Raw genomic sequence first — 115343 nt, forward strand, 5'->3', positions numbered from 1 at the left:
GCCTGCTCCATGCTGCTGAACAAAAGCCGTTCGACAGGCTGAACGCCAATAAAATTGAAGACTTCAGTATCGGTTGTCATGTGATGAGAGGAGCTGAAGACTTTATTGGAATCAAGAAAAGTCCTCGGTGCATCATGCGTGTTGATAATGACACCTTTTTTGTGTCGAAGCAGATTTTCAATCTCTCCATCCTCACTGATCTGATAAGCAAAACCTTCAGAAAACACGCGCTCTACATATCCTTTTAGCATGGCCGGCAAGCCTGTCCACCATATTGGAAAAATAAACGTCAGCACATCCGCTTGCTGAATCAGCGTCTGCTCTCTTTGAATAGCGATTGGGACATCACCGCATTTGATGGCAGCCTTTTCTGCAAGGGTGAGCTCTGGCGAAAAACCAAGGGCATAGACATCACGAACAGTCACTTTATGACCATTGTTCAATAGAGTGCTCACAACAAGATCTAATAAAGTTTGATTTAAGCTTTGCTGGGGATGAGCAAATATGATTACATGGTTCATCTCATAGCCTCCTATGTGGTCATCTGTCTCATTATGTCACGCGGCTTTATCCTATTCAATCCTATATTGGTAATAACAAGTTGGGAAAATGGAAAATAATTGATTTCTAATAAAAAAAAACAGTCTGTGGTGCAAGAAAAAGCGATCGTTTCCGAGAAAACGATCGCTCAATACAGCTTTTATTTCTTTCTAAAAGCAAGTCCAAGTGCAATCAGTGCCACGACTAGAGCAGCAATGGACAGACCAAGGACAAGTGGTGAGGAAGAAGCAGGGGCTGTTTCAGAGGCCTTCTCTTCTTTTGGTTTTTCCTGGCCATGTGAATCCGTTACAGTATTAGATGCCACAATGTTTGTGATGGAATGAGGTTTATCAGCATCTTTATCGCCAGTCCATTCAACGACCGTTCCATCCTTATAATATTGATATGCATCCCATGCAGCTTCACCAGCTTTTTCAGGGTTTTTCGCTACAAAAACGAATTGCTGGAATTGTCCAGCAAGCACACCTTTACCTGTTGCTTCCCAAGTCACTCTTGTTACCTTGCCATCTTTCTCTTCAGTTGACGTTTTCCAGCCAGGTACTGGCTCATATTGCTGGAATTCTACGCCTTTAGGTATTGACAAGACAACCTTTGTCGTCGGGCTGTCACTCTCAGAAGGAACCTTTAATGTATAGGTCTCCCAAGCATTTGTCGCAGACGTATCAGGTTTGACTGTTACGTGTGCACTCACAGGAATCGCCAATAAAAATGAAGCGAGAAGCATTGGTAATAAAGCTTTAACGTATTTTTTCATATGTGATAACTCCTTTTAGTTTCTTCTAATAAATGTGGTATCGATATTCTTGAAAGAACCAGTTAACGCATGGATTTCAATTTTCCATGTGCCTTTTTCATTTAATAAGAGATTTTCAGCAGAGAAATGACCATTTTTTAATCGTTTCAGCTGGAATTCACTCGGTGTCTCATCACCGAATAAAGCCACCTTATGGATCTTGGCTGTTACAGATTGAATATCAGTGATCGTTTCGCCATTCTTCTTTGTAAATGCCACTTCGAATGAGTTTTTCCCCGGGGCATTCGGGGTAATGCTCAAGGACACAATATCACGATGCTCGACCTGATTTGCACCAAAGAAGGGCTCAGGTGCAGGCGGAGGAGGGCTCGGAATATTGGTAAAGACAGCTGTTAATAACAAAATGGCGATCCCGATCATCCATTCGGCTCGTAAGGAAATGCTGCGTTTCTGCTTCTTTTCCCATCTCAGCATTAAGTAATGCATAAGCCCAAGAAGGCCCATGATGATAAATAAACCAAGCTTGATTAAAAAGGTGCGTCCGTATGCTGATTGGAAAAGAGCGTCAAACGATTGCAAAATAAAGATGGCATTCACAAATCCTGAAAACACAATGAGTCCAACAGAGAGCAGTGCCCAAGGATGAAATGCTTTTAGCGTACTCCGAAAGAGCGGCTGATCTTCATTTGGCAGTTTCTTCATCAATAGAAGGACAATGGCTGTTAAACCACCGACCCAAATCGAAGCAGAGACGAGATGGATGAAATCAAGTGATGTTGTGAGTATTTTATTGTCTGTTGCGGCTGGATGTCCGATTTGTGCCTTCAGCCAAAGAAGCACTATGAAGAGAAGCAGTGGAAACAGCCAAACCCGAAAAGAAGAGAAATCCCCTTTTCTCACCGCCACAATCGTCCAGATGGTGAGAAGAACAAATGACGCCATAAGCATCATCCACAGACTACCGCCAGAAGTGGACGCAATCGTTTCTTGTAAAAGCGAAGGCTGAAATGCCCCCCAAAAGGACACATCTGCCGCTGATTTTGTCTGAATCGGCAGCTGGAACACAAGTGCTCCGCCCATCATCATCAATGACACGGTCAAAAGCCGCTTCATTCGTTTCGCCAATACAGGTGAAATCGCAGTCTTAAACCAAAGCAGTCCAAACAAAATGGTCCCAAGGAATAAGCTGAATGACGTATAAAGAAAGGCTTTATCAATAGTTGAGGCCACATCAATGGATTCATTCGTTTGACCTTGCTCTAATTGGTCAAAACCGCCATCCGCTTTTCCAATACTAAACGGAATCATGCCAGAGACAGAGTGTCCGTCCGCTGATACCGCATTCCACTGGATGGTGTAAATACCTTTTGGTAAATTCTTTTTTAAAGCCGCTTCCATGATCTTTTGATCTTTAATGACCGTATCTCCTTTATCCACACGATCACCTTTTGCATTTAGCACCTTAATGGCATGAAATCCGCTTTCAATCCCTTCACTAAATGTGATCGAGACTGAAGGAGGCTGCTGATCCAGCTCTTCATTTGCAGCCGGATTTGAGCTCACGACGTATGCGTGAGCAAATGCTTCCTTTGGAATGAAAAAAGCGAACATGACCATAAGAAGCAGAAGCCACTTACTATTTTTAAACAAGGTGAATAACCGCCTTTCTACCTATGAAAATGTCTCATGTATCAGAAAGAAAGCGGCAGTAAACTGTGAGTCACAGAAAAAACCGCTCTTCCTATTGTACCGCCCTCTCTAAAAGGTAAACGAAACAAACAGCAAGATGGTTCACTTTTTCTGTGTCATGTCTGCGCAGACATTTCTTAATTGAATAGGTTTGATCAATTATAAGCCTATTCGATTTAAGAAGAGGAAACAAGAAGAGACCATTTGAAAGTTGTGAAATTCCCATGAATTTTGCTTCAAAACAACGGCAGATCAACCTTTTCTCCCCTTTTGTATTGGGATCTGAAGGTGATGTCACATCATTTTTCAATTTTGTCACACACTATGTGACAAAGTGACATTTAGTTTCAATTGAAGAGAAAGTGAAAGCGTTTTACGATAGGCATAAGGGCTTCACTGAATCTTGTTCTTATATCTTTTGACCTATAAAGCCCTAGATAAAGGGAGAGAAGAAAGGAGTTTTCATAAATGCAGGAAAAAAGCGGATTTCGCGTAAAAGTACAGCGCTTTGGAAGCTATTTAAGCGGTATGATCATGCCGAATATTGGAGCGTTTATCGCTTGGGGACTCATCACCGCATTGTTCATTCCAAGTGGTTATTTTCCAAATGAACAATTAAATACACTTGTTGGACCAATGATCAACTACTTGCTGCCGCTCTTAATCGGTTACACAGGCGGGAAGCTCGTATATGACCATCGAGGCGGGGTACTCGGTGCAACCGCTACGATTGGGGTTATTGTCGGTTCGGATATCCCAATGTTTCTAGGCGCAATGATCATGGGGCCGCTTGGCGGTTATCTCATTAAGAAAATCGACCAGCTGTTTAAAGACCGAATTAGATCAGGCTTTGAAATGCTGATTAATAACTTTAGTGCAGGTATTCTAGGTGCCATTTTAGTCGCCATTGCTTTCTACGCCATCGGTCCAGTGGTACTAGGTTTGAATAAAGCCCTTGCGGCAGGTGTAGATATCATTGTCAATGCACATTTACTTCCGCTGGCAAGTATCTTCATTGAACCAGCGAAAGTATTGTTCTTAAACAATGCCATTAACCAAGGGATTTTAGGTCCATTAGGAGTAGAGCAAGCGGCGAAGACAGGCCAGTCCGTTCTGTTCTTGCTTGAAACAAACCCAGGGCCAGGTCTCGGTGTTCTTCTAGCTTACATGTTCTTTGGAAGAGGGACGGCAAAGCAGTCTGCACCGGGTGCGATTGTCATTCAATTCTTAGGGGGAATTCATGAGATTTACTTCCCATACATCTTAATGAAGCCAAAGCTCATTTTAGCGGTTATTGCTGGGGGAGCAAGCGGCGTTCTGACCTTTACACTGTTAAATGCAGGCTTAAAGGCTGTGCCGTCACCAGGAAGTATTATCGCTCTTATGCTCATGTCACCAAAAGGCGGTCACCTTGCCGTTCTAGCAGGTGTTGTCGTGGCAGCGGTCGTATCGTTCCTTGTCGCTTCTGTCATTTTAAAAGCGTCTAAAGAAGTGGATGAAGACTTAACAGCAGCAACAGAAAAAATGCAAGACATGAAAGGCAAGAAAAGTGCAGCAGCAGCTGCTCTTACAGCACAAAAAGAAGGTGCTGAAGCAAGCGAGCAAGCAGCATCTCCAGATGAAATCAATCCAGATAACGTGAACAAAATAATTTTTGCCTGTGATGCAGGAATGGGCTCAAGTGCGATGGGCGCATCCGTCTTAAAGAATAAAGTCAAAAAGGCAGAGCTTGATATTGATGTGACAAATACATCCATCAGCAACATCCCAGATGATGCCGATGTGGTCTTTACTCATAAAGATTTAACAGATAGAGCCAAGGCAAAACTGCCAGGAGCTGTCCATATCTCAGTTGATAATTTCTTAAACAGCCCGAAATACGATGAGCTGATTGAGAAATTGAAAAAATAACATGACGAAACGGGTTGAGTCCAATTTTTCCTAATTGAACTCCCCGTTTTGGTTGTTTTCTGATTTTCTATTCTAAAAAAGGTGTGTGATCTTTCATGAAACAAGTACTTTCAAAAAACAATATTTTTCTAAACGAACAAGCGGGCTCTAAAGAAGAAGCCATTAAAAAAGCAGGCGAAGTCTTAGTGGCAAACGGTTATGTCACAAGTGATTATGTGGACAAAATGTTTGAAAGAGAAAACATTTCTTCTACATTTATGGGCAACGGAATTGCCATTCCTCATGGAACAGAGGATGCGAAAGCGGCTGTCCTTCATTCAGGAATTTCCATTATCCAAATTCCAGATGGCGTTGAATATGGCGAGGGGAATATTGCTAAAGTTGTTTTTGGTATCGCTGGTAAAAACAATGAACATCTCGATATTCTTTCTCAAATTGCGATTGTCTGTTCAGAGGAAGAAAATGTAGAGCGTATCATTCATGCAAAGGATCAGGATGAACTGATTGCCATCTTTAACGAGGTGAACTAACATGAAGGCACTTCATTTTGGAGCAGGAAATATTGGCAGAGGGTTTATCGGATCTTTGTTAAAAGCATCAGGCTTTGAGCTCGTTTTTACCGATGTAAATGAAGCGGTGATCAACGAGCTGAATGAAAAAGGAGAATACACGGTTGAACTCGCAGCACCAGGGCAGCAGCAAGAAGTGGTTGGTCCTGTGTCAGCCATCAATTCCGCAAAAGATCAAGCCGCATTAACAGAGGCAGTTGCAACAGCTGATCTCATTACAACAGCTGTTGGACCAGCTGTTTTGAACATCATTGCTTCATCGATTGCTGAAGGTTTAAAACAGAAAAAACCTGATCATATCATCAACATTGTGGCATGTGAAAATATGATTGGTGGCAGCTCTCATTTAAAGAAAGCCGTTTTCTCTCATTTAACAGCTGATGAACAAGAAGCGCTGTCACACACAGTTGGTTTTCCAAACGCTGCGGTTGACCGCATTGTCCCCATTCAGCACCATGAGGACATTTTGAAAGTATCAGTCGAGCCATTTTTCGAGTGGGTCATTGATGAGACAGGCTTTATTGGAGACGTTCCTCAGATCGATGGTGCGACCTTTGTACAAGATTTGACGCCTTATATTGAGCGTAAGCTCTTTACTGTCAACACAGGACATGCACTAGCTGCTTATGTCGGGTACGAGAAAGGCGTGCAAACGATTAAAGAAGCTGTCGATACACAAGAGATTCGTCAAGTGGTCGAAGGTGCACTTCACGAAACGGGCAGTTATTTAATCGACACATATGGTTTTCAAAAAGAAGAACATGATGCGTATATCCAAAAAATCATCAAACGATTTGAAAATGCCTTTATCTCTGATGAAGTCACGCGCGTCGCACGTTCCCCGCTTAGAAAGCTTGGAGCAAATGACCGTTTAATCGGTCCAGCGAAAAAAATCAGACAGCCACAGTATTTAATTAAAGGCATTGTGGCAGCTTTGGCTTACGACTTTACTGAAGACGAAGAAGCTGTTCGTCTTCAGGCATTACGAAAAGAAAAAGGCATTGAAAGTGTGCTGGAAGAGGTATGTGGACTCTCGCCAGCAGACGATCTTTATCAAGCCATTCTTAAAGAAGCAGCTCATTAATCAGAAAATCCCTTTCCAACGTGCGAAAGGGATTTTTTCTATGACTTTTTTAATACTTTTCCCTGCTTGACGATATATAAAGTAAGGGGGAATTTGTACATGAAAAAGAAAGCGTTTGCGTCAAGAAGTGTCTTTTTTCAATTAATGTCTGCCATTATCGTGATCACGATTTTAACGGGCGGACTAGTTGGAACAACGGGATATTTGTTAGCGAAACATGTATTAATTGATGCAGGGAAAGCAGATTTAAAGCACATCGTCAGCGGAGCAATGGCCACACTTGAACAGTTGAATGACCGTGTGGAGAAAAAAGAACTGACGCTTGAGCAGGCGCAAGAACAAGCCCGGCTTTACTTGAGCGGACCCAAAAATGACAACGGGAAGGGATACCAATCTCAAAAATCAGATTTTATCTATAAAAATAAAGGCTATCTGATCGCATATGGCACTGACTATTCAACCCAGGTCCATCCGGTCAACGACATCGGCGTCATTCCAGATAACACGACCAATCGTCAAAAAATGGTCGCTGGTGCCAATGCAAAAGGCGAGGATGCACACTATGTGACCTATATGGATAAGGACGATGCAACCGGCGAAGAAAAAGAAAAGCTCGCCTATATGAGCCAGTTTACACCGTGGAATTGGAGTGTAGGTATCGCTGTCTTCCAGGACGAATTTTATAAAGAATTAGAGCAGATGAAGCTCTATATTATTCTCATTACAGCAGGTGTCGCCCTTCTGAGTCTAGGCGTCTTTTATTTAGCTGCTCGAGGAAAAGTCAGACTGCTGAAGCAAGTCACTGCTGCTTCAAAGGAAATTGCAGCGGGGAATATTGAACGCACGAACTTAAAGGAAACAACGGATGAAATCGGCCAGCTGGCAAAAGGCTTTAACCATATGTCAGGAGAGCTCAGAACACTGGTGAGCGGTTTACAGGAAACGAGCAGTCAGCTTGTTGAATCAGCGACAGATTTATCGGCGATATCTGAAGAAACCTCAGCCAGCAGTGAAGAAATTGGACGAGCCATCGGAGACATTTCGACTGGAACGCTTCATCAAGCATCTGATCTTGAAGTCGCCAATCAACAAATGACCCAGTTTAATCAATCTATTGAGAATGTCAAAGAACAGAGTGATCAAATTAAACGGATTTCCGACCAATCAAGTCAATCATCACAGCAGGGCCAGCAAATCGTACAGCAATTAAAACAATCGAATGAACAATCGATTCAGGCGTCTCAAGGCATTAGAGCAGGAATCGAGCAGTTAAGTACAAAAGTACAGGATATCTCTCAAATCACAGATACGATTGAAAGCATTTCAAATGAGACGAATTTACTGGCGCTGAATGCAAGTATTGAGGCAGCACGTGCAGGAGAGCATGGCAAAGGCTTCTCAGTTGTGGCGAGTGAAGTGCGGAATTTAGCTGAGCAGACAAAACAATCAGCCGTTCAAATTCAGCAAATGATCCAAGGCATTAAAGAAGAAACGACAACAACAGCTGGTATCATGTCTAACACAATGGATCGTTTTGCCGAGCTGGATGAAGCGGTGCATGCAACAGAACATGAATTCAATGCCATCTCTACATTGATTTCACAAACCATCGTTGAAACAAACGCGATGGCAAAAGAGCTGAATACATTGCTGGAGCAAAACGACCTCATCACAAAAGCCATGCACGGCGCAGCACATGTTTCTCAAGAAAATGCTGCGGCGATCGAAGAAATCACTGCATCCACAGACGAACAAGTGACAGCCATCTCTAATGTGGCTAAAGCAGCAGAAAGGCTCAATGAACTAAGCATGCGATTGAATCAGGACATTGCGCGTTATCGTCTATAAATCATTTTGACGATGTATCACTTGTCAGGTACGGTGAAGTTAATCAAAACCTTGCTCACGCAAACAAAAGGAGTGTTCCGGTCATGAAAAAGAAGATATTGATGTTGTTACCTTGTGGCTATGGATACTCAACTGCTGTTTTCTTTTAGGATAGATAGAAATTGGTGAAGTCTGTCTACAAAACGAAGAAACTAGCAGAAAAATAAACGTGAGTGAGGGACATAACATGGAAAAAATCACGAGAAAAAACCCAGAAAGTATGCCGAAACCTGTTGGTCACTACAGTCATATCACAAGGGTGCCAAAGGGCGCGGGATTATTTGTTACATCGGGTCAGGTAGGGACAGATATAGATGGGCAAATCCCATCAAGCTTAAAAGACCAAGTAACGAATACGTTTGAAAACATCAAAAAAATCCTTGATTCAGAAGGATTAAATGAAGAACATGTGATCAAGGTCAATATATGGGCAACAGAAGAAATCGACTGGGACCATCTATATCCTCAGTGGGATACGATCTTCAAAACAGCTTACCCATCAATGACGGTTGCTTATGTATCAGCTTTAGGATGGCCGGAGCTGAAAATTGAAATTGAACTATGGTGTGCGGATATTTGATCTAAAAAAAGAACAGCGATGCTGTTCTTTCAAATTGTTGACAAAGGGCTAAAATGATTTTTATTTTAGCCCTTTGTCTTCTTTTTTTCAGCGTGATAGAAAACCTTTGAAGTCTAGGAAGGACGAGTACCGGAGCGGAGCGAATTTGACATTCGTGAGCACCGGAGCGCAGACCTGACACCGAATGCGAGGGTTTGTCTACACGCTGAGTCGCTTTGTAATCCATCCAGCAAAGAATGTAAAGACGGTATAGACAATAACCCAAATGAGAAAGGATTTATTCCCGCCAATAGAGGTGAACATGAAGATCATGCTCGCTAACAGCACAATCAAAGTAGGCATCCAAACATTCTTCAAAAGGAGTGTGCCAAAAATGCCAATCAGCACAGAGATAATAGGAAAGCCAAATACAATGAATAGAATAAAAACAGCCATATGACTAACTCCTTTTAACAAGTGTTTACTTCAAAACATATAAAACCGAAGCTGCCAGCTGTTCAAATTCAGCAAATGATCCAAGGCATTAAAGAAGAAATGGCTGCAACAGCCGGTATCATGTCGAGCACAATGGCTCGTTTTGCCGAGTTAGATGAAGCGGTGCATGCAACAGAAAATGAGATCAATGCTATCTCTACATTGATTTCACAAACCATCGTTGAAACAAACGCTATGGCAAAAGAGCTGAATACATTGATGGAGCAAAACGACTTCATTACTAAAGCCATGCTCGCCGCAGCACATATTTCTCAAGAAAATGCCGCAGCTATCGAAGAGATCACTGCATCCACAGACGAACAAGTGACAGCTATCTCCAATGTGGCGAAAGCAGAAAGACACAATGAACTAAGCATGCGATTGAATCAGGACATTGCGCGTTATCGTCTATAAATCATTTTGACAGTGTGTCACTGGTCAGGTACGATGGAGTTAATTAAAACCTGCTCATGCAACCAAAAGGAGCGTTTCGGTCGTGAAAAAGAAGATATTGCTGTTCTTACCTTGTGGCTCTGGATACTTCACTACTGTTTTCTTTTAGATAGATAGAAATTGGTGAAGTCTCTCTACAAAACGAAGAAACTAGCAGAGAAATAAACGGGTGTGAGGGATATACTAGGAACGGACTCAGTTGCATTATTTCTTAACAGATAAAAAGCAGTATAATTATACGATTGCTAGCAATTGAGGTACATTGTAGGCGAAAAGGCGAAGGTTACTTATTTATAGAATGAAAGGTTTCAATGTTTTTCGAAGTAGCGAATATTTTGAAATTCTGTGGATATGATAAAATGCTTTTGCATGTTTATTGTCTTGTTCGATGAGGTTTTTCAAATGTCTTACTGCCTAGTTCCTTTGAATTCATAAATTAGTACGGGTGCTGTATATGTTGTGAAGGCGGTTGGTAGTTCTGCTTACCTAAATGTGCCGGTATTTATCTATCTAATTAATGTATGAAGATAAAATAATCATTTTACTTGTATTGGATTAAATTACAGTTTATTATCAATAAACTACCTTTTTATTATTTGAAGTGTTGGATAAATTTCTTTAAATTAACCTGTTTTATTGTTAAAAACAATTTTTTAAAAACATGCGTAAATTAAGGAGAAAAGAAAATGTTTTATCAACTAAATTTGAAAGAGTATTTTAATAGTACAGGCATTACTACTTTAGATGAGGCATCAAAGGGATCTCTGGATATATTTGCAAATTTGTCATTTCCAAAAGAGTACTTTCAAGAAAATATGTATTTCAATAATATTCCTTTTAAAATAGAACTGGATAGTATATTAGATAATATTTCAATAGACGATGAATTAAAGGTCTCTTTTGAAAGAAATAACTTTACTGATGTTTATATTTTAGGAGCTTGTAATAATGGGAACTTCTCTAATAATATTCATTTTTACAGTGAGGAAAATTTGATTTTTAGCGAGAAAATACACATTACAGATTTAATGGAAGAAATTCCTTATAAGAGGAATGAAAAGTTTGTAACATCTGATTATGTATATACTCCAAACGGGAAGTTAGATACTACTATTTCTTTATGGGTAGAGAGAATTCAATTCAGTAAGGAGTTTTTATTAGACTCCTTGACACTGGAAGAAAATCCATTTATACACATATTCGCTATTACGTTAGGAGGGGAAGGATAAATGAGTTCAAAAAAAAATATTATTTATAATAAAAATCATAATTGCTTCGGATTAAGTGCCAATGCTATTTTATCTCGACAAATCCCTGAAAAAATCGAATTTATATGGAATCAAGCTGGTATAGCTACTTTAAAGAATAATGACATCATTAGATTAACACCCTATTATGAGTCATTAGAGGATCATTTAAAAAGGGTTGCAAACATAGATATGTATAGATTTCATTTTGATAATTTCGATGCCCTTCATCGACAATGTGTAGATATTATTAAAGAGGCAACTTCATTTATAATTTGTTTAGATGTTTATGAATTACCATACAATATATATTACAAAGAAAGACATAGTTTACATTACATAGAGGTGGTAGGGATTAAAGATGATTACTATTTCATATGTGACCACTTTTATAAATATAAGGGGAAAATAAATAAAGAAACAATATCTAATGCAATTATTTCCTTAATTAATCAAAAAATGTTGAATAAATTTGAAATGTATACATTTAACCTTGGGAATATCGATTTATCTAATTCATTAGATATTAAAAATATTTTAAAGATTAACGCAATGATAAATATCGGGGAAATGCTCCCTGGTATTAATATTCTTAAACATGAAGAAAAAAGTTATGCGATAGGCCTTAATCATTTCTTGGATTTCAAAGAATACGTTTCCAACGAGGTATTAATAAACAAAAAGAATATTTCAATAGCTTATCGGAATCTGTATGTATTCGGCAGTTCTAGAAATAACTATGCAAATTATTTAAAAGGGTTTTTAAATAATTATTCTGTACTAGAGAACATTATTGAAACATACGAAGATATAGCTCAAGAATTTAAAATTGTAGCAAATCACATATTGAAATTATATTTTACAGACTTAAAAAAAGATACTCAAAAAAACCTAACAAATAGACTTCAGAAGGTATATTTACTAGAAAAAGAAGCAACAGATTCAATATTTAAATTTTTGAATAAATTGTAACTCCTATACATAACGTTTTTCAATGTTATATTTGACATTTGATAGTTCTTAGATTTGTTTTTAACATTTTGCAGAAAATTGATTAGTTACTGCGATGTAATTTAAATCATTTATATTAGAAAATATAAATTATTTAAGAAATCTTGTGGGGAAGGATTACATAATGAAATTTAAAAAAAAAGGAACTTTTTTATTCTCTGATTCATTTCGGACATATAAATGGTTACTTTCTTTTTTAACACCATATAAATTAGAGTTATTTATTTTAATTTTATGTGGATTGTTAATATCTGTTACTAACCTCTTGGTACCAAAAGTAATTCAGTATTCCATAGATAATTTATTAACAGAAGAAGATATATCAAAATTTTATTTATTATTGATGACATTGATTATCTTGATATTATTGGTGATTTTAATAGCTATACCTAAAAAAAATATTAGCCAAAGGAAGCTACAAGAATATTGTTCTCGAGATTTACAGTTACATGTAGTACGACACTTGAGGAGGTTAGACATTCAGTACTATGAAAAAAATTCTTCTGGAAAAATTTTATCTTTATTGAGTACGGAGGTAAGAAATGTTCAACAGTTATACAACTGGTTATTACCTTTATTTATTCAAGAGTTAATATTTTCAGTGCTTTCATTTATCATTTTGCTAACGATTAGTATCGAACTTACTTTAATTACGGTTCCTACATTATTAATCTATTACTTATTTGGACCTCATATTGAAAAAAAAGCATCTTTAAGTGGGAAAAATATGTCTGATACTCGGATTAAACTAAATCAAAAAATAAATGAAAGCATAGATTCAATTACTGAAATGAAAGTTAATGGCTCTCCTAATTGGAGTATGGAAGTAATTTTATCAGAACAACAAAAATTCAATAAGTCAATGGTTCTAACATATTTTTATGCCTTTTTAAGGGGCTCTATTAGAAGGGTATCCTATTATGCGGGGGGGATTGTTTTAATTTTAACTGGATTTTATCTAATTAAAAATAATTCAATATCTTTAGGCGCTTTTGTAGCTTTTTTCTTATACTATTTTAATGCTATGCATAAAATCACTTCAGTAATAACATTCATTACTGAACAGAAAGTATTGATGTATCAAGCCAAAAATTTGTTTGAATTTTGTCATGAGAAAACAAGATTTAAAGAAGATGACCAAGCTATTGAAAATGGCCTTAAATCGTTTAATAAAATAGAATTTAAAAATGTGAATTTTAGCTATATTTCAGATCAACCGGTACTATGTGACTTTAATTTAAGCATTAAAAAAGGAGATCGCATAGCTATAGTTGGTAAAAGTGGGATTGGAAAAACCACCATTTTTAAACTTCTTTTAAGGGCTTATGACCCTGATTCTGGATTAATCAATATTGATGGTAAACCCATAAATGAATTCTCAGTATCAAGCTTAAGAGAATTTATTGGATACGTCCCCCAAGAAACATATTTATTTGGTTCATCTGTATTTGAGAACATTCGATTTGGTAATTCCTCAATTACAGAAGAACAAATAATTGAGGCCTCTAAAAAAGTAGAAGCTCATGAATTTATTAGTAAATTACCGTATGGATATAACACACTTATTGGAGAAAGAGGAATAAAGTTATCAGGAGGGCAAAAACAGCGCATTTCTTTAGCTAGAATGTTAGTAAAAGAACCTAAAATAATGCTAATGGATGAAGCTACTGCTTCTTTAGATAGTACAACTGAAACTGACATATATTCTTCTCTAGAGAATTTATGGATTGGAAAGACTGTTATAACTATTGCGCATCGCATTTCTTCTATTAAAAAATTCGATAAGATTATTGTCTTAGACGAAGGGAAAATAGTCGAATGCGGAAATTTTGATGAGCTTGTACGTAAACAGGGCACTTTCACCAAAATAATAAAGCAGCAACAAAATCACTATTCGGAGGTTTAAATGAGTACTTTATTTTGGATTTGGAGAATAGTGATTAAAAATAAATTTACATATATATTCACTATTTCACTGCTATTACTAGAAACTTTGACTTATATATCTTCAACTGTATTACAAAAAAAGCTTATAGATGATGTTTTTATAAAAGGACAATATGAAAAAATTACATATGTGGTAGTATTAATTGCTATTGCTTACATTGGTTATTCACTATTTTTCACTATATGTTCTTATATGTTATATAAAAACATCGCTTCCTATTTGTTGAATTTATCAAGAAGGTCATTAAATCATCTTTATACGTTACCAACAGTAACATTTCAAAAAAAACGTAAAGGAGAATACGTTCACCATTTTTCTGTTGATATAGAAAATACTGCTGGCTTAGCTGGTTGGGATATTCCTAGAATAATACAACAAATATTTACAATATTAATACTATCCATTGTCATAGGAACTAATAGCATATATGTTATTAGTTCAACAATATTACTCAATATTATATTTTATATATTAAGTAAATATTATGTTGATAAGTTGAGGAAGATAGCAAAAATAATTAATAAAAAGCAATCTAAGATATTAGTACGTTTAGAAGAATGTATATCGTCGACTAAAGAAATTCTAATTTTTAACCGAATTGAATGGGAACAACAGGTACTTAGAAAACTATTTAATCGTTACCATTCTTATACCTTAAAAGAGGAAGAAATTCGAAGTAAGCAAATAATTGGAAGTGAATTATTAAAATGGGGAACAAGCATAGTTGTTTTGGGGATAGGCGGATATAATGTTTACCTTGGAGCAATGTCAATCGGATCATTAGTAGTAATTTATCAACTCGCTTTACAGTTAACCGACTCTATAAAATACACATATGATTTAGTTATAAAGGCAATCAGGCGTACATCTTCTGTTGAGAATATTAAACAAGAATATAATAGAAATATTATTAAAAAGAACACAAACTTTACAATTAAATCACCTTTAGATTTAAAAATTTCTAATCTTTATTATAAATATGAAAATAATGATAATTATACATTAAATAAATTATCATTAGATTTGCCATCTGGGAAAAAGATAGCCTTTGTAGGTCGTAGTGGATCTGGAAAGACTACATTACTAAACTTGTTATTAAAATTTGATGTTCCTAAACAGGGATCCATAAAGGTGAATAATAGGTCACTAACTAATTTTTACAGTGATGAATGGTTTAAACATATCGGTATAGTATTTCAAGAACCCTACATATTCGCAGATACTGTAAGAAACAACATAACTCTAGGTGTTTTAGTTTCTGATGATAAATTAAAGGAAATTTGTAAACTAGTTTGCTTGGAAGATGACATTAACAATTTGCCTGATAATTATAATACAATTTTAGGTGAAAGAGGATTTACAATTTCAGGGGGACAAAGACAACGCCTTGCTTTAGCAAGAGCTTTAGTTAGAAACCCAGATATCCTTATTTTAGATGAAGCAACTTCAGCTCTAGATATTGCAACTGAATCAAAAGTAATGAGGAACATTGATGCATTTAGAATTAATAAAACAACAATTATTGTTGCCCATAGACTCTCTACTATCCAAGATGCAGACATTATATATGTTTTTGAAAAAGGAGCGATAGTTGAATATGGAAAACATAATCAATTATTAGAAATTGATTCGATATATAGTCGACTTGTGAAAAGTGTTTGATGAAGTGATGGAATGTTCTTAAATTCTGAAGTATGTAACTGTTCATTTAGTTAAATAATTACATTATGATACATCTATTTCTGTAATTTTAGGAATATTTAGATAGTTCTTTTTGCTTATGGACATATTTTTAATTTTAATGAATTATTATAAAGGTTTGATTCCCCGGAGCGTGATTATACTTTCTTCTGTATCAGCAGATAAGGATCGTCATAGGTTTTATTTCTAACACGGCTTCCTAAGAAGGCATCGGATCTGAGACATATAGGGATAATCAAGTTATTCAAACTATATTCAAAAAACTTATTATCTTTCTATGTCTCGAAGTGAGATATGTGATATGCTACGACGCTAAAATTTAATTATACTAGGCATACTTATCGTTTAATGAAAGAGGCCCCCTTTATACAGAAAAAGTTCCTACAAAACTAGATTGGACAAAATTTTTTTCGACTATATGATTCTTTTCTATGAAGAAGAAAGAGATATTTGATTATCAAGCACTATATGCTTCTTGGTTTCTTCTAGGAAAGCAAAAACAGATTCATAAGATGGCCCGTCATGCCAGGCCATTATTATTTACATTTTTGGTGTTGTTAACATACAAAATGGCAGATTGCATTGCACGGAGGCCTCGTATTGAAATATAATCTGTTTTAAGAACTTCTTACAATATTTTTTACTTGGAAATCCTAATAAACATATTTTGATGATATTAAATAATGTCCGTATACATCATGCAAAATTATTAAAACCTTTTCTAAAAAAGAATAGCTGCCATGTTACTTAAATCGTTTTCAAGATTTCCAGAAAAGAAACAAAAACATCAGTCCTTTCTTTTCTAGAAAATCTTTCTCAAATATTTTTTAAGAATCGTATTGAATATTGGTATTATAAGGTTATAATAAGTAAATATGTTATTCATAATAAACGATATCAGAGGGAGATAGACATTAATGAATACTTATAATATTACTTATCTCTATTGGGAAGTCCTCTTTCAAACTAAATATCCCACATTAGTTGATTGGATTGAGGATTATTTTTCAAATGAAAAAATAATAAGGGATGTAGAGCAAGTAAAATTAAAAAATAAATGGATAATTACTTATGATGATAATCAAACTATATATGATTATTTAACTGAAAATATTAAAGAGTACCATAAAGTAACAGTAGAAAATCAAGTGTTTTACGTATCTATAAGAAAAAGACAAAAGGTTATAAACATAGTTTCAAGTGATTATCTTTCTCATAATATAAATAATACTATTGATTATTTTGTTATGAGAATTATCAGGACACTAATACAAATTTTTGCTAAAAATGATGGATATACATTCTTTCATGCAGCTTTTGCTGAAATTAATGGTAAAGGTATCGCAGTTACTGGCGATAAGTTTGCTGGAAAATCGACTACGTTAATTAACTTACTTCAAATGTTTACAGGTATTTTCGTATCTAATGACAAACTAGCGATTAAAGGAAATGCAGATGGTAGAATGAATGTTATTAGCTTTCCTATAGCAGCGGGGTTTCGTGTGGGAACAATATTAAAAAAATTTAATAGTGTTAGATTAACTAATAATAGAACAGATAATCAAGAATTCTTTTCTAAGTTTGATCCTCTTTCCCAGAAGGAAAAAGCAATGGACGAGGAAATTGATAAGTGTGATATTAAATTGTATTTAAGTATTAAAGAAATATCACAACTCTTAAATGTTAACTTTAAATTTGAGTCAAAAGTTGATGTGATTATAAATCCATGTTATAATAGAAAATTAAAAAAAATATCGATCAATGAGCTAAAAGGAAAACAAAGAGATCAATTCCTTAATTCTCAAATTCTTGATACTATTTGTAGCGAATATTTATTTTTGGAAAAAAAGCTACTATTAGGAACAAATAGTAATAATTTGAAAGTTCAAGAAAGTGTACCAATATACATGTTAGGTTATAACGAATCATTAGAGAGTGAATTTCGGGATTTTATAGAAGGGAAATTATTAAACCATGATTGTTGACAAGCAATTAAATATAGGAGAACCCTCACCAGGATCAATATATGGAAACGAAGAAAAAGAAGCTGTTTTGGAGGAGTTAGAAAAATTTTATTCATGGAATCTGCATGATTACAAAGATAAAATTTCAGAATTTGAAAGCGCTTTTTCAAAATATATAGGGTGTAATTATGCAATTGCCATAAATGGAGGTGGTACAGGCTTAGACTTGATATTAAAAGCTTTGAATTGTAAATCCACTGACGAAATAATTTCACCAGCAATCAATTTTCATGGAACACATTCTGCAATAATCAATACGGGAGCAAGATTAATTCTATGCGACTCAACTATTAATTTAAATATCTGCATAGATAGTTTAAAAAGAAGATTATCACCGAGAACTAAAGCTGTTGTTATAACTCATATGAATGGGCTAGGTTGTGATGAGAATGAGATACTGAAAGTATTAAATGATTATTCTTTGAAAACAGGTAAACAAATAAAATTAATTAGTGATTCTGCGCGATCTTGTGGAAGTGCAGTAAATGGTATAAAAACAGGGAATTTATCGTGGGCTACGTTCTTTAGTTTTCAAAGAAAAAAACAAATGAATACCCTTGGGGAGGGAGGAATGGTTACAACTAACGATTTAATTTTAGCAGAAAAAATTAAATCGTACAGAAGTTTTGGTATGGGGAAAATATGGGGGAGTAATTATAAAATGACCAATATTCAAGCTGCTATTGGAATAGAACAGTTGAAAAAGCTTGATTTTAATAATTGTTTAAGAAGAAATTTAGCTATAAAAAGAACTGAAATTTTATCAAAAGAATTTCCCGACTGGACTTTGCCTTTAAATAATAGTAAATATTTTAATACGTACTATTTGTATTCTATAATACTCCCAAATTACATGAGTAAAGATGATAGGGATAATATTATGAACGTACTATTTAAAAAATATGGAGTAGGAAGTTGCATAGCTAATAATGTTACATATAAAACAAATAATTTTATTAAACAAAATGCAAGCTTTGATGGTTTGGAAAATTCCGAAGGGATAGCAGATAGACTTTTTTGCGTGATTATACATCCTAATCTTACAGAAGAGCAGGAAATTTATATTACAGATTCTCTTATAAAGGTGGGTAAGTTGTATGTATAGGCAGCCCAAACAGGTTCTTGTTATTCCTTTTATCATAGATCAAGGGAGTTTTAAGTTTTGTATACTAAAAAGGGAGGATATGAATTGTTGGCAATTTGTATCCGGAGGAGCCGAGTATGGAGAAAGCTTAGCTGAAAGTGCACTCAGAGAAGTTCAGGAGGAAACAGGGATCAATCTTTTGGACAATAAATTAATGCATTTAGATACTTGCTGCAGTGTCCCTAAAAAATATTTTAAGGATAATGATAAATGGAATGGTTTATATGTTGTACCTGAATATACATTTGCAGTAAAATTATTGAATGAAGAAATTAGATTAAGTGATGAACACAGTGAATTTAAGTGGGTAGCCTATGATGAAGCTATTAAGTTATTAAATTTTGATAGTAATAAAACTGCATTATGGGAGTTAAAAATGAGATTGGAGGAATTATATAATGACTAAATTAAAACAAATGATTAGAAATGATATTCCCCATGAATTTAATGAGATGAAAATATTAATGGAGCATCGTAAAAGGTTAGAATTAATACTTCAAGGAGAAGTTTTACCACCTTATGAAGTGTTAATTCATCCTACAGCAACGTGTAATTTATCTTGCAAATGGTGCATAGGACAAAATGTTGATAATGAAGAAACAACAAACGTACAAAATGCCTTAACTGTACCAGAGAACTTAATGAATTTAGCAAAGTCTATTGTTAATTATAAAAAAGAATATGTTATTGATGGAAAGAAAGAAACATTTGGCGTTGAAAAAGTAAGCTTTTCTGGAATAACAGGAGAACCCATGATGGCTGCAAAAGCTTTAATCCCAACAATTGAATATTTAGCTACAAACGATATAAAAGTAGGTATGTTTTCCAATGGTCTTTTAATTAATAAAAATAATATGGAAACTATACTTAAGATGAATTATATACTAGTTAGTTTAGACGCAGGTAATGGCTCTACATATGATTTCTTAAAAACTGAGGATAAAAAAACTAAGAATTTTGAAACAATACTAAACAATTTAAAAATGTTAATAGATAACAGAGAGAAATATAATTCCAACCTAGATGTTAATATAGGGTTCATTGTTAATGCATACAACTACAAAGAAATGTATGATTTAGCGGGAATATTAAAGTCAATTGGAGTACACAATTTTAGAATTAAGACAGATATTGCTTCAAGATTAAATGTAGACGATGAAATGATTAAAGAAATTAAGAGAGATTTTGAACGTATTCGAGAAGATTTTGAAGATGGCTACTTTAAATTAGTAACAATACATAAATTAGAAGAGAATGATAAAATTAGAACTTTTAATAAATGTACAATAAATAAACTAGTTTCAAACGTAAGTTCTGATGGCAATGTCTACGCATGTAATTATCACCCACCTATAGATGGTGTTAGATATGACAATGTCTTAAAATATGATTTTGAAACAATTTGGGAAAATGCTAATAAAGATTTTGACATAAAAGAATTATGTCCTAGGATGTGTGATCCTTTCAAAACTAGAGCTAATAACCTTTTAGATGTAATAACAGAAAGTGACGATATCTCGAAAAGTATTAATGAAGCATTAGATGTTTATGAATACGAAACAAAATGAATCAGGGTTATTCAGGTAATTCATTGGAGAAAAAAGGTAATAAAGTAATTAAAACTTATAAAAAGAGCACTGTTGAAACAGTACAAAAAATACTGGATTTTACTAATTATTGTGCTGAAAAAGGATTTTGTAACTTTGCTACCTTAAACTATAATAATGAAGGTACATGTCAAATAATATATAAGTTTATAGAGGGAAATATAAAAGAAATATCTATGCTTAATACAAAGGAGTATATTACTTTAGGTGATTTTTTAGGTGATTTTCATAGAAAAGTTAAAAATTATTCAAAAGATAGATTGATTAATAAAATCAAAAACATTGATTTTCCTATGGCTGTTAAAGGTTTAAATAACCTCAAAGAGAACTTTTATACTAATGAGTATAAAAAAATATTCATGTTAAATAAAGAAAAAATTGTCGCTGTTCAAAATATATTATTTACAGAGGGTGTTATTCATGGTGACATGCATCTCAATAATATAATCCAAAATGAAAATAAATTATTTATTATTGATTATGACCAAGCTTCCTCTTTCCCAAGAATATATGAAGTGCTGCGCTTTTTTTTCGAATCAATCAATATTGGGCAAGATACTAAAGAGAATATTTTTCAAAACTTATTAATATATTTAAGATCATATAACAAACGCCAGCAATTTTCTATTAAAGAGAAAAGGTGGATGATTTCTTTTTATTTCTCAGTATTGTTAAAAGACTATTCTGTTTATGAAACAGACAATGTCCCATTTCAGACAAAAAGGTTAATAAGAATGAAATTTATTTCTACGCATTTTGACACTTTAAATAAAATAGTTTCCCTAATTTAAAAATTTCTTTAATTATTTTTAGATGTTTTCTCATTAAAGAGCCCACTTAATATTGCCCTTTTTGACTTAAATGAGCCGGTTTTTCTACTCCAAGAAAATTCGGCTTCTATTTTCGTTTTTTAAAGACTCAAGAATATTTAATAAAGGATGAAAAAGAAATGCTTCAAGAGTTTTTAAAACGTTGTGGCTACTAAGACAATTAAGTAATTAATGGTGAAGAGACGGATTAATTACAAAGAGGATATTATTTCAATGATTTAGCAATGAGATTTTCTAAAGAAATTGTATGTTTGTTATGGTGGTATGTTACATACCTAGTGTAAATCAACTCAATATTTTTTTAAACATAGAAAATTACCTTCATATGCATATGAATTAATTGGAATGCTTTCTAAAGAAATTCATACAAGTGATTTAAAATCTAAACTAACTATAGATGAAGCAATCCAATTAACTACTACGATACCGGTTATTATAGCTAATTTGTATAGAACTTAGATTTTGTAGTGCCAATCCAATCACTATAAACAGGAGATATTTAGAATTAAATATGAATAATTATTATAACCAATTAAGAGAAAAAATAAAAAATCGCAATGCTAGAGTAGGGGTTATTGGGTTAGGTTATGTTGGACTACCATTAGCTGTGGAGTTATCAAAATCTGATTACATTGTATATGGGATTGACCTAGATAATAAAAAGATTGATCAACTTTTAAATGGTGATTCTTATATAATGGACATTAGTAATGAAGAAATTAAATATATTACCAAATATTTCAAATTTACTCCTACTAGTAATTTTGAAATCATTAAAGATTTAGACGCAGTGAGCATTTGTGTACCTACTCCTTTAACTAAGTCTCAAGATCCTGATATAAGTTATATTATTGCTGTTATGAATGAACTTAAGAAGTATATGCATAAAGGTTTACTAATTACATTAGAAAGCACTACATATCCTGGAACTACTGAAGAACTAATTGAACAAGAATTAAATAATCAAGGCTATATAGTGGGAGAAGATTATTTCCTATGCTTTTCTCCTGAACGTATAGACCCGGGAAATACATGCTATAATACAAGGAATACACCTAAAGTATTAGGTGGAACTACTAGAAAATGTACAAAATTAGGAGTGGAGTTATACAGTAGTTTTATTGATACTATAGTTCCTGTTTCTTCCCCAAAAGTTGCGGAAATGAGTAAACTTCTTGAAAATACATTTCGAAGTATTAATATAGCTTTCATTAATGAGATGGCTATGTTATCTGACAAATTAGGGATTGATATTTGGGAAACAATTGATGCAGCGAATACAAAGCCATTTGGATTTATGAAATTCACTCCTGGTCCAGGAATTGGTGGACATTGTATTCCCCTAGATCCCATGTTTTTGGCTTGGAAGGCAAAAAGCTCTAATTTCTTTAGTAGATTCATTGAAGCTGCACAAGAAATTAATAAACATATGCCAGAATATGTTTATAACAAAGTGAGTTATGCTTTAAACACCCATCAAAAACCTATAATGGGTTCAAGAGTATTGTTATTAGGGATGGCGTATAAACCGGATATTGATGATTTACGTGAATCGCCAGGTTTAGAAATTTATGAGTTATTAAGAAATGGTGGGGCTAATGTTGAATATAATGATCCACATGCGCACTCATTTACAGATAAATACGGAGAAAAAATTGTTTCAGTTAAATTAGAATATTCAAGGTTAGCAGAATATGATTGTATAATTTTAATTACTAATCATAAGGCATATGATAATAATATTTTGTTTAATTATAGTAAGTTAATAGTAGATACCAGAAACGCTTTTAAAGAGTTTGATGATCCAAAAATAGTTAAAATAGGTGTTAATTAAAAAGCATTCCCTTAAGAAAAGAGGTATTTGGCTATAAAAATACCTCTTTTTTAAATATCTTTATTATGGTTATTTTTTCATTAAATGCTTCATCACGAAGTACTTTAGAAATTTTACCACATTCATTTGATGTGGACGATCAAAAGTCCTGCTGTCAAACCAGCATGTTCCCTTCTGCATGTATGTTTATAATAAGGACATTGAATTTGGAATCTCGATGTCACACCTTCAATGTTTTCGGGTAATACATAAAAACTACCAAAAAACGGGGCTTAGCTTGATAGCAATAAACTATTCCTTTTTTGTCTGCCGATTCAAATATTTGTTTAATAATTTTTTCGTACATTAACTTGAATCATTTTTGCGAAAAGAGAGCTATCTGCTTTTTTCGGTGATGTAGAAATGAATTTAGGAATGGGTTTTATGAAAATTCATGAGAGACCGGTACATATGGATGATAGTCTGTTGCCAAAATTACAATAATAATTTCAATATTCTTATATTGTTCTTGCTCAGACTGATAGCGAGAAAGAAGGTAACGATTCTCATGTTGCTCAATCAATACGAGTTTTCAGTTAATGCCTGCAAATGAACATGCTGTTCTTCATTGGTTACTGTTCGTTCGTACAATAAATCGTAAATATCATTAATCGTATCAAAGCTAATTCTGTAGAGAAAGTTCTCAATATATGTAGTACCAATTTGCTGTTCATCTTTGTCTAAACGAAATGGAAAACCATACTCTTAAGGATAAGAGAGAAAATGTGAACCCAATACATGCCCATGGATATTTTTTAGGAATAAGTGTCCTTGCTGATACTTAACGTACCATTTTTTGAACTTGGTACCTCCATGGAAGGAAAGAATAGATCTATTCTAAAAATGAACTTTCGCTTTTTTAGAAAACGATTTTGGTAAAGAAGCAAATAATTCATCCACAAATGCTTCTTTAATTGGTATTGTTATATCTAGTGTATGTAAATTCATATATGATTGCAGGTCGTTTTGTATTGCTTCACGCACAACAATGTGACCTAGAGCCAATGTCCCTGCTCTTGATAAACAATCTATATATTGTTTATCATTCATATCTGTTATATAAATACCTTCTGCACTTTAAGTAATCTTCTGGGATAAGATCTTACATTTGATTCTACTTTTTTGCATGACTATGAAAAAATATTGATTTATTTTTCAAAGACTTTTTCATAGTTATAATTGTTATTATATAATCTACTAATTAAAGTGAAAAATAGTTAATAAATAAAAAAAGAAACCTATAATTTAAGTTCGACACTTATAAAGTTATGGTGTAGAAATTATGAATTCAATCTATATTTAAGTGTACTGAAGATCCGTGAAGGATTCTCTTAAATCTTGATAATATATCGTATAAAGCTTTCTTTGCTAACTCACTTCTTTCTGTCATATGAATAAAGCTGTGAACTAATTGTGTATAGCGAACTTTTTCTACTGGGACCCCTGCTTGTTCGAGTAATGTAGCATAAGCTTCACCCTCGTCTCTTAAAGGATCAAACTCAGCTGTAACTATTAGGGCTTTTGGTAAACTACTAAAATCCTTATTTAACAATGGAGACGCATAAGGTTCAAGACCTTGATTTGGACTCTTTAGATACCAATCCCAGAATCTAATCATTGCTTCTTCGCTTAAATTATATTTATAATTTTTATATGAATCTGTATCAAACGAATGGTGTGTCACAGGACATATTAACAGTTGACAAAATAAGGGAGGCCATCCTAAATCCTTAGCTTTTATTGTCGCCGCCGCCGCCAAATTACCCCCAGCACTTTCGCCACCAATTGCAATTCGCTCTATATTTCCATTTAAAAACGCTATATTTGATTTTACCCAATTTATTGTTGCCATTGTATCATCTAGAGGTACTGGATATTTATGTTCTGGGGATAGCCTATAATTTACTGAGACAACCACGCATTCACATAGCTTACTAATATACGAGCAAACGTCGTCATCACCATCTATACTTCCCATTATCCATCCTCCTCCATGTAAGTAGATAAGGACAGGAAAAGGGCCTGTTCCGTTAGGAGAGTAAATTCTGGTTAGTATTTCAAAATTAGAACTTGGAATCAGGATATCTTCCTTTTTTACATCTGTAATTTTAACTTTTGAAAACAAAGTTCTTCCTTGTTTTGAATAATACCGAGCATCCTCTGGAGACGTTTGGCTTAAGGGTGGATGATTTAAGTCATGCATTAATTTGTTGATTTCATTTAACAGTTGTTGAACTTGAGAATCTATTGGCATTATTATTATACTCCTTAAATCTATTTTTTCTAATCCTTACTTATGGATATATACTGAAAAAGTAAACAAGTTGCTTATATTAAACTCAAAATGACCAAGAAATGAGTGGATGATATGCAATCTTCTAAATACACAACTAATTATACAGATAACCATGCCGTTTTCAATCAAATTTTTGAAATTGCTGTTAAAATATACAAAAGTGTGTATTGTGCTTCCTTAACAAGTTTAAATATTCCTACAATATGAATGAAGTTTGGAACTAGTTATTAAAACAATGGAATTAAAATGAGACATTCACTTCTCTAATTGTAATACATACAATCTGGGGATTTAATTCAGCGGAGAAAATGAGAGTAGAAAGTAAGTCACCTGTTTTTGATATAAAGGGAGATGTTCTACCCTTGACTTTGTCTTTCATCTTCTAAATAATGTTTACTAAGGGTCTTCATCTGTTCCTTTTTTAAATTATAGTTACTATCATAAGTTCAGTATGGTAGTTTATCAGGGAGTTATGAGCATTTGACAAGTTTCACTACCACCTGAAAGGTGCAGTATAACAGTCTTCTAATGGAATAAGATATTTATATTCAGGAGTGAATCTATATGCAACCGATAATACTATCCCATTGGCTTATCGTGGTATATATTTAATCACTGCAGTCTAAATCGCTAAAGGCCCAACCATCTAAGTGAAAACAGTGGAAATTTCTATGGTTTAGATATCCCAACGAGGATATTTATAGCTGCCGTTATCTAAACAGCATCAATATATAGATTGCTCAAATGTTAGGTTTTAATTTTATTTCTTGTTATGATTAAATAATAAAAATGTAATATTAACAAAAAGAGATTTAGTATGTAAAAATAAAGGAGATATATATATGAATAATAAGGATTTAAGAAATGAATATAAACTGATTATATTATTAACAAAAAAAGATCTAAACTTATACGAAAAAGAACATTTAGTGGATTTACTTCATAAAAACCTAGAGTGGGATAAAATTATTGGTATGTTGGAAGTGCATCGTGTCGCTGGAATAGCTTGGTTAAATTTAAAACAATACTTTTTTAACGATGATAGTAACCGATGTGCTTTCCCGAGATTATACAAATATCTTAAGAATGCTTATTCCATACAAAAATGTAGGGCCGACGAACAGTTTAAATATACTTCTGTGATCTGTCAATCGCTTACGGAGAATAAGATAGAATATGTTCTATTAAAAGGTATCAGTTTATCTGAATATGTTTATGAAGATTTAGGGCTTCGTGACTTTAATGATAACGATATTTTGGTTCATCCCGATGATACTGAACGAGCTAAAAGCTTAATATTATCACTTGGATATGAACAAGGAGAATCTAAACATCACTCTAAAATAATAAAGCCTAATCGTAAAGAAATATTGGTAAGAAAACTTAGTTCACACGAGATAGTTCCACTTGTAAAAAATGTTGTGGATAGCGAGCAATTCCTGACTCAACACATAATTGATCTTCATTTTTCTGTAAATTTAATGACTAAAAATCACAACATTAATATTATTGATGAGTTATTTAGGAGAAAAATTGAATTTGAAATTAATAATCAGAAGATATTTATGCTGAATAAGGAAAGTTTACTAATTTTTCTAGCAGAACATTTTTATAAAGAAGCCATTTGTTACAGAGATGTTAAGATGCATAAAGATTTGCTCTTATATAAGTTAGCTGATATCTACTATTTACTTGCTAAAAAAGAAATAGACTGGAACTGGGTACTTGAATTTTCAAAGAAATACAATTTTGAAAACCAAATATTTTTTGCGCTTAAATATATTCAAAAAATTTTTGATACCACCTCTTTTGATAGGATTTTAAACAACTTAATTGTAAAAGAAGATACAATTTTAAATAATGTTTATCACTATGACAGTGATAGTCTTGCTTTCGTTTATGATAATGAAAATTTAATAGAAAGAATGTTCGATATCTATAAGGTGAATAAAGAACTAATTAACCCTAAAAGTTGATAGAGAGGAAAGTTTTAAGTTGCCTATTATTTGTTACCCCTTAAAATCTTTTAAAAGAGAGAGTGCCTATGAATGAGAATTATAAGTATGAAACAGCTGTTTTTGATATAGATGGTACACTACTTGACAAAGATGAAAATTTATTTGAAGGAGTTTTGGAAGGGCTAACTTTACTTAAATTAAACGGTGTAAGTTTATTTATAGCTACAGGGAGAAATGCTCAATCGATTAAAAATTTAAGGATTTCTCAAAATTTCTTCAACTTATTTAATAGTAATCTCGTCCTTAATGATGGGAATGTAATTTATAATTATTTTAAAGATGAAATACAGATTTTAAATCCCATACCTAGTGTTACAGTTAAATCTATAGTGCACAGTTATTGTGCTAATGCATCATTTGTAATTGAATCTAATGGCTTACTTTATTCAAATTCTAAAAGAGCTCTAATGAAATACAAATTAATTTATAGAATTCCGAGAAATGTTATAAAGATCTTAGATATTAAAGAACTAAGCGAACTTAATAAAGTTACAGAAATATATTTATTCTATGAAGCTAATAAAATTAGCATAGAAGAAATTTTATTTCAAAACGATGATTTAAGGGGTTATAACATCCGATATCTTAACGGAATCAAATTATATCCAGCTAATTCTTGCAAAGCTGAGGGCTTAAAAAAAATAATTCAACCTATTGGAATTAATCTAAATAGTGTAATTGCCTTTGGAGATGCAGAAAATGATATAACTTTGGTAGAAAAATGTGGTTTAGGAGTTGCTGTTCCTAATTGTAGGGAGGCATTAAATACAGCAGCTAATATAAAAATCAAAACAAGTTTAGGGATTTATTTAAGGAATTGGAATAATTCACTTGAACATATGCGAAAATAAAAAGGAATTGCTTTTTTAAAAATATTAAGGTGTAAAATAGCAGAGCTGCAAAGCATTTTTTAATTAAGCTTTGCAGCCTTTCATGTTTTAGGTTATATTTAATTTTCTTTTATAAAAGTGAATAAAGCACTTAATTTAGTAATTGTCTAGCTTAATCTATGGGGCAGTAGGTTCGAATCAAATAACGACATCTTTCCATTTGCAATCTTTAAACGATCATTATGATACATTAAAGAGGCTGCCCTTAAATCCCTGAAAGTACGTTCTAATGTAGTCTCTGAATTTTTTAGATAGCCATGATATAAACCTGCTACTTCAATTAAATTATCCACCGCTTTAAAAAGGTTTTCTGACCCTATAATTTTTAAATTATTTAAGTGAATATTAAAAGTCCTTGAACATAATATATCTAGTTGTTTATTATTGTGATTTTTTTCATAAACATCTACTACATGATTTAGATATATATCAACTGTATCTAACAATAAACGGATTTCTGATAACCGATAAATCATAATATCAGAATTATATTTCTTCATCGATTTATTTTTTCTAAATGCCTTTATTAACTGTTTAAAACTATTTTTTGCAGCACCTAACCAGCTTGATACCCACATAATATGAGCCATTGGAATTAATGTGTATTGAGCAACTTCTTCGAATTTAACTGTTGTTACTATATTTTTATCTTTTAATAAACCACCAATATGTATTGCGGTACTTTGGGTTCCTTTCATCCCCATTGCATTCCAATTACTAACTTGGCTGATTTTTAATGCCGTACGAAGTGCATAAATTAAAGAAACCTCAGAATCTAAACCATCTTCATATGCTTTTGAAGTAATTAAATAAGCATCTGCATAGGCACCACCAGTAACCGTAGGTGCGTCTCTATTCATATAAAATTCATCTTTTGAAATCCAATTTAAAGGAGAATGAGACGTTAATAAATGTCCACCCTTTCCATATTCAGAGGTTACTGAGGCTATGTATAACTGTTCTTTAACTATTTCATTAAGTATCGCTTTTTTCGATTCATTATCTGTATATTTAACTAATGTCATTACCTGTTGGCAGTGCATTCCCCATATCATTGAAGTTGATAAACAACCGCTACCTAGAATTTGAGCTACCTCAGATATTTCTTTTATACTAAACTCATCCCCATTATATTCTTTAGGGATTAATAAGCTCATGAATTTATTTTCTTTTAGAAAGTCCAATCCTTTGACAGGGAATTTATTATACAAATCTATTTCTTCAGATTCACCAACCAATAAATCTCTTATCTTCCATGCTTTATCTATCAAATATTCTTTTTCGTTAATTTTCACCTTTTTGATCCCGCCTTTCCTTTTAACTTTCTTACTATACTCCATAAGTTATGACTACTTGAAAATGTGTCTTCAGTTAATAATTCATCAGGAAAGGTTATTTCATAAGCTGCTTCAATTTCTAATAATAATTCAATAGAGGATAAGGAGTCTAATCCTAATTCTTTTAAATCTTTATTTTTATTATTATTATTTAATTCTTCTTGAAGGTGTGTATTCATAATTTCTATAAAAATTTTATCCATTATTCTCTACTCCTCTAACAATACTTAAAGTGTGGGAACTTATCACACTTTTATTATTTATTACTATTTCTCTTGGAATTTCTCTACTTAGGAAAGCAAGTAAGCTTGCAGTTAATCCATATGCCCCTACATTAGGTACAAATACAACATCGCCTGGTTGTAATTTACTTATGCAAACATTCTTTGCTAAATAATCTAAAGGTGTACATAAAGGGCCAACAATAGTAACATTTTCCATCTTTGTGTAATCTTCTGCCGATAAACCTGATTTAAGTATATTAAGTTCTATGGTAGGTATTCTTCGTAATCCAGACATTCCTCCAAGATGATTAATACCAAAGTCTAAAATACAATATTTTTTCCCCTTGCTTTCCTTCACAGACTGTACAGTACCTATTAAACAACCGCTTGTCGCTGTTAAGTATCTACCTGATTCAAACGCAATAATTGGTCTACTATTAACCTTAAAGTGCTTATTTAATAAAGCCTCTAAACTATCTTTCAATTCTTTATAATCTGGTAGGTCTAAATTTTTTCCAAAAGGTGCTGCAAATCCCCCTCCAAAATCTATGAACTCAATATCAATGGATAATTTATTTTTCAAGTTCAATATAGTTTCTAGTGTATTAGTATAGTTGTCTATAAGTATGTCTATATTATTAAAATTAGATCCATTATAGATATGAAAACCATTTATCTTTAAATTTCTATTATCTTTAAAAGATTTTAATATATCACTATTAAGATATTCTTCATCAAAACCGAATTGAGAGGGAAGACCAGTCATTTTAATACTAGCGTTACCAACATTAAATGAAGGATTTATTCTTAAAGTAATATTTATTAATTTATTATTATTCTTCGTTAAATCATTAATTATTTCCAATTCATTAAAAGATTCAACAGAAAAATGACTAACATTTTTTGAAAGTGCATATTCTATCTCTTTTTTAGTTTTTCCTGGGCCAGTATATAAGCAATGCTCTGGCGGGGCACCAATAGCCAATACAGTGTCTAGTTCACCAATAGAAGAGACTTCAGCAAAACATCCAAGATTGATTAAATGTTTAGTGATCTCAGGATTAGGATTTGCCTTTAAAGAGTAATAAATTATACTTCCATTTGGAAGTGAATTTATTAATTTTTGATATGATTGAGTTAATTCCGCTAAATTATAAACGTACAATGGACTACCATATTTTTCAACTAAACAATTGTAATCAACCATCTAAATCTGACTCCTAATTTCTTTTAGTTTTGACTTATCAATTTTTTTATTCATAGATACAGGCATTTTTTTTAAAATTAATATTTCATCTGGCATCTTATAAGGCTCTATTCTTTCTATGAGTTTTTCCTTAACATAACTTAAAGATTTTTCTGTCTTTAAAAAAAGAACGGATTTATTAACCAGATCATCAGGTGGGATTAATATAGCTATTTCTGCTAAATTTAAATTATAAACTGCATCTTCAATTTCCTTTGAACTAATTCTAAAACCCTTTTGTTTATAATAATCACCTTTTCTTCCTATAAAATATAGATAACCATCACCATCTATTTTAAATGAATCTCCTGTATAAAGCTTATTAATTTCTCCATGGATGTTTTTTTTAAATTTCTCATTAGTAAGGGTGTTGTTGTTCCAATATCCTGCCATGACATTAGGACCTTCTACCACTAACTCACCAATTTCTCCTGCCTTTAATTTATTTCCCTGTTCATTAACGACATAGCACTTGACACCTCGTAAGGGTTTTCCAACCGAACCTGGTTTATTAGCAATTTCATCTGGCTTTAGTATTGAAACCCTTTTACATTCAGTTAGGCCATACATAGGATAAATTTCACAATTAGGGATCAACTCTTCAAGTTTTGAAATATATGATAAAGGCAGACTCTCACCAGTATTAGTAATAATTCTTAGAGGAATATAATTACAATATCTAGGCAATAGCTTAATTAGTCCCTCTGTTAAATGTGGCATAGAAGGTAAAACAGTAACTTTCCATTCTTTTAGGAACTTTACAAATTGGACTCCAGCAAGACAAACTTCCCCCAATGCTAAAGTTGCTTTATTATAAAAACTTAAAAATATTTGGTATAGGCCATAATCAAAGGAGAAGGGTAAAAAATTCCCAATTACATCACGATCATTAATTTCTAAAACTTCAGATATTTCTTTGGTGCAAAATTTGACATTAGAATGTGTGGAAACAACAGCTTTAGGCCTCCCAGTACTTCCAGAAGTATAAATCAATAATGCCAAGTCTATTTTCTCAATTTCATCAGACAACAATTTGTGTTTATCATAATTTTTGATTTCTTTTTTGATAGAGTTCATAAATATTATTGAACTATTAGATATTTTGAAGGGATTATTCTCTTCACATATTATTAATTTGGGTCTACAATCACTAATGATATAGTCGAGATTATATTTTGTGGTTTCAGGATTTATAATCACAGATATCCCACCAACACGAGAGATACCTATTAATAAGCAGATTAAATCAATACTATTTGGTAGTTTTAATAGTATTCTATCTCCTTTTTTTAAACCTTTACCCAACAAAAAATTCCCAAATTGGTAACTTATTTCTTGTACCTGCTGGTATGTAATAATTTCATCTCTAGTTATTATTGCAGTTTTTGTTTTGCATTTACTTGCTGCATTATCAAGTATATGATGAATATAGTCCATGCTTCCTCCTATTCCTATACTTATTTATAATTTTCTATTATACCAACCATGAAATGTCCTAACAAATTACTTTTTTATAATATTTATAAATCTTTCTCCAATTCCTAATTTCAGAGAAAAAACTTAAAGACCATGTAGATAAGTAAGGGTTCATAACTATCAAAATATATAATCTCCAGAATGACAATCATGACAGTACAATCAACGTAGAAATTCCAATGTTTTAATACAGAGTCTCAGTATGCAAATGATAGGAAAAACAAGTGCGTTCAATAAAGAGAAGACCGCCAAATTTCTAGCTCTTCTTAATTAAAATCTATTATTTGCATAAAAATATAAAAGATCGCCGCAGCCATGTGCGGAAGTGCAAAAGTCATCACAAGAAAAGCCGTATCAAGACGCCACATGCGGTGCTCTTTTGTTTCAGAATGATAGGCTGCTCGTGTCTCTTCTCCACTTGTCCAAACACCCATTAGCACCCCAGACATCACGAATCCAATAATAGAGATCCCGCCGCTGACAAACCCAATCCATTCAAGGTGCTGTAACATCATAGCGGCGCTGCACATCACAATCATTGAGCAAACACCAGCGAAAAAGGCATGTTTTTTTCTCATTCTGGTTTACTCCCTTCAAAGACAATTAGGAGACCGCATCACATATTTCAATGAAATGACCATCAGGATCAGACACATAAGCGACGGTTTGACCCCATGGTTTTTTGGCAGGTTCTTTGATGATCGGAACCCCTTTTTCTTTTATTGATGCAATCGTTTGATCCACATCATGCACAACAAAGCCAATCTCAAACGTTTGAGACGCTTGATTTGTTTCCGGGACAGGCAATCCGAGTGCTTCTTTGACATCCTGACGTGAATTAATCGATAACGTCACGTCTCCAGTGTCAAACTCAACATAGGATTCAACCCTGAGTTTTATAGGAAAACCAAGGACATGCTGATAGAAATGAATACTCGCCTCAACATCGTTTACATATAGAATGGTATATTTCATTTTCATGTGAAAAACTCCTCTCTTCATATACGTGTCAAAAACGGAAAGGTTTCCCACTCATTGTACCATATAGAATATAAGGTGTAATTCATTTCAAAATATTTAGCTCAATAATATCGAAAAACAAAAAGTGGCTAAATATGATAAAAGTTTAAAAGTTGGGGGGGTACATGTCTGTCTTGTCTTTAGGTCTTTTACACAAGTCGACACCCACACAGCAGATGCAAAAACGGCCAAGTCTTACAAAAACTGCAAAGCGCTGAACAAGGTATATAAAGGCGGCGTAGCAAAAAGCAAAAACACGAGAAACAAAGGCGGAAAAACAAAGTACAAGCCATATGTATCAAAAGCACTTTATCAAAAAAATATGCGGCTTGACCGCGATAAAGACGGCATTGCGTGTGAACGCTAAGCACCTGTGAAAAGACCTGTCACAAGGTCTTTTTTCTATGGGATTAAACTCGTCCCTTTGTGCCAGCTTCATCTTTATATTAAAATAAAGATAGTTTCAAAAATCGATACAAAGTGGGGTACTCAATTTGTCAACACAAGCTCAAAAGAAAGACATCCGATTGATTGCCATTGATATGGATGGCACGCTGTTAAACAGTGAGCACATCATTCCAGAGGAAAATAAACAAGCCATTAAAGAAGCTGAAGCAAAAGGGGTCCATGTGGTCATTAGCACAGGGCGGACACTGATGACATGCCGAGAGCTGGTTGAGCCGCTCAAGTTATCGTCTTACCTTGTGACAGCAAACGGAAGTGAGATCTGGGATTCAAACTTCCAGCTGATCGAACGAGATCTGCTGCATCCTGATCACGTCCAAATGATGTGGGATTTAAAAAATAGGTACGAAACCGATTACTGGGCTTCGACTGTGGATAAGGTGTGGAGAGGTGAATTCCCAGAACGAATTCATGACCATGAATGGCTGAAATTTGGCTTTGATATTCATGATGATGACGTTCGTGAGGAAGTACTCAATACATTGAAAACAAATAAGTACCTAGAGATCACAAACTCAAGTCCGACTAATATTGAAGTCAATGCAGCCGGCATTAACAAAGCGGCAGCTCTTGCAAAAGTAGCAGAACGCATTGGCTGTACGATGGACAACGTCATGTCCCTTGGCGACAGCCTCAATGATATGGCCATGATTCAAGAAGCTGGACTAGGCATTGCGATGGGAAATGCCCAGGAAGTGGTGAAAGAGGTGGCGGATTGGATTACAGCGCCTAACACAGAACACGGCGTTGCAAAGGCCATCCAACATTGGGTGCTGTCTAAATAGGAAGCATTTCATACAAGAAAAAGTGAGAGGACTTTGCCTCTCGCTTTTTTGTTTTCTCCTAGTTCTATTGTTATATTTTCTGACAATTTCATGTGCAGTCTATCTAAAGTTGATATAATCAATATAAATTCGAATATTCGGACTTTACATTCCGTATTTCGGAACAACAAGGAGGGATTCTATGTATCAAGTGGATATCAACTGTGATCTGGGAGAAAGCTTTGGTCAATATACAATCGGTGCAGACGAACAAATCTTAGAATATGTCACCTCAGCCAATGTTGCTTGCGGTTTTCATGCAGGAGATCCAACCGTTATGAGAAAGACGGTCAGAATGGCACTGGATAAAGGGGTCAAAATTGGTGCACATCCTGGATTGCAAGATTTGGCCGGCTTTGGCAGACGTCCAATGGCTATCTCCGCAGAGGAAGCCTATGATCTTGTCATCTATCAAATTGGTGCTCTATCAGCCTTTCTCAAGGCCGAAGGCGGCACGATGCAGCATGTCAAACCACACGGCGCTCTCTACAACATGGCGGCTAAAAATACTGAATTATCTGAATCAATTGCGAAGGCAGTGTATGATGTGGATCCTAACCTAGTGTTATTTGGTCTGTCAGGCAGTGAACTTGCGTTAGCAGGTGAACGAATAGGTCTTCAAGTGGCACATGAAGTTTTTTCTGATCGGACGTATCAAACAGACGGGACGCTGACATCACGCCGTGAACCACATGCACTCATTGAAGACGATGAACGGGCCGTCCAGCAGGTTGTTCGTATGGTGCGAGAAGGCAAGGTTCGTACAGTTCAAGGAGAAGATATCGAGCTCAAAGCAGATACGGTCTGCATTCACGGAGACGGCAGCCATGCGCTTCAATTTGCGAAAACCATTACAGCGGAGCTAAAAGAAGCCGGTATTCATCTCAAGGCATTTCAATAAAAATTGTCATCAAAGGGGGAAACAGCATGAAAACAGAGAAAGTCAAACACATGAAGGCTCCAAAGGGGAATCGGTCTATGCTCATGGGCGCTGCCTTTTTAATGGCGACGTCCGCGATCGGACCGGGATTTTTAACACAAACGACCGTCTTCACACAGCAGCTTGCAGCTAGCTTTGGGTTTGTCATTTTGATCTCCATTTTATTAGATATTTTTGCACAAACAAATGTATGGCGCATCATTGCCGTGTCAGAAAAACGAGGTCAGGATATTGCCAATATGGTACTCCCGGGTCTCGGGTATGTGCTGGCCTTTTTGATTGTCATAGGAGGACTTGCCTTTAACATCGGAAATATCGCTGGAGCTGGGCTCGGTTTTCAGGTGATCACAGGAATTGATCCGCGAATCGGAGCAGCCATCAGTGCTGTCATTGCCATTTTGATCTTTGTGATTAAAGAAGCTGGGAAAGCAATGGACCGTTTCACACAAATAGCAGGTTTTGTCATGATTGGCCTGATGCTGTACGTGGCGATTTCAACAGCGCCGCCCGTTGGAGAAGCAGCCGTGAGAACATTTGTCCCAGAAACGATTGATATTTTATCTATTGTGACACTTGTGGGCGGAACAGTAGGCGGCTATATCGTCTTTGCTGGCGGGCATCGCTTGCTGGATGCAGGTATTAAGGGGAAGGAAGCACTGCCGCAAGTGACGAAAAGCTCTATTTTCGGTGTCTTAATTACATCTGTCATGCGTGTAGCACTCTTTCTTGCCGCATTAGGAGTTGTCTCAAAAGGCTTGCAGATAGATCCATCCAACCCGCCTGCCTCTGTTTTTCAATTAGCTTCAGGAAATATCGGATATAAAATGTTTGGAATTATTATGTGGGCTGCGGCGATTACATCCGTCATTGGAGCGGCATATACATCTGTTTCTTTCTTCAAAACCTTCTCACCAAAAATTGAGCAAAACCAGCGTGGTATCATCATTGGCTTTATTGCCCTCTCAACCATTTGTTTTATTACGATCGGAAGACCAGTGAACATATTGATATTAGTTGGAGCGATCAATGCATTGATTTTGCCGCTCGCCCTTGGCACATTACTCGTTGCGGCGTATAAGAAAGACATTGTCGGAGATTATCGTCATCCATTCTTTTTGACAGTGACTGGTGCATTTGTTGTGGTCATCATGACGATGATGGGCGGCTATACCATCATTAATGAAATCCCGAAACTATGGAGCTGATTCAGATGAATACTTATCAAACATATGAGCCGTCACAGATGAGAGAATTGATTCGCGAAAAAAAGATCACAGGACCAACGGCTGGCTTTGCAGAAGGGTTTGCTCAAGCCAATTTAATGATTGTCAAAAAGGAACTGGCCTTTGATTTTCTTTTATTTTGTCAGCGGAATCCAGCTGCATGTCCCTTGCTTGATGTACTGGATCCAGGTGATCCAGTGCCAAGACGGTCGGCGCCTCAAGCGGATATTCGTACGGATTTTCCTAAGTACCGTATTTACCGAAAAGGGATTCTTGAAGAAGAGGTCACAGATATCTCTGCTTATTGGGAGGATGATATGGTTGCCTTTCTCATTGGATGCAGTTTTACGTTTGAGCACGCGCTTATGCTGAATGACATTCCTGTCCGCCATATCGAAGACGGTCATAACGTACCCATGTATCAAACGAATATAGCTTGTGAAAAAGCAGGAGTCTTTCATGGCCCGATGGTAGTCAGCATGAGACCTATTCCGGCGCATCAGGTCACAAGAAGTGTTCAAGTGACGTCTCGATTTCCGTCAGTCCATGGCGGCCCGATCCATATCGGGGACCCAGCGGTGATTGGCATTTCCAATGTAGGTCAGCCTGACTTTGGAGAACCGTCTGTGATCAAAGAAGGAGAGGTCCCGGTGTTTTGGGCATGTGGTGTGACGCCGCAAGCCATTGTCATGCATACAAAACCCGACATTGCGATTACTCATGCACCCGGGCATATGTTCATCACAGATCAAAGAGATCAAAAGCTCGGTGTACTGTAGAAAGAGAGGTGTCCTCAAGTGGCTTTTTCAACGATAAAAGATTCTATCACCTACCACCCGCTGGGAGATGCAGCGATCGTCATCCAAGCTGGAGCTGATATACGTGAGGAGATTCATGCACGTGTTGAGCAGCTGTTTGCATGTATTGAACAGCACCCATTTGAAGGATATGTAGAAGCGGTTCAAGCCTTTACAAACGTGACTGTTTTTTACGAGCCTTATACCGTTCATCAATCGGCCCGACTTCAACAACATGACCTGTCTCCGTATGAATGGGTCAAAGGCTATATTGAACAACTTCTTGAAGACAAATGGCAGGAGGGAATTCAAGTAAAGCGCCGCATCGTTGACATTCCAGTCTGTTACGGGGGAGCGCTGGGCCCTGATTTAGAAGAGGTTGCCCGTATCAATGGTTTAACGCCAGAGGAAGTCGTGCGTATTCACACTGCTGGGACGTATCTTGTCTATATGATTGGATTTGCCCCAGGGTTTCCGTTTTTAGGCGGGCTGTCTGAAAAGATCGCAGCACCACGCAGAGAAACACCAAGGATGTCCATTCCAAAAGGCTCTGTTGGTATTGCAGGAAAGCAGACAGGCGTTTATCCAATTTCCACACCCGGGGGATGGCAGCTCATTGGACAAACCCCGCTGCCGCTTTTTCGCCCAGACGAGGAAATTCCGAGTCTATTGAAAGCAGGGGACGAGGTCAGATTTGTCCAAATGTCTGAAAAGGAATTTTTCAGCATGAAGGAGGCAGAACGTTGAGTATTCATGTCATCAAGCCAGGGATGTACACAACCATTCAAGATAAAGGGCGGCAAGGCTATCAAAAGTATGGCATCTTAACGAGCGGCGGCATGGACCCGCTCTCACTTAGAATCGCCAACATTCTCACCGGCAACCAAGAAAACGAAGCCGTGCTGGAAGTGACGTTGATGGGGCCGGGGCCTGTGCTCACATGTGAGAAGGATCAGCTCATTGCCGTCACTGGTGCTGATGTAGAGATTGATATTGATGGAGAGCGAGCACCATTATGGAAGCCGCTCTTTGTTCGATCAGGAAGCACGATCACTTTTGGTCTTTGTAAGAGAGGCTGCCGCGTTTATCTTGCTGTGGCAGGTGGATTTGATGTGGAGCCAGTCATGCAGAGCAAAAGCACCTATGTCAGAGCAGGGATCGGTGGACTGAAAGGACGACCGCTTGAAAAAGGCGACATTCTGCCTGTTGGAGAGCCGTCTATCGTAGCGGATCTTTTGTTTGATAGGCTAAAAAATAAAGTGAAACAGGCGGGATACGGCGCACCCGATTGGACAGTGAGTCATGATCATTTTTTACCGCTGCGGAAATCACCAGTGATTCGTGTGCTGGCAGGCAGGCATCTTTCTCATTTTCAAGAAACATCTCAAATCGCGTTTTTTGAGCAGCCTTATCAGGTCACACCCCAATCAGATCGCATGGGCTGCCGGCTGAAGGGAGAGCCGGTTCATTTAAAAGAAAAACTGGAATTGATCTCAGAAGCGGTCGCCTTTGGATCCATTCAAATTCCTCCTGATGGCCAGCCGATTATTCTGCTGGCAGATCGGCAGACGACAGGCGGATACCCGCGTATTGGAGAAGTAGCGACTGTTGATTTGCCGCTTATTGCACAAGCAATGCCTGGGGCAAATCTGTATTTTGAACAAATAGATCATCGGGATGCAGAGCAGGCGTTATTTAAGCAAGAAGCAGAACTGAGGGAGCTGGCCGCAAGAATCAAGCTAGAAGCATTCTCGTTTAGAAAAGGTGAAGAAGATGCAAAACACAAATAAAACGGTCGTGAAATCAATGGAGATTTTGCGGCTGTTTATCGCTCACGATCAATTAACATTAAATGAAATGATTGAGCTTTCAGGTATGCCGAAAACATCTGTCCATCGTATGGCAAGCTCTTTAGCCGATATGGGGCTGTTAGAAAAGCAAGAAACAGGTGTTTATCGATTAGGCTTAATGTTCCTTGAATACGGTCAGCTTGTGGCGGACCGCCTTGATATTCGGAAGATTGCAAGACCATTTATGGAAAGCTTACGGGATGAAGTAGGAGAAGCTGTACAGCTCATTGTTCGTGAGGGCGACGAAGCCATTTATGTGGAAAAGATTGAAGGTACGCAGCCTGTTCGTCTCTACACCGCCGTTGGCAGACGGTCTCCCCTATATGCAGGTGCTTGTGCGAGAAGTATTCTCTCTTTTTTGCCAAAGAGCGAGAGACTTGCCTATATTGACTCAATTGAGCTGGGGAAGATCGGAATTGGGACCATCACAGATAAAGAGGTTCTAAGAAACATGCTGGAAGAATCAAATGCGCGGGGATATACGCTAAGCTATTCTGAGCTTGAAAACTATACAGCTGCGATTGGAGCCCCTATTTTCAATCATCTTGGGGAAGTGACAGCAGGTATTAGCATTGCAGGATTTGAAGCAGGCTATCAAAAAGAACGCCTGCCTTACTTAATTCAACACGTGAAAAAAGCCGCCAGTGATATTTCGAGAGAATTAGGCTTTTCATCTGAACAAATAAAAAGCCAATGACCGTAAAGATCATTGGCTTTTTGCGTGCAGTTATTAGAAAGTTTTTCCTAAAGCTTTCGCACGTTCGATTGCATCTGCTTTAATTTGCTCTGCTTTTGCAGGCTCAGCATTGTGACCTTCAACGATAAGACCTTCGAAAGAAGGAATTCCGAAGAAGCTAGCGATTGTACCAAGGTAACGGTGACCTGCTTCAAGTTCAGCAGCAGGACCTTCAGTGTAGTATCCGCCACGTGCTTGGATGTGAAGAGCTTTTTTGTCTGTTAATAATCCAACAGGACCTTGCTCAGTGTATTTGAATGTTTTACCAGCTACAGCAACAGAGTCGATGTATGCTTTAAGAACTGGTGGGAATGAGAAGTTCCAAAGTGGTGAAACAAATACATATTTGTCAGCAGAAACGAATTGATCACTTAATTCGTTTAGGCGAGCAACTTTCGCTTGCTCTTCAGCTGAAAGTGTATCGAAACCAGCGCCAGATTGAAGTTTGCCCCAGCCAGCGAATACATCTGCATCAATGTGAGGGATGTTTTCTTTGTACAAATCGATATGTACAACCTCGTCACTTGGATTTGCTTCCTTATAAGATTCGATAAATGCCTTAGCAGTAGCCATACTGTAAGAAACTGTTTCATCATGCGGATGTGCAGTGATGTATAAAACTTTTGCCATGTTCATTCAATCCTTTCTGTTTCAGTGATTTTTTTAGTGTATCCCAAAGATACACTGAATATGTGGCATCTTTAATCATATTGGAATGCTATGAAAAAGATGTAACAAGCACAGTTACATGAAAACTGATATTTTCATTGTAATCACAATGTAGTTTGAAGTCAAGGTATAAAGTCTCGAAATCAAGATAAAAAGTTTGTAAATTTTTCTGGAACGCGTAAACACGCAGTTTTCAGCGCAAAAAGTCTACTCTTATTGAACAAAAAAACGTTCGATATCGCAAGTAAAGAGTTTGTAAAGGCGCTGCATCTCAAAAAAAGATGGATGCCCCTAAGTCATCTGCTACAAGCATCTGTTCTCCGAATTCGTATATATAAGAGAAGGCAGGAGAGAGTGAGGGATAAGAGTGGGACGATCCTATGTTGCGATTGGAGATTCCTTAACAGTTGGGGTGGGGGCACGTTTATTTGGCGGAGGATTTGTTCAGCGGTTTTGGTGGATGCTTGAAAAAAAGACGCATGCACCAGTCGAGCTGTCCGTATTTGCAAAATCAGGGTTAACGACCGAGCAGATTTTACAGCTCTTCAAACGGTCAGAGGTGAGACGTTCGATTGCGGCAGCTGACATCATCACCATCACAGGCTGTGGGAATGACCTTGTTCAAGCTGTTCAGCAGTATGAAGAAAGTGAAGATGAAAAGAAACTGCTGCAAGCAGTCATGCATTGCCAGGCGAATTTTAGCAAGATGATTCAAGAAATCGCTCAGATCAAAAGAGGGCAGCATCAGCCCTACTACGTGTATTTCATGAATTTATATAATCCATTTCCGCAAATACCAATAGCCGGGCGGTGGCTTCAGCAATATAATCAACAACTTCGTTTGCTTGCTGCGAATCCGCATGTAGAAGTTGTGGATGTGTACAAAGCGTTTGAAGGGCATGAAAGAGCTTACTTATCGATTGATCAATTTCACCCGAATCCTAAGGGGTATGATGCAATGGCAGAAGCATTGTTTCAAGCACACTGTAAACAGCTGTAATCCGGTGGGATTGCAGTTTTTTTCATCCTTTTCAATAAATGACGGTTTCGATATGATAAAAGAAACGAAGGCGAAAGAGGTGTACAGGCATGGAGGAGATCAGTGCATATTTTCAAGAGATGACAGGAACGGCTTATGAAGTGGGAAAACAGCAGGCTGCCTGGCTTAAGGAGAATCCGTTGCTAAAGACACAATATATTCGGACAGAACCGGCAAGAAAGGAGGCTGTGAAGGAAACGAAGCAGCTGATGCGTCCTTATCTTCCACAGTTAGATGAAGAGATTGCTGGATTTTGTGATGAACTGCAATTAGATGAGCGTTATTTAACCTTTTTCTATTCATCTCATCTTCAGCCGGGCTGTTCCCACTGCGTGAGGCAGGGGAATATGGCGTCAGGTCAACAAACAGTCATGCTGCGTAACTATGATTTCTCCCCGATTTTTGATGATATGCGTCTTGTGACGACACATGTAAAAGGCTCGGCATATCATACAGGCTCGTCACTGCTCTTGTTTGGCAGATCTGATGGGATGAATGAGCATGGTCTTGCTGTGACTTTCTCTGCTTGCGGTCCGCCGGTTGGTAATGAACCAGGTTTAAAGCCTCCAGCAGTAGCGGGTTTGCAAGTGTATCATGTGATTCGCTCTGTTCTGGAATCCTGTCAAAAAGTCGAGGAAGCCATTCGCTCTATCAAGGAAATGCCTGTTGCCTCAAATGTTCATATCATGCTTGCTGATCGAAAAGGAGAGGCGGCTGTGATTGAAATTATTGATGGTCAAAAAATGGTGAGAAGACCGGAGAGAGGTTATATTGCCGCAACGAATCATCCGGTAGCGGATCAAACAGCAAAAGGGATGACCAAACATCATTCTGTTGTCAGATACGATATGTTAATGGAAGCTTTAAAAGAGCAACGATCAAGTGATTCTCTTGTGAAACTGTTCCAGACAGAATATCCTGATGGTCTGGCTGTGCACAATTATGAGGAGCTGTTTGGAACGATGCGAACCGTCATGTTCCGTCCGGAAGAAGGCACAATCGATTATTGCTTTGGCTCTCCAGTATACAATCCGACTTATTCTTTAAAAGCCGGAGGTTCACTGCCTTTTCAAAAACAAAAGGTTCAATTTCATCAAAAGGATTATGGACCGTCATTTTGGAGAAGCGTCTGATGAAACCTTTGTTTTTAATTTTGTCATAGCCGCTGTGCCAAAGTCAGATCAACTTAAGATTGCATCGCTTGTTGAAAGCGTTTTATATTAAGATGTGACAATAGACCTATTTATACAGAAGGAGGCATTTCATGTACATAACGGCACGAGAACAGAAAGTCATTAAATACATCATTCAGCAAAATCGTTATGTCACCATTCGTGAGATAGCCGATTCTGTTCAGGTGAGTACTAGAACGATCCATAGAGAACTAAAATCCATTAAACCAATATTGAAAGATTATCATCTTTCATTAGATAAACAGCCGGGGAAAGGCTTGAAGGCAGTCGGCGAACAGGAGGATAAACAGCGGCTTCTTGCTCATATGTCAAATGAGGATCAAATCGAATATAGCTCAGATGAACGAAAGCTCTTAATCCTATGTGCGCTGCTTGAAGCGAAGGAACCGGTGAAATTATACACACTCGCAGCTGACTTACAGGTAACAAATGCGACGATCAGCTATGATTTAGATGAACTGACGGAGTGGATTGCTCCATATGGTTTGCAGCTTATCCGCAAGCGCGGGTACGGCATTGAATTAAAAGGGCCGGAGGAAGCAAAACGGAAAATTGTCGGCAATCTCATTGTTGACCGGCTCGACATTCAATTATTTTTAGAAACGATTGAAATGAATATCAAACATCGAACGAAAGCGACGGAAAAAGTGTTTGGCGTTGTCAGCAGAGGACAGCTGCTTAAGGTAGAAAGACTGCTCTTTCATTTGAAAGATCGACTGTCACTCTCATTATCTGATAGTGCCTATATTGCACTTGTTGTTCACTTAACCTATGCCATCGAACGTATTCAGCTTGGGGAAACCATTCGGATGGAAGAGAAAGAGCTGCTGGAATTAAAGAGGACGAAGGAATTTGAATCATCACTTCGAATGGCAAGAGCGCTTGAACGCATGTTTAATGTCGAGATTCCTGAAGCGGAGGTCGGATATATGACCATCCATCTTCGCAGTGCAAATCGCAGCTTTGGGGCAGAATACCGTATTGATGAAATTGAGCTGGATATAGCGCTGAGAACGAAAAAGCTCATTGATTTTATTTCAAATAAAACCGGCTATCATCTCAATGAAAATGATTCATTGTATGAGGGGCTCGTGTCTCATCTCGAACCTGCCATGAACCGTCTAAAGGAAAAGATGAGAATCTATAATCCGCTCACACAACAAATTAAAAAAGACTACTTTTTGCTGTTTATGGCGATTGAAGAAGGAGTCGAGCGTTTCTTTCCAGAGATTGAATTTCCAGAGGATGAAATCGCCTTTCTTGTGCTTCACTTTGGCTCAGTGCTTGAAATCAAAAAAGAAGAAACAAAAATTCATGCGCTGGTTGTTTGCTCAAGCGGGATTGGTTCTTCGAAAATGCTCGCCTCCCGGTTGAAAAAAGAATTGCCGGAGATCGCCAAGTTCGATCTATCCTCTTTGATGGAACTAAAGGAAATCGATGCATCGAGCTATGACATGATTGTCTCGACCGTTCCAATCCCATATGAGCATATCGATTACATCATGGTCAGCCCGCTTTTAAACGAGGATGATGCCATGCGTGTGAAGGCTCATATTAAACGGAAGATTCCTTATATCATCGAGAAAAAAAGAACAAAAGAATCTCCGAAAGAATTGGTGCAAGAAACCGTTGATATGATGGCGGTTGCAGAGCAGGTGACAAATTATATGTTTGTGATTCGCAGCATCCTGTCCCATTTTACCATCGAAAAAAGAAAGACGATGCCGCAGCATGATGAAACCATCAGGCAGCTGCTTCGTCATCTTGAAGAGGAAGGGTTTATCATACATGCGGATGATGTGGCGAGCGGCCTTCTGGAACGTGAACAGCAAGGCGGCTTAGGCATACCTGGTACTGAATTTGCTCTTTTTCATTTAAAGCATGCAGACATCAAGGAACCAATTTTTCATATTTATGATCTTGATCAGGCATACGAGGTTAAAAGCATGGATGGCGGGCAGCAGCAGATGTCACGAATGCTCATGATGCTGGCGCCGCAAGAGCTTGGCAAGGAAGGATCAGAAATGTTTAGTCTGATCAGTTCATCCATCATTGAAAGTGAAGAAAGCATGGCGCTTTATGGACAGGGGACTAAGGAAGACATTGAACAGAAATTACATCAGCTTTTCTATCAATTTGTCAAAGAGGCAAAGTGGTAAGAAAAAGGCCGAGAGCTTATTCGCTTCTCGGCTTTTTTGCTGTGACACAGACAGCTAGGGTAGGGCGAATTTCTTCATACTCAATAGAAAATTGGTCAAACCCTGCAAACTGTATGTCATTTAATATGTTTTCACCCATCTCTTTTGTCCGCTTGGCGTCAGCTCCTTTTTCTCTTGGCTGCATCACAATAACGAGTGTCCCGCCTGGTTTCAAAGTGTGATAAAGATTGAGTAATCCCGTTTTTGGATCATCCCAAATTGTAAAATTATTAACAGACAGCACTTTGTCATACTGCTCTCCGGGAAGACGTGTTTTCTCGATTTTTCCGACATACAGCCTAACCTGTTTGTCTTTTGCTCGTTTGCTGACGCGGGACTGTGCTTGCTCCTGCATGGTAGAAGAAGCATCCAGCCCATCAATGTGAAGGTTTTGATAATGCTTGAGCATATGTTTAATACTGTAGCCGGGTCCATAGCCAATTTCCAAAATGTTTTCACCATCTGTCAAATCTAAGTGGCGAATGGCCCACTGATTCAATGCTTTATTTTCATTTGCCATAATGAATCCAGCGATGCTTCCGAGCCAGCCTTTTGGTCTGCTAAAGGTTTTCGAAATAGTAGACAGCATGTGAGAACGCTCCTTTTTGATGATCATGTAACCGATTTTTCCCTTCTTCAAACATGCTGATTTTCGGGAACACATCTGTACAGCTTCATGATGTTTGAGTGGAAAAATGAGGTGGTAATGAAAGGATACATCAACAAATCAAGGAGGAGCTTACACATGGATTTACGTGAATATTTAACAAATGGCATTCCGCGCCAAACGCAGGATCAACAGCCAGGCAGTGAAAGGGAAATGAATCCAGCGCCGATCTTTGAGGATGAATCATATCAAGGTTCTGGCAAGCTAAAAGGAAAAGTGGCACTGATTACAGGTGGAGATAGTGGAATTGGACGGGCAGTATCTGTTGCCTATGCAAAAGAAGGTGCAAATGTCGCCATTGTATATTTAAATGAACATGAGGATGCAAAGGATACGCAAAAGCGCGTAGAACAGGAAGGCGTCAAATGTTTAACGATTGCAGGAGATGTCGGTGACGAAGCCTTTTGTGAGAAAGCAGTAGAAAAAACAGTTGAAGCCTTTGGTCAATTAGACATTTTAGTGAATAATGCGGCTGAACAGCACCCGAAAGAACGGATTCAGGATATTTCTAGTGAACAGCTTCACCAAATCTTTAGAACCAACTTCTATTCCTATTTCTATTTTACGAAAAAGGCATTGGATTATTTAAAACCGGGAAGCTCCATCATTAATACAACATCAATTAATCCATATCGGGGTAACCCAGTGCTGATTGATTATACGGCGACAAAAGGAGCCATCAACGGCTTTACGCGTTCTATGGCACAATCGCTTGTGAAAGATGGGATTCGAGTGAACGGTGTAGCGCCAGGTCCAATTTGGACGCCGCTCATTCCATCTACATTTGATGAAGACAGTGTGGAAAGCTTCGGGGCAGAAACCCCAATGGGAAGACCAGGACAGCCTGTAGAGCATGTCGGCTGCTTTGTGCTGCTGGCTTCTGACGAATCGTCTTATATGACAGGACAGACACTTCACGTCAATGGCGGTTCCTTTATGAATACATGATCTACCGCGGCACCGCCCAGCTTTGATTGGGCGGTGTTTTTAGTATTTCTTGCGATTCTTCTGCACAGATATGACAGACCATACGATAATGCCAACAACAACTGCCGCAATGACAAGTGAACTTAAATGAAACATCGTTTCATGATGCATGTTCAATTTCTCCCTTCATTGAACCTGTTTTCTATAGCATCAGCCAGAAGGTCTCTTTTTATGAAAAACACATTTCTTTGTTTAATGAATGGGCTGTCGTGGAAACCTACGAATACGGATGAAATTTTGAAGGAGTGAAACGATATGTCTCAAGAAGAATTAAAACAAAAGGTATTAAACCTATTAGATGAACAAAAGGTCGGAACACTAGCGACTGTTGAACAGGATAAGCCGCATACTCGCTACATGACTTTTTTCCATGAAGGGCTGACGTTATATACACCAACGAGTAAAGAAACACATAAAGCAGAAGAAATTGAAAAAAATCCGAATGTTCATATTCTCATTGGATATTCAGGCGATGGATTCGGTGATACTTATGCAGAGATTGAAGGCACCGCAGCATTAACCGACGATCGGGAACTGATCGACCGTCTTTGGTCTGATGAAATGGAGAAATGGTTTAAAGGAAAAGATGACCCGAATCTAGTGATTCTGAAGATTGACCCAACCTCCATTCGTTATATGAATGAAGGAAGCCGTACACCAGCAGAATTATCACTTTAACACTTGCGTAAGCAGGGGGAATGTGTTATAGTTTGATATTAAGTGTTGAAATAAGCAAATAAATAAAGAAAGTAAACTTTCTTTTTTCTATGACATAATGAGAAGCAATAGAGCTTCTACTTGATAAGAACGAGACGCTGTCAAAGCGAACAAACTTATTCTTTTCCTTCTGCACCCGCCCCCCTATATAAGCGGAAGAATGGAAAAAAGACGTTTTGATTTACAATTCACACTGGCGCGGCTTCGGAGCCGTAAGGACGAATGAGAGGTAGGGCTTTCGTTGTCTTGTTATCCAGAACTTCCATGGCGTTTACTTTCAAACGTAGGTTCACTCGGAACACATATGACACACTGATATGATCGAATCTTAATCATACACTCCGTAACGGAGATTAAACATTGATTATTTATTTGCATGAAAAGAGTAAGGAACAGGCTGCCATCTATTTGGCAGCCTTTTTCATTGGGTTAAACAATAGGACCCCGAAACCTATGAGCCCAAGAAAAGGGAAAACAAAGGTCGCAACCAAACGCATGGCGTCCGCTCCAAAAGGGTTCGATACTAACAGCAGGCCGATAAATGCACAGATCATCAGAGTGAACAAAGCGAGCTTCATGATCATTTACTTTGTCCTTTCTTCTGATACCGCCAAATTCGCTCAATAAAAAAGAACATGACCGCAAACAAAATAGAAAACATGAACATATCCAGCAGTGTCACGCCTCTATTTGGGTGCACAAGACCAAACCAAACGAATTGCAGCACAAAAGAGATCGCAAAATATAGAATCGATTTTTTCATCATTGTCCTCTTTTCACTTATTTTTTTGTCCCTTAAGCCACATCAGCCAAATGATGAAGGAACCAATCACACATGAGAGCAAAGTGACAGGCGGCAAGGTGTGCCAGCTAGTCAGCCCCTTTACAAAACACATATAAAAAAAGAAAATGGAAATGGATACGAGTACCCATTGCTTGAACCAGCGAGGGACACGCAGCCAAGCCGCTAGAATGATTGATGATAGCTTATCCAATGAGATAACTCCTTTTTTGAATCTGATTGGATTTTATCGTAAACAACAAAGTTTGTAAAATATGGATTTCAGAGGCTTTGATGGTATTCTTCTAGCATGAAACATTTTCGCTGTACTGACGTATAAGTTACAGGAACCTCATGAAAGGAAGCGATCAAGTGAAAAGAATACCAGTCATCTTCCTCAGATATATTGTCTTCTTTATTCCAGCGATCATTCTCAGTGTTTTGGTGTGGAATCATTACCAAGATGATTTGTCAGATGGGAAAGTAACAGAGTATGACGTCAAAGGAATGTTTACATTTGATGAAGGAAAACGAGTGGTGAGTGCTGTATCAAAAGACCAGCAGCTCCATTTTGCAATGTATGATCCTCAATCAGGAAAAAGAATCAGTGAATGGACCACAGAAAGTGATTCGTTTAATGAAATGCTGCCATCCATTCAAGGAAACAATCTCTTACTGGCTTTAAAAAATAAAGACGGGCAGCTGTTGATCGAGAAACTAACACCAAGCGGAAAAAAGAAAGAGCTCGTTCAAAATAACCTGCAGATTCCCTCATTTTTAAAAACGAATACATACCAATGGAATGGACGGCTCGTATTTACAGGAGAAATGGACGGTGCCGCTGCGGTCATCGGTGAGCTGAAGAATGGGCAGTTTCATGTGCACAATCTGAACGAGCTAAAGCTGCCAGCAAGACCCGTTTCTATCGATGTCGTCATGAATTCCTTTAGAGGGCAGACGCCAATTCCTATGTTTGAATTGGCTTTGAAAAATGACCAGAAGGCGTATGTCAGCGGCATCTCAAACGAGAAGCATCAGCTGGGGGTTTATGTCTCCAAAAACGCTGAACCGTTTAGCCTCATTGAAGATAAGGTGGAGCAGCAGCTGGAGAAAAAAATCGGGTCATCACAAAACTTTGCAGTCGCTGTCGAATCTAACTATCCAAAAAGAGCAAGAAAAGTGAATGCAGAAGGAAGGCTTGGGGAAGTCGTTCCAACACCAAAACCGATTTATCAAACCTTTATTTACCAGCTTAATGAAGAAGAAGTTCTCCTGGCAGGCTCTACAGCAAAGGACGAAGCAAAAGGCAAACTGACAGGTTATATTTATAACCATCGTACGAATAAGGCGACGTCAGCCAGCAAGCTTTTGCAGTCGTTTTCATATGAATCTTTACAAAAAGAAGGGCTCTCTTTCAATAAAAATGTGAAGAGCAATTGGCTCTATTATTCATTTGACAATCAATTAACGGGTGCATTTGAGACGAAAAGCAAAGAGCTAAAGGAATTTCCTTTGCAGAAGGTCATCTCAATTGAAAACGCCAGTCCAGCCCACCAAACGTCTGTTGATACCTTTACGCAATATGTAATGAAGGGCGGACCGCTCATTCTTAACTGGGCGATATGGATCTTGATCCCGCTGTTATTATTTGTACTAGCGATCTTCCTGCCGCCGATTTTGAGACTGGTGAGAAGAAACAAAATAAAGGACAGTGTCACATTAGAAGCCAATATTGTGTCTGTTAAAGAAACGGGCACCTACATCAACGAACAGCCAGTTGTCAGCATGCGGCTTCAATTTGAATATGAAGGGCAGCGTTTAGAAAAGACGGTTAAAACGGTAGTATCCTACACCCAGATACCACAGCCAGGCCAGCGTATTGTCATTCACTATGATCCGAAGAAGAAAAAGGCAATGCTCTTAAAAGAAGGTGACTTCTCGCAGCCAAGTCAGCCAAAGTTCATCAAAGGCGCTGTTTTGAGAAAAATAGAATCATATGGAACCGTAGGACGAGGCACCGTCTTATCACTCACATTTGAATTAGATCAGAAAACGTATATCATTCCGATGATTCAAGCCGCTGGTTTTGAATTTAGAACAGGAGAAAAAGCCGATCTCGTCGACATCAACGGCCAGCTCAAAATGGCAGCCTATGGCCATGAAGTGCGGAATCGATCGGGGAAAGATGTGACGTTAACAGGAACGATCCAGCGTGTGAAACAATATCCAATTGCCATCCATGAGCAAAAGCCTATTCAGCTTGATGTGACGGTTTCAAACGGAGATGAATCCATCACAAAAACGGTCAGCCAGTTCATCCCTGACCATATGCAGGTCGCAGCTGGCACTCAAATTACGATCCAGACAAAGAAAGAAGAGCTGGATAGAGAAATGGGTCTTATGCAAGAGAAACAAGGAAGCGCAAAAGTGACCAATATCGAATTTGCTGGCGTCATCGGCAATCTGCCGTTAGCAATCATTCAGGTTGAGAGAAATGGCATGATGTATGAAGTGAAACAGCCAATCGATCCAATCACTAGCGTCTTGCCTGGTGATGAATTATGGGTGGCGTATCACGATATGACGCGTCAAGCAGCCATTGTGAAATATGCATCAATATAAAAAAGCGTTCCTTTATCAGGACGCTTCAGCGTGAAGACTAAGGGCTAAAACGAATGTCGTTTTAGCCCTTTTTGATTAAGCTTTTGTATCATATTGGCGGAGTACCTTATCGTAGGCGAAATTACCGAAAGGAATGAAAGCCGCAAAAAAACCAGCGATGGACCATTTCAAATGCCAGCGAACTTTAAAAGTCACATATGCCAAAATGAGCATATAGATGACAAACAATGCGCCATGAAGAGAGCCTACAATAGTGACTGCCATCGGAATATCCGCAAAATATTTTAGAGGCATGGCAATTAAAAGAAGGGTTAAAAGAGACATACCCTCAATAAAACCCGCCTGTCGAAGACGGCTAATACTTGTATGCATATACAAATCCTCCTGTATAAAAGCTAGTTTCTCATCTTCTAATATAAACGAAAGATCGTCTGGACATGCTGAAATCTACGAAAAATTCAAAATATGTTCATGGAATGCTTAAAAAATGGGAAAAGTCCTTTACTCTTTGTTTGTTTTACAGAGTACTTGCTTTAAGTGCATGACATCATGTAATAAATGCTCTGTCATTGCTTGAACGGCTTCTGTGGAGCGGCGTTCTTTTATTTCAGAATAGATGGCTGCATGCTCTCTTTGAATCGTTTCAGCACGAGCTCCGCCGCTAAAATGGAAGATGCGGCAATAGTGAATGAGTGCATTCACGTGATTCAATTGTTTGGATAAGCGGTCATTGTGACTCGCCAAAATGATTTTTTGGTGAAAGGCTTCATGTAACTGGACAATCTCTTTAGATGGCAGCTGCTGCTTGATCGCTTCGTCCGCCTGCGTGAGAACCTGCTCAATTTCATCCATTTCTCTTTGCGTGGCTTCCTTACAGGCAAGCTCAACAGCAAGTGTTTCTAAGGCCACCCGAATTTGATAAAGCTCCTCGACATCTTTTTCTGTTAACGTATAGACGGAATAGCCTGAGCGATGATCCGCGATTAAAAGCTCGTCTTTTTCTAACAGCCTCATCGCCTCTCTTACCGGTGATCGGCTTACGCCAAATTGTTTGGCAAGCTGCGTTTCATTGATGCGCTCTCCTGGCTGAAACTGGCCATCAAATATCATTTGCTTCAGCTGTTCATAAAATTGCATGTGATACGGTGTTGGTTTTTCCATCTCGAATGAATTCATCCCATCATTCCCTCTTTTGTACATCATCTTTTGTCTCATGTTATCCAAGTTTTTCCCTCTAGGCAAGCCTGCATCGAAAAGTCAATATCGTACAATCCAAGAGAAAAAGGGTGTGCTACACTAATGATCAGCTCAGTGAAAAGAGGGGATCGACATGAGAATACTAGAGGAACGAACAGTCCATTTTGACCAGGACTTGCAAATAGAGGCGTATCGCTTTCATGCCATCATCAAAAAGTTCCCAAAACATTTTCATACATACTATGTGATTGGATTTATTGAAGGCGGTCAAAGACGTATGTTCTGCCAAAATCAAGAATACATCATTGAAAAAGGAGATATCCTTCTTTTCAATCCATACGATAACCACGGATGTGAACAATTTGATCACATGCCGCTAGATTATCGCAGCTTAAATATTGAACCAGAGTTGCTGGAGAAGGTCTTTCAGCACAAGCCGCATTTTAAAGCCCCTGTGGTTTCACAAAGTGAACTAGCAAAGCAATTATATGATCTTCATCAAATGATCACAGAAGAAGCTCCTGCTTTGAATAAACAGGAAGCCTTTTACTTTTTGATGAAGCAGTTGATCGAAACCTATTCTGATACACCAGAGGAAAAAGCATTAGCAGCCAATGCCAATGAACAAAAAGTCCAAGACGTACAGCAATATATTGAGACACATCTCACGGAAAATATATCGTTAGATGACTTAGGTGAGCTTGTGTCCATGAACAAATATTCATTGCTGCGTGCTTTTACAAAGTTCAGAGGAATTACGCCGTATCGTTATTTACAGACAATCAGGGTGAACTATGCGAAGGAACTTCTTGCCCAAGGAATGAAGCCAATAGATGTAGCTGCTGCCGCTGGATTTTCTGATCAAAGTCATTTGACTCATTTCTTTTCGGAATTTATTGGGCTTACGCCAGGGCAGTATCAGCAAATTTTTGCAAAGCAGGTAACAGCAAAATGAAAAATAAACAGCTTCTTGGTCATCTAGCAGCCATGTTCACCATTTTTTTATGGGGATCTACCTTTATATCAACCAAAATATTATTAACGGCTTTTTCTCCAACAGAGATTTTATTTTTTCGTTTTTTTATAGGGTACTTGGCTCTAATGATCATCTATCCAGTTACCATGAAAGTGCAAAGTAAAAAGCATGAAGGGATGTTTGCGCTGGCAGGTTTATGCGGTGTGGTCTTATATTACTTTTTAGAAAATGTCGCACTTACTTATACGTTCGCTTCGAATGCAGGTGTCATCAGCTCCGTTGTCCCATTCTTCTCTTTTTTATTGGCTTATTTTTTATTAAAAGATGAGCCGCTGAACAGCCGGTTTTTCATAGGATTTTTCATCGCGATGACGGGAATTGTGCTGATTAGCATGAATGGAATGACGACGTTTCAGCTGAATCCACTTGGTGATGCCTTAGCATTAACGGCTACCATCGTCTGGGCACTCTATTCCATCTTATCGAAGATCATCAACCAATATGGGTACCATATCATTCAGGTGACTAGGCGTGTCTTCTTTTACGGACTGTTATGGATGATTCCATTGATCTGGCATTTTAAGATTCGTTTAGACTGGGAGCGATTCACGAATCCATCGTTTGCCTTCCACTTACTGTTTTTAGGTCTTTTCGCATCTGCTATTTGTTTTCTGACATGGAGCTTTTCCGTGAAAACGCTCGGTGTGGTGAAATCGAGTGTGTATATTTATGGAGTGCCCATTATTACGATGGTCATTTCAATGATCGTTCTTCACGAGAGATTGACCTTCATGTCTGCGCTTGGAACGGCACTGACCTTAGGAGGTTTGCTGCTTTCAGATAAAAAAAGTGCGGGAAGAAAGAAACAGAAGTCCCCGATACTGGTGCAGGATAAAAAGGCGCTTTGATCAAAAAGCGTCTTTTGTCCATTGTAAGAACAGGCACTCTTTAGTAAACTCAAATTAAATACGGTCGACGGTCGACCGATAACAAAGGGGGAAAAATCAATGAAGCATGTTTCAATTGCAGCGATACCAGGAGACGGAGTTGGAAAGGAAGTTGTGCCTGAAGCCATTCGAGTTTTGAAAGCGGTATCAGAGGTGCATGGCGGTCTATCTTTCACCTTTCAGGATTTTCCGTGGAGCTGTGAATATTATTTAGAGCATGGCGAAATGATGCCAAAGGATGGATTGGAACAACTAAAAGCCTTTGACAGCATTTTCTTAGGGGCCGTCGGAGATGCCAATTTAGTGCCGGATCATGTATCACTTTGGGGATTGCTCATTAAAATTAGACGTGAATTTGAGCAGGTGATTAACGTTAGACCTGCAAAACAGCTGAGCGGCATTCGCTCCCCGCTTGCTCAGCCAAAGGATTTCGATCTTCTTGTTGTAAGAGAAAACGGTGAAGGTGAATATAGTGAAATCGGAGGCCGCATCTATCAAGGGGAAGATCAGCTTGCCATTCAAAATGCTGTTTTCTCAAGAAAAGGGACAGAGCGAGCCATGCGTTTTGCCTTTCAATTAGCAGAAAAAAGACGAAAGCATGTGACAAGTGCAACCAAATCAAATGGAATCGTTCATACAATGCCATTTTGGGATGAAGTGTTTCAAGACGTAGCAAAGGATTATCCAGAGGTGACAGCAGACTCGCAGCACATTGATGCGCTCTCAGCCTTCTTTGTGACAAGACCAGAGAAATTCGATGTGATTGTTGCCAGCAATTTATTTGGCGATATTTTAACTGATCTTGGGGCTGCCATTATGGGAAGTATTGGCGTGGCGCCTGCCGCCAACATCAATGTAAATGGCAAATATCCATCCATGTTTGAGCCTGTACACGGATCAGCTCCAGACATTGCAGGAAAAGGAATCGCTAACCCAATCGGTCAAATTTGGACCGCTAAACTCATGCTTGATCATTTCGGAGAGGAAGAACTGGGCACACACCTGCTCGAAATCATCGAGTCAGTCACAGCAGACAACTTTTTAACGGCAGACATCGGCGGGGCTTATCAAACACAAGAAATCACAAATGAAATCATTAAGCGCTTGAAGAAATAATCCGTCATTAGAACCACATCTCCACGTCTGCTATAATAAAAGGATGGATAGAAGAAAGAGATGTGAAATCTAGTGTCAAAAACAGTTGTATTAGCAGAGAAACCTTCAGTAGGACGTGACTTAGCACGTGTGCTGAAGTGTCATAAAAAAGGAAATGGTTTTTTAGAAGGAGATCAATACATTGTAACGTGGGCGCTTGGCCATTTGGTCACATTGGCTGATCCAGAAGGCTACGGAAAAGAATTTCAATCCTGGCGTTTAGAAGATTTGCCGATCATTCCAGAGCCGCTCAAGCTTGTCGTCATGAAAAAGACAGGTAAACAATTTCAAGCAGTGAAAGCGCAGCTCGCAAGAAAAGATGTAAAAGACATTGTCATCGCAACAGATGCTGGACGTGAAGGAGAGCTTGTCGCAAGATGGATTCTTGAAAAAGCGCACGTGAAAAAGCCGCTAAAACGACTATGGATCTCATCTGTTACAGATAAAGCCATTCAAGAAGGCTTCAAACGATTAAAAGACGGCAGAGAATATGATAACCTGTATCGCTCGGCAGTTGCACGTGCAGAGGCAGACTGGATTGTAGGGATCAACGCAACAAGAGCGCTGACGACCAAATTCAATGCACAGCTTTCCTGCGGACGGGTACAGACACCAACGATTGCCATGATCGCCAAACGAGAAGAAGACATTCAGCAATTCCAGCCGAAGCCATTCTATGGATTGACTGCACTAGTAGATGGACTTACGTTGACCTGGCAGGATGCCAAAACAAAGCAAAACCGCACATTCCAAGAGAATGTCATAAAAGAGCGCTTAGCAGGCTGCAAAGGAAAACCAGCAGTGATCGATGCATTGAAAAAAACAGCGAAAAAAGCTTTTGCTCCAGGGCTGTACGACCTGACTGAATTGCAGCGTGATGCGCATAAACGCTATGGCTTCTCGGCGAAAGAAACATTATCTACGCTTCAACGGTTGTATGAGCAACATAAGCTTGTGACATATCCGCGTACAGATTCACGATTTATTTCAGCGGATATCGTTCCTACATTAAAAGATCGATTAAAAGGAATGAATGTCAGACCGTACGCACAGCATGTGAACCGCATTTTACAATCAGGCGTGAAAGCGCACAAAGGGTTCGTCAACGATGCAAAAGTGTCAGATCATCATGCGATCATTCCAACCGAGGAAGAGCTGTATCCTGGTGCATTAAGTGATAAAGAGCGTAAATTATATGATCTAATTGCCAAACGATTCCTTGCTGTACTTATGAATCCTTTTGAATACGAGGAAACAACGGTGATCGCCAAAATAGGCAGTGAAACATTCACAGCAAAAGGAAAAATCGTGCAATCAGCCGGCTGGAAAGCCGTGTATGATGAATCCTATGAAGACGGCGAGGAATCAGGCGAAGCAGATCAGCATCTGCCGGTACTCTCCGAAGGGCAATCACTTGAAGTACGCCAGCTGAAAGAAACAAAAGGAGAAACGAAACCTCCTGCTCGTTTTAATGAAGCAACCCTGCTATCTGCTATGGAGAACCCAGCGGCATTCATGCAAAATCAGGAAAAGGATTTAGTGAAAACCCTTGGTGAAACAGGCGGACTAGGGACAGTAGCTACAAGAGCCGATATCATTGAAAAACTGTTCAACAGCTTCTTAATCGAGAAAAAGGGCAAAGACATTTTCATCACATCAAAAGGGAAGCAGCTGCTCTCCTTAGTGCCTGAGGACTTAAAGTCTCCAGCGTTAACAGCGGAATGGGAACAAAAGCTTTCTAAAATCGCAAAAGGACAGCTAAAGGCTGCTCAATTCATGAGTGAAATGAAGTCCTATGCAAAACAAGCCGTATCTGAAATCAAACAGACGAACCAAACCTTTAAGCATGACAATGTCACTGGCACCCATTGTCCGGACTGCGGAAAACTTATGCTGAAAGTGAACGGAAAACATGGCACCATGCTTGTGTGCCAAGACCGAGAATGCGGCCACCGTAAAAATGTGGCGAAGAAAACAAACGCACGCTGCCCGAACTGTCATAAAAAGCTCGAGCTGCGCGGAGAAGGCGATGGCAAAATCTTTGCTTGTGTGTGCGGCCATAGAGAAAAACTGTCTGTTTTCGAAAAACGCAAATCACAATCCAATCAAAAGAAAGCCAGTAAGCACGATGTGTCTAAGTATATGAAGAAACAAAAGAAAGTGGAAGAACCAATCAATAACGCACTGGCAGAGCAATTGAAGAAATTAAAATTAGATCAATAGTAGTGTAAAAACCCATGTGGAAAAACATGGGTTTTCCAATGCAATCAAGCATATCGGCATACTGTTTTTCTGAAAATGGGAATATCTATGCGAAAAGACTCGTAATTTGGTATAAAATATTTATTTAAATTTAAACAGAAACACTCTATAATAAATCGTTGGATGCAAAGAGCACGGGAGTTGAAAGGGGACACGAATGGATACACCCATACATCGCATGGCTATTGTTTTACTCATTGTCATTCTACTAGGCGGATGTACCTGGAAACAGCAGAAGGAATCAGCTAATCCAGTATCACCACAGCCTGTATTGCCTGGAGAATATTTTATCACTCACGATTTAATGACAGATGAAGGCATGATTCGCACCTCATTTGCAGAGAAGCACATCTACTTATCTGAATCACTTGGACTTTGGATGGATTATCTTGTTCGAAAAAAAGATCAGAACTCTTTTGACCAACAATTTGGTGTCCTGCAAGATCAATTTTTACTAGACGATCATCTTCTCAGCTGGCAAATCGAATCTGATCAAAAAAGTAAGGCCAATGCCTTAGTTGATGATTTACGGGTAGTGGCGGCACTACAAAAAGCAGGTCGTTTATGGAAGAATTCAGCATATCAAACCACAGCAAAAGAAATCGCACAAGCGTTAAAAGACAAAAATATGTATAGAGGCATCTTGTCCGATTATTATGATGCATCAACAAATCGAACTTCACACACAATCACACTCTCATATATAGACCCAAAAGCAATCAAAGAATTGGAATCCCTCAAAATATTCACGAAACAAATGACGAGTAACCAATTGTCCATTCTAAAACAAGCACCGAGAAAAAAAGGATTCTTTCCTAAATCCTATGACATAAAGAAAAAAGCCTATTCATTTGATCGAGAAATCAATATGATTGATCAACTCTATACGGCACTACATGCCGATCGTGCAAAGGTGAATACGTCCGCTATCATGAAATGGCTTAAAACAACTTTTGCAAAAGAAGGAAAATTGTACGGTAGATATAAACTGAGTACATTGCAGCCAGCAGTGACGTATGAATCGCCTTCTGTATATGCACTGGTCATCTTGTATGCTCTTAAACGAAACGAACCGGAATTCGCAAAAGATGTGTATGACCGCATGAAAGAATTACAAATTCAAGATCCTCTCAAGGATTATTATGGAGGGTATATGAATGAAAAAGACACACACTCATTCGATAACTTGTTGCCTCTAATTGCAGAAAGGGAGCTTTTTAATGAATCGGTTATTCAGTAATACGTATCGTTTGTATTATTCTCTGCTCCTCACGTTTGCAGTTCTTATTTTGTTTATGGGCTACCTAAGCGTACAGGATGCGGAGAGCTTTATGATGATCACACTGACTTTTGTCGTGTTAGGATGCGGGATTTTATTTGGCATCTTACCAGCATTAATTTTTACTTTGCTGATGTTGTTCTTTATAGGAAGCACTATGTTCTTTACAGAGCTTGGTCAGACAAACTCTTTCTTTTCCAATCAAACATTGCAAGATGTGGTGATTTGGGCTGTAGCCCTCCTCTTTTTTGCGATTTCAGCAGGAAGCTTGCATGAGCGGATCAAGACGATGCGTCACACCATTGAACAACAAAAGCAGGCTATGAAACAATTTGTGGCGATAGACTCGACAACAGGGTTTGACAATGCAGAGCGGATGAAACTGGAATTGTCCGAGGAAATGAAACGGGCAGAACGCTACAAACAGCCATTCGTTTTTATTCTTCTTCATATCCATTATGCAGCGGAATTCAAATCGTTATATGGAGAAAAAGAAATGAAACACCTATTTCAGCAATTAAGTATCAAGATCCGCGAAAGTGTCAGAGAAACCGATAAGAAATTTCGATTATCTGAAGAACGAATAGGCCTGCTGCTTACTCACACACCAGAAGAGAATGTCTCTGTCGTCCTTGAGAAGCTAAAGGATAAATTGCAAAAGCATGTGCTGTTAAACGGACGTGAAGTCACCTTGACATTTCATGTCTGTCATTTAACAAGCAGTTCGGATTATCGTACGCCAGAGCAATTTTTAGAAGAACTAGAAAAAGAGATGATGATGAATGAACTTTAATTCTTTAATGAAATGCTGTTTGATGATCGCTCTTTTTTTGATTCTTTCGTTTCAATACATGGCTTCAGCCGACGCGCTTGCTAAGCCAAATACCCTCATCGTTTATTCGACAGAATCGGGGGAAGCGACTCCAGCTGTGTATATGCTGGATCTACTTTCCGGACATTTTTCCAAACAGACGACGATTGTATCTGATGAACGTTTGGCTGAAAAGAGAATCAGTGAATTTCAGCAAGTCATTTATCTAGGTGAAATGAAGAAAACTTTACCGAAAAAAACAATTCGTGCGATGAACGTATCACAGAAGGTAATAGCCATTGGATACAATGCGGACCAGCTTCGCCCATTTTCCGCGCTTACTTTTCAGAAACAAGATCACACGAGTCAAATCAAATATACAGGTGATCAAGCTTACCGTCAGCTAGAGAAAAGGATCAGTGCGTTAACGGTTCAAGGGGCAGACTTGCAAAGTGAATTTCTCTTGAAGAAGCATGAAGCTGATCTTCCATTTGTGGTTCAAACGAAAGAAGGTGCGGCTTATATCGGAATCTTAGATGTAGTGCAGCACATCGAGCTTCTTGCAGAAGTGCTAGAAAAACACCTGTCTTCTTCTGATCAGCTGACCACAAAGTACTTAAAGCTTGGGAACATCAGTCCGGTCACTGACGAGAAGAAGCTGCTTGAGCTTGGACAATACGTATCGACTCGGCATGTTCCGTTTCTAATAGCTGTAACCCCTGTTTGGGTGGATCGAACAACAGGTGATGAAGTGACACTGAGTGACCGCCCGAAGCTCGTAAAAGTGTTAAAACAATTGCAAAGCGATGGAGCCAGCATCATTCTTCATGGATTGAGCCGAACGTATCGAACGGAGGATTCTGGTCAGGACTTTGAGTTTTGGGATGCAAAGAATGATCAGTCCATTACGTCAAATGATCCAAAAAAAGCCGAGAAGAAGCAAAGTGCAAGCCATTTCTCGAATGAAAAAGACTTCCATGCTTATACGAATTCGATTAAGCAGCAAGAAATCATCTACACAGAAGAAAAACTGACAAAAGGCATTGAGCTTCTTGCGCAGCAAGGTCTCTATCCACTGGCATTCGAGGTGCCGCATGATGCCATATCTCAACAAGGCTATGAAGTGATATCAAGGCATGTGTCCAGTCTGTTTGGACAGGTACAGCTGTCGGACCATACGTGGAAAACAGCCGGTGCTCCGCCGCTCGTGACGAAGCCCGCTATGCTTCATGGCATGACCTTATATCCTCAGCAATCAGTAGAGCCAGCGTCTGACCAAGAAGGTTCAAATATTTTAACAGAGCAAAAGATTCAATCCATCCAGCATCTTCAATCACCCGCAATCGGGCTGTCCTATGATGTGGAATCCGGAATAACTGGATTGCAGAATCTGATGACGCTGATGGATGCAATTCCTTCTAGTGAATGGCTGGATTTAAAGAAAACAAAACAAACAGTCCAAACACCACATGTACAAATCAAAACATCAGGAAATGGACATATTCAAGTAGAACAATCCAATAGAGCAGAAACCAAAACAGTTAAACGAAGCGGCATGGAAAATATGCTGCGAATTCTCACCGTCGTGGTGATGCTGTTTATTGCGGCATTTGCTTTTTACACATTGTATTTAAGGCTGACAATGAAAAAACGAATTTTTAAGGAGAGAAAATTAGGTGGCTGATGTCTTATTTTATCTTTCATTAATATTGATTTGGATCATGCTCCTATACCACATGTTTCTCATGCAGGGCGGCTTTCAGCACTACCTGACCTACGAAAAAGTGCTGCCTGAATGGACGAAACAAGGGAAAGAGCTGCCAACTGTCAGCATTCTAATTCCTGCTCATAATGAAGAAGTTGTCATCCGGCAAACGCTAAAAGCAATGGTCCAGCTATCCTATCCTAAACATCTTCTTGAAATCATTGTGATTAATGACAATTCCTCTGATGGCACAGGGGACATCGTGCAGTCATTCAGTGAGCAATATGATCATGTCCATATGATTGAAACGAAGCCGCCATTTGCAGGAAAGGGAAAATCCACTGCACTGAATGAAGGCTTAAAGGCTTCAACAGGAGAAGTCATCTGCGTATACGATGCAGATAACATGCCTGAACAAAAGGCCGTCTATCATTTGGTTCTTGGTTTATTGAATGATCCGAAGGCAGGCGCTGTTGTCGGGAAATTCAGGGTTATCAATGCAGCCAAAAATCTCCTGACCAAATTTATTAATATTGAGACCATCTGCTTCCAATGGATGGCGCAGGGCGGAAGATGGAAGTGGTTTGGTATTGCGACAATACCAGGCACCAACTTCGCCATCCGCCGGCACATTTTAGAAGAACTTGGCGGCTGGGATGTTCATGCGCTGGCTGAGGACACCGAATTAACGATTCGTGTCTATAACCTTGGCTATGTCATTCGATTTTTCCCGGCTGCGATTACATGGGAACAAGAGCCTGAGACGTGGAAGGTCTGGTGGCGGCAAAGAACGCGCTGGGCACGAGGCAATCAATATGTTGTACTCAAATTTTTAAAACAGTTTATGAAGCTGAAACGAAAACGAATGATTTTTGATTTGTTTTATTTCTTCTTTACGTATTTCTTATTTTTCTTCGGTGTCCTGCTCTCAAATGGGATCTTTATCGTGAACCTATTTGTTGACCTTCACTTATCTGTAGGAGCTGTTGCACTGATCCTGTGGGGATTGGCCTTCTTCCTCTTTCTAACAGAAGTGATGATTACACTAAGTATTGAGAAAACAGAGCTCACCAAACAAAATATACTCATTGTGGCGCTCATGTACTTCACATATTCTCAAGTATGGATTGCGCTAGTCGTGTACTCCTTATGTGTAGAGGCAAAGAGCCGATTATTCAAACAAGAAGTAAAATGGTACAAAACTGAGCGTTACGATCAACAACAAAAGAAAAGCGGGTGACAAATTGAAATCGGTAAAATGGATGATTTTTATATTGGTGATATCCCTTGCCATTCAGCCTTTTTTCATGGCAGGTCTAGCAATGGCGCAATCAAATCGAGTACAAGTGAAAGATGACTGGATTCGCTCATCTAAAGGAAGCCAGACAGAAACGCAGCACTTATCAGAAGATGTAGTGACCTTGTATGGACAAGAAGACCGCACTGAATTTTCTTATCAAATAGAAAAAGAAAAAGTAGAGTCTAGCACCCTTACATTGAATATAGAGGCTTCACCATTACTCATTTCGCCATCTTCGTTCACAGTCATGATCGATGGAGAGATTGAAAAGACCATTCCTCTAACAGGGAAAAAACAAAAGAAGTCGATTCAAATCAAACTGAACAAATCGCAATTGAAAAAAGGTTCTCATCAAATTCAGCTCGCATTTTATGGCGTGTTAAAAGAAGGTGTGTGTATCAACCAAGAGACACCTGCCAACTGGCTGAAAGTATATCCTGAAAGTGAGCTGGCTTTCAAAGGAACTCAAACGAAAGACGTGACGTTAGACAGCTTCCCTTCACCTTTCATTCAAACAGGTGATCAGAAAGAACAAACAGATATCGTGATTCCAAATTCACCGGAAGCAGCTGAATTAGAAGCGGCTATGAAAGTATACCGTACGTTGAAAAACAAAGACCGCCAAGCAGACCTCAAAATTGTCCAAGAAAAGGACATCAAGCAAATTGCGCATCCAACCATTGCTGTGGGAGCAAAAGGAAACTGGGATGGACGAGTGAAATCGATCGAGCAAGCTGCGAAAATGAAAACAGCAAGCAATCAGCTCACATTAGCGGTGAGAACCTTGACAGGAAAGAAAAAAGAACAGCCTATTTTATTTGTCACTGCTAAGCAGCCAAAAACAATTGCTGAAAAAATCAATGTCCTAACTCAACCAGAACTGACTGGTCAGCTCACTGGTAGCGATTTACTGCTTCAAAAGGTTACGGCTAAAGCATCAAAACCATCTCATCAAATTCGTTTAAAAGATTTCGGTGGAGAGGATGTCACAGTTGGAACCAAGAAAACGTCGTCTGAACATTACTATTATCCGAAGGCATTGATCGCTAATCAAAAATCAGGTGCAAAGCTAAATCTATCATTTAAAAAATCTGATATAGCGAACAAAGCGGAACGCTTAACAGTCATGATCAATAACGAACCGCACGATGTACCATTAACAAAACTAGGAAACAAAGATGAGAATGGATTCTATCATGTGTCAATTCCAGTAGATTCACAAGTACTCCAAAAGAACGAATATATTGATTTGCAATTTGTTACTACAGGCTTTAAAAACATGGAATCCTGCAGACATACGGATGAAGAAGGCTGGATTTACATTGATAAGAACAGCTCTCTTCAAATACCAGAAGGTACGACTAGTGATACACCGGATTTAGCCGCATGGCCGCTTCCTTTCACATCAAAAACGCAGCAAGGAAAAATATTGATCGTCATTCCAGATCAAATCAAGCAAGAAACGATCAATCAAATGGCGATGCTGACAGAATCATTTAGTCAGCCGGAAGCTGCCCAATATCATTTGATCAAAGCTTCAAATGTGACAAATGATCAATTGAAAGATCACTCTCTCATTTTCATCGGGGGCATTCAAACGTTCTCTCTTTTAAAAGAAAAGGCAGACGATCTCATCGTTCCAGTGAAAAAGGATCAGTATGATGTATCCTCCTTTGGCATGATCAACGAAACGACTGCTCGTATCGTATGGACGCAGCCATCTGTATGGAATAAAGAACAGACAATGACCGTCTTTTCAGGAATGAATGCAGCTGACGCTGAACTTTCACATGAAGTGCTTCATTTCCTGCAAACAAATACGGAAACGGCAACAGTCGCAATCGAGAGCAAAAACAAAGACATGTTCTCTAATCATCAAACGGTCAGCAGCACAACAAATGATCTCCAAAAAGATGAAAAGCAAGGCATCGATGATTCTTGGATTTACTTTGCATGTATCGCTGCGCTGATTATTTTTGTGGTCGGGCTGATTATTTATTTCGTGCGAAAAAACCGCAAAAAGACTGATTGATAAACGATCAAAAGACCTTGAAAAAATGTCTTTACTTTGGTGTCAAACGGGAGTATGATCTCTTTTATAAAAGACCAATCGCTGAATCATTTCAATGAGCGGGGGAACCATTAGTGGTGCAGGACACCACGTGGGGTGAATCCTTTTTAGGTAGGGCAAAGTCTCATGCGCCCGAATCCGTCAGCTAACCTCGTAAGCGTTAAAGAGAGCAAAGACCAACCTGTGATCTAAACAATAGACGCAGGGGCATTCTATTGCCTCTGTGTCTTTTTGGCGATCCATCTTTTGTAACTTAAATCGTTTGACACTAAAGGAGCGGGCATCACATGTACAGTTTGATGAAGCGTATTTTAATTGGGAAACCATTAAAATCACAGGCAGCAGGAGAACAAAAACTATCAAAAATCAAAGCATTGGCATTATTGTCATCAGACGCATTGTCATCCGTTGCATATGGTACAGAACAAATCTTAATTGTTCTTTCCGTTGTTAGTGCAGCAGCATTTTGGTACTCACTCCCGATTGCAGGTTGTGTATTAATTCTTTTAATGGCGTTAATTTTATCTTACCGCCAAATTATTTATGCTTATCCAGAAGGCGGAGGGGCTTATGTCGTCTCTAGCAGAAACTTAGGTGAAAAGCCAGGACTGGTCGCTGGCGGATCATTGCTTGTAGATTATATTCTGACTGTAGCAGTGAGCATATCAGCGGGTACCGATGCCATCACATCGGCTTTTCCGGCACTATACCCATATCATGTGTTGATTTCAATTGTATTGGTCATTTTGATTATGGTGCTCAACCTTCGTGGATTGACAGAATCAGCATCTATTTTGGCTTATCCCGTATACTTGTTTGTCATATCACTCCTTATATTAATTGGAGTCGGCGGCTTTAAATTATTAACAGGAGGTGTGCCTCCAGCACCTGAGCATACAGCGATCGGCACACATGTACCTGGCATTACATTATTTCTTTTATTAAAAGCATTTTCGTCTGGCTGTTCAGCACTGACTGGGGTAGAAGCCATTTCAAATACCATTCCATCCTTTAAAAAACCAGCTGCACAAAATGCAGCGAGAACATTATTGATGATGGGTGGATTACTAGCTGTTTTATTTGTGGGTGTGACATTGCTTGCGTTTGGTTTTGGCATCTCACCAAAGCCAGAAGAAACGGTTGTATCACAAATTGCATCAGATACATTTGGACGTACATTTTTCTATTATGTCATTCAGGCTGTCACAGCTTTAATCTTGATATTAGCGGCAAACACCGGCTTTTCCGCCTTTCCTTTATTGGCGGTCAACTTAGCAAAGGATAAATATATGCCGCGCATGTTTACAGTAAGAGGGGATCGACTTGGTTATTCTAATGGCATTATCTTTTTAGGTGTAGCTTCCATGCTGCTCATTTGGTTGTTTGATGGGAAAACGGAACACCTCATTCCGCTATATGCTGTCGGTGTATTTATTCCATTTACCTTGTCACAGACCGGTATGTGTGTGAAGTGGATTCGTGAAAAACCGCAGGGCTGGAAAACGAAAATGCCTATCAATATAGTCGGAGCACTGATTTCTTTCACGGTTCTCATGATTCTCATTTTGACCAAGTTCCATCTTGTATGGCCAGTATTTGTTTTCATGCCAATTGTGCTATTGATCTTTCATTCCATAAAAAAGCATTATCTGTCTGTCGGAGAACAACTGCGTTTAATGAATGAAACAGAGCCTGTTGAGATTAAAGGAAATGTGGTCATCGTGCCAATAGCAGGAGTAACACGTGTCGTCGAGCAATCTGTTCAATATGCAAAATCCTTATCAGAGCAAGTCATAGCAGTTCATGTATCTTTTGATAAAGAAAAAGATAAGAAAATTGAAGCGGATTGGGAAAAACTGAACAGCGGTGTGCGGCTTGTGATATTGCATTCGTCTTATCGAAGTCTTATTCATCCGCTTGATAAATTTCTTGAAACGGTTGAGGCTAAAGCAAATGCGCATCAATATAAAGTGATGGTGCTTGTGCCTCAATTTATCCCGAAAAAAAGATGGCATACGATCTTGCATAACCAATCTGCCTTTTTATTAAGATTCCGTCTATTATGGAAACGGGATATTGTGGTCGCCACCCTTCCATATCATTTTAAAAAGTAGCAGCAAGTTGAAACGTTTGATCAAAAGGGTGCGGTGGTATGGAGTAAGAAAAAAGGAGTTTTCTCACATGCCGCAAAGAACCGCAGGAAAAGAAGTAACAGCGCTACTGGAAGAGTGGGGCGTAAAACATATTTATGGAATGCCCGGCGACAGCATAAACGAATTGATTGAAGAGCTTAGGCATGAATCAAGCCAAATACAATTTATACAAACGAGACATGAAGAAGTGGCGGCACTCTCAGCGGCGGCTGATGCCAAACTAACAGGTAAGCTCGGTGTCTGCTTATCCATCGCTGGACCGGGTGCTGTCCACTTATTAAATGGACTATACGATGCAAAAGCAGATGGCGCACCCGTTTTAGCAATTGCAGGGCAGGTTGCGTCGAATGAAGTAGGAAGAGACACATTTCAAGAAATCAAATTAGAGCGGATGTTTGACGACGTCGCTGTCTTTAATCAGCAGGTACAAACAGCAGAAGCGCTGCCTGATTTATTGAATCAAGCCATTAAAGCAGCTTATACCCATAAAGGGGTGGCTGTTCTCACCGTATCAGATGACTTATTTTCTCAAAAAATTAAGCGTAAGCCAGTTTATACATCTCCTCTTTATGTTGAGGGAGAAGTACGTCCAAAGAAAGATCAACTGCTAAAGGCAGCACAGCTAATTAACAATGCGAAGAAGCCAGTCATCTTAGCAGGTAAAGGATTACGAAATGCAAAAGAAGAGCTTCTTTCATTTGCAGAAAAGGCTGCTGCACCTATCGTCATCACACTTCCTGCAAAAGGGGTTGTGCCAGACAGGCATCCATACTTTTTAGGAAACCTAGGTCAAATTGGAACGAAGCCAGCTTATGAAGCGATGGAAGAGTGTGATCTCTTAATTATGCTTGGAACTTCCTTTCCATATAGAGACTACTTACCAGAGGACACACCTGCCATTCAACTGGATATTAAACCAGATCAAATCGGTAAAAGGTATCCAGTAGACGTAGGAATCGTGAGTGACAGCAAGAGTGGTTTGCAGGAACTGACCTCCTACATTGAATATAAAGAGCAGCGTGGTTTCCTTGAAGCTTGTACAGAGCATATGATGAAATGGCGAGAAGAAATGGATAAGGAAAAATCCGTTGCCACATCACCGCTTAAACCGCAGCAAGTCATTGCTAGACTAGAAGAAGCAGTTGAAGACGACGCCATTCTTTCTGTAGATGTAGGGAATGTAACCGTATGGATGGCCCGCCATTTCGAAATGAAACAGCAGGATTTCATCATCTCCAGCTGGCTTGCCACAATGGGCTGTGGTTTGCCTGGAGCGATCTCTGCTAAGTTAAATGAACCGAATCGTCAAGCGGTTGCTGTCTGCGGCGATGGTGGCTTCACAATGGTCATGCAAGACTTTGTGACAGCGGTAAAATATAAACTGCCGATCGTTGTTGTGATCTTAAACAACAACAACCTTGGAATGATTGAATATGAACAACAGGTAAAAGGAAACATCAATTATGGTATAGAGCTGGAAGATATTGATTTTGCTAAGTTCGCAGAAGCATGTGGCGGCAAAGGAATCTCCGTGTCATCACATGAAGAACTAGCTCCAGCCTTTGATACAGCCCTTCAATCAGATAAACCCGTCATTATTGATGTTGCTGTCACCAATGAACCGCCGTTACCTGGGAAAATTACGTACACACAAGCAGCTGGTTTTAGTAAGTACTTACTGAAAAAATTCTTTGAAAAAGGCGAGCTGGATATCCCTCCACTCAAGAAAAGTTTAAAACGCTTTTTCTAAACAAAATGTAGTCGGTCCTCTCAAAAGAGGACTGACTTTTTTTGCTGAAAGGAAAAAACATTTCAATTATCACTTGTTTTATTCCCTCTAAAAATATCTGGAAATTATTTTTGTAACTTAAAGCCTATTTTTCCAATTCGCTGAGAAAGGTAAAATAGACTTTATGATCAATAATGGAGGGAGTGACTTCTTCTGGGTAAGATACTTGATGCAAAAGCACTAACCAGTGCCATGGATACAAGGGCAAAACACTACCAGGAACTCCGCGAACAAATGGTAGATTTAAAAAAGGCATTACAAGGTGTTGCCAATCTCGGTGATGATTTCACTGGGAAAGGAGCCGATAACATTAAAAGCTTTTATAAAGAGCTTGCTGGAAATGTAGACATGTTTATCAGCTTCATTGATAAGCAAAAAGCCTTTCATGAAGGTGTTTCTGGGACACTGGATGATACGAGCTTTGGCGGCGATACCTTTGTAGAAGAACACTTTTTAGACAACGCAGTACATATGGGCATCAAGAATGCCAAAAGCATTGTGAAAGATCAAAAAAAGGCACTCAAAACGATTTTTCAAGACATTGATGACCTCATTTCCCTAGAGGTATTTGATAGCCAAACCTTTGATGAAAAAATAGAAGATGCGGAAGATGAACGAAAAAAGACGGTCAAAGAACTAAGAGAGCTTGATCAAAATTTAAAAGATGAATATGCTTTGTCAGAGACGGAGCAGCAAGCTACAATGGCATTGTACGCTGAAATGATGAATGCGACAAATGACGGAAAAGCGATTTCGCCTATGAATTTTGACAAGAAAGCGTATCAAAATAGCGAAATCTACAAGGCAAAGAGCGATATTGAGAAGCAAACTTCTGAATATCTGAAAATCAAAAAAGAACAAGAAGAAGCCCGTAAGATCGCAAAGGAACAAGAAGCCCTCGCCAACCGCCCTTGGTATGAAAAAGCCCTCGATTATGGTGGAAACATCGTGAATGAACTGACCGGCGTAAACGATGCAAAACGTGCCGCAACAGGCGTTGATCCAATCACAGGCGAGGAACTCACCGCAGGCCAGCGAGTCGCGGCAGGAGGCATGGCAGCAGCAGGCTACATCCCAATCGTCGGCTGGGCAGGCCGCATTTTCAAAGGCGGAAAAGCTGTCTATAAAACGACCCAAGCCACATCAGCCGCAGTCAGGGCAGTCGATATCTACAAGACATCACAAAAATCCTTTGACGCCCTGAAAACATCGCAAAAAGGTTTATATGGACTCACCGCCACCAACGGCTTCAGCGAAGCGATCACAGGCCGAGACATGTTTGGAAACAAGATCTCAAAAGAACAGCAGGAAGCGAGCATAAACGCGGCGCTTGGTATGCTTTTGCCGTTTGGAGCTAAAGGGTTTCATGGGAAGATGGGGATTAAGAGTACAGAAAAAACTTTGAGTAATAAAAAAGTAGCAGTAGGTGAAGAAATTATTGCTCAGAGGGTACAGAAAGTAGAATTAGATTTAACTACAAAAGTTACACCTTACAAATCGTTAAGTCGGAATCAACAGAAGAAAATAAAGGAAAAGATTGAAAATCGTACTGTTACAAAGGAAGAGTATAAACGATATCAATGGGATAAAAGATTCTCCAAAAGAAGGGCTGCAGGGGTTACTGAATTCTGGAAACAAGAAAAGAAAAGAATTTTAGATGGAGAATCTACAACAAGGAATTGGACTAATGAACAAAAACAAGAGATTTTAAAAAGCAAAAAACCACAATATAATGGGAAATCCATTATCGGACACCATACTTACAATGCTCTGAATTATCCACATATCAGTAATAGAGGAGAATTAATTTATCCTGTGACTGGAAGAGAACATTTAAAGGGTTGGCATGGAGGAAGTTATAGCAAAAATGCACCTGGTAGACCTGTTAATCCAGATTATTTAGAGGAATTTTAATAGGGAGGAAAAATATGAGTAAGATAGCTATTAAGATAAGCTCAAAAGGTCCAATTAATAAATATGTATTACCTTTAAGAAAGTACACCGGTTTAGGAATTACAGATATAAAAAGTGGGATTGAAAACAAGGACTTTTTTTCCGAAACGGATGCAAATGATATTGATAGTATGGAAAGTTTAAAGGAATTAGTTGATGCTTTACTGAATTTGGGAGCGGATGTGAAAATCTTTGATAGTGATGAATATGGTGAAGGAATATTTAATTATCAAGAAATTTCTTACGATGAATTGATCAATAGTATTGAGCGATTAAAAGAAATAATGGAAGAATTACAGGATTACGACGATGCTATGTCTGATGAGTGAAAGTGAACAATTAATAAAAGAATAATGAATGGAGCTTTGCCAGTAAAAGAACCTATGTAATTTTAACGTCTAAATGATGACATAAAAACTAAAAGATTACGATACTATGTTAACCTTGATTTTTTTACGAAATATCAAGGTTTTTTAAACTGAAAATGCACTTGCAAACTCAATCACCCACTCATAATTGGAAATTACATGTTAAACTAATCCAATCACCACAAAAAAGGAGCTAAAACCATGCTATGGATTTTCACACAAAACCAGCAAAGTTTCGTTCATGTTCATGAAATCACAGTAGCCGGCAAAAAGATTGAAGGGATGATCGCAGGAAGCGATACTTGGGTCAAGACGCTCGGTAAGTATGACTCAAACGATCGTGCAGCAGAGATCCTTCAAGACATTGTGAAAGTAATTGAAGCCAATCAAGATGCCACTGTGACTTACAGAATGCCAAATCAATAAAAAAGAAACCACCTTTCCATTGCGAAAAGGTGGTTTTTGTTTATGATGGTGTTTTTGTAAAGGCTAAAAATAAAGGGATGCCTGTGCCGACAAGGGTGGTGGCAAATAGGAACATACCGCAAATGAATAGAAAATGGCTGGCTGAAAAGACAAGTGCCAGAATGAGAAAAACGATGCTGAGTCCTGCCATGCTATATGATGGGACAAAGCGGCGTTTGTATGTGGCTTTCTTTGTTAAGAATGAGAAGAAAATGCCAAATAATAAAGGGACAATCCATAAGTAAAATAAAATAATAAGAGACATACTTCATACCTCGATTTTTCCTTCTATTTTATCAGATGCTGATCGCAATCGATACTACAAAGCTTCACTTTGTAAAATAATTCATGCAATCGACACAATTACGTGGGCTGATTCATAGAATGCGTTTTTTCTTTCATATATTCAGGCTGCAAAAGGGCGTATACACAATGATCCGTAAAGCGGTCGCCCAGCCATTCACATTGTCTCAAAATGCCTTCAAGCGAAAAGGATAATCGCTCTGCGATGCGTCTGCTCTTCAGGTTATCGACAGCAGCCCTGATTTCAATGCGGTGCAGTCCACAATCTTCAAATAAATAATGAATGACTGCTTTGCACGCTTTTGTCATGATGCCTTTTCCTTGATAGCCTTCTCCGAGCCAATAGCCAATTGAAACAGTCCTGTCGATCCAATGAATTTGGTGGGTGCCGATGATCCCGACAAGTTCTCCATGTGACCAGATGCCCGCTTGAAAACCGTTGTTCTGCATGGCTTGCTGCATTGCGCCTTGAATGAACGCCATGCTGTCTTCTTCTGTTTTCGTTGAATCCACCCAAAGCATCCATTCACGTAAATGCTCTTTTGACCGCTGAATGAGCAAATATAGACTTCGTGCGTCTCTTGGCTCAAGCAGCCGCATGGATATCTCTTGATCTTGATAAAAAAACATGTGCCCACATCCTCTCAGGGGAATTTTACCATAACCATATGAAAAGAAAAAGACAGCATCACTACTGTCTTTTACATAAACGTATCCACAATTAAAAAGAGATTGAGTGCGACAACAAGAGCTGCTATCACCCAAGATATTCCTGTTACCCAGCGGGCATTCGTTAATTCGCCCATAATTCGTTTTTTACTTGTAAATAAAATGAGCGGAATTAAAGCAAAGGCAATACCAAAGGATAAGACCACCTGACTCATCACAAGTGCGGATGTCGGATTCACCCCAGATGCAATGATCACAATAGGGGGAATCATAGTAATCAGCCGGCGGACATACAGTGGAATGCGGTATTGAATAAAACCCTGCATAATGATATCGCCTGACAATGTACCGACAGAAGAGCTTGATAGTCCTGCTACAAGCAGGCCTACACCAAATAAGATAGCTGATACAGGACCTGCGAGTGTGCTAAAATGCTGGAACGCAACATCCAGATCTTCAACAAAGAGACCATTTTTATAAAATAGAGCGGCTGCCACAATCAACATACTGGCATTGATGGCTCCAGCGACTAGCATCGCAATGAGGATATCTAAAAACTCAAAGCGAAAAATCTGTTTTTTCTCCTTTTCCGTTCTGCCGACGACTCTTCTTTGGGTTAATGCTGAATGTAAATAGATCGCGTGCGGCATCACAGTGGCACCTAAAATTCCAGCTGCAAGCAGTACACTATCTGTGCCTTCAAATTTTGGAATGAAAAGCCCGCCTGCGACACTTCCTATATCAGGCTTGGCGACAAAGGTTTGCACAGCGAAAGCGATCACAACAACGAACAGCATGCCGGTGATGCCGGCTTCTAATGCTCGATATCCCCTTCTTTGCAATTCTAAAATCGCAAATGATCCGATGGCTGCAATAATAGATGCTTCAAGCAAAGGAATCCGAAAGAGCAAGTATAAACCAAGTGCCGCTCCAATAAACTCAGCTAAATCTGTGGCAATAATAACGAGTTCGCCCTGAATCCATAAACCAATGGAGACGGGTTTCGGAAACTCTTCACGTGCGATTTCAGGTAAGTTTTTCCCTGTCGCTATTCCAAGCTTTGCGGATAAGGATTGGATGAGCAGCGCCATAAGATTTGATATAAGAATGACCCATAAGAGAAGATATCCATATTTAGAGCCAGCCGCAATGTTGGTGGCAAAATTCCCTGGATCAATATATGCAATGGCAGCAATAAAAGCAGGGCCTAGAAAAGGAAGAAGCCTTCTAAATCCTTTGACCTTACCTTCAAGTGCACGCTCAGCTGCCGCTGACATGTGTGCCTGTGCCTCGATGTATTTGTTTGTCATATGTCATCACCTAGATTCTACAAAGTTTTGCTTGGGCACAAAAAGTTTCCTTCATGCAATTTTTAATCATCATATGCCCATCTTCATGAAAAGTCAACTATCTGAACTAATAGGTTTGTTTATCATATGTAAGTGAAAAAAATAGATACCTTGTCAACGCGCAACATAAAAAACACCGCCCTTTAGACGGTGTCCCTACTGCTTCCTCTTTTATTTGTTTTTTTAAGATACCCTTGATCCCACGCTGCGGAAGATCAGGCTTAAAATAATGACAAAGATGGCTGCTCCTAAGATCGCTGGAATGATCGCAAAGCCTGCCAGACTAGGACCCCACGTTCCAAGTAATCCATGACCAATCCAAGCGCCTACAAACCCGGCAATCATTGAGCCGATCCATCCTCCTGGTACACTGCCTCCAGCGAGTGCACTCCCAATGAGACCAATGACAATCGCCACAACTAATGAAATTAGAAATCCTAACATGTTGATCACTCCTCTTTTGTTTGTTTATTAAGCAATAACCGTTTTGAAAAAGATTAAAACCTTTCGGAACCGCTTCAATGTTCTATACGTATGATGGACAAGGATTGTGTATAATAACAGACAAATACTTCAGCGGCATCTAAGGAGGCGTATGGCATGGAGGAAAGAGAGTGGCTAAAAGCACAATTAAAGGAGATCGAAAAGTGGGAGAAAGACCAGCAAAAGGTATGGTTTTGGGAGAAGCTCAGCCGCCTTCCATTTCAAATGCTGGACAAGCTCACGCCTGCTTTTATTCAGAAAAAAATCGGCGTACTGCTAGACGAAATGGGTCATTACATTCAATCTGGCGGTGCCTATTTGACGTCGGAAAAAGGCATCATTCATCAATTTCAAAAGAAGTGTGCAGACGATTCCATTCAGCGTATAGAGGATATTGGAAAGGCCCCGATCGAAATGATGGATGCCATTAGTGAACATATGGGGAAAAACAGAACGAATCTCGCGACGGTGCAAGGGGCGACAACTGGTGTCGGCGGAATGTTTACGCTAGCCGCTGATATCCCTGCGGTCCTGGGCCTCTCCCTGAAAACATTACAGGATATTGCCGTTACCTATGGCTATGATCCTAAAAACAAAGACGAGCGGGTCTTCATCATTAAATGCTTGCAGCTGAACTCCGCGGATGTCGTTGGAAAGAAATCGATTCTAAAAGAACTCAAAAGCTATCATGCATCCGAAGGTAAGCATGAAAACATGATTTCCCAAATCCAAGGGTGGCGTGAGGTCGTCTATAATTACCGGGATTCGTTCGGCTGGAAGAAACTATTTCAGCTTGTTCCCATCGCCGGAATTTTGTTTGGTGCCGTTTCAAACCGCTCACAATTAAAAGGAATTGCCGAAACAGGCATGATGCAATACCGAAAGCGAAGAATTTTAACAAGATTAGAAGACCTCACGCAGCAAGAACAGAGTGAGTCCGGCGCATAAAAAAATCCCATATCAAAGGGATTTTTTATTTGCTCTCATCCTCTTCCTGAAAAGCATGAATAGGTGAGTGTTCATAACGTGCACGCAGTTCGCGGATCTGTTTGATGAGGGTGGAGCCGATCGTTTTTTCGGCTTCATCATACAAAGGATCAAGGGCTTTCATCCATTTTTGTCTTTCAGCTGGCGTCAATTCATGAATGGCAATCGGCGATTCACGTTTAATGTCCTCCAGCTGATCTTTGTTCATCTGTTCTGCATGCTTTTCATTCCAAGCCGTTGTTTCTTCCATGGCTTCAAGTAAAATTCGTTTCGTTTCGGGTGTCTGGCGGTCAAAGAAAGATTGATCTGTTAAGACCACATAGCCTAAATACCCGTGATTGCTGATCGTCATATAGTCTTGTATATGATAGAATTTTTTTGAATAAATATTTGAAATGGTATTTTCTTCACCGTCTACTTTTTTGGTTTCTAATAGCTGAAACGTTGAATTAAATGATTCCTGATAGGGCTTTGCGCCAAGGAGTTTGAATTGTTTTTCAATCATGTCGCTTTGCATAATGCGGAGAGACTGGTTTTTTAAATCAGCCGGCTGTTTGATTGGCCCTTTATTAGAAGTAATTTGCTTAAAGCCATTTGTCCAATAAGCCATTCCCTTTAACCCATCTTTTTGCAGCGTGCCAAACAACCTTTGTCCAATTGCACCTTGCAGGCCTTCTTGAACCGCATTGTAATTTAAAAAAGCAAAGGGAAGATCAAGTGCCAGCCACTCAGGGGACAGCATGCCGAGCTTCGAGGTAGACGGAGCAATAAATTGAACTTGATTCTCTTTGAGTGCATTTATTTCTTCAATATCAGAATAAAGGCTTCCATTGGAGAAAATTTGAATGCTGATCTTTCCATCGGATTTTTCGTGCACGAGCTCAGCAAATTTCTTTGCGGCAAGTCCTTTAGGTGTATTGTCTGCCACGACATGGCTGAATTTGAACACAAGCTGGTCCTTCAGCCCTGTCTGTTCATCATCAAAGGTTGTCGCTGATTTTGGCATCATATGATAAAAACCAAAGTATAAAGCGGTTACAAAACCGATCATGAGCAATAGTGTATAAGCGAGTAAATTCTTCATGCGTCAGATCCCCCTTATGTCAAGCATACTTGACAGAGGAAGAATCCGTAAAGATACAGGTGAAAAAAATGATGAGAAATCGATTGAAATTACAACAATTATCTATTAGATGGAAGCTTACCATCCTCACATATTTCGTTGTCATTTTCGCCCTTTTAATCGGAGGCATTGTTCTCGTTGGGGGAATTCAGCAGACAGAGGAACGGGAGCTTCGAAAAAGACTCATGAACACGGCAAGAACCGTGGCTGAGATGAATGAGGTGAAGCAGGCGTTAGCTGATCAGACAAAGGATCGTGATCAATTACAGCATGCAATCGAAGAGATTCGGATTATTCAAGATGCTGACTATATTGTCGTGATGGATATGGATCATGTGAGATTAACGCATCCAGTGAAAACGAGGATTGGCCAGCGCTCAGAAGGAACTGATGAAGAGCCGGCTTTTGCAGAGCATATTTATTTCTCAGAAGCAGAGGGAGAGCTTGGAACAGCCATCAGAGCTTTTTATCCGGTCAAGGATGATCAATTTAATCAAACAGGGGTTGTGCTTGTAGGAAGAACTCTGCCAAGTATGGCAGATATATTAGGAGAAATGAAGCAGGATATCCTCATGATCCTCCTGCTGACGCTCAGCTTTGGGCTTGTGGGTTCATTTTTGCTCGCCCGTCATATTAAACAGCAAATGTTTAAGCTGGAGCCGCATGAGATTGTCAGAATGCTAGAGGAACGCACTGCAACCTTTCACTCTATTAATGAAGGGGTCATCGCCATTGATAATCAGCACATGATCACCATTTTTAATGAGAAGGCGAAGCAGATTTTTGGCGTAACAGGTGATGTCGTGGGCCGGAATATTTGGGGTGTGCTGTCTGATACGAGACTTCCTGAGATTATTGATCGCGCAGAACCCGTCTACAATGAAGAAATTCATATGAGCGGAAAGCGGATCATGAGCAGCCGGATTCCGATTGTCATGAAAAAGAAGATCATCGGAGCGGTCGCCATTTTTCAGGACCGGACAGAAGCAGCAAAATTGGCGGAGGAGCTCACAGGGGTTAAGAACTTTGTGGACGGTTTGCGGGTGCAAAACCATGAACATATGAATAAGCTTCATACGATTGCCGGGCTGATTCAGCTTGGTAAAGCCGATCAGGCGCTCGATCTAGCCTTTCAAACGACAGAGGAGCAGGAACATGTGACGGACTTTCTTCATCGCGTCATAGAGCATGATGCTGTCGCAGGGTTATTGATGAGCAAAATCAGAAGGGGCAAGGAGCTTGGCATCATGGTCGAAGTAGATGAACATAGCTGTCTGCGTGATTTCCCTGAACGGCTTGATCAGCATGATATGACAAAGCTGCTCGGAAATCTCATTGAGAACGCCTTTGCTTCGTATGATACTGTAGAAAGAGACACAAAAGTCATTTCCATTAGTATCGATCAAACGGAGGATGTTCTCGCAATTTTAATTGAAGACAATGGATCCGGGATCGAAGAAGAAATGATTCCTTCTATTTTCGATAAAGGCTTCACACATGGCAAAGAGGGCGGAACAGGCTATGGCCTGTATATTGTAAAAACGATTATCGACAAAGGGATGGGAAATGTAGAGGTCACATCAAGCATCGGCATTGGTACCACCTTCTCAATCGAATTCCCAATGACCATAGAGGAGAGAGACAGATGACTCAGATTAAGGTGCTGTTAATTGAAGATGACCCGATGGTGCAAGAAGTGAATAAAGAGTTCATTATGAGTGTTCCTGGCTTTCAAGTAGCAGCTGTCGCTGGAAATGGGGAGCAGGGCATCCAGCTAATCAAAGAAATTCGTCCAGACCTCGTGGTACTTGATGTCTATATGCCAAAAAAGGATGGCGTCAAAACGCTGCAAGACATCAGAAAACAGAAGATGAAAGTGGACGTGATTGTCATTTCAGCAGCGAAGGACAAAGAGACCATCGGCATCATGCTTCAAAATGGTGCGCGGGATTATATTATTAAACCATTCAAATTTGAACGAATGAAAGAATCACTTGAAAGCTATAAGGCGTTTAAATCAAAAATCCAAACTGCAGCAGAATTCTCTCAGGAGATGCTCGATGATATCATACGAAAGCCTGCTGTTAAGCAGGAAGATACTTGGCTTCCTAAAGGGCTGAATGTGCATACGATGAACGAAATTAAAGCGTATATGGGCTTGCAGGAAGGCGCGCAGTCTGCAGAAGAAGTCGCCAATGCACTTGGCATTGCCCGCGTCACGGCACGCCGGTATTTAGACTTTCTCGTTAAAGAAGGCGAGCTGAAATTAGATATGCAATATGGCGGGGTAGGACGGCCTGTGAATAAATATATCGTACATTCTGACTAAGAGACCAAAAAGACCAAAATGTACGATATGTCCATAAGCTTCACAGCCTTTGATGAAATCGCTATCATTTATCTACAGATAATAGTTAAGCGTTTACATCAAAGGGTGAGGGAGTTGATTTTTTATGAAAAGGATTTTTAAGAACCTGACATTTCAGGTAATTGCAGCTGTCATTATCGGGATCATTGTCGGGATGGTTTGGCCAAACGTCGGAAAAGAAATGAAGCCGCTTGGTGACACCTTTATCAATGCCGTTAAAATGGTCATTGCACCAATTATTTTCTTAACCATTGTTCTTGGTATTGCCAAGATGGGTGATATGAAAAAGGTTGGGAAAGTTGGGGGAAAAGCATTTATTTATTTTGAAGTTGTCACGACACTTGCTCTAGTCATCGGTCTTTTTGTGGTGAATATCATGAAGCCAGGTGCTGGTCTTGACTATAGCAAGCTTGAAAAAGGGGACGTTTCACAGTATACCCAAAATGGGGGACAGGGTATCGACTGGATGGAATTCGTCACACACATCGTTCCTTCTAACATGGTAGACGCCTTTGCGAAGGGTGATATTTTACAGGTCTTATTCTTCTCTATTCTATTCGGTGTCGCGCTCGCTGCTCTTGGCGAGAAGGGGAAAGGCATCATCGAATGGCTTGATAAGCTGTCACTTGTTTTCTTTAAAATCATTGGTTATATCATGCGTGCTGCGCCTCTTGGTGCATTTGGGGCGATGGCTTATACGATCGGACACTTTGGAGTGTCATCGATGAAGCAGCTGGGATTTCTCATGCTGTCTGTTTATATGACTATGTTTCTTTTCATTTTTGTTGTACTATTTAGTATTTGTAAATTATATGGTTTCAGCCTGTTTAGCTATCTGCGATTTATCAAGGATGAAATTTTGATTGTTCTTGGCACAAGTTCTTCAGAATCCGTGCTGCCAAGAATGATGGATAAAATGGAACGCTACGGGTGCTCTAAGTCTGTTGTTGGTCTTGTCATTCCAACAGGTTATTCCTTTAACCTAGACGGAACTTCCATTTATTTATCGATGGCCGTGGTCTTCTTGGCGCAAGTGTTTGGCGTAGACCTGTCCATCGGTCAGCAGATTACCATTATTCTTGTGCTGATGCTCACATCCAAGGGAGCAGCTGGGGTGACAGGAAGCGGATTTATCGTGCTCGCATCTACACTTGCTGCAATTCAAGTTATCCCCATTGAGGGGCTTGCACTGCTGCTTGGGGTTGACCGATTCATGAGTGAAGGAAGAGCAATTACAAATCTCATTGGTAATGGAATCGCAACAATTGTTGTCGCGAAGAGTGAAGGTGAATTTGACGAAGCGAAGAGCAAAACAGCACTTCAGGAAATGCGGAATATGAAGCAGGCTGTTTAGTATAAAAACAACCAAAAACCGAAACCTTATGTTCTACATGGGTTCGGTTTTTTTGTGTAAAAAAGAAAAACCAATAAAATTAATACAAATCGTAAGACCTCTTTGACCTTTTATTATATAATTTACAGAAAGATCCGATATAATGTATATCAGATACGATGAAAAATAGACTTTAGTCCTGGCAGGTGTGTAACGTAATGACGGCATTTTTAAAATTGTTCGAAAAACCCGGTGTTAAGCGGTTTTCAGTATTTGTAGTATTAGCCACAGCATTATATCTATTAAGAGGAATGATGAATTTAATTCTTTTGACCTTCATTTTCACCTTTTTGATGAATCGGTTGGAAGAGGTCATTAGAGGCTTTTTAAATCGCTTCCTGAAAATAGGACAGAAATCGGTCATTACCATTTTGTATATTCTTCTGGCTGGTGGATTGACATTTGGCGGATTCGTTTTTGTACCAATCATTGCCAAACAGGTAGAGCAGCTATTCCATTTAGGAAAGAAAATTGCAGATCACCCACAAGATTTACCCTTCTTTGACGTCATCACGAACGTATTCGGAGATTTCAAAATATCAGCTTTCTTTGAGAAAGGGTTTAATTTCCTCTATACATACATAACCGATTTCAGCACGTTCAGTATCCAGGTCATTATGTCCTTAATATTAAGCATGTTCTTCCTGTTCGAAAAAGAACGCCTCATTCAATTCATGAACAAGTTCAAAACGAGTAAAATCTCCGTATTCTATCATGAAATTGCCTTCTTTGGACGTAAATTTTCCCGAACGTTTGGAAAAGTACTCGAAGCACAGTTTATTATTGCAACCGTTAATTGTGTGCTAACGACCATTGCGCTAGGCATTATGGGCTTCCCGCAGTTATTTGGATTAGCGGTCATGGTCTTTTTGCTAGGATTAATCCCAGTAGCGGGTGTGGTTATCTCTCTTATTCCACTCAGCATCATTGCGTATACACTCGGAGGCGGAATGTATGTCCTGTATATTGTGCTGGTGATTGTGATTATCCATGCTATTGAAGCATACTTCTTGAATCCGAAGCTCATGTCAGCTAAAACAGAACTCCCTATTTTCTTCACGTTTATTGTGCTGATCTTCTCTGAACACTATATTGGCATTTGGGGACTTATTATCGGTATCCCAATCTTTGTGTTTATTTTAGATATTCTTGAAGTGACAAATAGGGAAGAAAGTAATTAAAAAGTTCATATGAACCTGTTTACAATTTTCTAAAAATAAGGTATAAATGGTATGAAAATATCATATTACCACACGCTTAATCCTTCTAAAGGAATGGGGGACCCATGTTTTTGGGGTGAATTTTTCTTATCTGAGAAAAAAGGACATCTCTTCGTCCTAACCCGTCAGCTAACCTCATCAGCGTGAAGAGAGTAGACAGTGGTACACGTATGGACACGCAGGCCCACGAGAAGACTCTCTCGTGGGCTTTTTGACGAGGAAGGGGAGATTTTATTGAAGCTGGCGACGAAAATTATTATTGCCTTGTTTGTAGGTGCAATCACAGGATTGCTGCTCAACCTTTTTGCTCCAAATGTATTCAAAGTGTTAGACCCTTATTTATTTACACCTCTAGGTCAAATCTTCTTAAACCTGATTAAAATGCTTGTTGTGCCCATTGTATTCTTTTCGATCACGCTCGGTGTAGCAGGCCTTGGCGATCCGAAGAAGCTAGGCAGAATCGGTGCAAAAACCATTACTTATTTCCTGCTCACTACGACTTTTGCCATCATCATTGGCATCTCATTAGCCTTATTGATCAAGCCGGGAGCCTTCGGCGATTTTGATACAAAAGCGGCTGATTATTCCGCAGAGGAAGCCCCATCAATGGCAGAAACACTACTCAACATTATTCCAACCAATCCAGTCCAATCGTTAGTTGAAGGAGATATGCTTCAAATTATCGTCTTCTGTGTATTTTTAGGTCTTGGCATAGCCATGCTTGGTAAAAAAACGGAAGGCTTACTGAAGCTGTTTGAACAAGGAAATGAATTAATGATGTATCTTGTCGGTGTTGTGATGAAATTTGCACCGTACGGGACATTCGGTTTGATTGCAACGGCAATCGGCAGTCAGGGGCTGGATGCCATGAAAGCGATGGGACTTTACTTCTCGGTCGTGTTAATTGCGCTTATCCTGCATTTCTTCCTGACATATGGATCAACCATTGCTATCTTAGCTAAACGAAATCCAATGGCATTCTTTAAAGGATTTTCACCAGCGATGGTTGTTGCGTTTAGTACATCAAGCAGTAACGCAGTACTGCCGGTATCAATGGAAACAGCGCAAAAACGCTTAAAGGTGCCAGAGCCGATTTCAAGCTTTGTGCAGCCGCTGGGTGCAACCATTAATATGGATGGCACAGCCATTATGCAAGGTGTTGCGACCATTTTTATCGCTCAAGTGTATGGGGTTGAACTGACGCTTGTTCAAATGCTGACGGTTGTCTTAACAGCTGTTTTAGCAAGTATCGGTACAGCAGGTGTCCCAGGGGTAGGGCTCATCATGCTGGCCATGGTGTTAAATTCCGTGAATCTTCCTGTTGAGGGAATAGCGCTGATCCTTGGCATAGACCGCTTATTAGATATGGCAAGAACCGTAGTTAATATTACAGGTGACGCAGCATGTGCGGTCATTGTTTCTGAAACTGAAAAGAAACACGAGAAAGAAGCGCCGACACCTAACTTATCACTGTAATAAGCAAGAAGGGCTGACTGGATCAGTCCTTTTTTTCATGGATTGACTTGTCTCGCGTGATATACTTTTTACAGGATGAGCGGTCATAACTGCCGCCACAGGCTTTACATCAGAAGGAGGAACCATTTTGCAGTCTGCTGTTTTAAAAGTAGAGAAAATCGATAAACAAATTGGCCGGAAAATGATCTTGCAGGATATTTCTATAGACATTGGGCAAGGAGAAATTGTTGGATTACTTGGACCCAATGGGTCTGGAAAAACAACTTTGATTCGATTGATCGTTGGCTTGATGAAAAAAAACAATGGCAACATCATGATCAATGGATATTCCCAAGATGAGGATTTTCTTAAGGCGATGTCATCTGTTGGTGCGATCATAGAAAACCCAGAATTTTATTCGTATTTAACGGGCTTTGAAAACCTTGAGATGTATGCAGCGATGCACGATGGCGTGACGGAGGAGCGCATTCAGGAAGTGGTGGAAAGAGTTCGTCTTGAGGATGCCATTCATCAGAAGGTCAAGACGTATTCACTAGGGATGAAACAAAGGCTTGGGATTGCACAAGCTATTTTGCATCGTCCGAACCTGCTCATTTTAGACGAACCGACAAATGGACTGGACCCTGCAGGAATGAAGGAATTCCGGGAGCACTTACAAATGCTTGTAAAGGAAGAAGGAACCTCGGTGTTATTTGCGACGCATTTATTGCATGAGGTAGAGGAGCTATGTGACCGAATGATTATCATTCAAAAGGGACAGATCAAAGCTAGTACTCATCTCCGGGATATGGAGGGGAAAGAGCAGGTGCTGATGAATATTCAGCCAGTAGAAAAGGCGGTCTCATGGCTTGACGCACACGACTATACATATGAACGAAATGGAGCGCGTGTACTGCTTCAACTGAACAAAGAACGTGTGCCAGAGCTTAACAAACAGCTTGTGCTGGCGGGGTTTGATGTACTTGAAATGATGCCTCAAAAGCAGTCAATTGAAGAGGCATTTATGAAATGGACGGAAGGCGGGACGACAGATGCTTAACCTCATCAAGAATGAGCATAAGAAAATCATGAAGAAAAAGATCACATTCATTGCTCTTTTATTGATCGTTGTATTTCAACTGGCCATGGCTCTAACCTTGAAACGAGTCATATCAAGCTTTGGTGGACAAGACACAGTCGCGAACTATTTTGCTTATTCCACGAACGTCGTGTTTATTTTGCAGGTACTTGCTGTTGTTATTGGCGCGACCTTGATCTCAACAGAGTTTCAGAAAAGGACGATCAAGTTTCTATTGATCCGGCCAAAAACAAGACTGCACATTTTTCTGTCAAAATACATCACACTTGTGCTGACAGTCATTTATTTGTTTGTTTTTTATTATGTTTTGGCTTTTCTATTTGGTCTTATTTTCTTCGGTACTGATTTTGATGAAAGAACGGGGCAATTATTTCAGCATACGTTTGCCGTCATTGGATCTCAGTGGGTGGAAGTGATCATGATGGCAAGCTTTGCTTTTATGTGTTCCAGTTTGTTTAGAAACAGTCTTGTTGCCCTTGTGACCTCGTTTTTTGTTTTATATGCGGCGAAATCACTTGTACCGATCATGTCTCTCTTAGAAAATCAGTGGGGGAAAATCCTCCTTTTCGCGAATACGGACTTTACTCAGTACAGCTTTCAAGGACCGCCGCCTTTTCATGGGATGAGCATTCTGTTTTCTCTATTTATAGTAGGGGCGCATTTTGTTTTCTTTATTGGATCGGCTTGGATTCTTTTTTGGAAACGTGATGTAAATGTGTAAAAATTGTGTCAAATAACAAGAAAAATTCGTGACATCTTTGTGAAAACGAGTCTGTATTTCACGATAACCGGCTGATTTTGTCTTATAATAAGAAGGAGTCATGGAGGTGGCACTATCGTGAAAAATTTCATTACGGCTTTACCAATTTTGTTGCTGCTGTCGTTTTCGTTTGTGTCTTTTGCCTTCCAGTTTGATCACCTTGTTTATTTCAGACTAGCGCTGGGGATCTTTTCGTTAGCGGGTCTTTTCTTTCTGTATACACTTAAAAGAAACATGAAATGGTTCATGGTCTATTTATATGCGAGCTGGATCGTTCTTGCTGCCGTCACAACATTTGAGGAACCAGTCTTTTCTCAATTTTTCTTCGGTGGTTTAACGATGACAATGGGTTATCTCACATATATGCTCATTTATTTAGGAATGAAGCAGGACCGTGTAGCGAAATCACATTAAAACAAAAGCCGATAAAATCGAATAACAGATTTTATCGGCTTTTTTTATTTTATTGAAGCAGACAAAAGAGCAGCCAGCGATGACTGCTCTCTTGTACTTATGATTCACGCCCAGCAGCTGCAAGCTGTTTCTGGTGTTTTTTGTCAATGGTTTCGTAAATACTTTCCATCATTTGAGGATCGCGCAAGATGGCCTTTTTGTTCTCTTCAATCAATTGCTGATAGGTTTTAATTTTCTTCTTAGACATGTGACTTATCGCTCCCTTATTAGAATGGACGTCTATAGGATTTCACATAGATGAAATTGATAATCATTTTCAATTAGCAACTCCATTATACAAAGACAAATGTCAGAAGTAAAGATTCAATTCAGAAAATTCACGTAACCGACATATTCCAAGCTGGTTCGACGCTGCATTCTTTCCCAGGAAATAATTTTGTCATGACTTGTCGTAAGTGAAACATCAATTTGAAACGTTTTGGCTGTGAAGCTCGTCTTATGAAGAGATTTAAAAAGAAAAAAGACATCAGCAAGAGTTTGCTGATGTCCTTCGTTTCATCAATTAAGAAACGTGCTCTTGAAGAAATTCTGTCACTTCTTCAGGCGATTTTGCATTTGCACTGTGTAAATGACCTGTTTTTTCACCATTTTTGAAAATTAACAGGCTTGGAATACCCATTACCTGATACGTTTCAGCTAATTCTGGGAAATCATCTTTATTTATTTCAAACCATTCATGGTGAGCATAAGCTTCTAGGATGTCTGGAATGAACATGTCCATTCTTGTGCAGTCAGGACACCATGTTGCAAAGAATTTAACGATGACTTCTTTGTCTGATTGAATAATTTCATTGAATTGTTCAGTACTTGTGATTTTTTTCAATTTGTCACAACTCCTTTTCAATGTCATTTTAATATAAAATAAAGGCGAATGACATACAAATGCTCGGGAGGCGCTTACAACCTTTACAAATCATTTCAATTACGTAACAACAAAAATTAATTAGAGCATTTTTGCTTGAAAGTGATAAGATAGTAAAGATGAATTTTAGTGGGGGGAGTATCCATTGAAAATAAGTTTAGGATTGATTTACGGCGGAAAGTCAGCCGAACATAATGTATCACTGCAAACAGCCCTTGCAGTTACAAAAGCACTTAACACTGAGAAGTTCGATATACATCCAATTTATATTACAGAAGAGGGTGAATGGTTAAGAGGAGAAAAACTCACTGAACCAGTATCAAACGTCAAAATGCTTCAATTTGAACAGAACGCAAAGACGTTTTTACCAACTTCTTTAAATGAAAGCATGTTTCCACAGCCTGCATCGGCTGATGAGAAAATTGATGTTGTCTTCCCGTTGCTGCACGGACCAAATGGAGAAGATGGCACAATGCAAGGATTACTTGAACTGTTAAATATCCCGTATGTCGGCAACGGCGTTCTCGCGTCTGCCGCGGGTATGGATAAAGTCATGATGAAAGATGTTTTTGCACAAGCAGGACTTGCACAAGCAAAGCACCTTTCTTTCAATAAAAAAGACTACGAGAAAGCGACACGAGACAGCTTAGAACAGGTTGAAAAAGTACTGGGCTATCCATGCTTTGTGAAACCTGCCAACATGGGATCAAGTGTTGGAATTAGCAAATGCCGCAGCAAAGAAGAACTGCAGACTGCATTTGACCTCGCTTTCCAATATGATCGTCGTGTGGTCGTAGAAGAAGGCGTCGTTGGAAGAGAAATCGAGATTGGTGTATTAGGCAATGATGAGCCGAAATGCTCTGTCGTTGGTGAGATTGCGCCTAAAACAGATTTTTATGATTACAAAGCAAAATATGAAGATGGCGATACAGATTTGATCATTCCGGCGAGTGTGTCAGAGGATGAATATAAGACGATTCATGACATGGCGATTAAGGCATTTAAAGCCCTCGATGGATCTGGTCTCGTACGTGCAGACTTCTTCCTTACAGAAAAAGGTGAAGTGTTGATCAATGAAGTGAATACAATGCCTGGATTCACACCATTTAGTATGTTCCCATTACTTTGGAAGCACACTGGTGTAGAGTATCCAGAGTTAATTGAAAAGCTGGTGTCACTTGCAATTGAACGCCATCAAGAAAAACAAACCATTAAAACAACTTTTTAATGTGAGCAGCAAGCAGACACTATCCTTAGGTAGTGTCTCTTTTCCTTCAAACGTGAAATGAGAAAGAGAGGCGAAAAATCATGATCAAACGTACAGTGAAACAAATCGCCCAAATGGCTGGTGGAACCCTATCTAATCAAGCTTTTGGCGAAGAACAGATTCACGGAGTGACAACAGATACACGAAAAGTATCAAACGGCGCCCTGTTTATCCCGCTTATCGGAGAACATTTTAACGGTCACACATTTGCTTCAAAAGCAGTGGAGCTTGGAGCCTCAGCTGTTCTTTGGAATCAAAAAGAAGCCAATCCGCCAGAAGGCGTTCCAGTAATTCTTGTAGAGGATACACTAGCTGCGCTTCAACAGCTGGCGAAATCATACTTAAAAGAAGAAAACCCTCGTGTTGTTGGTATTACAGGAAGTAATGGGAAAACCACAACGAAAGATATGATTCATTCCGTCTTGCAAACAGCGTATCGAGTTCATAAAACAGACGGTAACTTTAATAATCATATCGGTCTTCCGCTCACCATTCTTGCAATGCCAGAAGGAACCGATATTGCGGTTTTGGAGATGGGTATGAGTGCAAAAGGCGAAATCGAATTTTTATCAAATCTCGCTGAGCCGGATGCGACAGTCATCACAAATATCGGGGAATCTCATATGCAAGATTTAGGATCAAGAGAAGCCATTGCTGATGCAAAATGTGAGATCGTCAAAGGGTTAAAAGAAGACGGTATCTTTTATTACTTAGGTGATGAGCCTTTGCTTCGCGAAAGAGCAAGTTCACTCTCTCAGCGTGTAAAAACCTTTGGAGAAGCAGAGGACTGTGATATCAAGGTAACGCACATCAACCAGCTTGCAGAAGGAACAGAATTTCAGGTCGAAGGGTATGCCCAAGGTTTTCTCATTCCTGTATTAGGGAAACATAATGTGAAGAATGCACTTGCTGCTATTGCTATTGGTCAGCATTTTGGGCTGAATGAAAGACAAATAGCCCAGGGACTGATGCAAACGAAGTTGACGGGGATGCGTCTTGAGCTGTTTAAAACAGATAAAGGAATCACTGTCATTAATGATGCGTATAATGCAAGTCCTACTTCTATGAAAGCAGCCATTGATCTAGTGGGAGATATGGACGGCTTCGCAAATCGTATTCTTGTACTTGGAGATATGCTCGAAATGGGCAGCGAAGAAGAAACGTATCATTATGAACTTGGCCGTTACATCAAGCCGGAATTTATTGATCATGTCATGACGTATGGCCGTCTAGGTGCATTCATTGCTGAAGGAGCGAAAAAATCATTCGGGGCTGAGCACGTATTCTCCTTTATGGACAAAGAGGACCTGAAGAAAAAACTAGCTGAAGTGGCAGGGCCTGACGATGTTGTGCTTGTCAAAGCCTCACGCGGTATGAAATTGGAAGAAGTCATTACTGCACTATAAAAGTGAGAAGGTGACAGAATGATTGGCTGTTTATGTATCCACGGTTTTACGGGTGCCCCTTATGAAGTAGAACCGCTGGCGCAATATTTAAAACAGACGGCAGATTGGGAAGTGCAGTCTGTCACGCTTCCGGGGCATGGGGATGAGCTTCAGTTAAAAGGCATTCTTTATCAAGAATGGATAGCGACAGCTGAACTCGAACTTCTATCCCTTTACAGAACTTGTGACACCGTGTATTTGATCGGCTTTTCTATGGGCGGAATGATTGCTTCTTACTTAGCAGCGAAGTACCCAGTTGCCCGTCTCGTCCTATTAAGTGCTGCGGCTAAATATGTGAACCCAAAACAAATCATGCAAGACACAAGGCAGATGGTGAAGGAGTCCCTGTCAGGGATCATTGATACAAACCCTTTATATGATCGATATCGCCATAAGCTCACAAGCACGCCGCTCTCAGCCGCGATAGAATTTATGAAGCTGGTAAAGCAAACGAAGAATTCCCTTGAGAAGCTTCATCTGCCTGTGTTAATTGTTCAAGGTGAAAGCGACGGAATTGTACCTGCTTCAAGTGCAGAATTTATTTATCATAAAGTCCCGTCTCGCCAGAAAGAAATGTTTTATTTGCCCGATTGTAAACATCATGTTTGTCATGAGCCATGTGCTGAGCAATTGTTTGAGAAAGTAGAACATTTTCTAAAAAAAGCAATTTAATATATAGAAAAGCTAAAATGTGGCTAAACTAATATAAATTGAATCCCACTTGTTAAAATTTGCATCATTTTTGTCGAATGAGTGACAGGCATATGGTACAATAGGAAAGAAAAGGTGGTTGATTCGGTTGTTTCAATATGACGGAAAAACCTTTATCCCGCAGTCTAATTCGAGTAACGGAGAAGTATCAGCAGGAACCATATTTCAATATCGTCAGGACGGGAATATATTAACGGGCACATATCAAGGCGGCAGTATTGTATCTGGCGTACTTGTAGGAACTGTGAATGAGGATGGAACACTTCATTTTAGATACCACCATGTAAGCAAGGACGGCAGTATGAGAAGCGGGACTTGCAATTCCACTCCAAAGCAGCTGGATAACGGAAAAATTCAACTGTTTGAAAAGTGGAAATGGATGGACGGAGATCAAAGTGAAGGTGAATCTGTCATTGTAGAACAGTAGATATATCCATTTCTGTCTTGTTGAAAAACAAATAGTGTAATGGTAAGATATAAGGTAGGGTAATTCGGGCTTTGTATATAATGGACCTGTCCTTTCAGAAAAGGGCAGTTTTTAATGATCATTCACGAGATTACTGAAACAGCAATTAGAAGGAGTTTGAATAAATTGACTATAACGTTTCAAGATTTTCAATTAAGCAAAAGTCTCATGAAGGCTATTAACCGCATGGGATTTGAAGAAGCAACACCGATTCAAGCAGAAACGATTCCTCTCGGTCTTCAAAATAAAGATGTCATCGGACAAGCACAAACAGGAACAGGAAAAACTGCAGCATTTGGTATTCCTCTGGTTGAAAAAATCGACCCAGCGTCTCCAAATATCCAAGCGATTATCATTGCGCCAACAAGAGAATTAGCGATTCAAGTATCTGAAGAGCTATATAAAATCGGCCAAGACAAGCGTGCACGCGTACTTCCTATTTACGGTGGACAAGATATCGGCCGTCAAATCCGTTCGCTCAAGAAAAATCCTCATATCATCGTAGGGACTCCAGGACGTTTACTCGATCACATTAACCGTCGTACAATGCGTCTTCAAAACGTTGAAACAGTTGTGCTAGATGAAGCAGACGAAATGCTAAACATGGGTTTCATCGAAGACATTGAAGCGATCCTTTCAAATGTACCAAGTGAACACCAAACACTTTTATTCTCTGCGACAATGCCTGCACCAATTAAGCGCATTGCAGAGCGTTTCATGACAAACCCAGAACACGTAAAAGTAAAAGCGAAAGAAATGACTGTATCTAACATCCAACAGTTCTATTTGGATATTCACGAACGTAAAAAGTTTGATACATTGACTCGTCTTCTTGACATTCAATCACCTGAGCTTTCAATTGTCTTTGGCCGTACGAAACGCCGTGTTGACGAATTGACTGAAGCACTTAACCTTAGAGGTTATACAGCTGAAGGAATTCATGGTGACCTGACTCAAGCAAAACGTATGGTTGCGCTTCGTAAATTCAAAGAGGGTTCAATCGATGTTCTTGTCGCAACAGACGTTGCAGCACGTGGACTTGATATCTCAGGCGTAACACACGTGTATAACTTTGACGTACCGCAAGATCCAGAAAGCTACGTGCACCGTATTGGACGTACAGGACGTGCTGGACGTACAGGTATGGCGATGACATTCATCACACCACGTGAAAAAGATATGCTTCGTGCGATTGAGCAAACGACTAAACGTAAAATGGATCGTATGAAAGAACCTACACTTGATGAGGCGATTGAAGGACAACAGCAAGTAACAGTTGACCGTCTACGCACAATCATCAGTGAAAACAACTTGAACTTCTACATGACAGCTGCTGCTGAATTGTTGGAAGATCATGATTCTGTAACAGTGGTTGCAGCTGCGATCAAAATGATGACAAAAGAGCCGGATGCAACGCCTGTTCGTTTAACAGATGAAGCACCGATGATTTCTAAACGTCATCGTAACAACCGCAGCTCTTCTAAACGCAGAGACGGCGGCGGTGGCGGAGGCTACCGTGGAAAAGGCAAGAACAGCCGTTCATCTTATGGTGATAAAAAGCGTTCTTCAAATGACCGCAATCGTTCTTCTAACGATCGTCGTCAAAAGAAATCTTATAACAACTAACATACAAGAGCGAATCCTTTGCAGGGTTCGCTTTTTTTTAACAAGCTGAAATTGAAACTTTTTAGGCTTTGTTACGTAATATATTGATAGAAAAGTAAGAGAATGGGGGAAGAATGTGAGAAAACAGCCGCAACGTCAAATTAGTTTAAATGGTTTAAAGGTATGGCGTCTTCAAAATGGAATTATCTCATTGATTTTCTTACTCATCATCATTGGGGTATTTGTTGCCAGCTACTATTTTCAATGGCCATATTGGATTGGAGCGATTCTTTCTGGTTTATGGGTCTTACAGGTCATTTTTGGCATTTGGCTCATACCAAAAATCCGCCACCACATCTGGCGCTACGAAGTATTCGAAAATGAAATTGAAATACAGCATGGACTCATTCGCGTCACACGTGTCATTGTGCCAATGGTTCGTGTTCAGCATGTTGATACATCTCAAGGGCCGCTTTTAAGGCGCTACCGTTTGGCATCTGTTCAAATTTCGACTGCTGCCACAGTTCATGATATACCGGCGCTAGAATTAGAAGAGGCAGATGAGCTTCGTGATTACATATCTCGTTTAGCAAGGGTGACGGAAGATGATGTCTGAACCAAAACGTGTACATCCCATTTCGATGTTCATTGATTTTATATCAGATGCTGTATCCATGATCAAAAACTTCATTATCCCTTTTTTCGTGTTGATTTTTGTGAACTCGAATTCGAGCATTCGCTTTTATGCATTTATTATTCTTGGTGTGCTTCTTTTGTGGAAAGCCGTTTTTACCATTTTAGAATGGAGACGATTCACTTACCGGATGGAAGACGATGAATTTCGTGTGGAATCGGGTGTGATTACGAAAAAGAAAAAATATATCTCGTTAGAACGAATTCAAACGGTTAATACAAGTGAAGGCATTTTCCAGCGGATTTTCGGTTTAGTGCGGGTTCAAATCGAAACGGCAGGCGGAACGGATGGTCCAGAAGTGAGCCTGACCGCGATTACAAAAGCAGAAGCGGAACAATTAAAGCAGTCGATTTTCAACCGGAAGAAAAGCTTGCAGGAAGAAGAAATGACGGATGAAGCAGGTGATCTGAATGGCCATTTGACTGCGCAAAAATCTATGCAGGAAGAAATCAATGTCTCCTATCGTATGGGTGTGCCAGAATTGCTTTTGGCTGCGACCACTTCAAGCGGTATCGGTGTCATTATCTCAGGGTGTCTCGCCATCTACACGCAAATAGATGAAATTCTCCCTTTGGACGGGTTCTTCAAGCAGTTCTCTTTTTTAAGCCATGCGAGCATTGAAATCTATGCGATTTTGATATTTCTTGCCGTATTGATCGCTTGGATCTTGAGTGTTGGGGTAACAGCACTTCAGTATGCGAATTTTGCTGCAAAACGAAAAGGGAATGACATCATCATTACAAGAGGGCTCATCGAGAGACATCAAATGACCATTCCACTTGCGAGAATTCAAGCAGTGAAAATCAAGGAGAATATTATCCGTGAGCCTTTTGGTTTTGCGACCGTGATGCTTGTTAGTGCAGGAGGTTCAATTACAGAGAAAGAAACCTCTTCCGTCTTATTTCCGCTCATTCGGAAGAAAAAAATAAATGAATTGCTGTCACAATTCACCGATCATTATCATGTAGCACCAGAAACAGAGCTGAAAAAAGTGCCAAAGCGTTCACTCAAACGCTACCTGATCTCATATGGCTTTGTGCCGTTACTTGCAGGTGTCATCCTGTCGGTACGCTTTCCGCCATGGGGGTATTTGGGACTCATTCTGTTACCGCTTGCTCTATTCTTCGGCTATTTAGCTTATAAACAATCAGGATATACAATCAAAGATTCATTGATTCAAATGACATCAAGAGGCATTGGCAAGACCACTGGCATTGTCTTGAGAAAACGAATGCAAAACTATACGATGACGCAATCTTTTTTCCAAAAGAAAGGCCGGGTCGCAAGTATTCACACCTTTGTGAAATCCTCTGCGCTGCTTGATTCCTTTGGTGTGCATCACCTTGAGGAAGAAGATGCGGCACGTGTATTTGATTGGTATTCATATGAAAAAAATCAATCGTCTTAAACGAAAAATGTCGATCAGCTCCTGCTTGAGGAGTGATCGACATTTTTTATGAGATTAATAGCGTCTTTTTTTCGAATGGAAAAGCAGCGTAATCGGTGCTAGAAGCATACCGCCGATCAATCCAAATAAGTGAGCCATGATATTGATGTTCGAATTGACGAACGTCATAATGACAGAAACAGCAAGAATCGTTAAAATCACTTGTGAATTCCCGCGGTCCATCATGTGCGGTTTAAACAGGACAAGGTATAGATAAACCCCAAACAAACCGAAGATCGCACCAGAAGCGCCAACGTGTACATACTCTAAAGGCTCCACCCAATAGGTTCCGAGATTGCCAATGAATCCTGCACCAAGATAAATGATCAGAAATCGAACCTTCCCAAGCAAATGTTCAAGCGCTGGGGCGAATAAGAAAAGGGACATGGAATTAAATAAAATATGCGTGAGACTTCCGTGAAGAAAAATAGGTGTAACGAGCCGCCACCATTCCCCAGCCGCTACACCATAATTGAAACCGACGAGATGATCCTGTCCAAGCTGTATAATAGGGATAGGAACCGCAAATATAAGCCACAGGCCAATTTGTAAAGCAAGGATCGCTGTTACGATTGGATACGATCTAATAAATTGTTGAAAGCTCTCCGTTCGAATAAACATAACAAACCCCTTTTGACTAGATAATGGTAAGTTTATAGTAACACGTTTATGAAGCGAACACTTAAATTAGTACGAGTATCATAGGAGGTACCTCATGATTAAAGGAATAGGCATTGATATTGTAGAGATCGACCGTCTTTCGCGAGTACTCAGCAGACAGCCTCGTTTACCGGAACGCATTTTGACTTTAAGTGAACAGGACGTCTTTCGTACACTCAATGAAAAAAGACAGTTGGAATTTTTGGCAGGGCGCTTTGCGGCAAAAGAAGCTTTCGCTAAAGCATACGGAACAGGAATCGGTCAGCATTTAAGCTTTCATGACATAGACATTCAAAAAGACGATAAGGGAAAACCCTTTATCAAAAGCAAGAAAGCGGAGGGAGATCAGGTTCATGTGTCCATTACCCATACAAAGGAATATGCTGCTGCACAAGTTTTAATTGAAAGGTTGTCAAGCTAGTCTGCATATTGTTTGTCCCCCCTTCATATATTGGGTAGTGCGATAAGGAAGGGCGAGTTGCTAACAGGCTTTGATGGTTCGCGGTACGCAGTTAACTCTTGAGGCGTACTGTTAAAGTCAAACAAGCGGTTTCTTCCTTTTAACACAATTAACGAAGGGGTTGAAAAGGGTGAGAAAAAGCTTTGTTTTGCTTGTAACGGGAATCCTTTTTGTACTGATTCTCTCCGCATGCGGTCAAAAATCTCAGCAAGATATCGTTGGAGATTTAAACAAAAAGGCAGAGGAAATGACATCATACAAAGCCAAAGCAAAAATGACCATTGAGACAGGAAATGACCCGCAGGAGTACCAGGTAGAAATTTGGTACAAAAAGCCGGAGCTTTACCGTGTCTATTTAGAAAATCCGAAAAAGGATCAGAGTCAAGTCATTTTAAGAAATGGCAATGGTGTATTTGTGCTGACACCTTCATTGAACAAGAGCTTCCGTTTCCATAGTGATTGGCCGAATAATAGCAGTCAGGTCTATTTATTCGAATCACTCGTGAAAGACATTAAAAATGACAGTGCAGCTCAGTTTAAAGCGAAAGAGTCAAAGTATGTGTTCGAAACGAAGACCAATTATCAGCACAACCAAATGCTGCCTACCCAAGAGATTACCTTTCATAAGAAAACAATGGCGCCTGCCAGTGTGAAAGTGCTGGATAGCGACAAAAAGCCAATGGTGAAAGTGGAATTCTCTCACTTTGAATTCAATAAATCCTTTGACAAAGATGCATTTGATGAGAAGAAAAACATGACACTCTCTCAAATGGATGTTGCCACAAGTGCAGACCCATCTGACAGCTTTGCGGTGAAAACACCAGTTGATATGCCAGAAGGCGTGAAGAAGATGGAAGAGAAAGAAATGACGACAGATGCTGGGAAGCGTTATGTGATTACGTACGGCGGCAAGAAATCCTTCACACTCATTCAGGAAAAAGCGCGAGTAGCTGAAGCATCTACGCCTGTCACGATGAACGGCGAGCCGGTCGATCTTGGTATGACAGTAGGGGTTCTGACAGATCAATCCCTCTCATGGACATCTGACGGAGTTGACTACTTAATTTCCTCAAGTGATCTATCGAAAGAAGAGCTTTTGATGGTCGCAAAGAGTGTAGAAGGCCAGTCAGCTAAATAAATGAGATTCTCAGGCGGAAAGCCTTGATAAATGAAGCATCAGCCCTGTGCAAGGGCTGATTTTCTTTGATTTGTTTCACATTATTCTTGATTTTTAGTATCATATGAAGGGATTGAATCATTCAATAGGGAAGTGTGACTGATGGACACAAATGCCTTTTATAGAGACACATGGGCAGAAATTAATTTAACCGCAATCAAGCACAATGTTTCACATATGAAAGATCATATCGGTCAAAATGTTCAATTGATGGCTGTTGTGAAAGCCAATGCATATGGACATGGAGATATAGAAGTGGCAAGAGCTGCACTCAAAGCAGGAGCAGACTTGTTAGCTGTCGCCTTTTTAGATGAGGCCATTTCTTTAAGAAATCAAGGCATTAAAGCACCGATTCTTGTACTCGGCGCAGTACCGCCGGAGTATGTCAAAACCGCTGTTCGATACAATGTGATCATGACCGCTTACTCCATAGAGTGGCTGAGGGAAGTCGACGCTATGGTGAAAGGGCAGATGGGACAACCCATTCGTTTTCATTTGAAAATAGACAGCGGAATGAACCGTTTAGGTGTGAAAACGTTGGAGCAAGTCAGCGAAGTAAAGAAGCTTGTCAGCGAGCATGCTTATTTACAGCTGGAAGGTGTATTTACTCACTTTGCGACCGCGGATGAAAAGGATGAGAACTATTTTGATCGGCAGGTCGACACCTTTCAAACCCTGCTTCAGCCGCTTCATACGGAGAAGCTGCTCGTTCATTGTGCCAATAGTGCAGCGGGTTTAAGGTTTAAAGAAGTGTTGTTTAATATGGTTCGCTTCGGCATCAGTATGTACGGGCTGTCACCATCAGAGGAAATCAAAGATGAAATTCCTTTCAAGCTGGAAGAAGCCATGACTCTTCATACAAAGCTCGCCCATGTGAAGCTCATTCAAAAGGGTGAGAGTGTCAGCTATGGGGCGACGTATACAGCTAATCAAGATACATGGATCGGTACGGTACCAGTCGGCTATGCAGACGGGTGGATCCGGAAGCTGGCAGGCACGGAAGTACTTGTTGGTGGAAAGCGCCGGAAGATTGCCGGAAGGGTATGTATGGATCAATTCATGGTTGAATTGAAAGAGAACTTTCCAGCAGGGGAGCCAGTCGTTTTGATTGGTGGACAAGGTGAAGAAATGGTATCAGTCGATGAAATTGCAAAAAGGCTTGAAACCATTAACTATGAAGTCACTTGCTCCATTGGCCACCGCGTCCCAAGAGTATATATAGAGGACGGCAAAAGGGTGCATGTGCGGAATCCGCTGCTTCAAGGCGGGTCAAGCTTTTTCTAGCAGCTTTCACAGGAACGATCGTCAAACTGACATCGTTCCTTTTTATTCTACAAAGAAGGGGTAAACATTCTCCCTTTTTTAGAGATTTTGGAAATACCGTATGATTTTCGGAAAAAAGCGTATAATGTGAAAGAGGAACTCCATTATCATCTTTGATTTACGGGTGAACAGCCGCTTCATGTTCTAATAAGAAATCATGAAAAAACAGCTTTGCTTGCGCATTGAATAATGGTATGATTAGTCTTGGAATGGATCGAAACGGTATCCGTAAGTTTTGTGGAGGTGTATGTTTTTTGTCTGAATCCAGCGCAACAAACGAAATGAAGATTCGACTACCGGAGGCTTTGATGTCTGAAATCGAACGAGTAGCAGAGCAGGATAAGGTAACAAGAAATGAATTGATCTACCGAGCGACAAAAACGTATATTCGTGAACGTAATATTCGACAAAATCGTGAATCGATGAGACGCGGCTACATGGAGATGGCGAAAATTAATCTGAATATCTCTTCAGAGGCACAATACGCAGAATTTGAGGCTGAGAATACAGTTGAGCGATTAGTCAGCGGGGGTTAAACATTTGATTGTTAAACGCGGTGATGTTTACTTTGCTGATTTATCTCCTGTTGTTGGCTCCGAGCAGGGCGGGGTTCGCCCAGTATTGGTGATTCAAAATGACATTGGAAATCGCTTCAGCCCGACTGCTATCGTTGCAGCCATAACAGCCCAAATACAAAAAGCGAAATTACCGACTCACGTCGAAATTGATGCAAAGCGCTACGGCTTTGAGCGAGATTCTGTCATTCTCTTGGAGCAGATTCGTACAATCGATAAACAAAGATTGACAGATAAAATCACACATCTTGATGATGAGATGATGGAGAAGGTTGATGAAGCCTTACAAGTTAGTTTGGCTCTTATTGATTTTTAATATGGTGAGATTTGGTTGCTCTCTTGGGAGCAACTTTTTTTTGTGTTCAATTTTTATTAACGTTATAATGAAGAAAGACTAAAAGAAGTGCTGTTTATGTACGTAGGGGGTAAAACATGTCGAATCATATCGTGTTAGCTTTTGCAAGAGAGCATCGAGAGGAATTACAAAAAGAGTGGACGGACATTTTTAGACGACTCGGAGAAAAAGAAACGGACATGATGCTGAACGACAATATGTATGAAACCATCTGTTCGGAATATGTTCAATTAATCATTACATCTCTTTCAGAAGGGTATGCTGAAGATTTTGAAGAAAAAGTACAAACTTTTGCTTTAAAAATTGTTCAAATGGGTATATCACTTAAGTTACTGGCAAATGGTCTAACAGAAATCCGTTCACATTTATATCAAAAAATGAACGATGACAAAGATACAACAGAAGAAAGTCATGACCTCATCTGGCAAATTGATCGATTCATCACACCTATTCATAACGAGATCTTAAACCAGTATTCCATCTCATGGGAGAAAACAGTCAACCTTCAAAAAATCGCGCTGCAGGAACTTTCTGCCCCGCTGATCCCAGTATTTGAGCACATTACCGTCATGCCGCTTGTTGGAACAATTGACACAGAACGTGCCAAAAAAATTATGGAGAATCTGCTCAACGGTGTCGTCAAACATCGCTCACAAGTCGTCTTAATTGATATTACGGGTGTACCTGTCGTTGACACAATGGTGGCGCATCATATCATTCAAGCATCAGAGGCTGTGAGATTAGTAGGTGCGAAGTGCTTGCTTGTCGGTATTCGTCCAGAAATAGCCCAAACCATTGTGAACCTTGGAATTGATTTATCTCAAGTTACAACAAAGAATACCCTTCAAAAAGGAATTCAAACTGCTTTGGAAATGACAAATCGAAAAATTGTTTCATTGGAGGGATAACCCAGTGAGAAATCACCCGAAGATTCCAATCTTAAAACTATATAACTGTCTTCTGATTTCGATACAGTGGGAGCTTGATGACCAAACAGCTCTCCACTTTCAAGAAGACTTGCTGAATAAAATTCATGAAACAGGAGCAAACGGTGTTGTCATTGACCTCACATCCGTTGACATGATTGATTCCTTTATTGCAAAGGTATTAGGTGATGTGATCACGATGTCCAAGCTCATGGGGGCAAAAGTTGTATTAACAGGAATACAGCCGGCAGTCGCTGTGACGCTGATTGAACTTGGAATATCGCTTGAAGAAATTCAGACAGCACTAGATCTTGAACAAGGGCTTGAGACACTGAAGCGGGAATTGGGGGAATAGATATGAAAGACCAATCCTGTGTAAGAATATTGACGGAATGGGACATAGTCGCAGCAAGACAATTGGGGCGCAATGTTGCAAAAGAACTTGGATTTGGAACAGTTGACCAAGCAAGAATTACGACGGCCATTTCAGAATTAGCTCGAAACATCTATTTATACGCTGGTAAAGGTCAGATTTGTATAGATGAAGTGATGGAGCGCGGAAAGCGTGGACTCAAAGTCATCGCAGCCGATGAGGGGCCAGGTATCATGGATATACGTAAAGTAATGGAAGACGGATTTTCAACATCAGGCGGGCTCGGAGCAGGTCTTCCGGGCGTCAGACGACTGATGGATGAATTTAAATTAGATTCTGCACCAGAACAAGGAACGGAGATACAAGCTGTTAAGTGGCTTCGCTAGGAGGGAAACCATGGATTTTAAGGAGGTAATGGAGCAGCGGTACCATCAGCTGCTCAGTCGTTATATCAGTGATTTAACTGAAACATCGCTTTATCAAGCTCAAAAATTTAGCCGTAAAACCATTGAGCATCAAATACCTCCTGAAGAAATAGTGAGTGTTCACCGAAAAGTGATTCAGGAGCTTTACCCTGATTTGCCGGAAGATGTTTTTCATTCACTAGACTTCTTAATTGAAGTCATGATTGGGTACGGACTTGCCTACCAAGAACATTTAACACTCAGAGGCATCCAGCAAGAAATAAAATCTGAAATCGAAATTGCTGCAAATGTTCAGCAAACCCTTCTGGAAACGAAAATTCCAGAAGGAGATACCTTTGATATTGGTGCGATTAGTGTACCGGCAAAACAGATGAGTGGAGATTATTACCACTTTGTGACGGATCACGATACAATCAATATCGCGATCGCAGATGTCATTGGAAAGGGAATCCCGGCTGCGCTCTGTATGTCGATGATTAAATATGCGATGGATTCCTTGCCAGAGTCAGGGAGCGGCCCAACAAAGGTGCTGAAAACCCTGAATCGTGTAGTCGAGCAAAACGTAGACCCAAGTATGTTTATCACGATGTTCTATGGCAGCTATAATAAAGAAACGCATGAGTTTAAATACGCATCGGCTGGTCATGAGCCGGGCTTTTTCTATTGCAAAAAAGAGAACACATTTTACGATTTAGATGCAAAAGGGCTTGTCCTTGGGATCGCACCAGACTTTGACTACAGACAGTACGAGAAGCATTTGGACGCAGGAGACATGGTGATCTTATTCTCTGATGGGGTCACAGAATCCAAGTCAGAGGATGGTTTCTTAGAGCGGGAGGACATCAAAACACTCATATCTGAGCACCTATCCTACTCAGCTCAAGAAATGGTGGATGCCATCTACGCCAGCTTACTCAAACTGCAGGATTTTCAGCTGCACGATGACTTTACTTTACTTGTTCTCAAAAGAAAGGTTTAGAAAGTGAACATGCGGGTATATAAAACTTTAGGAAACAAGAATTTCGAGGTGAATGCATAATGAATATGTCTGTAAAAGAGCATCAAATAGATCAAAAAACGAAAATCAGTGTCAGCGGAGAAATTGATGTGTACTCCGCTCCTGAGCTAAGAGAAACGCTCATGCCTAAAGCTGAGGCGGGAGAGCATCTTGAAATCTGTCTAAAGGATGTTACGTATATGGATAGTACAGGTTTAGGTGTATTCGTTGGGCTGTTTAAAGCGGCTCAAAAAGCAGGTGGCACATTAAAGCTTGAGAACTTGTCAGAACGGCTTGTAAGGTTGTTTGAAATCACTGGATTAAAGGACATCATTGACATTTCTGCAAAGTCAGAGGGTGGGGTACAATGAACGAATCAGTAGATCTAATCGAGATGAAAATACCGGCGAAACCAGAATATGTAGGCATCATTCGTTTGACTCTGTCAGGCGTAGCGAGCCGGATGGGCTATGCCTATGAAGAGATTGAGGACTTAAAAATTGCCGTCAGTGAGGCCTGTACAAATGCAGTTCAGCATGCCTACAAAGGTGAAGACGGCGAAGATGGAGAGGTGGCTGTTCGCTTTCTTGTCTACGAGGATCGTCTAGAAATCATTGTCGCTGACAAAGGCGGTAGCTTTGACTTTAAGCAAAAACAGGAAGACCTCGGACCGTACACATCTGCTCATACGGTGGATCAATTGGCAGAAGGAGGTCTTGGTTTATACTTAATGCAAACATTGATGGATGAAGTCGAGGTGCAAGCAAACTCCGGAGTTACCGTAGCGATGACAAAGTTTTTAAACAGGGAGCGAGTTGACCATGACACAACCATCCAAAACTATGAAACTAACTAAAGATGAAGTAGACCGCCTCATCCAAAGCTATCAAACCAATCAAGACGAGCAGGCGCAGCTCACGCTGGTCGAATGCTATACAAACTTGGTTGATATGCTGGCGAAAAAATATTCTAAAGGAAAAAGTTTTCATGAGGACCTTAGACAAGTTGGAATGATTGGTTTACTTGGCGCCATTAAACGATACGACCCGCTCGTCGGTAAATCATTTGAAGCCTTTGCCATTCCAACCATCATCGGGGAAATCAAACGCTTTTTACGAGATAAAACATGGAGTGTCCATGTACCAAGGCGGATTAAAGAGCTTGGACCAAGAATTAAAATGGCAGTCGATCATTTGACAACAGAGACACAGAAATCACCTAAAGTCCAAGAAATTGCAGAATACCTAGATGTAACAGAAGAAGAAGTACTTGAAACCATGGAGATGGGCAAAAGCTATCAAGCACTGTCTGTTGACCAAGGCGTAGAGGCTGATTCTGAAGGAAGTACTGTGACGATTTTAGACGTTGTCGGCTCACAGGAAGAGGGCTACGAACGTGTGAACCAAAAATTGATGCTTGAGAGTGTGCTTCATGTGCTGTCGGATAGAGAAAAAGAGATTATCAATCTGACTTACTTGCAAAATAAGAGTCAGAAAGAGACAGGCGATTTACTTGGTATATCCCAAATGCATGTATCGAGACTGCAGCGGAAGGCAGTGAAAAAACTGCGAGATGCATTATCAGAAGATGCGTCTATGGAGCTAGGGTAATGAAGCAGATTGAACAGCATGAGCATGTAAACGCCATTATCTATCAATCGAATAAAGAAGGGAAGTCATGCTGCGGGGACAGTTTTTTTATTAAAGCAGATGATGAAGAACTAATTTGTGCTGTAGCAGACGGATTAGGCAGCGGCCAGTACGCCAATGAATCATCTTCTTTAGTCAGCGAAATTGTCGAAGAATATGGACATGAGGATGTGGCGGCCCTCATCGACAGATGCAATCAGGCTATGAAAAATAAACGCGGGGCCACTGTGGCCATATTAAAGGTGAATTTTTCCCAGCAGCAATTTACCTATTGTTCGGTTGGTAATATTCGGTTTATCTTGAATGCACCTTCTGGCGATTATATTTATCCATTTCCGACATCAGGATACTTATCAGGGAAACCTAGAAAATATAAAACATACACCTATTCCTACGAAAAAGGATCGATATTCATTATGTATTCAGACGGACTGAATGTGCCAAACATGCGCATGTGTTTAAAGCATGGACATTCAGTTGAAGACATCGCCAAACAGCTTGAAACATACACACAAGACAAAAAGGACGATCTCACCTATGTACTTGGTCAGCTTACGTAAAATAGCTGACCTTTTTTCTGTTTTGCCGGTTTTTTTGATACACTAAAAGAGAAGACACAGTGAGAGGATGCAAAGTATGAAGACATCTGACTTTTTATTGAAACAAATTGCGACAGAATTAAAGCTTTCAACAAAACAAATTGAAAGTGTGATCAAGCTTTTAGAGGATGGCAACACCGTCCCGTTTATTGCCCGTTATCGGAAAGAGCAGACAGGCTCACTGGATGAGGTGCAAATTCAAACCATTTCAGAGCGCTATACATATATCCAAAATGTCACGAACCGAAAAGAAGAAGTCATTCGCTTAATTGCTGAACAAGACAAACTGACTGATGAATTAAAACAGAAAATTGAACAAGCTCATAAACTGCAAGAGGTCGAAGATTTATACCGGCCATTCAAACAAAAGCGCAAAACAAAGGCGAATGTAGCCAAAGCAAAAGGGCTGGAGCCGCTGGCGGAATATTTACTCACGCTGCCAAGCGATCAGATCGAGAAGAAAGCAGCTGCTTTTATTAACGAAGAAAAAGAAGTGGCAAATGTAGAAGAGGCACTTGAGGGTGCGCAGCACATCATTGCTGAACAGCTGGCAGATGATCCTGATATGCGAAAATGGATTCGCAGTGAAACGTACCAAAAGGGCAGTCTGGTCACATCAGGAAAAGACGTCGAAAGCGATGAGAAAAACGTCTATGAAATGTATTACGATTATCAAGAGCCAATCAAAAAGATTGTTCCGCACCGTGTACTAGCGGTCAACCGCGGGGAGAAAGAGGGCATTTTAAAGGCAGCCATCGAACCCCCTGCTGAAAATATTCGTTTCTATCTCGACAAACAAGTTCTAAAAGGCAAACAGACGACGGCGAGACCGTTTATTGAAGCGGCAATCGATGATGCGTATAAACGCCTCATTCAGCCTTCCATCGAACGAGAAATACGAAAAGAGCTGACTGAAAAAGCAGAGGAACAAGCGATTCATATTTTTGCTGAAAACTTAAGAAAACTGCTGCTTCAGCCGCCTATGAAAGGGAAGCGTGTACTTGGAGTCGATCCCGCATTTCGGACAGGCTGTAAATTAGCTGTCGTGGATGATACAGGCAAAGTCCATCATATTGGCGTCATTTACCCGCATCCGCCCGTGCAGAAAAAAGCGGAAGCGAAACAAAAAGTCAAAGAGATCATTCAATCATCAAACATCGAAGTCATTGCGATTGGAAACGGAACAGCCTCAAGAGAGACAGAACAATTCATTGCAGACTTGATTCAAGAGCTAGATCAGCCGGTGTCTTATTTGATCGTGAATGAAGCTGGTGCAAGTGTTTACTCCGCATCAGCGCTGGCACGAGAAGAGTTTCCAGATCTGCAAGTCGAAGAGCGAAGCGCCATCTCAATCGCTAGAAGATTACAAGATCCTTTAGCAGAACTTGTGAAAATTGATCCGAAGTCTGTCGGTGTGGGCCAGTACCAGCATGATGTCAGCCAGAAGCAATTAAACAGCTCATTAACCTTTGTGGTAGAAACAGTCGTCAACCAAGTTGGTGTAAACGTCAATACCGCCTCACAGGCGCTGCTGCAATATGTATCAGGCCTTTCAAAAGCCGTCGCAGGGAATATCATTAAACGACGCGAAGAGATTGGGAGATTCACAAGCAGAAAAGAATTGAAGGATATCCCAAGGCTCGGTGCTAAGACATATGAGCAGTGTATCGGTTTCCTTCGCATTACAGATGGACAAGATCCGCTTGACCGTACAGGCATTCACCCTGAGAGCTATAAAGAAACAAAACAGTTTTTACGCATGATCAACATGACACCAGACGATCTTGGCACAGAGCAGTTAAAAGAGAAAATTGCTGAAGTGAAACTGGACGATGCAGCCCAGCAGCTGAACATTGGGACAATTACACTTCAAGATATCATTGATCAGCTGACAAGACCTGAGCGTGATCCGCGGGATGAAGTGCCAAAACCGCTGCTCAAAACAGATGTGTTGAAATTGGAAGACTTGAAGCAAGGAATGGAGCTGCAAGGAACGGTGAGAAACGTTGTGGACTTCGGTGCATTCATTGATATTGGTGTAAAGCAGGATGGGCTTGTGCATATTTCCAAGCTAAGCAATCGTTTTGTGAAGCATCCGCTTGACGTTGTATCAGTTGGTGACATTGTGACCGTATGGGTGGACTCCGTTGACCAGACAAAAGGCCGCGTTGCTCTCTCCATGCTGAAACCAGAGTAACAAAAAAACGAGGCGCACCTTAGGATGGGGTGTGCCTTGATGTGACTGAATGTTTTTTTCTATAAAAGTACCAGCATTGATTCAGCAATTTGATTTGATAATGATTTTTCTCATAAAATGCCTTCTGCATCTGATTTTTCAGCCAGTTGGGCATCGCCCATTCCTCCTTTGATCGAAACAGTGGATGTACCTTCAATGTATGCATAGGGGAAATTGTCCCGTTCGAGGTTTTTATAGAAAGGAACGATCTTGATTGAACGAGAGAGAGTTACAGCAGTTAACAGAGCACATTTCCCAGCAGTTCTTTGGCAAGGCATTCCGCCATCAGGCTGTTTTTAATGACCGTCTAAAAACGACAGGCGGACGATATTTACTTGGTACACACAACATCGAACTGAACCGCCGATACCTAGAGGAGCATGGACGAGAAGAATTAATCGGGATCATCAAGCATGAGCTGTGTCATTATCATCTGCACCTTGAGGGAAAGGGCTATCAGCACCGTGACCGTGATTTTAAAGCGTTATTAAAACAAGTAGGAGCCCCGCGTTTTTGTACACCGCTAAAAACCATACAAAATAAGCGCCGTGCGGAGAAACGCCATGAATATATTTGCACAGGATGCGGCCGGTCTTTTATAAGGAAAAGACGGTTTGATACCTCTCGTTATGTATGCGGCGTCTGCAAAGGGAAATTAAAGTGGCTGCGCACAACCAATTCATTGTGAAAAGCATTCCTCTATGGGGATGCTTTTTTTGTTTCTATAGATGTGTGGACATATTGAGACAAAAAGAGACGCATGTCTCATTTTGTCTCTTTTTTCATCGGTATGATTCGTTCAAAACCTAAGTGTTCATGCGTCGTCATGTTGGCACGATTTTTGCTTGTATAGAAGTGCAAGCAAAAAAGATAGGAGGTTTTATCAAATGGAAATGGCATTGACTAAAGAAAAAGCCGTATGGATGTATCAAAAAATGCAGGAAATCCGCCAATTTGAAGACCGGGTGCACACGCTTTTTACAAAAGGAATCTTGCCGGGGTTTGTCCATCTTTATGCTGGCGAAGAAGCTGTTGCCGTAGGAGTCTGTGCTCATCTGAATGAAAAAGACAGTATTACAAGTACACACCGGGGCCACGGCCATTGTATAGCGAAGGGCTGTGATCTAAAAGGAATGATGGCAGAAATCTATGGGAAAGCAACAGGTCTCTGTAAAGGCAAAGGCGGATCCATGCACATTGCAGATTTTGATAAAGGAATGCTTGGTGCCAACGGAATTGTTGGAGGAGGCTTTCCTCTTGCGTGCGGGGCAGCCCTCACAGCTAAATATAAAAAGACAGAAAATGTAAGCGTTTGCTTTTTTGGGGATGGTGCAAACAATCAAGGGACTTTCCACGAAGGAATCAATCTCGCGGCCATCTGGAAACTGCCCGTTATTTTCATCGCAGAAAACAATGGGTACGGGGAAGCGACACCATTTTCCTATGCTTCAAGCTGTAAATCAATCGTAGATCGAGCCGCCGGTTATGACATTCCTGGGATTCAAGTAGATGGAAAAGATGTGATGGCCGTTTATCAAGCTGCAGAGCAAGCAATTGAACGAGCAAAAAATGGAGAAGGTCCGACATTGATTGAATGCATGACATATCGAAATTATGGCCATTTCGAAGGAGACGCCCAGCGTTACAAAACAAATCAAGAAAAAACAGAACATCAAGAAGAGAGAGATGCGATCGCTCTTTTTAAAAATGAATTGATCAAGCAGCAGCTGCTGACGAATGGAGAGATATCAAATATTGAAGCGGCTGTAGCAGAAGCCATAGATGAAGCCGTTCAATTCAGTGAAGAAAGTGAATATCCAGATCAGACCGAATTATTGACCGACGTGTATGTTTCGTATCAATAAATCAAAGGGGGAGAGGAAAATGACAAGAGAAATCAGCATGTCTAGTGCATTAAATGAAGCGATTAAACTTGCCATGAGAAGAGACGAGGATGTCATTTTAATGGGGGAAGATGTGGCTGGAGGCGCTCATGTCGATCACTTACAGGATGATGAAGCATGGGGCGGTGTGCTTGGTGTAACGAAAGGAATCGTTCAGGAGTTTGGGCGTGAGCGAGTTCTTGACACACCGATTAGTGAAGCTGGCTATGTAGGTGCGGCCATGGCAGCAGCTTCCACAGGGCTAAGACCAATTGCAGAACTCATGTTTAATGATTTTATCGGCACCTGTCTGGATCAAGTGCTGAATCAAGGAGCAAAATTCCGATATATGTTTGGCGGAAAAGCAGAGGTACCGATCACGATCAGAACGACACATGGGGCGGGTTTTAGAGCAGCTGCTCAGCATTCGCAAAGCTTGTATGCGCTATTTACAAGCATCCCTGGATTGAAAGTAGTGGTGCCTTCTTCACCATACGATGCCAAAGGATTGCTGCTGGCAGCCATCGAGGATCAGGACCCTGTCATCTTTTTTGAAGACAAAACGCTTTACAATATCACAGGAGGTGTTCCAGAGCGATACTACACGCTGCCGCTTGGCAAAGCAGAAGTGAAAAGAGAAGGCTCAGATGTGACCATTTTTGCAGTAGGCAAACAAGTTCATACAGCACTCGAAGCGGCCGAGCAATTAGCTGCCCAAGGAATTGAAGCAGAGGTGATTGATCCAAGAAGCTTGTCACCGCTCGATGAAGAGGCCATTCTAACTTCAGTAGAAAAAACAAATCGGCTTGTCATTGTAGATGAAGCAAATCCAAGGTGCGGAATTGCCGCAGATATTTCTTCTCTGGTTGCGGATAAAGGATTCGATTTACTTGACGCTCCAATCAAAAAAGTGACGGCTCCTCATACACCGGTTCCGTTTTCACCACCGCTTGAAGATATCTATTTGCCGACACCTGAAAAGGTTGTGAACACCGTATTAGAGATGGTTGGAAAGAGTCATGACAAGATCTTGAACTAAAGAAAGGAGAGAGGGAGATGGCTGTCGAGGTTGTGATGCCGAAATTGGGCATGTCAATGAAAGAAGGAACGGTATCTGTCTGGAATAAAGAGGTCGGAGAAACCGTAAATAAAGGGGAAAGCATTGCAAGCATCAACTCTGAAAAAATTGAAATGGAGATCGAATCACCTGCTGAAGGAACCATATTGGATATAAAAGTGCCTGAGGGAGAAGGTGTGCCGCCTGGCACGGTCATCTGCTATATCGGTGAAGGAAATGAACAGATCGAGGAAAAGAAAGAAAAAGACCTGCCGCCAAAACAAAAGAAAGAGAGAAAGAAAATCTCCCCTGTGGCACGTAAGATTGCTCAAAGCGCTAATCTGGATATTCATACACTAGTGGGAACAGGTCCAGATGGAAGAATCACGAAAGCGGATGTGCTTCGAGCACTTCCTGATGAAAAAGAAAAACAACACAATGAACCAACAAAGCATCAGCCAGTCAGCATGATGCGGAAAACCATTGCCTCGCGAATGATGGAAAGCCTGCAAACAAGTGCACAATTAACAATTACGATGAAAGCGGATGTGACAAAGCTGACAGCATTACAGTCTGAGTTGAACGAAACAGCCGCAGCACGACACGATATGAAATTAACCATGACCGATTTTGTAGCCAAAGCAGTGGTTCTTTCCCTGCTAGAGCATCCTGCAATGAACAGTCAATATCAGAATGATAGAGTCGAAACTTTTGAGTATGTTCATCTTGGAATCGCTGCTGCTTTAGATCACGGTCTGGCAGTACCTGTTATTCAGCATGCGGAAAAACTTTCACTTATTGAGCTGGCGAAGAGCATCAAATCGTATGGCAAAAAAGCACGTGAAGGCAGACTTCTCCACGATGAAATTGAAGGCTCTACCTTTACAATCACTAACCTAGGCGCCTATGCTGTGGAACATTTTACACCGATTTTGAATCCGCCGGAAGCAGGTATTCTTGGCGTTGGCAAAGCGGATCACATGCCTGTATATCATGGGAATGAATTATGTAAAGGGACGATCCTGCCACTCAGTCTGACATTTGACCATCGCGTGCTGGACGGGGCTCCGGCATCACAATTTTTATCAACTGTTAAAGCGTATTTAGAAAATCCAGTATCCATTCTTTTATAGGAAGAAGGTGAAATGACCATGACGCTAGTCATTATAGGAGGCGGGCCAGCAGGATATGTGGCGGCAATAACAGCCGCCCGTTTTGAAAGAGAGGTTGTACTAATCGACCAAGGCCTGTTAGGAGGTACCTGCCTGAATGAAGGCTGTATTCCAACGAAAGCACTTTTGCAAAGCGCTGATATGTACGAGCATGTGAAATCAGCTGGACAATTTGGAATTGAGCTTCCAGGGAAGGAGCCTGTCATTCATTGGGATGCCGTTCAAAGGCGGAAGCGGTCAGTCGTCAAGCAGCTGACTGATGGCGTTCGTTATTTGATGAATAAAAACAAAATCAGCGTGTTAAATGGGAAGGCATCATTTCTTTCAGCACATGAGCTATTGATAGAAAGTGAAGGGAAATCTGAAATCATTCAGGCAAAACAAATCATTATTGCTTCAGGATCAGAACCTGCTGCTTTACCTTTCGCCCCATTTGACAGAGAGTGGATCATTGATAGTAAGGATGCGATGACGCTCCCTTCAATACCAGATTCGCTTTGTATCATTGGTGGAGGGGTGATCGGCTGTGAGTTTGCAAGCATCTTTAGCCGAATGGGATCAAAGGTTGTCATGGTGGAACAGGCAGCACACATTTTACCTGAAGAAGATCACGATACGGCTAAATGTCTTCACGATCAGCTTCAAAAAGCAGGTGTGGAGATTTTGACATCAGCAGCAGTCAAACAGCTTGATGCAATTTCCAAAAAAGTGGTCATTGAGAAGGATCATGGGGAGCGCTGTGACATCCAGTCTGATCATTGTTTAGTCGCCATTGGCAGAAAACCGAGGATGGGAGAGCTGAATCTTGAGCAGATCGGCATAGAATTTGACAGGAACGGCATCTGCGTGAATGAGCATATGCAAACCAATCTTCCGCATATCTATGCGTGCGGTGATGTAACAGGCGGCGTTCAGCTTGCTCATGCTGCTTTTCATGAAGGAACGATTGCGGCATCACATGCATCAGGTGAAGATGTAAAGGTCAATGAACAAGTGATTCCAAGGTGCATCTACACGTCTCCAGAAATCGCTAGTGTCGGTTTAAATGAAGAGAATGCTAGAAAACAATATGGGGAGATTCGAATAGGGAAATTTGCATTCTCTGCAAATGGAAAAGCACTAATTTTAAATCAGCCAGCTGGTCAAGTAAAGGTCATTGTCGAATCGCAATATCAAGAAATTTTAGGTGTATCCATTATCGGGCCGAATGCAACAGAACTGATTGGACAAGCGGCGGTGATGATGCATACAGAGCTGACAGCTGATACATTAGAGCAGTTTATTGCGGCACATCCGACACTCTCTGAGGCGATACACGAAGCCTTGCTGCAAACAAATGGGCGAGCGGTGCACTGCTGATAGAGAAACTTTCTATCCGAATGACTTCCTGGGTCAGCCAATAATTGAAAGCGCTTTTATAATTATCTATAATGGATAAAAAGCCCCCAGAGGAGAGGATGGAATGAATCCGACGCCTTGTTATTTAAATACTTGGAAACGTTTTGTTCATGAAGGTTTGCTTGATAGGTCTCGTCTGGATAAGAGAGTGATGGAGTCATGGCACAGATGTAAACAGGCAAATGTGAACCCGTATTTAGATAAAGGACAGTCGTTGTTAGAAAAGGAGTTATTCAGTGTTCAAAAAAAGAAGTACTCACTATTCCTAAATGCAGCTCTTCCTTACTTAAATAAAATCAGTCAGCAATTAAAAGAATCGGACATGATGGCATTACTTATCGATGCAGATGGTTATGTGCTAAGTCTGACAGGAAGTCAAAGGACACTGGTAGAAGCGAAAAAAATAAATTTTATGGAGGGCGCGCGCTGGACCGAAGCCGATGTGGGAACGAACGCTATTGGAACGGCACTGGTCATTGGGGAAGCCGTAGCGATCAACGGAACTGAGCATTTTTCAGTCGCTTCCCACCATTGGAGTTGTTCAGCGGCCCCTATTCGTGATGCAGACGGCACGATCATAGGAGTCATTGATATCTCCTGTATGGCGGATCAAAGGCATCCTTTTATGCTTGGGATGGCTTCAACAGTTGCATATGCCATCGAGAGAGAAATTCAGGTCCAGCAAAAAAGGAAAGAGATGGAGCTGATCAGTCATTGTCTCCAGCAGGTAGAAGCGGACGAACCATATGTTGTCTGTAATGAGAAAAAGCAGATTGTTTTGGCAAGTAAGCCGATTAGAGACCGATTTTCAGACTGGTACGGAATGGATGTTGAGCTGCTCATGGACGATACATTTGTTACACGGGACAAGCAGATTATTCAGTCAGAACAAGACGGAAAGCTGCTTGGGATGTCTTTTTCTCTTGAAGAAGCAGCGAAGAGTAATATGACCGTTTCTTTTTCTCAATTTCCCGGGGAATCTGGAACAAGTGCGGTATTTCAGCAGACACTTAGCGAATTGAAACGAGCGGCACAAACAGATGTAAATGTATATATTTGGGGAGAAACAGGTACAGGGAAAGAACTGGCCGCTCGAGCGATTCACTTAGCTAGTGAAAGAAATAAAGGACCGTTTATTGCCGTTAATTGTGGAGCCATACCAGAAAGCCTGTTAGAAAGTGAACTATTTGGTTATGCTGAAGGAGCATTTACAGGGGCAAAACGTCATGGAGCAAAGGGGAAATTTGAGCAGGCGCAAAAAGGAACGCTCTTTTTAGACGAAATTGGCGAAATCCCTTATGCGATGCAAGTGGCCCTTCTTAGGGTCATTGAAGAAAGAAAAGTCGTACCGCTCGGAGGGACACACGAAATCCCTTTGGATATTAGAATCATTACAGCGACACACCGAAATATGAACGAACTGCTGAAGGAAGGTAAAATACGAGAAGATTTGTATTACCGACTTCATGTCTATCCAATCAACATCCCGCCGCTTAGAGAAAGAAAAGAAGACATTGTTGATTTATATCGTTACTACCAAAAGAAACACCAATGGAATGCAGTATTTCCTGAATCTTTTTTTCGTAAGCTAGAAGCGTACCACTGGCCAGGAAACATACGAGAGCTTTTTAATCTGTTTGAACATATAAGGGTACTGTTTCCTAAAGGAGGATGGATTGGTGAATCGCAATATGCGGCGGTATTAGAGACGATGGATCAGAAAAAGCATAAGCTGCCTCCAGTAGAATGTACCGAGATTCCAAAAGAGCTCACGTTTAGGGAACGTATTCAAAAGCAAACAGTGATAGAAGCACTGCACAAAACGAAAGGTCATGTGACAGAAGCAGCGAGGCTGGCAGAGGTGCCAAGAAGCACCTTTTATAAGTGGATGCGAAAGTATAAGCTGTCATGAACTCATAGGGAGCGCAGCAGCAAGGAGGCCTTGGTCTTTCAGTTAGAGGTCGGGGTCTTTCTGTCATGTCTAAACAGAAAACAAAAAGGAAGGAAGAAAGGCTTGACTGTTATATTAGTATATGTTAAATTATAAAAGCCGTCGCTAATGAGACAGGAATGAAACACTTAAAAATTCTTGACACATTTTTCTGGCATAGATATAATGAAACATGTCTTATTATTCCGCAGTAGCTCAGTGGTAGAGCTATCGGCTGTTAACCGATCGGTCGTAGGTTCGAGTCCTACCTGCGGAGCCATAATGGAGAAGTACTCAAGTGGCTGAAGAGGCGCCCCTGCTAAGGGTGTAGGTCGCGCGAGCGGCGCGAGGGTTCAAATCCCTCCTTCTCCGCCATTATTGTATGGCCCGTTGGTCAAGCGGTTAAGACACCGCCCTTTCACGGCGGTAACACGGGTTCGAATCCCGTACGGGTCATGTTTTGTTTTTTGATTCGTTGGGCTATAGCCAAGCGGTAAGGCAACGGACTTTGACTCCGTCATGCGTTGGTTCGAATCCAGCTAGCCCAGCCATTTTTTATATATGTTTTTCTGCATAGCAGATGAGCCATTAGCTCAGTTGGTAGAGCATCTGACTTTTAATCAGAGGGTCGAAGGTTCGAGTCCTTCATGGCTCACCATTGTCACGCGGGTGTGGCGGAATTGGCAGACGCGCTAGACTTAGGATCTAGTGTCTTTATGACGTGGGGGTTCAAGTCCCTTCACCCGCATTGTTTTTCCAAACAGTGCACTTATGAATATATGAGCACATCATACACGCGGTCGTGGCGGAATGGCAGACGCGCTAGGTTGAGGGCCTAGTGGGTGAATAACCCGTGGAGGTTCAAGTCCTCTCGGCCGCATCTAAAAAACCAAAGGTGGTAGACCTTTGGTTTTTTTATTTTTTATAACTTCTAAATGAATCTGTCCACTGATCTTAAGTAAGTGGGCTTTTTTTGTTTGAGGTTGATATTTTTATATAATGTCATCCAATTTTTCTTCAGCCATAGCCTTTTGTTTGTTAGGAAATAAGTGAACATATACGTCTATTGTTGTCCGAATAGAGGCATGTCCTCTTTCTTTGATTGTATAATATTCTTCTTCTTGAAATTAATAAAGCAACATGAGAGAGCCTAAGATCATGCAGCCTAGCCTTATTTTCTTTGTTTTGGGCTCTATTAGTACATGATGTTCTCCATTAATAAATGTTGAGGCTTTGTTGACATCAATTTCTTTCTTATATCTATCGTGGTCTATTTTGTCACAAGAGTTTGCTGAATATCGTTACACATTTTACAAGACAAGTTATTTGCTGGATGGTCTAATGACGAGCTTAAAAATTTATATTGAGAAGCAAAAGATAAAAGGGTGTTACTTCGTGTAGCGTCCTTTTTATCTTGGAAAGAATGAAACAAATTGAAAAGAAGAAGAGTGGAAAAGATTTTAATTGTATTAGGGGACTTTAATAATAAATATTTATGATAAACTGATGTCATCAAAATTTTCTAATTGAAATGAATCTTAACGTAGGAGCAGTTGCTAGATAATGGAGGTATAACATGAAACAGATAGAAGCAATTTTTTTAGATAGAGATGGAACAATTGGTGGTGATGATACTATTCATTATCCCGGAAAATTTGAACTCTTTCCTTATACAGCAATTCAAATCAATAAACTAAAAAAAGATAATGTGAAAATATTCTCTTTTACAAATCAACCTGGTATATCAAGTGGATTTGCTAAAGTAGAAGATTTTAAAGAGGAATTGAAAGGTTTTGGTTTTGATGAAGTATATATATGTCCACACGGTCATAATGATGGATGCTCTTGTAGGAAGCCTGGCATAGGAATGTTAATGGAAGCTCAACAAAAACACGATTTAACTCTCGAAAATTGCGTCGTAATTGGGGACCGTTGGAGTGATATTGTTGCAGCTGATAAAGTAGGAAGTATTAAA

109 protein-coding genes, 7 tRNA genes, 4 pseudogenes and 2 riboswitches (2 of these 122 cut by a window edge) are annotated in these 115343 nt (G+C 39.6%); of the genes and pseudogenes, 92 read left to right on the forward strand and 28 right to left on the reverse strand.

Annotated features, from left to right (window positions below):
• The 3 genes from NSU11_RS02180 to NSU11_RS02190 form a co-directional block, all read right to left on the reverse strand.
• A protein-coding gene (locus NSU11_RS02180; RefSeq protein WP_103132452.1) for an NAD(P)H-dependent oxidoreductase crosses the window boundary here: on the reverse strand, positions 1-521 show its 5' portion. Its footprint begins 76 nt before the window's first position; 521 of the gene's 597 nt are visible here — the first part of the coding sequence; it begins with the start codon at positions 519-521; its stop codon lies off the left edge, out of view.
• A 179-nt stretch (positions 522-700) separates the two neighbouring features.
• On the reverse strand, positions 701-1315 hold the full coding sequence (locus tag NSU11_RS02185; protein WP_133744768.1) for a DUF1775 domain-containing protein: 615 nt from the start codon (positions 1313-1315) through the stop codon (positions 701-703).
• A 15-nt stretch (positions 1316-1330) separates the two neighbouring features.
• Entirely contained in the window at positions 1331-2965 is a 1635-nt protein-coding gene (locus NSU11_RS02190) for a copper resistance CopC/CopD family protein (protein WP_212048877.1), read from the reverse strand.
• Positions 2966-3472: 507 nt separating this feature from the next.
• Here NSU11_RS02190 and NSU11_RS02195 point away from each other — a divergent pair.
• The 5 genes from NSU11_RS02195 to NSU11_RS02215 all read left to right on the forward strand — a co-directional run bounded on the left by NSU11_RS02195 (position 3473) and on the right by NSU11_RS02215 (position 9035).
• A complete protein-coding gene (locus NSU11_RS02195; protein ID WP_044335505.1) occupies positions 3473-4915 on the forward strand; it encodes a PTS mannitol transporter subunit IICB in 1443 nt (480 codons plus the stop codon).
• Positions 4916-5010: 95 nt separating this feature from the next.
• Positions 5011-5445, forward strand: a complete 435-nt coding sequence (locus NSU11_RS02200) for a PTS sugar transporter subunit IIA (protein ID WP_044335503.1) — start codon at positions 5011-5013, stop codon at positions 5443-5445.
• Position 5446: 1 nt separating this feature from the next.
• Complete coding sequence (locus NSU11_RS02205; protein ID WP_216100069.1) at positions 5447-6568, forward strand: mannitol-1-phosphate 5-dehydrogenase; 1122 nt, start codon at positions 5447-5449, stop codon at positions 6566-6568.
• Positions 6569-6667: 99 nt separating this feature from the next.
• Positions 6668-8416: a methyl-accepting chemotaxis protein gene (locus NSU11_RS02210; RefSeq protein WP_111927525.1), complete on the forward strand. Its 1749-nt coding sequence runs from the start codon at positions 6668-6670 to the stop codon at positions 8414-8416.
• A gap of 226 nt (positions 8417-8642) precedes the next feature.
• Positions 8643-9035, forward strand: coding sequence for a RidA family protein (locus NSU11_RS02215; RefSeq protein WP_206534094.1), 393 nt, complete (start codon positions 8643-8645; stop codon positions 9033-9035).
• A 198-nt stretch (positions 9036-9233) separates the two neighbouring features.
• Here NSU11_RS02215 and NSU11_RS02220 read toward each other — a convergent pair whose 3' ends face one another.
• Positions 9234-9470, reverse strand: coding sequence for a DUF2651 family protein (locus tag NSU11_RS02220; RefSeq protein ID WP_206534093.1), 237 nt, complete (start codon positions 9468-9470; stop codon positions 9234-9236).
• A gap of 21 nt (positions 9471-9491) precedes the next feature.
• Here NSU11_RS02220 and NSU11_RS02225 point away from each other — a divergent pair, with 21 nt between their 5' ends.
• The 11 genes from NSU11_RS02225 to NSU11_RS02275 all read left to right on the forward strand — a co-directional run bounded on the left by NSU11_RS02225 (position 9492) and on the right by NSU11_RS02275 (position 23308).
• Positions 9492-9923: a hypothetical protein gene (locus NSU11_RS02225; RefSeq protein WP_241258004.1), complete on the forward strand. Its 432-nt coding sequence runs from the start codon at positions 9492-9494 to the stop codon at positions 9921-9923.
• Between the two features lie 725 nt (positions 9924-10648).
• Positions 10649-11191, forward strand: coding sequence for a hypothetical protein (locus NSU11_RS02230; RefSeq protein WP_311165033.1), 543 nt, complete (start codon positions 10649-10651; stop codon positions 11189-11191).
• On the forward strand, positions 11192-12181 hold the full coding sequence (locus NSU11_RS02235; protein ID WP_341080484.1) for a hypothetical protein: 990 nt from the start codon (positions 11192-11194) through the stop codon (positions 12179-12181).
• Positions 12182-12344: 163 nt separating this feature from the next.
• Complete coding sequence (locus tag NSU11_RS02240; RefSeq protein WP_073979307.1) at positions 12345-14126, forward strand: ABC transporter ATP-binding protein; 1782 nt, start codon at positions 12345-12347, stop codon at positions 14124-14126.
• A complete protein-coding gene (locus NSU11_RS02245) occupies positions 14127-15830 on the forward strand; it encodes an ABC transporter ATP-binding protein (protein WP_073979308.1) in 1704 nt (567 codons plus the stop codon).
• A 956-nt stretch (positions 15831-16786) separates the two neighbouring features.
• Entirely contained in the window at positions 16787-17854 is a 1068-nt protein-coding gene (locus NSU11_RS02250) for a hypothetical protein (RefSeq protein WP_341080487.1), read from the forward strand.
• Positions 17844-18998, forward strand: a complete 1155-nt coding sequence (locus tag NSU11_RS02255; protein WP_258954560.1) for a DegT/DnrJ/EryC1/StrS family aminotransferase — start codon at positions 17844-17846, stop codon at positions 18996-18998. The genes NSU11_RS02250 and NSU11_RS02255 overlap by 11 nt, the downstream gene beginning before the upstream one ends.
• A complete protein-coding gene (locus NSU11_RS02260) occupies positions 18991-19443 on the forward strand; it encodes an NUDIX pyrophosphatase (protein ID WP_073979310.1) in 453 nt (150 codons plus the stop codon). The genes NSU11_RS02255 and NSU11_RS02260 overlap by 8 nt, the downstream gene beginning before the upstream one ends.
• The gene (locus tag NSU11_RS02265) at positions 19436-20605 is read left to right on the forward strand and encodes a radical SAM protein (protein ID WP_258954561.1); all 1170 of its coding nucleotides are present in this window, start codon (positions 19436-19438) and stop codon (positions 20603-20605) included. The genes NSU11_RS02260 and NSU11_RS02265 overlap by 8 nt, the downstream gene beginning before the upstream one ends.
• Positions 20602-21435, forward strand: coding sequence for an RIO1 family regulatory kinase/ATPase (locus tag NSU11_RS02270; RefSeq protein ID WP_311165036.1), 834 nt, complete (start codon positions 20602-20604; stop codon positions 21433-21435). Before NSU11_RS02265 ends, NSU11_RS02270 begins: the two co-directional genes overlap by 4 nt.
• Before the next feature lie 550 nt (positions 21436-21985).
• Entirely contained in the window at positions 21986-23308 is a 1323-nt protein-coding gene (locus tag NSU11_RS02275; protein WP_311165037.1) for a nucleotide sugar dehydrogenase, read from the forward strand.
• 876 nt (positions 23309-24184) lie between these two features.
• Here NSU11_RS02275 and NSU11_RS02280 read toward each other — a convergent pair.
• The gene (locus tag NSU11_RS02280) at positions 24185-24397 is read right to left on the reverse strand and encodes a hypothetical protein (protein ID WP_073980008.1); all 213 of its coding nucleotides are present in this window, start codon (positions 24395-24397) and stop codon (positions 24185-24187) included.
• Between the two features lie 238 nt (positions 24398-24635).
• On the reverse strand, positions 24636-25601 hold the full coding sequence (locus NSU11_RS02285; protein WP_311165038.1) for an alpha/beta hydrolase: 966 nt from the start codon (positions 25599-25601) through the stop codon (positions 24636-24638).
• A gap of 114 nt (positions 25602-25715) precedes the next feature.
• Between NSU11_RS02285 and NSU11_RS02290 the strand changes: the two are divergent.
• The 3 genes and pseudogenes from NSU11_RS02290 to NSU11_RS02300 form a co-directional block, all read left to right on the forward strand.
• Positions 25716-25802: pseudogene (locus NSU11_RS02290) on the forward strand (IS982 family transposase); the annotation flags it as partial.
• A gap of 683 nt (positions 25803-26485) precedes the next feature.
• Positions 26486-27619: a nucleotidyltransferase family protein gene (locus NSU11_RS02295; protein WP_311165039.1), complete on the forward strand. Its 1134-nt coding sequence runs from the start codon at positions 26486-26488 to the stop codon at positions 27617-27619.
• Between the two features lie 68 nt (positions 27620-27687).
• On the forward strand, positions 27688-28512 hold the full coding sequence (locus NSU11_RS02300; protein ID WP_311165040.1) for an HAD-IIB family hydrolase: 825 nt from the start codon (positions 27688-27690) through the stop codon (positions 28510-28512).
• Positions 28513-28658: 146 nt separating this feature from the next.
• Here the strand turns inward: NSU11_RS02300 and NSU11_RS02305 are convergent, their stop codons facing one another.
• From NSU11_RS02305 to NSU11_RS02330, 6 genes are all read right to left on the reverse strand, one after another.
• Positions 28659-29846, reverse strand: a complete 1188-nt coding sequence (locus NSU11_RS02305; protein ID WP_311165041.1) for an acyl-CoA dehydrogenase family protein — start codon at positions 29844-29846, stop codon at positions 28659-28661.
• Positions 29843-30091: a phosphopantetheine-binding protein gene (locus tag NSU11_RS02310; RefSeq protein ID WP_311165042.1), complete on the reverse strand. Its 249-nt coding sequence runs from the start codon at positions 30089-30091 to the stop codon at positions 29843-29845. Before NSU11_RS02310 ends, NSU11_RS02305 begins: the two co-directional genes overlap by 4 nt.
• Positions 30084-31319 carry a decarboxylase gene (locus NSU11_RS02315; protein WP_311165043.1) on the reverse strand — a complete coding sequence of 412 codons (1236 nt, stop codon included), beginning with the start codon at positions 31317-31319 and terminating at the stop codon, positions 30084-30086. The genes NSU11_RS02310 and NSU11_RS02315 overlap by 8 nt, the downstream gene beginning before the upstream one ends.
• Entirely contained in the window at positions 31320-32795 is a 1476-nt protein-coding gene (locus NSU11_RS02320; protein WP_311165044.1) for a class I adenylate-forming enzyme family protein, read from the reverse strand.
• Positions 32796-33100: 305 nt separating this feature from the next.
• Positions 33101-33412, reverse strand: coding sequence for a DUF5316 family protein (locus tag NSU11_RS02325; RefSeq protein WP_311165045.1), 312 nt, complete (start codon positions 33410-33412; stop codon positions 33101-33103).
• A gap of 25 nt (positions 33413-33437) precedes the next feature.
• The gene (locus NSU11_RS02330; RefSeq protein ID WP_206534089.1) at positions 33438-33815 is read right to left on the reverse strand and encodes a VOC family protein; all 378 of its coding nucleotides are present in this window, start codon (positions 33813-33815) and stop codon (positions 33438-33440) included.
• A gap of 205 nt (positions 33816-34020) precedes the next feature.
• Between NSU11_RS02330 and NSU11_RS02335 the strand changes: the two are divergent.
• The 8 genes and pseudogenes from NSU11_RS02335 to NSU11_RS02370 form a co-directional block, all read left to right on the forward strand.
• A pseudogene (locus NSU11_RS02335) lies at positions 34021-34221 on the forward strand (excalibur calcium-binding domain-containing protein); the annotation flags it as partial.
• A 127-nt stretch (positions 34222-34348) separates the two neighbouring features.
• Entirely contained in the window at positions 34349-35104 is a 756-nt protein-coding gene (locus tag NSU11_RS02340) for a Cof-type HAD-IIB family hydrolase (protein ID WP_311165046.1), read from the forward strand.
• Between the two features lie 181 nt (positions 35105-35285).
• Positions 35286-36044: a 5-oxoprolinase subunit PxpA gene (locus NSU11_RS02345; protein ID WP_311165047.1), complete on the forward strand. Its 759-nt coding sequence runs from the start codon at positions 35286-35288 to the stop codon at positions 36042-36044.
• A gap of 26 nt (positions 36045-36070) precedes the next feature.
• Positions 36071-37288, forward strand: a complete 1218-nt coding sequence (locus NSU11_RS02350) for a divalent metal cation transporter (RefSeq protein WP_311165048.1) — start codon at positions 36071-36073, stop codon at positions 37286-37288.
• A gap of 5 nt (positions 37289-37293) precedes the next feature.
• A complete protein-coding gene (locus tag NSU11_RS02355) occupies positions 37294-38085 on the forward strand; it encodes a putative hydro-lyase (protein WP_144486136.1) in 792 nt (263 codons plus the stop codon).
• An 18-nt stretch (positions 38086-38103) separates the two neighbouring features.
• Entirely contained in the window at positions 38104-38850 is a 747-nt protein-coding gene (pxpB, locus tag NSU11_RS02360; protein ID WP_095407764.1) for a 5-oxoprolinase subunit PxpB, read from the forward strand.
• Positions 38847-39893, forward strand: a complete 1047-nt coding sequence (locus NSU11_RS02365; protein WP_205183293.1) for a biotin-dependent carboxyltransferase family protein — start codon at positions 38847-38849, stop codon at positions 39891-39893. The genes pxpB and NSU11_RS02365 overlap by 4 nt, the downstream gene beginning before the upstream one ends.
• On the forward strand, positions 39877-40650 hold the full coding sequence (locus NSU11_RS02370) for an IclR family transcriptional regulator (RefSeq protein WP_203129291.1): 774 nt from the start codon (positions 39877-39879) through the stop codon (positions 40648-40650). The genes NSU11_RS02365 and NSU11_RS02370 overlap by 17 nt, the downstream gene beginning before the upstream one ends.
• Positions 40651-40683: 33 nt before the next feature.
• On the opposite strand, the gene NSU11_RS02375 is transcribed toward NSU11_RS02370, so the two are convergent.
• A complete protein-coding gene (locus NSU11_RS02375) occupies positions 40684-41319 on the reverse strand; it encodes an FMN-dependent NADH-azoreductase (protein ID WP_003214444.1) in 636 nt (211 codons plus the stop codon).
• Between the two features lie 406 nt (positions 41320-41725).
• On the opposite strand from NSU11_RS02375, the gene NSU11_RS02380 reads away from it, so the two are divergent.
• The 3 genes from NSU11_RS02380 to NSU11_RS02390 all read left to right on the forward strand — a co-directional run bounded on the left by NSU11_RS02380 (position 41726) and on the right by NSU11_RS02390 (position 45749).
• Positions 41726-42358 carry a GDSL-type esterase/lipase family protein gene (locus tag NSU11_RS02380; protein ID WP_144473009.1) on the forward strand — a complete coding sequence of 211 codons (633 nt, stop codon included), beginning with the start codon at positions 41726-41728 and terminating at the stop codon, positions 42356-42358.
• 89 nt (positions 42359-42447) lie between these two features.
• Entirely contained in the window at positions 42448-43530 is a 1083-nt protein-coding gene (locus tag NSU11_RS02385; protein WP_342493777.1) for a C45 family peptidase, read from the forward strand.
• Between the two features lie 131 nt (positions 43531-43661).
• A complete protein-coding gene (locus NSU11_RS02390; RefSeq protein WP_342493778.1) occupies positions 43662-45749 on the forward strand; it encodes a BglG family transcription antiterminator in 2088 nt (695 codons plus the stop codon).
• A 16-nt stretch (positions 45750-45765) separates the two neighbouring features.
• Here NSU11_RS02390 and NSU11_RS02395 read toward each other — a convergent pair whose 3' ends face one another.
• Positions 45766-46377, reverse strand: a complete 612-nt coding sequence (locus tag NSU11_RS02395; protein ID WP_095407850.1) for a class I SAM-dependent methyltransferase — start codon at positions 46375-46377, stop codon at positions 45766-45768.
• Positions 46378-46533: 156 nt separating this feature from the next.
• On the opposite strand from NSU11_RS02395, the gene NSU11_RS02400 reads away from it, so the two are divergent.
• A complete protein-coding gene (locus NSU11_RS02400) occupies positions 46534-47403 on the forward strand; it encodes an SDR family oxidoreductase (protein ID WP_342493779.1) in 870 nt (289 codons plus the stop codon).
• Positions 47404-47697: 294 nt separating this feature from the next.
• Positions 47698-48120: a pyridoxamine 5'-phosphate oxidase family protein gene (locus NSU11_RS02405; RefSeq protein ID WP_342493780.1), complete on the forward strand. Its 423-nt coding sequence runs from the start codon at positions 47698-47700 to the stop codon at positions 48118-48120.
• Positions 48121-48739: 619 nt separating this feature from the next.
• Here the strand turns inward: NSU11_RS02405 and NSU11_RS02410 are convergent.
• Both NSU11_RS02410 and NSU11_RS02415 read right to left on the reverse strand, forming a co-directional pair.
• Positions 48740-48922, reverse strand: a complete 183-nt coding sequence (locus NSU11_RS02410; RefSeq protein WP_024425563.1) for a hypothetical protein — start codon at positions 48920-48922, stop codon at positions 48740-48742.
• Between the two features lie 13 nt (positions 48923-48935).
• A complete protein-coding gene (locus tag NSU11_RS02415; protein WP_034283837.1) occupies positions 48936-49154 on the reverse strand; it encodes a hypothetical protein in 219 nt (72 codons plus the stop codon).
• Between the two features lie 158 nt (positions 49155-49312).
• Here NSU11_RS02415 and NSU11_RS02420 point away from each other — a divergent pair, with 158 nt between their 5' ends.
• Positions 49313-51562, forward strand: coding sequence for a hypothetical protein (locus NSU11_RS02420; RefSeq protein WP_260856643.1), 2250 nt, complete (start codon positions 49313-49315; stop codon positions 51560-51562).
• Positions 51563-51637: 75 nt separating this feature from the next.
• Here the strand turns inward: NSU11_RS02420 and NSU11_RS02425 are convergent, their stop codons facing one another.
• Entirely contained in the window at positions 51638-51934 is a 297-nt protein-coding gene (locus tag NSU11_RS02425; RefSeq protein ID WP_008347156.1) for a DUF3817 domain-containing protein, read from the reverse strand.
• Positions 51935-52063: 129 nt separating this feature from the next.
• Entirely contained in the window at positions 52064-52738 is a 675-nt protein-coding gene (locus tag NSU11_RS02430) for a GntR family transcriptional regulator (protein ID WP_144472998.1), read from the reverse strand.
• A 154-nt stretch (positions 52739-52892) separates the two neighbouring features.
• On the opposite strand from NSU11_RS02430, the gene NSU11_RS02435 reads away from it, so the two are divergent.
• From NSU11_RS02435 to NSU11_RS02500, 14 genes are all read left to right on the forward strand, one after another.
• On the forward strand, positions 52893-53714 hold the full coding sequence (locus tag NSU11_RS02435) for an AraC family transcriptional regulator (protein ID WP_197197964.1): 822 nt from the start codon (positions 52893-52895) through the stop codon (positions 53712-53714).
• The gene (locus NSU11_RS02440) at positions 53711-54643 is read left to right on the forward strand and encodes a DMT family transporter (protein WP_197197965.1); all 933 of its coding nucleotides are present in this window, start codon (positions 53711-53713) and stop codon (positions 54641-54643) included. Before NSU11_RS02435 ends, NSU11_RS02440 begins: the two co-directional genes overlap by 4 nt.
• A 99-nt stretch (positions 54644-54742) precedes the next feature.
• Positions 54743-55798, forward strand: coding sequence for a tartrate dehydrogenase (locus tag NSU11_RS02445; protein ID WP_197197966.1), 1056 nt, complete (start codon positions 54743-54745; stop codon positions 55796-55798).
• 72 nt (positions 55799-55870) lie between these two features.
• On the forward strand, positions 55871-58060 hold the full coding sequence (locus NSU11_RS02450) for a DNA topoisomerase III (RefSeq protein ID WP_111289772.1): 2190 nt from the start codon (positions 55871-55873) through the stop codon (positions 58058-58060).
• 196 nt (positions 58061-58256) lie between these two features.
• Complete coding sequence (locus tag NSU11_RS02455) at positions 58257-59339, forward strand: glycosyl hydrolase family 8 (RefSeq protein ID WP_342493781.1); 1083 nt, start codon at positions 58257-58259, stop codon at positions 59337-59339.
• A complete protein-coding gene (locus NSU11_RS02460; protein ID WP_342493782.1) occupies positions 59320-60171 on the forward strand; it encodes a GGDEF domain-containing protein in 852 nt (283 codons plus the stop codon). The genes NSU11_RS02455 and NSU11_RS02460 overlap by 20 nt, the downstream gene beginning before the upstream one ends.
• Positions 60161-61873 carry a DUF2334 domain-containing protein gene (locus NSU11_RS02465; protein ID WP_342493783.1) on the forward strand — a complete coding sequence of 571 codons (1713 nt, stop codon included), beginning with the start codon at positions 60161-60163 and terminating at the stop codon, positions 61871-61873. Before NSU11_RS02460 ends, NSU11_RS02465 begins: the two co-directional genes overlap by 11 nt.
• Positions 61866-63134, forward strand: coding sequence for a glycosyltransferase (locus NSU11_RS02470; RefSeq protein ID WP_024427352.1), 1269 nt, complete (start codon positions 61866-61868; stop codon positions 63132-63134). The genes NSU11_RS02465 and NSU11_RS02470 overlap by 8 nt, the downstream gene beginning before the upstream one ends.
• A 4-nt stretch (positions 63135-63138) precedes the next feature.
• Positions 63139-65226, forward strand: coding sequence for a cellulose biosynthesis cyclic di-GMP-binding regulatory protein BcsB (locus NSU11_RS02475; RefSeq protein ID WP_341080560.1), 2088 nt, complete (start codon positions 63139-63141; stop codon positions 65224-65226).
• A 69-nt stretch (positions 65227-65295) separates the two neighbouring features.
• Positions 65296-65440: riboswitch (cyclic di-AMP (ydaO/yuaA leader) on the forward strand.
• Between the two features lie 112 nt (positions 65441-65552).
• Entirely contained in the window at positions 65553-67379 is a 1827-nt protein-coding gene (locus tag NSU11_RS02480) for an APC family permease (protein ID WP_025093601.1), read from the forward strand.
• A 67-nt stretch (positions 67380-67446) separates the two neighbouring features.
• Positions 67447-69168 carry a pyruvate oxidase gene (locus NSU11_RS02485; protein ID WP_044335042.1) on the forward strand — a complete coding sequence of 574 codons (1722 nt, stop codon included), beginning with the start codon at positions 67447-67449 and terminating at the stop codon, positions 69166-69168.
• Positions 69169-69360: 192 nt separating this feature from the next.
• Positions 69361-71121 (forward strand): T7SS effector LXG polymorphic toxin, encoded by a 1761-nt coding sequence (locus NSU11_RS02490; RefSeq protein WP_342493899.1) that lies wholly within the window; start codon positions 69361-69363, stop codon positions 71119-71121.
• 14 nt (positions 71122-71135) lie between these two features.
• Complete coding sequence (locus NSU11_RS02495) at positions 71136-71489, forward strand: hypothetical protein (protein ID WP_025093596.1); 354 nt, start codon at positions 71136-71138, stop codon at positions 71487-71489.
• 240 nt (positions 71490-71729) lie between these two features.
• Complete coding sequence (locus NSU11_RS02500; RefSeq protein WP_024425367.1) at positions 71730-71954, forward strand: hypothetical protein; 225 nt, start codon at positions 71730-71732, stop codon at positions 71952-71954.
• Positions 71955-71994: 40 nt separating this feature from the next.
• Here NSU11_RS02500 and NSU11_RS02505 read toward each other — a convergent pair whose 3' ends face one another.
• The 4 genes from NSU11_RS02505 to NSU11_RS02520 form a co-directional block, all read right to left on the reverse strand.
• Positions 71995-72258, reverse strand: a complete 264-nt coding sequence (locus NSU11_RS02505; protein WP_008346966.1) for a hypothetical protein — start codon at positions 72256-72258, stop codon at positions 71995-71997.
• Between the two features lie 98 nt (positions 72259-72356).
• The gene (locus NSU11_RS02510; RefSeq protein WP_125587441.1) at positions 72357-72926 is read right to left on the reverse strand and encodes a GNAT family protein; all 570 of its coding nucleotides are present in this window, start codon (positions 72924-72926) and stop codon (positions 72357-72359) included.
• 71 nt (positions 72927-72997) lie between these two features.
• Positions 72998-74275, reverse strand: coding sequence for an Nramp family divalent metal transporter (locus NSU11_RS02515; RefSeq protein ID WP_073203919.1), 1278 nt, complete (start codon positions 74273-74275; stop codon positions 72998-73000).
• Between the two features lie 222 nt (positions 74276-74497).
• On the reverse strand, positions 74498-74758 hold the full coding sequence (locus NSU11_RS02520; RefSeq protein ID WP_024427360.1) for a GlsB/YeaQ/YmgE family stress response membrane protein: 261 nt from the start codon (positions 74756-74758) through the stop codon (positions 74498-74500).
• A gap of 156 nt (positions 74759-74914) precedes the next feature.
• Here NSU11_RS02520 and NSU11_RS02525 point away from each other — a divergent pair, with 156 nt between their 5' ends.
• On the forward strand, positions 74915-75745 hold the full coding sequence (locus NSU11_RS02525) for an EcsC family protein (protein ID WP_024425370.1): 831 nt from the start codon (positions 74915-74917) through the stop codon (positions 75743-75745).
• A 25-nt stretch (positions 75746-75770) separates the two neighbouring features.
• Here the strand turns inward: NSU11_RS02525 and NSU11_RS02530 are convergent, their stop codons facing one another.
• Positions 75771-76868 (reverse strand): DctP family TRAP transporter solute-binding subunit, encoded by a 1098-nt coding sequence (locus tag NSU11_RS02530; RefSeq protein ID WP_024425371.1) that lies wholly within the window; start codon positions 76866-76868, stop codon positions 75771-75773.
• Positions 76869-76951: 83 nt separating this feature from the next.
• On the opposite strand from NSU11_RS02530, the gene NSU11_RS02535 reads away from it, so the two are divergent.
• The 8 genes from NSU11_RS02535 to NSU11_RS02570 all read left to right on the forward strand — a co-directional run bounded on the left by NSU11_RS02535 (position 76952) and on the right by NSU11_RS02570 (position 85616).
• Positions 76952-78556 (forward strand): sensor histidine kinase, encoded by a 1605-nt coding sequence (locus NSU11_RS02535; protein WP_024425372.1) that lies wholly within the window; start codon positions 76952-76954, stop codon positions 78554-78556.
• A complete protein-coding gene (locus tag NSU11_RS02540) occupies positions 78553-79236 on the forward strand; it encodes a response regulator (RefSeq protein WP_024425373.1) in 684 nt (227 codons plus the stop codon). The genes NSU11_RS02535 and NSU11_RS02540 overlap by 4 nt, the downstream gene beginning before the upstream one ends.
• Positions 79237-79360: 124 nt before the next feature.
• A complete protein-coding gene (dctP, locus tag NSU11_RS02545; protein WP_024425374.1) occupies positions 79361-80629 on the forward strand; it encodes a C4-dicarboxylate transporter DctP in 1269 nt (422 codons plus the stop codon).
• Between the two features lie 197 nt (positions 80630-80826).
• Positions 80827-81849 (forward strand): AI-2E family transporter, encoded by a 1023-nt coding sequence (locus tag NSU11_RS02550; protein WP_024425375.1) that lies wholly within the window; start codon positions 80827-80829, stop codon positions 81847-81849.
• A 63-nt stretch (positions 81850-81912) separates the two neighbouring features.
• A riboswitch (cyclic di-AMP (ydaO/yuaA leader) is annotated at positions 81913-82046 on the forward strand.
• Between the two features lie 76 nt (positions 82047-82122).
• Entirely contained in the window at positions 82123-83364 is a 1242-nt protein-coding gene (locus NSU11_RS02555; RefSeq protein WP_024425376.1) for a dicarboxylate/amino acid:cation symporter, read from the forward strand.
• Positions 83365-83491: 127 nt separating this feature from the next.
• On the forward strand, positions 83492-84403 hold the full coding sequence (locus tag NSU11_RS02560; protein WP_024425377.1) for an ABC transporter ATP-binding protein: 912 nt from the start codon (positions 83492-83494) through the stop codon (positions 84401-84403).
• Entirely contained in the window at positions 84396-85163 is a 768-nt protein-coding gene (locus NSU11_RS02565; protein WP_024427365.1) for an ABC transporter permease, read from the forward strand. The genes NSU11_RS02560 and NSU11_RS02565 overlap by 8 nt, the downstream gene beginning before the upstream one ends.
• A gap of 117 nt (positions 85164-85280) precedes the next feature.
• Positions 85281-85616, forward strand: coding sequence for a hypothetical protein (locus tag NSU11_RS02570; RefSeq protein WP_017366657.1), 336 nt, complete (start codon positions 85281-85283; stop codon positions 85614-85616).
• 97 nt (positions 85617-85713) lie between these two features.
• On the opposite strand, the gene fbpB is transcribed toward NSU11_RS02570, so the two are convergent.
• Both fbpB and NSU11_RS02580 read right to left on the reverse strand, forming a co-directional pair.
• Positions 85714-85863 (reverse strand): Fur-regulated basic protein FbpB, encoded by a 150-nt coding sequence (gene fbpB / locus NSU11_RS02575; RefSeq protein WP_254968120.1) that lies wholly within the window; start codon positions 85861-85863, stop codon positions 85714-85716.
• A gap of 315 nt (positions 85864-86178) precedes the next feature.
• Positions 86179-86499, reverse strand: coding sequence for a thioredoxin family protein (locus tag NSU11_RS02580; RefSeq protein ID WP_012008983.1), 321 nt, complete (start codon positions 86497-86499; stop codon positions 86179-86181).
• 184 nt (positions 86500-86683) lie between these two features.
• Between NSU11_RS02580 and NSU11_RS02585 the strand changes: the two genes are divergently transcribed.
• From NSU11_RS02585 to NSU11_RS02615, 7 genes are all read left to right on the forward strand, one after another.
• Complete coding sequence (locus NSU11_RS02585; protein WP_034283962.1) at positions 86684-87766, forward strand: D-alanine--D-alanine ligase; 1083 nt, start codon at positions 86684-86686, stop codon at positions 87764-87766.
• Positions 87767-87846: 80 nt separating this feature from the next.
• Positions 87847-89211 carry a UDP-N-acetylmuramoyl-tripeptide--D-alanyl-D-alanine ligase gene (gene murF, locus NSU11_RS02590; protein WP_342493784.1) on the forward strand — a complete coding sequence of 455 codons (1365 nt, stop codon included), beginning with the start codon at positions 87847-87849 and terminating at the stop codon, positions 89209-89211.
• 18 nt (positions 89212-89229) lie between these two features.
• Positions 89230-89922 (forward strand): alpha/beta fold hydrolase, encoded by a 693-nt coding sequence (locus NSU11_RS02595; RefSeq protein WP_254806205.1) that lies wholly within the window; start codon positions 89230-89232, stop codon positions 89920-89922.
• A 127-nt stretch (positions 89923-90049) separates the two neighbouring features.
• Positions 90050-90388: a hypothetical protein gene (locus NSU11_RS02600; RefSeq protein ID WP_024427370.1), complete on the forward strand. Its 339-nt coding sequence runs from the start codon at positions 90050-90052 to the stop codon at positions 90386-90388.
• Positions 90389-90553: 165 nt separating this feature from the next.
• Complete coding sequence (locus NSU11_RS02605; RefSeq protein WP_342493785.1) at positions 90554-92053, forward strand: DEAD/DEAH box helicase; 1500 nt, start codon at positions 90554-90556, stop codon at positions 92051-92053.
• Positions 92054-92168: 115 nt separating this feature from the next.
• The gene (locus NSU11_RS02610; RefSeq protein ID WP_024425383.1) at positions 92169-92648 is read left to right on the forward strand and encodes a PH domain-containing protein; all 480 of its coding nucleotides are present in this window, start codon (positions 92169-92171) and stop codon (positions 92646-92648) included.
• Positions 92638-94134 carry a PH domain-containing protein gene (locus tag NSU11_RS02615; RefSeq protein WP_254968104.1) on the forward strand — a complete coding sequence of 499 codons (1497 nt, stop codon included), beginning with the start codon at positions 92638-92640 and terminating at the stop codon, positions 94132-94134. Before NSU11_RS02610 ends, NSU11_RS02615 begins: the two co-directional genes overlap by 11 nt.
• A 54-nt stretch (positions 94135-94188) precedes the next feature.
• Here NSU11_RS02615 and NSU11_RS02620 read toward each other — a convergent pair whose 3' ends face one another.
• Positions 94189-94794: a rhomboid family intramembrane serine protease gene (locus NSU11_RS02620; RefSeq protein ID WP_024425384.1), complete on the reverse strand. Its 606-nt coding sequence runs from the start codon at positions 94792-94794 to the stop codon at positions 94189-94191.
• A 94-nt stretch (positions 94795-94888) separates the two neighbouring features.
• On the opposite strand from NSU11_RS02620, the gene acpS reads away from it, so the two are divergent.
• The 14 genes from acpS (at position 94889) to NSU11_RS02690 (ending at position 105889) form a co-directional block, all read left to right on the forward strand.
• On the forward strand, positions 94889-95254 hold the full coding sequence (gene acpS / locus NSU11_RS02625; RefSeq protein WP_024427373.1) for a holo-ACP synthase: 366 nt from the start codon (positions 94889-94891) through the stop codon (positions 95252-95254).
• 160 nt (positions 95255-95414) lie between these two features.
• Positions 95415-96431 (forward strand): outer membrane lipoprotein-sorting protein, encoded by a 1017-nt coding sequence (locus NSU11_RS02630; RefSeq protein WP_087975235.1) that lies wholly within the window; start codon positions 95415-95417, stop codon positions 96429-96431.
• Between the two features lie 141 nt (positions 96432-96572).
• Complete coding sequence (alr, locus tag NSU11_RS02635) at positions 96573-97754, forward strand: alanine racemase (protein ID WP_208946102.1); 1182 nt, start codon at positions 96573-96575, stop codon at positions 97752-97754.
• Between the two features lie 293 nt (positions 97755-98047).
• Positions 98048-98329, forward strand: a complete 282-nt coding sequence (locus NSU11_RS02640) for a hypothetical protein (RefSeq protein ID WP_003214273.1) — start codon at positions 98048-98050, stop codon at positions 98327-98329.
• Between the two features lie 4 nt (positions 98330-98333).
• Positions 98334-98684, forward strand: a complete 351-nt coding sequence (gene ndoA, locus NSU11_RS02645; protein WP_024425388.1) for a type II toxin-antitoxin system endoribonuclease NdoA — start codon at positions 98334-98336, stop codon at positions 98682-98684.
• 116 nt (positions 98685-98800) lie between these two features.
• A complete protein-coding gene (locus NSU11_RS02650) occupies positions 98801-99631 on the forward strand; it encodes an RsbT co-antagonist protein RsbRA (RefSeq protein ID WP_098677664.1) in 831 nt (276 codons plus the stop codon).
• Between the two features lie 4 nt (positions 99632-99635).
• A complete protein-coding gene (gene rsbS / locus NSU11_RS02655; protein WP_003214235.1) occupies positions 99636-100004 on the forward strand; it encodes an RsbT antagonist protein RsbS in 369 nt (122 codons plus the stop codon).
• A 2-nt stretch (positions 100005-100006) separates the two neighbouring features.
• On the forward strand, positions 100007-100408 hold the full coding sequence (locus NSU11_RS02660) for an anti-sigma regulatory factor (RefSeq protein WP_024425390.1): 402 nt from the start codon (positions 100007-100009) through the stop codon (positions 100406-100408).
• 10 nt (positions 100409-100418) lie between these two features.
• Positions 100419-101426 carry a PP2C family protein-serine/threonine phosphatase gene (locus tag NSU11_RS02665; RefSeq protein ID WP_024425391.1) on the forward strand — a complete coding sequence of 336 codons (1008 nt, stop codon included), beginning with the start codon at positions 100419-100421 and terminating at the stop codon, positions 101424-101426.
• 59 nt (positions 101427-101485) lie between these two features.
• On the forward strand, positions 101486-101815 hold the full coding sequence (locus tag NSU11_RS02670) for an anti-sigma factor antagonist (RefSeq protein ID WP_024425392.1): 330 nt from the start codon (positions 101486-101488) through the stop codon (positions 101813-101815).
• Positions 101812-102300: an anti-sigma B factor RsbW gene (rsbW, locus tag NSU11_RS02675; RefSeq protein ID WP_024425393.1), complete on the forward strand. Its 489-nt coding sequence runs from the start codon at positions 101812-101814 to the stop codon at positions 102298-102300. The genes NSU11_RS02670 and rsbW overlap by 4 nt, the downstream gene beginning before the upstream one ends.
• Positions 102266-103054 (forward strand): RNA polymerase sigma factor SigB, encoded by a 789-nt coding sequence (sigB, locus tag NSU11_RS02680; RefSeq protein WP_024425394.1) that lies wholly within the window; start codon positions 102266-102268, stop codon positions 103052-103054. Before rsbW ends, sigB begins: the two co-directional genes overlap by 35 nt.
• On the forward strand, positions 103054-103653 hold the full coding sequence (locus NSU11_RS02685; protein WP_024425395.1) for a PP2C family serine/threonine-protein phosphatase: 600 nt from the start codon (positions 103054-103056) through the stop codon (positions 103651-103653). The genes sigB and NSU11_RS02685 overlap by 1 nt, the downstream gene beginning before the upstream one ends.
• A 76-nt stretch (positions 103654-103729) precedes the next feature.
• Positions 103730-105889 carry a Tex family protein gene (locus NSU11_RS02690; protein ID WP_332285633.1) on the forward strand — a complete coding sequence of 720 codons (2160 nt, stop codon included), beginning with the start codon at positions 103730-103732 and terminating at the stop codon, positions 105887-105889.
• A gap of 19 nt (positions 105890-105908) precedes the next feature.
• Here NSU11_RS02690 and cmpA read toward each other — a convergent pair whose 3' ends face one another.
• The gene (gene cmpA / locus NSU11_RS02695; RefSeq protein ID WP_008346893.1) at positions 105909-106043 is read right to left on the reverse strand and encodes a cortex morphogenetic protein CmpA; all 135 of its coding nucleotides are present in this window, start codon (positions 106041-106043) and stop codon (positions 105909-105911) included.
• A gap of 99 nt (positions 106044-106142) precedes the next feature.
• Here cmpA and NSU11_RS02700 point away from each other — a divergent pair, with 99 nt between their 5' ends.
• From NSU11_RS02700 to NSU11_RS02760, 13 genes are all read left to right on the forward strand, one after another.
• Positions 106143-106616: a SprT family protein gene (locus tag NSU11_RS02700; RefSeq protein WP_073203962.1), complete on the forward strand. Its 474-nt coding sequence runs from the start codon at positions 106143-106145 to the stop codon at positions 106614-106616.
• A gap of 199 nt (positions 106617-106815) precedes the next feature.
• Entirely contained in the window at positions 106816-107793 is a 978-nt protein-coding gene (locus NSU11_RS02705; RefSeq protein ID WP_024425398.1) for a thiamine pyrophosphate-dependent dehydrogenase E1 component subunit alpha, read from the forward strand.
• A 19-nt stretch (positions 107794-107812) separates the two neighbouring features.
• The gene (locus NSU11_RS02710) at positions 107813-108850 is read left to right on the forward strand and encodes an alpha-ketoacid dehydrogenase subunit beta (protein ID WP_149125953.1); all 1038 of its coding nucleotides are present in this window, start codon (positions 107813-107815) and stop codon (positions 108848-108850) included.
• 17 nt (positions 108851-108867) lie between these two features.
• Positions 108868-110001: a dihydrolipoamide acetyltransferase family protein gene (locus NSU11_RS02715; protein ID WP_149125952.1), complete on the forward strand. Its 1134-nt coding sequence runs from the start codon at positions 108868-108870 to the stop codon at positions 109999-110001.
• Between the two features lie 18 nt (positions 110002-110019).
• Positions 110020-111399, forward strand: coding sequence for a dihydrolipoyl dehydrogenase (gene lpdA / locus NSU11_RS02720; RefSeq protein WP_149126693.1), 1380 nt, complete (start codon positions 110020-110022; stop codon positions 111397-111399).
• Between the two features lie 103 nt (positions 111400-111502).
• Positions 111503-113350 (forward strand): sigma-54-dependent Fis family transcriptional regulator, encoded by a 1848-nt coding sequence (locus tag NSU11_RS02725; protein WP_311165065.1) that lies wholly within the window; start codon positions 111503-111505, stop codon positions 113348-113350.
• A gap of 223 nt (positions 113351-113573) precedes the next feature.
• A tRNA-Asn gene (locus NSU11_RS02730) sits at positions 113574-113648 on the forward strand.
• A gap of 4 nt (positions 113649-113652) precedes the next feature.
• A tRNA-Ser gene (locus tag NSU11_RS02735) sits at positions 113653-113743 on the forward strand.
• 9 nt (positions 113744-113752) lie between these two features.
• A tRNA-Glu gene (locus NSU11_RS02740) sits at positions 113753-113824 on the forward strand.
• Between the two features lie 20 nt (positions 113825-113844).
• Positions 113845-113919, forward strand: a tRNA-Gln gene (locus NSU11_RS02745).
• 31 nt (positions 113920-113950) lie between these two features.
• Positions 113951-114026, forward strand: a tRNA-Lys gene (locus tag NSU11_RS02750).
• A gap of 7 nt (positions 114027-114033) precedes the next feature.
• Positions 114034-114116: transfer RNA gene (locus NSU11_RS02755), tRNA-Leu, on the forward strand.
• A gap of 48 nt (positions 114117-114164) precedes the next feature.
• Positions 114165-114248, forward strand: a tRNA-Leu gene (locus NSU11_RS02760).
• A 112-nt stretch (positions 114249-114360) separates the two neighbouring features.
• Here the strand turns inward: NSU11_RS02760 and NSU11_RS02765 are convergent.
• Positions 114361-114535, reverse strand: a pseudogene (locus NSU11_RS02765) (site-specific integrase); the annotation flags it as partial.
• A gap of 114 nt (positions 114536-114649) precedes the next feature.
• On the opposite strand from NSU11_RS02765, the pseudogene NSU11_RS02770 reads away from it, so the two are divergent.
• Both NSU11_RS02770 and NSU11_RS02775 read left to right on the forward strand, forming a co-directional pair.
• A pseudogene (locus NSU11_RS02770) lies at positions 114650-114795 on the forward strand (hypothetical protein); the annotation flags it as partial.
• 149 nt (positions 114796-114944) lie between these two features.
• Positions 114945-115343, forward strand: partial view of an HAD-IIIA family hydrolase gene (locus tag NSU11_RS02775; protein WP_008346879.1) — the 5' portion only. It continues 147 nt past the right edge of the window; 399 of the gene's 546 nt are visible here — the first part of the coding sequence; it begins with the start codon at positions 114945-114947; its stop codon lies off the right edge, out of view.

Origin of the sequence: Bacillus sp. FSL R5-0712 (assembly GCF_038593285.1) — a bacterium.
GTDB classification, from domain to species: Bacteria; Bacillota; Bacilli; order Bacillales; family Bacillaceae; genus Bacillus; species Bacillus safensis.

Bases quoted from the DNA above. Each gene is read 5' to 3' on its own strand.
- NSU11_RS02185 (WP_133744768.1), bottom strand. From the start codon at position 1,315: ATGAAAAAATACGTTAAAGCTTTATTACCAATGCTTCTCGCTTCATTT.
- NSU11_RS02195 (WP_044335505.1), top strand. From the start codon at position 3,473: ATGCAGGAAAAAAGCGGATTTCGCGTAAAAGTACAGCGCTTTGGAAGC.
- NSU11_RS02200 (WP_044335503.1), top strand. From the start codon at position 5,011: ATGAAACAAGTACTTTCAAAAAACAATATTTTTCTAAACGAACAAGCG.
- NSU11_RS02205 (WP_216100069.1), top strand. From the start codon at position 5,447: ATGAAGGCACTTCATTTTGGAGCAGGAAATATTGGCAGAGGGTTTATC.
- NSU11_RS02210 (WP_111927525.1), top strand. From the start codon at position 6,668: ATGAAAAAGAAAGCGTTTGCGTCAAGAAGTGTCTTTTTTCAATTAATG.
- NSU11_RS02215 (WP_206534094.1), top strand. From the start codon at position 8,643: ATGGAAAAAATCACGAGAAAAAACCCAGAAAGTATGCCGAAACCTGTT.
- NSU11_RS02220 (WP_206534093.1), bottom strand. From the start codon at position 9,470: ATGGCTGTTTTTATTCTATTCATTGTATTTGGCTTTCCTATTATCTCT.
- NSU11_RS02230 (WP_311165033.1), top strand. From the start codon at position 10,649: ATGTTTTATCAACTAAATTTGAAAGAGTATTTTAATAGTACAGGCATT.
- NSU11_RS02235 (WP_341080484.1), top strand. From the start codon at position 11,192: ATGAGTTCAAAAAAAAATATTATTTATAATAAAAATCATAATTGCTTC.
- NSU11_RS02240 (WP_073979307.1), top strand. From the start codon at position 12,345: ATGAAATTTAAAAAAAAAGGAACTTTTTTATTCTCTGATTCATTTCGG.
- NSU11_RS02245 (WP_073979308.1), top strand. From the start codon at position 14,127: ATGAGTACTTTATTTTGGATTTGGAGAATAGTGATTAAAAATAAATTT.
- NSU11_RS02250 (WP_341080487.1), top strand. From the start codon at position 16,787: ATGAATACTTATAATATTACTTATCTCTATTGGGAAGTCCTCTTTCAA.
- NSU11_RS02255 (WP_258954560.1), top strand. From the start codon at position 17,844: ATGATTGTTGACAAGCAATTAAATATAGGAGAACCCTCACCAGGATCA.
- NSU11_RS02260 (WP_073979310.1), top strand. From the start codon at position 18,991: ATGTATAGGCAGCCCAAACAGGTTCTTGTTATTCCTTTTATCATAGAT.
- NSU11_RS02265 (WP_258954561.1), top strand. From the start codon at position 19,436: ATGACTAAATTAAAACAAATGATTAGAAATGATATTCCCCATGAATTT.
- NSU11_RS02270 (WP_311165036.1), top strand. From the start codon at position 20,602: ATGAATCAGGGTTATTCAGGTAATTCATTGGAGAAAAAAGGTAATAAA.
- NSU11_RS02275 (WP_311165037.1), top strand. From the start codon at position 21,986: ATGAATAATTATTATAACCAATTAAGAGAAAAAATAAAAAATCGCAAT.
- NSU11_RS02280 (WP_073980008.1), bottom strand. From the start codon at position 24,397: ATGAATGATAAACAATATATAGATTGTTTATCAAGAGCAGGGACATTG.
- NSU11_RS02285 (WP_311165038.1), bottom strand. From the start codon at position 25,601: ATGCCAATAGATTCTCAAGTTCAACAACTGTTAAATGAAATCAACAAA.
- NSU11_RS02295 (WP_311165039.1), top strand. From the start codon at position 26,486: ATGAATAATAAGGATTTAAGAAATGAATATAAACTGATTATATTATTA.
- NSU11_RS02300 (WP_311165040.1), top strand. From the start codon at position 27,688: ATGAATGAGAATTATAAGTATGAAACAGCTGTTTTTGATATAGATGGT.
- NSU11_RS02310 (WP_311165042.1), bottom strand. From the start codon at position 30,091: ATGGATAAAATTTTTATAGAAATTATGAATACACACCTTCAAGAAGAA.
- NSU11_RS02315 (WP_311165043.1), bottom strand. From the start codon at position 31,319: ATGGTTGATTACAATTGTTTAGTTGAAAAATATGGTAGTCCATTGTAC.
- NSU11_RS02320 (WP_311165044.1), bottom strand. From the start codon at position 32,795: ATGGACTATATTCATCATATACTTGATAATGCAGCAAGTAAATGCAAA.
- NSU11_RS02325 (WP_311165045.1), bottom strand. From the start codon at position 33,412: ATGAGAAAAAAACATGCCTTTTTCGCTGGTGTTTGCTCAATGATTGTG.
- NSU11_RS02330 (WP_206534089.1), bottom strand. From the start codon at position 33,815: ATGAAAATGAAATATACCATTCTATATGTAAACGATGTTGAGGCGAGT.
- NSU11_RS02345 (WP_311165047.1), top strand. From the start codon at position 35,286: ATGTATCAAGTGGATATCAACTGTGATCTGGGAGAAAGCTTTGGTCAA.
- NSU11_RS02350 (WP_311165048.1), top strand. From the start codon at position 36,071: ATGAAAACAGAGAAAGTCAAACACATGAAGGCTCCAAAGGGGAATCGG.
- NSU11_RS02355 (WP_144486136.1), top strand. From the start codon at position 37,294: ATGAATACTTATCAAACATATGAGCCGTCACAGATGAGAGAATTGATT.
- NSU11_RS02370 (WP_203129291.1), top strand. From the start codon at position 39,877: ATGCAAAACACAAATAAAACGGTCGTGAAATCAATGGAGATTTTGCGG.
- NSU11_RS02375 (WP_003214444.1), bottom strand. From the start codon at position 41,319: ATGGCAAAAGTTTTATACATCACTGCACATCCGCATGATGAAACAGTT.
- NSU11_RS02385 (WP_342493777.1), top strand. From the start codon at position 42,448: ATGGAGGAGATCAGTGCATATTTTCAAGAGATGACAGGAACGGCTTAT.
- NSU11_RS02390 (WP_342493778.1), top strand. From the start codon at position 43,662: ATGTACATAACGGCACGAGAACAGAAAGTCATTAAATACATCATTCAG.
- NSU11_RS02395 (WP_095407850.1), bottom strand. From the start codon at position 46,377: ATGCTGTCTACTATTTCGAAAACCTTTAGCAGACCAAAAGGCTGGCTC.
- NSU11_RS02400 (WP_342493779.1), top strand. From the start codon at position 46,534: ATGGATTTACGTGAATATTTAACAAATGGCATTCCGCGCCAAACGCAG.
- NSU11_RS02405 (WP_342493780.1), top strand. From the start codon at position 47,698: ATGTCTCAAGAAGAATTAAAACAAAAGGTATTAAACCTATTAGATGAA.
- NSU11_RS02410 (WP_024425563.1), bottom strand. From the start codon at position 48,922: ATGAAAAAATCGATTCTATATTTTGCGATCTCTTTTGTGCTGCAATTC.
- NSU11_RS02425 (WP_008347156.1), bottom strand. From the start codon at position 51,934: ATGCATACAAGTATTAGCCGTCTTCGACAGGCGGGTTTTATTGAGGGT.
- NSU11_RS02430 (WP_144472998.1), bottom strand. From the start codon at position 52,738: ATGAATTCATTCGAGATGGAAAAACCAACACCGTATCACATGCAATTT.
- NSU11_RS02435 (WP_197197964.1), top strand. From the start codon at position 52,893: ATGAGAATACTAGAGGAACGAACAGTCCATTTTGACCAGGACTTGCAA.
- NSU11_RS02440 (WP_197197965.1), top strand. From the start codon at position 53,711: ATGAAAAATAAACAGCTTCTTGGTCATCTAGCAGCCATGTTCACCATT.
- NSU11_RS02445 (WP_197197966.1), top strand. From the start codon at position 54,743: ATGAAGCATGTTTCAATTGCAGCGATACCAGGAGACGGAGTTGGAAAG.
- NSU11_RS02455 (WP_342493781.1), top strand. From the start codon at position 58,257: ATGGATACACCCATACATCGCATGGCTATTGTTTTACTCATTGTCATT.
- NSU11_RS02460 (WP_342493782.1), top strand. From the start codon at position 59,320: ATGAATCGGTTATTCAGTAATACGTATCGTTTGTATTATTCTCTGCTC.
- NSU11_RS02465 (WP_342493783.1), top strand. From the start codon at position 60,161: ATGAACTTTAATTCTTTAATGAAATGCTGTTTGATGATCGCTCTTTTT.
- NSU11_RS02480 (WP_025093601.1), top strand. From the start codon at position 65,553: ATGTACAGTTTGATGAAGCGTATTTTAATTGGGAAACCATTAAAATCA.
- NSU11_RS02485 (WP_044335042.1), top strand. From the start codon at position 67,447: ATGCCGCAAAGAACCGCAGGAAAAGAAGTAACAGCGCTACTGGAAGAG.
- NSU11_RS02495 (WP_025093596.1), top strand. From the start codon at position 71,136: ATGAGTAAGATAGCTATTAAGATAAGCTCAAAAGGTCCAATTAATAAA.
- NSU11_RS02500 (WP_024425367.1), top strand. From the start codon at position 71,730: ATGCTATGGATTTTCACACAAAACCAGCAAAGTTTCGTTCATGTTCAT.
- NSU11_RS02505 (WP_008346966.1), bottom strand. From the start codon at position 72,258: ATGTCTCTTATTATTTTATTTTACTTATGGATTGTCCCTTTATTATTT.
- NSU11_RS02510 (WP_125587441.1), bottom strand. From the start codon at position 72,926: ATGTTTTTTTATCAAGATCAAGAGATATCCATGCGGCTGCTTGAGCCA.
- NSU11_RS02515 (WP_073203919.1), bottom strand. From the start codon at position 74,275: ATGACAAACAAATACATCGAGGCACAGGCACACATGTCAGCGGCAGCT.
- NSU11_RS02520 (WP_024427360.1), bottom strand. From the start codon at position 74,758: ATGTTAGGATTTCTAATTTCATTAGTTGTGGCGATTGTCATTGGTCTC.
- NSU11_RS02525 (WP_024425370.1), top strand. From the start codon at position 74,915: ATGGAGGAAAGAGAGTGGCTAAAAGCACAATTAAAGGAGATCGAAAAG.
- NSU11_RS02530 (WP_024425371.1), bottom strand. From the start codon at position 76,868: ATGAAGAATTTACTCGCTTATACACTATTGCTCATGATCGGTTTTGTA.
- NSU11_RS02540 (WP_024425373.1), top strand. From the start codon at position 78,553: ATGACTCAGATTAAGGTGCTGTTAATTGAAGATGACCCGATGGTGCAA.
- dctP (WP_024425374.1), top strand. From the start codon at position 79,361: ATGAAAAGGATTTTTAAGAACCTGACATTTCAGGTAATTGCAGCTGTC.
- NSU11_RS02550 (WP_024425375.1), top strand. From the start codon at position 80,827: ATGACGGCATTTTTAAAATTGTTCGAAAAACCCGGTGTTAAGCGGTTT.
- NSU11_RS02565 (WP_024427365.1), top strand. From the start codon at position 84,396: ATGCTTAACCTCATCAAGAATGAGCATAAGAAAATCATGAAGAAAAAG.
- fbpB (WP_254968120.1), bottom strand. From the start codon at position 85,863: ATGTCTAAGAAGAAAATTAAAACCTATCAGCAATTGATTGAAGAGAAC.
- murF (WP_342493784.1), top strand. From the start codon at position 87,847: ATGATCAAACGTACAGTGAAACAAATCGCCCAAATGGCTGGTGGAACC.
- NSU11_RS02595 (WP_254806205.1), top strand. From the start codon at position 89,230: ATGATTGGCTGTTTATGTATCCACGGTTTTACGGGTGCCCCTTATGAA.
- NSU11_RS02615 (WP_254968104.1), top strand. From the start codon at position 92,638: ATGATGTCTGAACCAAAACGTGTACATCCCATTTCGATGTTCATTGAT.
- NSU11_RS02620 (WP_024425384.1), bottom strand. From the start codon at position 94,794: ATGTTTATTCGAACGGAGAGCTTTCAACAATTTATTAGATCGTATCCA.
- acpS (WP_024427373.1), top strand. From the start codon at position 94,889: ATGATTAAAGGAATAGGCATTGATATTGTAGAGATCGACCGTCTTTCG.
- alr (WP_208946102.1), top strand. From the start codon at position 96,573: ATGGACACAAATGCCTTTTATAGAGACACATGGGCAGAAATTAATTTA.
- NSU11_RS02650 (WP_098677664.1), top strand. From the start codon at position 98,801: ATGTCGAATCATATCGTGTTAGCTTTTGCAAGAGAGCATCGAGAGGAA.
- NSU11_RS02660 (WP_024425390.1), top strand. From the start codon at position 100,007: ATGAAAGACCAATCCTGTGTAAGAATATTGACGGAATGGGACATAGTC.
- NSU11_RS02665 (WP_024425391.1), top strand. From the start codon at position 100,419: ATGGATTTTAAGGAGGTAATGGAGCAGCGGTACCATCAGCTGCTCAGT.
- NSU11_RS02670 (WP_024425392.1), top strand. From the start codon at position 101,486: ATGAATATGTCTGTAAAAGAGCATCAAATAGATCAAAAAACGAAAATC.
- rsbW (WP_024425393.1), top strand. From the start codon at position 101,812: ATGAACGAATCAGTAGATCTAATCGAGATGAAAATACCGGCGAAACCA.
- sigB (WP_024425394.1), top strand. From the start codon at position 102,266: ATGACACAACCATCCAAAACTATGAAACTAACTAAAGATGAAGTAGAC.
- NSU11_RS02685 (WP_024425395.1), top strand. From the start codon at position 103,054: ATGAAGCAGATTGAACAGCATGAGCATGTAAACGCCATTATCTATCAA.
- NSU11_RS02690 (WP_332285633.1), top strand. From the start codon at position 103,730: ATGAAGACATCTGACTTTTTATTGAAACAAATTGCGACAGAATTAAAG.
- cmpA (WP_008346893.1), bottom strand. From the start codon at position 106,043: ATGCCCAACTGGCTGAAAAATCAGATGCAGAAGGCATTTTATGAGAAA.
- NSU11_RS02705 (WP_024425398.1), top strand. From the start codon at position 106,816: ATGGAAATGGCATTGACTAAAGAAAAAGCCGTATGGATGTATCAAAAA.
- NSU11_RS02710 (WP_149125953.1), top strand. From the start codon at position 107,813: ATGACAAGAGAAATCAGCATGTCTAGTGCATTAAATGAAGCGATTAAA.
- NSU11_RS02715 (WP_149125952.1), top strand. From the start codon at position 108,868: ATGGCTGTCGAGGTTGTGATGCCGAAATTGGGCATGTCAATGAAAGAA.
- lpdA (WP_149126693.1), top strand. From the start codon at position 110,020: ATGACGCTAGTCATTATAGGAGGCGGGCCAGCAGGATATGTGGCGGCA.
- NSU11_RS02725 (WP_311165065.1), top strand. From the start codon at position 111,503: ATGAATCCGACGCCTTGTTATTTAAATACTTGGAAACGTTTTGTTCAT.